We start from the raw sequence: 112,355 nt of genomic DNA on the forward strand, positions 1-112,355 counted from the left end.
GCGGTGTTGCGCGACATCCTGAAAGGCATGCCGCTGGCCGGGCCGTTCGCCGATCTGATGGTGGGGACCGAAACGAGCGACGATGCGGCGGTCTGGCGGCTGAATGACCAGCAGGCGCTGGTAGCCACGACGGACTTCTTCATGCCGGTGGTCGACGATGCTTTCGACTTCGGCCGCATCGCCGCGACCAACGCCCTGTCCGATGTCTACGCCATGGGGGCGACGCCGATCTTCGCCCTGGCGCTGGTCGGCATGCCGGTGAGCGTCCTGTCGACCGACACCATCGGCCGCATCCTGCAGGGCGGTGCTTCGGTCTGCGCGGCGGCAGGCGTTCCGGTCGCGGGCGGCCACTCCATCGACAGCGTCGAGCCGATCTACGGCCTGGTCGCCCTCGGTCTGGTGCACCCGGATCAGGTGCTGACCAATCGCGGCGCGCGGGCGGGTGATGTGCTGATCCTGACCAAGGCGCTGGGCGTCGGCGTGCTGAGTGCGGCGTTCAAACAGGAGCGGCTGGAGGCCGCGGGCTATGCCGCCCTGATCGCCTCGACCACGAAGCTGAACACGGTCGGGGCGAAGCTGGCCGGCAGGCCGGGCGTCCATGCGGTCACGGATGTCACCGGCTTCGGCCTGCTGGGCCATGCGCTGGAGATGGCGCGGGGGGCGGGGCTGACGGTCGAGCTGACCGGTCAGCCCCCGCTGCTGGACGGGGTTGAGGCCCTGGCCACGGGCGGCGTGCGCACGGGGGCGTCGGGCCGCAACTGGGCCAGCTATGGCGAAGGCGTCGACCTGCCGGCGGGGCTCGAGGACTGGCGGCGCGATCTGCTGACCGATCCCCAGACCTCAGGCGGGCTGCTGATCGCCGTTGCGCCCGAGCAGGCGGATGAGATTCTGGCGCTGGCGCGGGGCGAGGGCTTTGCGAAGAGCGCCGTCGTCGGCCGCGTCGTCGAGGGCCCGCCGCGGGTACGCGTGGTCGGGTGATCCGGGCATGATCCGCCGCACCGTCGATCTGTTGCCCGCCGCCCGTGACGGCTTCGACGCGATCATCGACGTGCGCAGCCCCGGCGAGTTCGCCCTCGACCACATCCCCGGTGCGATCAATCTGCCGGTTCTCGATGATGCCCAGCGGGCAGCGGTCGGCACGGAGTATGTGCAGGGCTCCAAATTCCTCGCGCGTCGCACCGGCGCGGCCATGGTGGCGCGCAATATCGCAGCGCATCTGGAAGGCGCGCTGGCGGATCGCGGCGGCGGCTTCAAGCCTCTCGTTTATTGCTGGCGCGGGGGCCAACGATCGGGCGCCATGGTCACGGTGATGGACCAGATCGGCTGGCCCGTGACGGTGCTGGACGGCGGCTACCAGACCTGGCGGCGGCAGGTCACGGCGGGGGTGTACGAAGCGCCCCTGCCGCACCGGCTGACCCTGCTGGACGGACCGACGGGATCGGGCAAGACGGCGCTCCTGACAGCACTGGCGGCGCGCGGCGTGCAGACCCTCGACCTCGAGGCGCTGGCGGCGCACCGGGGCTCGCTGTTCGGAGCCATGCCGGGCGGCCAGCCTTCGCAGAAGGCGTTCGAGAGCCGGCTGCACGACGCCCTGTCGCGGCTCGACCCGGCCCGACCGGTCGTCGTCGAGGCCGAGAGCAGCCGGATCGGGGCGCGGGTCATACCGCCGTCGCTCTGGACCGCAATGAGCGTTGCGCCGGTGATCGGGATCGACTCGCCGGTGGCCGTGCGGGCGGCAAGGACGGTGCGGGACTATGCCGATATCGCGGCGGATGCGGCGGCGCTGGACCGGGCCCTGACCCGGCTCCCGCGCCATCACAGCAAGGAGACGGTCACCGGCTGGCGCGCCATGGCGTCGACCGGAGAGATCGGGGCCCTGGCCGAGGCGCTGATCGTCGCCCACTACGATCCGGCCTATCGCCGCGCGGGGGGCGCGCGGGCGGCCGCCGCGGCCGTGCGCATCGACGCCCTCGACGACCCGGCGCTCTCGGCCGCCGCCGACCAGATCGCCGCCCGCCTCAGCGCGGGATGATCATGTCCAGGCCGACCACGGCCGCAACCGCGACCGAGGCGACGACCCAGGTCAGGGCCAGGGTCTTCCACGACACCCGCAGACGCCGGCTTCCGATGGCCAGCAGCACGAACAGCGCACCCGTCACGATCACGGGCAGGGTCCACATCCCCCAGCCCAGCCATTCGCTGATCCGCGCCTCGTCGTTCGGATTGAACAGGCTGATGGCCGTGGCCATGAACCGCATGAAGGCGGCCCAGAACAGGAAGACCCAGGCCGCCGGGCTCGCCCGCATCTGTACCAGCGCCAGCGCGATCAGGGCCTGAACGATCGTCACGGCAGGACCGGCCGCCGAGATGAGCGCATGGTGGGCCCAGGGGACCACCGACCGCGTGCCGGCGCTGTTCAGGGAGAAGAAGGTCTCGTAGCCGAGCAGGTTCGCCGCCAGCCAGTGCCCGCCCTCGTGCAGGGCAAAGGTGATGAAGCCGGCGACGAAGACCAGGCCGTAGAACCCCGCGCCTGTTCGCATCTTCTGCATCCGCCCCTCCCGCGACCACTCGGGGCTCAGCTTGCAAGGCCACGGCCGCGCGGTCGAGTTAAGGATCGTTCACGCCAGCGTACGCGACGGATGGCCAAACGGTCCTGCTCTGCCTAGCTTCCTCGCATGACCCAGTCCCGCACCGCCGCCCTGTTCTCCTCGCTCAGCATCCGCGTCCTGCTGGCCCTGGCCGCCGGCCTGGCAGCGGGCGCGGCGGCGCAGACCTATGGCATTCCCGGCGGGACCGGCACGATCGCCCTGATCGAGGGGCTGGGCCAGCTGTGGCTCAACGCCCTGCGCATGACCATCATCCCGCTGGTCTTCGCCCTGCTGGTGACCGGGATCGCCTCGATCGCCGACGCCGCCGCGACCGGCCGGCTGGCACTGAAAGCCGTCCTGGTGTTCGCCCTGCTGCTGGTCGGGGCGACAATCTACGGCATTGCGGCCTCGGAAGGCCTGCACGCCCTGTGGCCGATCGATCCGGAAGGCGCGCGCCTGCTGCTGGCCGGGACCACTGGCGATGCGGTGGTGCGGGAGAATGTCGGCGGCGGCGGGCTGGGCGCGTTTCTGACCGCCCTCGTGCCGGCCAATCCGATCGCCGCGGCAGCCGAGGGGGCCATCCTCGGCGTGGTGGTCTTCGCCATCATCTTCGGCTTTGCCACCACCCGCCTGCCGGACCGGCTGCGTCAGCCCCTGACGGTCTTTTTCGAGGCGGTGGCCGAGACCATGATCGTCATCGTCCACTGGGTGCTGCGGGCCGCGCCCATCGGCGTCTTTGCCCTGTCCCTCGGGGTCGGACTGCACACCGGGCTCGGGGCGGCCGGGGTGCTGGGGCACTATATCGCCCTGGTCTGCCTCAGCCTGATCGGCCTGATCCTGCTGACCTATGTGGTCGCCGTCGCCTTCGGACGGCTGTCCCTCGGCCGGTTCGCCGCCGCCGTGGCCCCGGCCCAGGTGGTGGCCATCTCGACCCAGTCATCGCTGGCCTGTCTGCCGGTCATGGTCGAGCGGGCGATCGAGCGGCTGGGTGTCTCAGCGGCCACGGCCGGTCTGGTCCTGCCGTTGGCGGTGGCGGTGTTCCGCATCACCTCGACGGTCGCCAACCTGGCCGTCTGCATCTATGTCGCCCACCTGTACGGCATCCCCCTCACGCCCGGCGTTCTGATCGCCGGCGCGGTCACCGCCCTGGCCATCAGCGTCGGCACCGTCGGCCTGCCCGGCCAGGTGTCCTTCTTCGCCTCCATCGCCCCGATCTGCCTCGCCATGGGCCTGCCGCTCGAGGTCCTGCCCCTGCTGCTGGCGGTCGAGGTGGTGCCCGACATCTTCCGCACCATCGGCAATGTCACCGCCGATCTGGCGGCCGCGCGGATCGTCGAGGGGCGGGATGCGACGGCCGACCCGGAGGCGGCGTCGGAGGTCTAGGGCAGCAGCCAGAACACCGTCGCCACCCCGATCAGGTGGACGACAATCACCATGCCGAGCTGGGTCCGGAACGGCTCCTTGCGGGTCTTGTGGCGCAGCAGGTGTTGCCCCAGCCACGCGCCCAGGCCGCCGAACAGGGCGGCCAGCAAAAGCGTACTCTCCCGCACCCGCCGGCCGTGGACACGCGCCCGGGCCTTGTCGAACCAGAACAGGCCGAAGGCCGTCATTTCGGCGAGGGCCAGAAGGATCAGCACCCGGTCGATGACGGACAGGTCGATCCCGCCGCTCAGTGCGCGTAATCCTGGATCGGTCGCACATCCAGGTCGCCGGCCTTGATCGCGCCGATCGCCTGGGCGGCCGCAAGGGCCCCCGCGGTCGTCGTGTAATAGGGCATCTTCATCATCAGGGCGGTGCGGCGCAGGCTGAAGCTGTCGAGCAGGGCCTGCTTGCCCTCGGTGGTGTTGAAGACCAGCTGGACGCCGCCGTTCTTCATCGCGTCGACGATGTTGGGCCGGCCTTCCAGCACCTTCTTCACATGCCCCACGGCCAGGCCCTGTTCGGTCAGATAGGTGTGGGTCCCGCCGGTGGCGAGGATGGTGAAGCCCTCGGCCAGAAGCGTCTTCACCGCCTCGACGATGAAGGGTTTGTCGCCGTCCTTGACGCTGACGAAGGCGCAGCCCTTGACGGGCAGGGTGGTGCCGCCGCCGATCTGGGACTTGGCGAAGGCGCGGGCGAAGGCGGGGGCCATGTCGGCCTCGCCGTCACGCTTCCAGTCCAGACCCATGACCTCGCCGGTCGAGCGCATCTCGGGGCCGAGGATGGTGTCGACCCCGGCGAAGCGGGCGAAGGGGAAGACGGCTTCCTTGACCGCGATATGGTCGTAGGGGACGTCCTTCAGACCGAAGGATTTCAGCGGCACGCCGGCCATGACCTTGGCGGCGATGGCGGCAATCGGCTGGCCGATGGTCTTGGCCACGAAGGGGGCCGTGCGGCTGGCGCGCGGGTTGACCTCGAGGACGAAGATGCGCGGCTTGTCGCTGTGCGGCTCCTCTATGGCGAACTGGACGTTCATCAGGCCACGCACCTTCAGGGCGCGCGCCATGGCCTCGGTCTGGCGCTTCAGCTCGGCGACGATCTCGGCCGACAGGGAGAAGGGCGGCATGGAACAGGCGCTGTCGCCCGAGTGGACGCCGGCTTCCTCGATATGCTCCAGCACGCCGGCGACGAAGACGGTCTCGTCGTCGCACAGGGCGTCGACGTCCACCTCGGTGGCGCGGTTCAGATAGTGGTCGATCAGGACGGGATCGTCGCCCGACACCCGCATGGCCTCGCCGACATAGCGGTCCAGCTGCTCGCGGTCGTGGACGATGACCATGCCGCGTCCGCCCAGCACATAGGAGGGACGCAGGACGACGGGATAGCCGACCTCGTCCGCCTTCTGCGCGGCCTCCTCGGCGCTGCGGGCCAGGCCGTTGGGCGGCTGCATCAGGCCGATGTCGTGCAGCATGACCTGGAACCGCTCGCGGTCCTCGGCCAGGTCGATGGAGTCGAGCGAGGTGCCGAGGATCGGCACGCCGTCCTCGTGCAGGGCGTGGGCCAGCTTCAGCGGCGTCTGGCCGCCGAACTGGACGACGACACCGATCAGGTTTCCGGTCGAACGTTCGACCTCGATCAGCTCCAGCACATCCTCGGCCGTCAGCGGCTCGAAATACAGGCGGTCGGAGGTGTCGTAGTCGGTCGAGACGGTCTCGGGGTTGCAGTTGACCATGATCGACTCGACGCCGATGTCGGCGAAGGCGAAGGCCGCGTGACAGCAGCAGTAGTCGAACTCGATCCCTTGCCCGATGCGGTTGGGACCACCGCCGAGGATGATCGCCTTCTTCTTGTCAGAGGGATTGGACTCGCACTGCGGAACCTGGCCGAGGGCGCCGGTCTCATAGGTCGAATACATATAGGCCGTGGCCGAGGCGAACTCGGCGGCGCAGGTGTCGATGCGCTTGAAGACGGGGCGGACGTTCAGGTCGCGGCGGGCGGTGCGGACGGCCTTTTCCGTCTGGCCGGTCAGCTGGGCGAGGCGGGCGTCGGAGAAGCCTTTGGACTTCAGCTTGCGGAAGTCGGTCGGGTCGGTCGGCAGGCCCTGGACCCGGATATGGCCCTCGGTGCGCACGATGTCGGCGATCTGGCGCAGGAACCACGGCTCGTAGGAGCAGGCGGCATTGACCTCCTCGACCGACAGGCCGTGGCGGAAGGCCTGGGCGATGACGAGGATGCGGTCCGGCGTCGGTTGGCCGAGGGCGCGCACCACGGCGGCGCGAGCGCCGGCCTCGTCCTCGACATCGACGACGCCGTCGATCTCGATCTCGTTGAAGCCGGTCAGGCCGGTCTCGAGGCCGCGCAGGGCCTTCTGCATGGATTCCTGGAAGGTCCGGCCGATGGCCATGACCTCGCCGACCGACTTCATCGAGGTCGACAGGGTCGCCTCGGCGCCGGGGTATTTCTCGAAGGCGAAGCGCGGGATCTTGGTGACGACATAGTCGATGCTCGGCTCGAACGAGGCGGGCGTGACCATGGTGATGTCATTGGTCAGTTCGTCGAGGGTGTAGCCGACGGCCAGACGGGCGGCGACCTTGGCGATCGGGAAGCCGGTGGCCTTGGACGCGAGGGCGGACGAGCGCGACACGCGCGGGTTCATCTCGATCACGACCATGCGGCCGTCGGCGGGATTGATGGCCCACTGGACGTTCGAGCCGCCGGTCTCGACGCCGATCTCGCGCAGGACATTGATCGAGCCCGTGCGCATCCGCTGGTATTCTTTATCGGTCAGCGTCAGGGCCGGGGCGACGGTGATGGAGTCGCCGGTGTGCACACCCATCGGATCGATGTTCTCGATGGAACAGATGATGATGCAGTTGTCCGCCTTGTCGCGGACGACCTCCATCTCATACTCCTTCCAGCCCAGGACGCTTTCCTCGACCAGCACCTCGGTGGTCGGCGACAGGTCCAGGCCGCGTTCGACGATCTCGTAGTATTCCTCGACATTGTAGGCGATGCCGCCGCCGGTGCCGGCCAGGGTGAAGGACGGGCGGACGATGGCGGGCAGGCCGACGAAGGCAAGGGCGTCGTCGGCTTCGCCGATGTGGTGGATCGCCTTGGAGCGGGGGCTTTCCAGCCCCAGCTTGTCCATGGCGTCGCGGAATTTCTGGCGGTCCTCGGCCTTGTCGATGACGTCGGCCTTGGCCCCGATCATCTCCACGCCCCACTTCTTCAGGGCACCCGAGGCGTCGAGAGCGAGGGCCGTGTTCAGGGCCGTCTGGCCGCCCATGGTCGGCAGCAGGGCGTCGGGCCGCTCCCTGGCGATGATCCGCTCGACGAACTCCGGGGTGATCGGCTCGATGTAGGTGGCGTCGGCCACCTCCGGGTCGGTCATGATGGTGGCCGGGTTCGAGTTCACCAGAATGACCCGATAGCCCTCGGCCTTCAGTGCCTTGCACGCCTGCACGCCCGAGTAGTCGAACTCGCACGCCTGTCCGATCACGATCGGCCCGGCACCGATGATCAGGATCGACTGGATGTCTGTGCGCTTGGGCATGGGCTACTCAGTTCGTCACGACCGCGCACTCCCAGCCGTCGTAGTCGAGCTGGAAGGCCGCGGCCCAGGATTGCATCATGGAAGAGACCGGGGTGAAGGACGCCTCGTCCACGGACATGGTCGTCTCGAGGATGGTGCAGTCGTCCTGCCCCCGGGTCAGGAAACCGGCCCGGCGCGCGACCTCGTTCAGATCGTCGTGGTCGCCCTCGCCATAGAAGTAGAACAGCGTGTGCCGAGGGGTCACGCCCGAGTCGCCGTGCTCGGCCAGCGTCGCCCGAATCATGGCGTCGCGCTCTTCGTGCGGGACCTCATCTTCAAGCACGGGCTGCCAGGCTCCTTGCGCGCGCGAACCCGCCAGCGGCTGTGACGCCGTGGGGGCCGGTCGGGTTGTCGGTTAAGCGGCCCGTCTAAAGACGGGCGGGCAGGGGAGCAAGCGAATATCTGCTCGTGTCGCCGACCGCACATGAACCAAGGTTCACTTGCCGCACCGTCAGAGAACGCGGATGCGTAGCCAGCTTCACCGTGGATGCCGCCCATGACCCGCCTCGCCCTGCTCCTGTCCCTGACGCTCCTCGCCGCGCCACCGGCCTGGGCCCAGGAGGTTCCGATCGCCGACACCCTGGCCGCTGCTATGGACAGCCGAGCGGTTCCGGCCCTCGGCATGCTTGTGATCCGGGACGGCGTTGTTGCGGAACAGGGCGTGCGCGGCGCGCGGTCCCTGGAGGCGGCCGGTGCCATGAGCCTCGACGACCGCTGGAACCTCGGCTCTGACGGCAAGGCCATGACCGCGACCATGGTGGCCCGCCTCGTCGAGCGAGGCCTGCTGCGGTGGGACGCGCCCCTGTCGGAGATGCTGCCGGAGCTGGCGGTCGACATGCGGCCCGAGTACCGCGACGTGACCCTGCTGGACCTGATGTCCCATCGCGCGGGTCTGCCCGAGAACCTCGGCGACATGGCCGATTTCCCGGCATTCTTCACCGATGCGCGTCCGCTGCCGGAACAGCGGCTGGCCTATCTGCGCCGGGCCGTGGCCGATGCACCGGTCGGGCCCGCAAGGGGCGAGGCCAGCTATTCCAACACCGGCTTCCTCCTCGCCGGGGCCATCGCCGAACGCGCGACCGGCAAGGCCTATGCGGAGCTGATGCAGCAAGAGGTCTTCGCGCCGCTGGGCATGACGTCGGCCACCTACGACCAGACCCCGGGCGCCGGTGAGGCCGTGGGCCATATCGACGGCCGCGTGGCGATCGAGACCGAAGGCAATCCGGAGATGCTCACCCCGGCGGGCGGCGTGCGGATGACCCTGGCCGACTGGGCCCGGTTCTGCATCGACCAGCTGGCCGGCGAGGAAGGTCGGGGCAGGCTGCTGTCGGCGGATACCTACCGCGTGCTGCATACGCCGCAGGGGGATACGGTCTTCGCCCTCGGCTGGGGTGCCGCACCGCAGATCGCAGGCCGGGTCGGGCCCGTACTGACCCATGCCGGCTCGGACGGCACCTGGTTCGCTTTTGTGGCCCTGTTCCCGGGCAGCGGGAACGGCGTCCTGGTTGTGGCCAATGCCGCCGACAGCATGGGCGGTGACGCCGCGGTCATGTCAGCGGCGCGGGCGGGCATCGTCGCCCTGGCCCCCGAAGCGCCGGCGGCACCCTGAGGTCCCGCTCGCGGTTCCGGACGTGAAAAAGGGGCGGCTCGTGAGAGCCGCCCCTTCTTTCTGCCGGTCTGAAGATCAGAACGGGCGGTAGTTCAGGCCGATGAAGAAGCGTTGGCCGTAGGGGTCAAAGTTCGAATACAGGGTCGTGCCCAGGTACGGTGCCTGTTCGGCGTCGAAGGCGTTGACCACCCCGGCGCGGATCGACAGGTCGTCACGGGCGTTCCAGCGGACCGTGAAGTCGTGCCGCGTGAAGTTGCGCGAATCCAGTTCATCGAAGCCCCGGGCGTCGGCGTTGACCACGGCGTCGCGGATCTGGACGATGTCCTGGGCCGTCTGCCAGTCAGCCGTCCAGTTGATGCTCCAGGTGTCGTTCGGCGCATAGGTCAGCGACGAGGTGAAGCGGACGCGCGGGTAGAACAGGCTGCTGGCCAGTTCGTCGAAGTCCGCGGGGTCGTCGGCGTTCAGGAACTGCTTCTGGTCGATCAGCCACAGGCCGCCGATCGAATAGTCCAGTTGGCCCCAGTTGCGGCCCGTCACTTCTTCCAGGTCCATCGAGTAGCGCGCGGTGAAGTCGAGGCCGCGCGTCTCCAGCGAGGCGTAGTTGACCGAGCCCTCGATGAAGCCGCCGATGGGATCGCCGATCGGGGCACCGATGCCGAACGGAATGTCCGGATTGTTGCGGAAGATGGTGGCGCAGGCCGCGGTGTTCAGCGACGGGCCGCTGACGCAGTTGGCCGCCGCCGTACCCGCCGACACCGCCGAGATCACCTGGTCGATCTTGATCTCGTAATAGTCCAGGACCAGCGAGAAGTTCGGGATGAACCGGGGACGCAGCACCGTCGAGAAGGTGAAGCTGTCCGACTCTTCCGGGGTCAGGAACGGGTTACCGCCGAACACGCCGGCGATGCCGGAGGTGTAGTTCGGGGTGAAGTCGTCGGCGTTGGTCGCGGTCGCGCCGGCGAAGTCGAAGGTCACGCCCTGGGCCTGTGCCAGCGATGTGCAGTTGGCGATGCGGTTCTCACGCGTCTCGACGTCCTGGGCCGCGATGTTCAGCGTGGCGCAGGGATCGACGACGTTGTTCAGGAAGGTCTGGCCGAAGGGAGAGAAATTCTCGGCCAGGTCGGGCACGCGCACCGAGGTGTTGAAGCTGGTCTTGAAAGCGATATCCGCGATCGGACGGTAGACCAGGTTGACGCCATAGACGTCCACATCGCCGACCGTGCTGTAGTCGGCATAGCGGTAGGAACCGCTCAGCTCGGCGTATTCGCCCAGCCAGCTGTCGCGGAACAGTGGGACGGACAGTTCGGCGAACACTTCCTCACTGGTGTATTCGACCTGCGGGAAGGCGGGGCCCGAGTTGAGGAACAGCAGCGGGCGGCCGGCGGTGTCGCGGTCGCGGCCCGTGGCCTCGGTCGCTTCACGCCGGTATTCGGCACCGACGGCCAGACCGATCGCGCCGGCACCCCAGAGGTCCCACAGGTTGGCGGAGACCGAAGCGATGGCCTGCTCCTGCTCGTTGCGCTCGGTCACGCCGATGACGGCGTCGATGAACTCGAGCGCCTCGGCGCTCTGGTTGCCCTTGCCGAAGACGTTCAGGGGCGCGCAATCCGCGATGGAGCGGCGGCCGTATTCCGTGTCGCGCAGATCGCCCGGGCCGGCAGGACCCTGATCGAGGGCACCGGCGGGGGCACCCTGGGCGGCCAGCAGCTGGACGCGGCAGACGATTTCGCCAGGACGGCCGTTGACGATACCGGCGGTGTCGAAGACGGCATCGGCGGCCATGGCGAAGCGCTGGCTGTCGGTGCCGCGTTCACGGTTTTCCACCTCGACCTCACCATAGGTGTAGCCGATGTCCCAGTTGATATCGCGGAAGAAGCCGAGGCCGTCGTTCGAACCGCGGAAGCCGGCGACGAAGCGGGTCAGCTGGCGGCTGTTGTCCTGGGTGCGGTCCGGTCCGAACATGCTGTGGCGCGCATTGCGCAGCAGGATCGGAGCCAGGGGCTGGCCCGGAGCGGTTTGGGTCGGCTGGGAATAGGGCGTGACCAGGTTGGTGGTGATCGCGTCCTTCACGTTCTGCGGCAGGTAGGCGTTGTCGGTGTAGCGCAGGTCGAAGTTCGCGACGTTGTAGATCGGGTTGGCCGAGCCGGCGCTGTACGAGTTGACCAGATCGATGTCGTAGAAGGTCGGCTGCGACAGGTCGAAGGTGTCCTCGGTGACGTATTTGGCCTCGGCGTAGAAATCGATGCTGTCGGTGATGGCGAAGGTGCCGCCGGCCTGGAAGCGCGCCGATTCCGAACGCGGAACGCGCGAGCCGGTGCTGAACTCGGCCGGATTCTCACCGTCGCCGCCGATGTTGAAGGGGCGGTTGATGCCGGTTTCGCCGACGCGCTGGCCGAAGTCGGCGAGGCGGGCGGTCGAACCCTCGTACCAGTAGGTCTTGCCGGGGGTCACGGCGAAGCAGTTGGGGCTGTAGGAGAAGCCGAAGGCGGCGCCGGTGCCCGAGAAGCAGTCTTCGTAGGCGACGTTCGGGTTGTTGAGCTGGCTCGGTTGCTGGACGTTGGCCAGGGTCGTCTGACCCCACCGCGGACGATCGATGCGGCGCACGCCGGTGAACAGCTGGGCGTCCACGATACCGTCTGACCGGGCGTTGGTCGGATCCGCATCGACGCCCAGGCGGACCGGAGCGTTGCGTAGCCAGTCGATGTCGAGCGAGGTGACTTCGTCGACCTCCTCATACTCACCGTGGATGTAGAGGTTCAGCCGGTCGTCGAACAGGTTGACGCCCGCGAGGGCCGAGATGCGGCGGTTTGCTTCGCCATTCTGGTTGATCATGCCGTAGTTGGCGTCGATCTCGAGGCCTTCGAAATCCTTGCGCAGGATGAAGTTCAGCACGCCCGAGACGGCGTCAGCGCCATAAACCGAGGCGGCGCCGCCGGTGACGATCTCGATGTTCTCGATCAGCAGGCGCGGGATGGTGTCGACGTCGACCGACAGCTGGCCGCCGCTCGAACCCACATGACGACGGCCGTCGACGAGGGTCAGGGTGCGGTTGGAGCCCAGGCTGCGCAGGTTCGGCAGCGACAGGCCGCCATCGCCCAGGCCGCTACCGGTGGTGTCGGACGGAACGACCGAGTTGGACAGGGCGGGAATGGTGGCGAGGTAGTCGATGACGGTGGTCTGGCCGGTCGTCAGCAGGTCCTCGCGCTGGACCTGGATCAGCGGCGTCGGTGAGTTGGTCGGGTCGCGACGGATGCGCGAGCCGGTGACGACGACTTCGTCGAGTGCGGCGGCATCGTCCTGGGCATCGGCGGCACCCGGCGCGGTATTCAGCGGATCCTGGGGCTGTGCGGTCTGGGCCCAGGCGGGGGCGGAGACGGCCATCACACCTGCCAGCACGGTGGAGGCCAGCAGTCGGTTACGCATAACAATCATTTTTAGCTCGCTTGTGAGTGACAGACATCCGCTCCCCCAAGCCAGATGACCGCCACAAACCCAACACAGATGTGTCGGTCAAGCGTTGCAGTAACAAATTGAACTATATTACGACGTTATTCATTTCACGGTGTCGTGACGTCACTAGGTATAATTTAATCTCAATGTTGTGGAACTAAACAATGATATCCGAAAGCGCACCGGCCTTTTGCTCAATCCATGCCGGCAGATCGGTGATGTTTTCCAGCGCGCCGAACCGGGCGTGGTTCTCGGGGGCGTCGGCCAGTTCGTGGGCCCAGGTGATCACATAGGGGATGTGGACGGCGAAGGCGCCGGCCTCGAGGGCGGGCAGGACGTCCGACTTCATCGAATTGCCTGCCATGACCGCCTGGTCGGCGCCCGTGCCATGCCGGGCGAAGACCCGGTCATAGGTCCCGCGATCCTTCTCCGAAACGATCTCGACCGCGGCGAACAGGTCGCCCAGGCCCGAGGCGGCCAGCTTGCGTTCCTGATCGAGAAGATCGCCCTTGGTGATCAGCACGAGGCGGTATCGTTCGGCCAGGGCGGCCAGGGCTTCGTCGACGCCGGGCAGGGTCTCGACCGGATGAGCCAGCATTTCGCGGCCGGCGGCGAGGATTTCACGGATGGCGCGCGGCGGCGGGTCGCCGTCGCACAGTTCCATGGCCGTCTCGATCATCGACAGGGTGAAGCCCTTCACACCGTAGCCATAGAGGCGAAGGTTGCGGCGCTCGACCTCGGCCAGGCGCGCGGCGATGGCGTCGTTGTCGTGATCGGTCAGCAGGTCGAGGAACCGGGCCTGGGTCAGCCGGAAGATAGTCTCGTTGTGCCAGAGGGTGTCGTCGGCATCGAGGCCGACCGTGGTGATGTTCATGGCGGCGTCTTGGCCTATCCGGGTCAGGGGACGCAAGTGATGCCCGGTGCCCGGGACGGCGCTGGTGGCCCGGTCCGGGCCGGCACCGGCCATCGGTCGATTTGGCGCTTGAAAGGCGCAGAATCCCGTTCGAGGGTAGGGTCTCGCAGGAGCAGGCCCTCATGAACGACGTCCTCATTCCCTACCGGCGCTATGTCGATTTCGAAGGCCGGTCGAGCCGCAAGGAATTCTGGTATTTCGTCCTCTTCTATCTGATCGTCAGCGCCGTCCTGACGGTTCTGGACCGCACCTTCTTTTCCGGTGCGCTCAACACGGACGGGGCCGCGCTCGATCCGTTGACCAGCATCTTCGCCATCGTCTCCCTGATCCCCAACATCTCGGTCAGCGTGCGGCGCCTGCATGACACGGGCCGGTCAGGCTGGTGGGTCCTGCTCTGGCTCATTCCGCTGGTCGGCTGGATCCCGCTGGTGATCTGGTACTGCCAGAAGGGTCACCCGGCCCCCAACGCCTATGGCGAGGCTCCGGAAGGCAGCCGCGCCGGTTGAGGGCGCAGGACGGGCCGGGCCGGAAATCCGGGCAGCCGTGCCGATGATGGTTGACGCCGGTCGCCGGTCAGAGCCTGATCCGGCGATGCGCGCGACCCTTCCAGCCCATCTCTATGGATCATCCGACGCCTGGGCGCGCGAGCGATCGGCCGTGTTCGGCAAGGCGTGGCTGTTCCTCGGTCATGAGGCCGAGGCACCGGCACCCGGCGACTGGATCGCGAGCGACGTCGCGGGTCATCGTCTGCTGGTGGTCCGGGGCAAGGACGGCGACCTGCGCGCCTTTCACAACGTCTGCCGCCACCGGGCCGGACCACTGGTCACGGGCGCGAGCGGGCATTGCGAGGGCGAGCTGGTCTGCGCCTATCACGGCTGGCGCTATGCACTGGACGGGCGGCTGAGGGCGGCGACCGGTTTCGGCGCGGCCGAAGGGTTCGATCCGCGCGAATTCGGCCTGCTGGCCCTGCGGCTGGAGACCTGGCGCGGGCTGGTCTTCGCCACGATGAATCCAGACGCCGCGCCGCTGGCGGTCCATGTCGCGCCGCTGGAGACCTTGCTGGCGGAGCGCGGCCTGGACCTGGCCGCCCCGGCCCTGCGTCGCTCCCACGATCTGGCCTGCGACTGGAAGACCTATGCCGAGAACTATCTCGAGGGCTACCACATCGGCTCGGTGCACCCGCTGCTCGCCGACGAGCTGGGCGGGGCGGAGTATCGGGTGCGGGTCGAGGGCGATCTGGTCCTGCAGGAGGCGGTCGGGGTCAATGACGGACCGCAGGCGGGCGTCTGGGGCTGGCTGTGGCCGAACCTGGGGATCAACGTCTATCGCGACGGGGCGATGATCGAGCGGATGACGCCGGTCGGACCGGGCCGGACGCGGCTGGACTATCTGTTCCTCAACGACGGCGGCGAAGATGCCCTGGGCGAGGCGCTGACCGCTTCGGATCGCCTGACGGCGGAGGATGCCGCCATCTGCGAGGCGGTGCAGCGCAACCTGTCGGCGGGTGCCTATGATCGCGGCGTGCTCAGCCCCAACCATGAGATTGCGCTGGCCTGGTTCCAGGCACGCATCGCGGAGGTTCATCCATGAGTGACGTCGTCGAAGACCGGCACAAGTTGGGATGGGGTCTCGCCGCGCTGGTGGTGGCCGGAAACATGATCGGGTCGGGCGTCTACCTGCTGCCCGCCACCCTGGCACCGGTCGGGTCTTCGAGCGTCGTCGGCTGGGCCGTCGCCGGCCTGGGGGCCGTGACCCTGGCCCTGGTGTTCGCGGCGCTGGGACGACTGCAGCCGGACGCGGACGGACTGTCGGGATTCGCCGAGCGGGGACTGGGGCGGTTCTTCGGCTTCCAGACGGCGCTGGCCTTCTGGACGGCCTGCCTCGTCGGCAATGTCGCCATCTCGGTCGCGGCCACGGGCTATCTCGGCTTCTTCTTCCCCGTGCTGAAAGAGCCGGTCGCCGCCACCTTCTGCAACCTCGGCCTGATCTGGCTGACCACGGGGGCCTACATCCTCGGGGCGCGGGCGGCGTCGCGGTTTGCGGCCCTGGCCCTGGTCATCGGCCTGGTCCCTCTCGTCATCGCCGTGGCGGCGGGCGTCTCGGCCTTCAACGGCGAGACCTTTGCAGCCTCCTGGAGTCCGTCCGGGAACAGCCTGGTCGAAAGCGTGCCCGCCTCGCTCGCCGTGATCTTCTGGGCCTTCCTCGGCGTGGAGACGGCGGCCGTCCTGTCCGTCCGCGTGCGGAATCCGGCGCGCGACGTCGGCCGGGCCTCGATCGCCGGCGTCCTGCTGGCCGCCGTTGTCTATGTGGCGGCCAGCGTGGCCGTGTTCGGGGTGATCCCGGCCGGGGTCCTGGCCGAATCCTCCAGCCCCTATGCCGATCTGACGGCGCGGGTGTTCGGAGCCTCGATCGGCGCAGCCGTCGCGGCCTGCGCCGTGATCAAGGCCGTTGGCACCCTGAGCGGCTGGGTCATGCTGGGCGGCGAGACGGCGCGCGCCGCCGCCCGATCCGGCTACCTGCCGTCCGGGTTTGGGCACGGCGAGCGGACGCCGGTCGTCAACCCGCTGCTGGGCGGCGCGATCATGAGCATCGTGGCCGTCCTGTCCGGCCAGCCGACCCTGGGCGGTCAGTTCGGCATGCTGGTGGGCGTGACCTCGGTGCTGAGTCTGGTCGTCTACGGCCTGTGTTCCGCCTCCCTGTTCCGGCTGGCCCGCTGGACCCGGGCGCGGTTCATCGCGGCGCTGGGACTGCTGTTCACCACGGCCGCCGTGGCCGCCGCGGCACCCGGCTACATCCTGCCGACAGCGATCTTCTTCGTCATCACGAGCGGGGCCTGGTTCGCCTTCCTGCGGGGCAAGCCCGCGAACCCGGTTGACCCGGCGGCGGCGGCTCACTAGCAAACGCGCCGTTTGCTCGCCGGGATTCGGTGATAGAGAGCGCGCCATGACCACCAAACTTCTCCCCGGCGTGACCGGCGTGCTTGCGCTCGCGGACGGCACGATCCTGCAAGGCATAGGCTGCGGTGCCGTGGGCTCCGCGCTGGGCGAGGTGGTCTTCAATACCGCCATGACCGGGTATCAGGAGATCCTGACCGACCCGTCCTATATGAGCCAGATCCTGGCCTTCACCTTCCCGCACGTCGGGAATACGGGGACCAATGTCGAGGATGTCGAACAGATCGGAGGCGGGTCGGACACGTCCGCGCGCGGCGCGATCTTCCGCGACGCCCCGACCGATCCGGCCAACTGGCGCAGTGAGAGCGATTTCGACGGCTGGATGAAGCGGCGCGGCGTCGTCGGTCTGTCCGGCGTGGACACCCGCGCCCTGACCGCCCGCATCCGCGACATGGGCGCGCCCCACGCCGTCATCGCTCACGACCCGTCCGGACAGTTCGACCTGGAGGCGCTGGTCGCCCGGGCGAAGGCATGGACCGGTCTGGTCGGGCTTGATCTCGCCAAGGACGCCTCCACCCTGCAGTCGTTCGACTGGGACGAGGGTCTCTGGGACTGGCCGGAAGGCCATCCGCGCGTGAATGCGGCCGACAAGTCGGTGGTCGTTGTCGACTACGGCGTGAAGCGCAACATCCTGCGGGCACTGGCCTCGACCGGTGCGAAGATCACCGTGGTGCCCGCCGATACGACGGCCGAGGCCATTCTGGCGCGCAAGCCGGACGGCGTGGTCCTGTCCAACGGGCCGGGTGATCCGGCCGCCACCGGCGTTTACGCCGTGCCGGAAATCCGCAAACTGGTCGACAGCGGCACGCCTCTGTTCGGGATCTGCCTGGGCCACCAGATGCTGGCGCTGGCGCTGGGGGCGAAGACGGTCAAGATGGACCAGGGCCACCACGGGGCCAACCATCCGGTCAAGGACCTGACCACCGGCAAGGTCGAGATCGTCTCGATGAACCACGGCTTCACCGTCGACCGGGACAGCCTGCCCGACGCGGTCAGCGAGACCCACGTCAGCCTGTTCGACGGCACCAACTGCGGCATCGCCCTGACCGGCCGGCCGGTGTTCAGCGTCCAGCATCACCCCGAGGCGTCCCCCGGACCGACCGACAGCCTGTATCTGTTCCAGCGGTTCGCGGACTCGATGAACGGCTGAGCCTCGCCGGACGCGAGGCGCGGTCATTCATCCGCCTGTCGCCCGCCCGTGTTATGGGTGTTTGGGTGAACATCCGGATTTGCCTTCTCATCTGCCTGGTTCTGGCCCTTGGCGGGTGCGCCAGCGGTGCCCGCTCGGCTTTCGATGTCCAGGACCGTGAGGGTGCCCGGCCGATGGGCCTGGTTTCCGCGCCGGGACATCCGATCCGGGTCTACCTCGACGCCAGGGACCGCGCGGCCCTCTTCCAGCAGGCCTTCCGCGAGGGGGTGCCGGTAGGGCCGGATGGACGGCTGGACTTCATCGCCCTGTCCGGCGGCGGCTCAAACGGTGCCTTTACGGCCGGCCTGATGAAGGGCTGGAGCGAGACGGGAGAACGACCGGATTTCGAGGTTGTCACCGGTGTCTCCACGGGCGCGCTTGCAGCCCCGTTCGTCTTTCTGGGCCCGGACTATGACGACGAACTGGCCGACGCCTATACCGGCGGTGCGGCTGCCGGGCTGTTGCAGCCCCAGGGGCTCGCCGCTCTCGTCGGCTCCGGAATCTATCGGGCAGAGCCACTGCGCGCCCTTGTCGAACGCTATGTGGACGAGGCCCTGCTGGCGGCCGTGGCGGCGGAATACGCCAAGGGCCGTGTCCTGCTGGTGGCCACGACCGACCTGGATTCCCAGCGCGGCGTCAGCTGGGACCTTGGTGCCATAGCGACCCAGGCCTCGCCGGAAGCCTTGGCGCTGTTCCGGAATGTCCTGATCGCATCGGCGAGCATTCCCGGCGCCTTCCCGCCGGTGCTTATACCCTCCGACAACGCGGGTCTGGCCTTCGAGGAGATGCATGTTGACGGGGGCGTGACCACACCCTTCCTCGCTGTACCGGAAACCCTCTGGTCGTTCCGCGAGCCGTCGGGGACCCTGCGCGCGGCCCGCTTTTATGTCGTCGTCAACGGCCGGACGAACCCGAGCTTTGCCATCACCCGCGATACGCCGCAGGGCGTGCTGGGCCGCAGTATCGACGTCCTGTTGAGGGCCTCGCTGGTGACGACGCTGGCCGGCAATCGCGCCTTCGCCGACCACAATGACCTCTTCTTCCGATACGCCGCCCTGCCGGATGACTACGAGGTCTCTGCGCTGGACTTCAGCGTGGAATCCATGAGCGCCGTCTATGAGGTCGGCCGCCACGGCGCGATCACTGGCGCGGCCTGGCGCTAGGCTGGTCGGTTCAGGGCAGCGGGGCGAAGCTCTTCTCTTCCCTCAGGGCGCAGGCCTTGCGGACGGCCACCGGGGCGGCGTGCAGCCAGTAGTCGGCGTCTTCCAGCCGGTTGCTGCGCAGCCGTTCGGCCCCGCGCATCCGCCTCAGCGCTGCATTCTCGAGCAGGCGCGCATGCATGGCGCGCGGTGAGAGTTCGAGGATGGCGGGGGAACCGGGGACGGCGACGGCGTCGGGGCCTTTGGGCTCCACCGCCGGGCGGGCGATGGTCATGAACATGGGGCGGCTTTCGTTCTGGACGGATCTGCGGGCTTCGCCGCGGGGCCGCCGGTCTCCGTCCGCTTCCGGGACGGCTGGATGGTTAATCCACAGGTCTGTGGACAGTTCCTGTTCAACAAGAAAACTGTGCGCATATTCAGGCGGTTAAAGCCGCGCTTTGGCCTTTCTGGTTAACGAAAGGTAAATCCGCCCAAACCGGTGAGTCGCGCGCTATAAGGCGCGGGTGCGCTTCGACGATCGCTTCCTTGAAGAACTGAAGGCCCGCCTTCGGCCGTCCGACATCATCGGGCGGACGGTGAAACTCAAGCGTCAGGGCCGCGAGTACGTCGGCCTGTCGCCCTTCACCAAGGAGAAGTCGCCGTCCTTCTTCGTCAATGACGACAAGGGTTTCTTCCACGACTTCTCGTCGGGCAAGCACGGCGACGTCATCAGCTTCCTGCAGGAGACCGAGCGGCTATCTTTCGTCGAGGCGGTACAGCGGCTGGCCGGGGAGGCGGGCATGGCCCTGCCGGCCGAGGACCCGCAGGCGGCCGAGCGCGAGGTGCGCAAGCAAGGCCTGACCGACTGGATGGACCTCGCCCAGAAATGGTTCGCCGCCAATCTACGCCGCTCGCCGGGCAAGGCGGCGCGCGAATATCTGGAAAAGCGCGGCCTGCCCGAGGACCAGTGGGAGCGGTTCGGTCTCGGCTATGCGCCCAATGACCGCGAGGGGCTGAAGGCCGCGCTGGTCCAGCGCGGCGCCAAGCTGGGCGATCTGGTCGAGGCCGGGATGTTGATCGCGCCCGAGGGCGGCGGCCAGCCCTATGACCGGTTCCGCGACCGGCTGATGTTCCCCATCCTCGACGCCCGCGGCCGGATCGTCAGCTTCGGCGGCCGGGCCATGAACCCCGACGACCGCGCCAAATATCTGAACGGCCCCGAGAGCCCGCTCTTTCACAAGGGCGCGACCCTGTACGGCCTGCCCGAGGCGCGGCGGATCCTCGGCGCGGAGTCGAAGAGCGACCAGTCCATCGTGGTCGTCGAGGGCTATATGGACGTGATCGCCTGCCATCGGGCCGGCATTCCGGCAGTCGCGCCCATGGGCACCGCCCTGACCGAAGAGCAGATGGAGCGGCTGTGGCGTGTGTCGCACGAGCCGGTGCTGTGCTTCGACGGCGACGCGGCGGGGCGGCGGGCGGCATACCGCGCCATCGACCGGGCCCTGCCGCAGCTGAAGTCCGGCCGGTCGTTCCGTTTTGCCCTGCTGGAGGGCGGTCAGGACCCCGACGACATCCTGCGCGACAAGGGCGCGCCGGCGCTGCGGCAGGCGATGACCACGACCCGGCCCTTCGCCGAGGTGCTGTTCCAGAAGGAGGCGGAGATCGAGCCGCTGGACACGCCCGAGCGCCGTGCCGGTCTGAAGGGCCGGCTGCGGCAGGCGGCCTCGGCCATCCAGGACAAGGATCTCGCGGAACAGTATCGCCGCGAACTGTTCGACCGTTTCGACGCCCTGTTCCCCGCGCGTCGTGCGCCCCAGGCCCAGCCCTCGACGGGGCAGGGCGGGCGCTGGCGACCGGGCCCGCCGCCCAAGCTGGGGCAGACGGCCGAGGGTGCCCAGGCGATGCAGTCGCTGAGTCGGTCGATCGAGCCGGTGGCCGCCGCGCTCGCTCACGGCGCCATCGACGATCCCGAGCGGATGGACGACCACCTCGAGGCCATTTCGGCCCATGGATTCGGCGACGCCTCGCTGGATGGTCTGGCGCAGGAGATGGTCCGCCTACGGTTCTCTGGCCAAGACCTTGACTCGGCGGCCTTGCGTCGCCATCTGGCGCAGTCGGGTCACGATGCTTTAGTGCGCGAGGTCGAGAAGGCGGCGGCAAAGTCCGGCGCGCCTTTCCTGGCCGCAAATGCGCCCCTCGCCGAAGCAAGGGTCCGATGGTCGCAGGCGTTCGACGCGCTTACTCGCGTGGCGGCGCTGGAGGATGCACTGAGCTCGGCGGCAGGCATGCCGGGCCAGGACGAGGCGTTCCGCAGGCTGAAAGCCGAGCGGGATGCTTTGCGTCGCGCGATCAAAACCGGTGAGATTTGGGAAGACAGCGCGGGCTCGTAACCAACGAACCTGCCACACGTTGCATTGGTGGACGGCCTGATCAGCCGCTCCACCCGGAGAAGAGACTGTATGAGCGCCCAGACCGAGACGCAGGAAACCGAAGCCCAGAGCGACGGTCCGCTGCTCGACCTCACCGACGCCGGTGTGAAGAAATTCATCAAGCAGGCCAAGGCCCGCGGCTATGTGACGATGGAGGACCTGAACAAGGTCCTGCCGTCCGAAGAGGTGACCCCCGACGCGATCGAGGACACGCTGGCGATGCTGTCCGAGATGGGCGTCAACGTCGTGGAGGCCGAGGAAGACGCCGCCGAGACCACCGAGAAGGAGGGCGGCGAGGTCGTCGAACGCGCCGACACCTCGGTCGCCGAAGCCCCCGCAAAAGCCGCCTATGACCGTACCGACGACCCCGTGCGGATGTATCTGCGCGAGATGGGCTCGGTCGAACTGCTGAGCCGCGAGGGCGAGATCGCCATCGCCAAGCGCATCGAGGCCGGCCGCGACGCCATGATATCGGGCCTGTGCGAAAGCGCCCTGACGTTCGAGGCCATCATGGTCTGGCGCGACGAACTGGCCAACAACCGCATCCTGCTGCGCGAGGTCATCGACCTCGACGCCACCTATGGCGTGCTGAACCCCTCGTCCCTGCCGCACAACCAGCCGCCTGCGGGCACGGTCGTGGCACCGGCCGAGCCGGAAGAGGGTGCCGAGCCCAAGCCGGAAACGGACGACGAGGAGGACGAGGACTTCGACGACGGCGGCGGCATGTCGATCTCGGCGCTCGAGGCCGAGCTCCGCGACGGTGTCATGGAAGTGCTGGACGCGGTCGCCGGCGACTTCGGCGCCTTCCGCAAGCTGCAGGACAAGCTGGTTGAAAGCCGGCTGAAGGGCGAGGCGCTCTCGACCAAGGACCAGAAGGCCTATGACGCCCTGACGGCGGGCATTTCTGGCCGGCTGAAGACGATGAAGCTGAACAACCACCGCATCGAGGCGCTGGTCGAGCAGCTCTACGCCATCAACAAACGCCTGATGGGGCTGGAAGGCCGGCTGCTGCGCCTCGCCGACAGCTACGGCATCTCGCGTCCCGAGTTCCTGAAATCCTATTTCGGCGCCGAGCTGGACCCGACCTGGGCCGACCGGGTCAAGGAAATGGGCGTCCGCTGGACCAAGTTCAGCGACAATGAACAGGCCCAGATCGCCCAGATCCGCGGCGACGTCGCCGCCGTGGCGACCGAGGCCGGCCTGCCGATCGACGACTATCGCCGCATCGTCCAGACCGTCCAGAAGGGCGAGCGCGAGGCCCGTCAGGCCAAGAAGGAAATGGTCGAGGCCAACCTGCGCCTCGTCATCTCCATCGCCAAGAAATACACCAACCGCGGCCTGCAGTTCCTGGACCTGATCCAGGAGGGCAACATCGGCCTGATGAAGGCGGTCGACAAGTTCGAGTACCGCCGCGGCTACAAGTTCTCGACCTACGCCACCTGGTGGATCCGTCAGGCGATCACCCGCTCGATCGCCGACCAGGCGCGGACCATCCGCATCCCGGTGCACATGATCGAGACGATCAACAAGATCGTCCGCACCAGCCGTCAGATGCTGCACGAGATCGGCCGCGAGCCGACCCCGGAAGAGCTGGCCGAAAAGCTGGCCATGCCGCTGGAAAAGGTCCGCAAGGTCCTGAAGATCGCCAAGGAGCCGATCAGCCTCGAGACTCCGATCGGCGACGAGGAAGACAGCCACCTGGGCGACTTCATCGAGGACAAGAACGCCATCCTGCCCATCGATGCGGCGATCCAGTCCAACCTGCGCGAAACCACCACCCGCGTGCTGGCGTCCCTGACGCCGCGCGAGGAGCGCGTCCTGCGCATGCGCTTCGGCATCGGCATGAACACCGACCACACGCTGGAAGAGGTCGGCCAGCAGTTCTCGGTCACCCGCGAACGCATCCGCCAGATCGAGGCCAAGGCGCTGCGGAAGCTGAAGCACCCGAGCCGGTCGCGGAAGCTGCGAAGCTTCCTGGATAGCTGAGACGAAACGAAGGGCGGTCCGAAAGGGCCGCCCTTTCTCGTGGACTCGCCGTCTCGTGATCTGACGGCGCGGGGGAATCGGCTAGCGTCCGGCGATGGTCTCTCTCCGGTTCCTCTCCCGGCTGATCGCGGTTGCGCTGCTGCTGGCGGCCTGCAGCCCCATGCTGTCGGAGCGGCCGGCCCCGGCCCGCTATCCCGCCGCCCCTTCGCGCACCGAGGCACCCCTGGTCAGTGCCCTGATAGACCAGCCGATCGGCGGCGAGACGCGTTCGGCAGTGCTCCGCGAGAGCGCGGACCTGCAGCAATGCATGGCGCAACTGAGCGCCGCCCGCGTGACCTTCCGGCCGGTGCCCGACCGGGTGAACAGCGCGACCTGCGGGCTGAGCGGCGGCGGGGTGCTGGGCCCGGACATGGGAACGGTGGCGCGGATGGCGCCGGGGGATGTCGAGATGACCTGCCGGACGGCGCTCGCGCTGAGCCTCTGGCGGCGGCAGTCGCTGGAGCCGGCGGCGCGGGAGATCCTCGGCTCGGACGTCGTCCAGATCGACCATTTCGGCGCCTACGCCTGCCGCCCGATCAACAACGGCGGGACCAGCACGCGCGCCAGCGCCCACTCGCAGGCCGCGGCCCTGGATTTCTCAGGCGTCCGCCTGCGCGACGGACGGCGCATTGCCGTGACCGATGACTGGAGCGGAGACGCGCCCGAGGCGCGCTTCCTGCGCCGCATCCGCGATGACGCCTGCCAGATCTTCGGCACGGTCCTGAGCCCCGACTACAACGCCGTGCATCGGGACCATCTGCATCTGGAAGCGACGGATACGCGCTTCTGCCGTTAGGCACCGGCCAGTCTCCTGGGGGGGGGCGGTGCGCGTCGTCAACCTGACCAGTCGCGAGGATCAGGATGATCAGGTTGGCGAAGCCTGCGACCGCTTTTGACGCATCAGCCTGTCATGATGCCGGACATGACGGAGAGGCGCGAGATCAAGCAACGGTCGCCTGCGGTGTGGGCCCGGGTGAAGGCCGCGTATCTGGCCGGAGAGCCCGCCGCCTCGGTGGCACGGCGGTTCGACGTCGGCTACGGCAATCTGCGGTATCGCGCCTATGCCGAGGGCTGGACGCGCAAGGCCGCGATGGCGCGGACGGACGCCGGGGCGGCGGAGGAGGCGGTCCGGCTGGCGGGTCAGGCCGACGCGGCCGCCCTGTTCGCCGCGCCCGGGGACGCCCCTGAACCCGCCGATCCCCGCAGCGCCCGCCGACAGGCCATCACCCGCGCCTCAGCCCTGCTGGCGGCCGGACGGGCGGTCGAGGCGACGGCGATGCTCAGGGCGGCCGAAAGTCTGGCCCGGCTGACCGGGGACGACATGGATGGCGACGATCCGGCCGACGACGGCCCCCTGACGCCCGAAGAGGATGCCGCGCGCGAGGCGGCGGCGAAGAAGGGCTGGAACGACCTGCTGGACCTGATCGAGGGCCAGGCCGACGCCCTGGCGCGCCAGCTGCTGGCGGACGGCACCCATGCGCCGGCGGTGCACAGCGGCTTCGTGCATGCGTGGCGCGCGCAATACCTGGGGGCCGAGGCCGCGGCTCATGATCACGCCCGGATGCAGGCCAACGCCGCCCACCGCGTCGCCTTCCACTGGCACGACGACGGCCAGCCCCTGCCGGTCGATGAGGTGCGGGCGATGTACTACCAGGTGTTCCGGCAGCAGATCCGGGCGAGGGCGGGGCTGCCGGCGGTGGGGCCGGGGGATGGAGACCCGGAATCAGGGGCTGAACGCTGAAAGCGGACGCTCCGAAGGTCGGCTATGGGTGGGGAGCGGCCGCTGTCGCGCTTATGCCAACGGGCGAGTTGAGGGAATGAAGCGAACCGCCTGACAACACCCTTTTTGCGTTGGCCGGTCACCACCCCCGCTTCACTCCCTCTCGTACGCCGGTCTCATCAGCGACAGCAGGCGGTCGGCCATCTCCGAGGTTGAATTCAAACCCTCCGCAGGGCCACAATCGAGCATGCCGCTGGTCAGCAGCGACACAAACCCATGGACGTTCATCCAGGCGAAGGCAACGCCCAGATCGTGGTCGACACCCTTCGGCCGGCGGGTCTCGGCCACGGCCAGGGTCAAGACGTCCTGACAGCGTGCCCCGGCCCGGGCCATGACGGTGTCCGGTCCGGTGATGTAGCCGGGCTGGAACATCATCGTATAGGTCCGCGGCCGCTCGAGCGCGAAGGCGATATAGCCGAGGCCGATGGCCTTCAGCCGGTCCCAGGGATCATCGCCGGCCGCGTCGCGGCCCGCGGCCATCCGGGCAGTGAGCGCGTCAAAGCCTTCGGCAAGGCCGGCGGCCATCAGGTCGGTGCGTGACGGGAAATAGTGCGCCGGGGCGGCATGGGAGACGCCCGCCCGGCGCGCCACAGCCCGCAGACTGACCTGTGACTCAGGCAGTTCCTCGATCAGCGCGGCCGCCGCCGCGACCAGCGCCGCGCGTACATCGGCCGGCCGCGACGGTTCTCCCCTTTTCACAGCGCTCCCGGCCAAAAGCCTACCCCATCTTGACAGTGTCAAACTCGCAATCTAATGGCCTTGACACTGTCAAGCAATGGAAGCCGACCGATGCCCGAGACTGTCTTTTCAATCACCAGCACCGGCGCGATGGTCGCCTGGCTCGCGCTGATCGCGGCCCGGTTCAGCCCGGCACTGCGGCGTTGGGTCGATCCCGCCGTCAGCTATGTCGTGCCCGGCCTGCTTTCGGTGGCCTACGCGCTCCTGCTGTTCGGCTACTGGGGTCAGAGCGAGGGCGGCGGCTTCGCCTCCCTCTCCGCCGTCTCGGCCCTGTTCGCCGTGCCGGAGGTGCTGCTGGCGGGCTGGATCCACTACCTCGCCTTTGATCTCTTCGTCGGCGGCTGGATCGCGCGAACAGGCTCGGCGGCGGGGATCAACCCCATCCTCCTGACCCCGATCCTGCTGGCGACCTTCCTGGCCGGGCCCGTGGGTTACCTGGCCTATGCACTGCTGCGGCCGGTGATCAGCCCGAAGGTGGCGTCATGACCTTCGAAACGCACGCGCACGGGCGAACCCCGGGGCTCAGGGGCTGGGAGCCGGCGCTGGCCATCGTCGGTGCGGCCCTGCTGGCGGCGATGATCCCCACTGGTTGGTTGGCCCTCATCGACGACCGCACGCTCAATGACGTCGGCATCTGGGACAAACCGCTTAAGTTCCAGCTGTCCACCGGGATGTTCCTTCTGATGGCGTCTTGGGTCTTTACCCGGTTGCCGGCGGGCTGGCGGCACACCCTGGCCGGCCGCTATGTGATCTGGGCGGCGATTGTCTCGACACTGTTCGAGGTCGGCTACATCGTTTTTCAAGCCAGTCGCGGACAGGCCTCACACTTCAACTACTCCAACGGGTTCACGATCGCCATGTACGGCCTGATGGGTGCCGGGGCCGTGATCCTCACCTCGACCGCGCTCGTCCAGGGTGTCGGCGTGCTGCGCCATGACGCGGGCGATCCGTCCGCCTTCCGCCGCGCTCTGGGCTGGGGGCTTATCCTGACCTTCCTGCTCGGCACCGCGACCGGGGCCTATATGAGCGCCCAGATGAGCGGTCACTGGGTCGGTGGGCCGGCCAGCGACGCGGGTGGTCTGCCGCTTCTGGGCTGGTCGACCACAGCCGGCGATCTCCGCCCACCGCACTTCCTGGGTGTCCATGCCGCCCAGGTGCTGCCGGTCACGGCCCTGATCCTGCTGGCGGTGGCCCGCCGTCACGCTGACTTGCTGACCAGGCTGGCCATCGCGGGCTACGTGGCGATCACCGTCGCTGTTTTCTGGCAGGCGGTTTCGGGCCTGCCGCTGATCGCATTTTGATCGACTGATCGAGGCGTTCGCCGGGACAATAGGGTCGGTGCTTACAGGTTAACCGCGCGAGTGACGTGACCCCGCTTCTCATCCAGCCAAGACAGGCGTCGTTGGATTGTCTGATCCATGAAGACGTCGCTTTTTGGGTCCGCGCTTCTCTCCGTGTGGCCAGAAATCATTGAGAGAGTTCACGGGCGGTGAAACGAACCTAACCGGCAGCGGGCGAATGTCCGCAATGGGTCGAGACCGGACAGTCGCCTGGGGGTGGGAAGCGGACCTTGGCCTGAGCCCCGGGGGGCCGGATACTCGCCGCGGCGTCAGAGGCTGAGTTGCTTGCGCCGCACGGCTTCGTAGACGGCCTCGCCGCGGGAATGGACCTGGAGCTTGCGGTAGATCGACTTGACGTGATTGCCGACGGTCAGGGGCGATATGCCGAGGGCACGGCTGGCCAGCTTGTAGCTCTGGCCGCGTGAAAACAGCTCCAGCAGTTCGATTTCGCGCGGGGTCAGGCGTTCGGCGTCCGGCGCGGCGACGCCGGGGTCGCCCGGGGCTGCGCCGCGCAGACGCTCCAGCAGATAGACCGCGGCCGAGGCGCTGATCGGGGCGCCGCCGTCGAGGGTGGCGCGGATGCCGTCGAGAATGGTGTCGGGGCCGCTGTCCTTCAGCAGATAGCCGTCCGCGCCGGCGTTGAGAGCCGCCACCACCGTATCGCGGTCGCCGAAGGCGGTGATGACCAGCACCTTGCAGGCCGGCAGGGCGGCCCGGAGCGCGGGGATGAAGGTCAGGCCGCTGCCGTCCGGCAGGCCGATGTCGCTCAGAAGCAGGTCGGGCCGGCCCGCGATGAGGTCCGCAGCTCCGGCGAGGCAGTCGGCGGTGCCGACAAGCTCCAGATCGGCCGCCGGAGCGATGATCTCACGGAAATGCAGGGCGACGTTGGGGTCGTCCTCGAGGATGGCGATGCGGCGGGGTGCCTCCGGCGGCAGGGCGGTCATGGCCGGGGCTCCGCGGTCGCGCCGGGCAGGGTGAGGGCGACCGTCAGTCCGCCTTCGCCATGGTCGAGCGCGATCGTCCCCCCGATCAGGGCGGCACGGCTGCGCATATTGGCCAGACCACGCCCGGTCCCGTTCTTCGGGCCGGCGGTGCGGCCGTTGTCGGCCACGGACAGGGTCAGGGCACCGTCGGGGCGCGCCAGGAGCGTCACCGTGATCCGGTCCCCGCCCGAGTGTTTGAGGGCGTTGGCCACGGCCTCCTGAAGGATGCGGAAGACCTGCAGGGCCGTGCGGGGCGGGGTGTCCATCAGGTCGCCCTGGCCGTCGACGCGCCAGTCGAGCGTGAAGCCGGCGGCCTCGACCCGCGGGCGGACCCGCGCATGGAAGGTGGCCATGGCCGAGGCGAGGGACTCGCCGACCGAGTCCATGGAGTCGATCATCAGCCGCATCTCGTCGATCACGGACTGAAGCCCCTCGGCCACATGTTCGCTGTCGGCGACCCCGCGGCGAGCGGCGAGCAGCATGCTCATCAGCTGGCTGCCGAGGCCGTCGTGCATGTCGCGCATGATGCGGCGGCGCTCGTCGTCATGGGCCTCGCGGCGGACCAGGTCGCGCTCGCGGGCGTGAGCCACGGCCAGTTCGGCCTCGCGTTCGGACAGGCGGGCGGCGAGCAGGGCGTTGAGGCCGACGGAGGATTTGAACAGGGTGAAATTGCGCTGCACGAAGGCGGCGGCCAGGGCGAGCAGGAGCACCGGCGCGGCGTCGACCACGAAGCCGCCGGCGTTGAGGCCGAAATGCTCACCCAGCGCGTCGAGCACGACGCAGACGGCGCAGATGGTCAGCAGGGCCGCTTCCAGCCGGCGGGGCTCCTCCCGGGTGGCGAAATGCCAGAGCAGCCGGGCGGTCGCGATGACGCCGAGGGCGGCCGAGGCCCATGACCAGACGATCGCCGGGACGTCGTAGCCTTCCGGCATCGGACGAACGGCCGGCCAGAGGGCGCAGAAGGCGATGAAGGCCAGGAAGGCACCGGCCAGCGCCGGCTGCAGGCGCGGCAGGGGGCGGTCGGTCCAGGCGTCGATCAGCCCGACCAGCGATACGGCGATCAGACTGTTGACCGCGAAGAAGAGCCAGACCCTGAAGAGGCCTCCGAAGGGCGGGTCGAGCACGAGGCCGTAGAGGGCGAAGGCGCTCCAGGCCCCGCACAGCGCGGCCAGCCAGAGGGCGAACCGCCGCTGCTGTGACCGGAAGGCCAGCATGGCGGCGAACAGGCCGATCAGGAAGGTCGTCCAGCCGGAGAGCAGGCGGTAGTCGGTGAACCGCCACTGCCGCACCTCCGCCCACTGGCTGACCTCGCCCCAGGGGCCCAGCAGGGGCGGTCCGAGATCGGTGTAGGGCAGGCCCTGACGTACGGTGATGAACAGCAGCTCGTTCGAGCCCGCCCGCAGCAGGCCCGACGGTATCCGGTCGACCACCGCCTTCTGGCCTTCGAAGGCCTGGTTCGGGAACTCCATCGCCCCGCGCTGGAACACGATCGAGCCGTTCACGAGGATGATGAAATTGTCGACCTGCTGATAGGCCGCCAGCCCGAGCCCTTCGGCGGGCACCGCGGGCAGGTCGAACCGCAGTTTCAGCGCCAGATAGGTCGGGTCGCAGCACTCGGTGTGCGGGAGCTCGACGGGTGCGTAGGTGGCCTGTCGGGCGGCCAGAACCGTCGGCTTGGGCAGGCGGGCGAGGGTGGTTTCGGTAAAGGCGATCCGGTCGACCTGCTGGTTCGACGGCTTCGGCCAGAGGGGCGAGCCGTAGAGGCCCCAGAAGGCGGCCTGCACAAGGCCGATCACCAGCAGGAAGCCGATCAGGTCCCGGCCCCGCGGTGACATCCCTGGCAACAGTCGGCCGAGCGACCGGTCCAGCCATGGTCCGGCGACCGGCGCGGGTGCGGGTGAATCAGTCGTCAAGCCGAGGCCCTTTCTGGAGCCCCTTCGCCAATCCGGCCAGTTCGCCCGCCCTACTGTCCGGCCCCAGGAGACAGGCCGCCACCACCATATCCATGGTGTTTGTGATGCCGCAAGGCATCGGCCAAGCTTGTCTGGTCAGGTTCATGGGCTCGCCGTCGGCGGTCGCCTTCGGCCTGCATGGATTCAGGGCGCTCCGGCGCCGCAACAGGAAAGTTCCCGTCATGAAAACGGTCGCCATCGCCGCCGCCGCCCTCTCGCTCCTCTGCCTCGCCGCCCCCGCCGCGGCGCAGAATGCCGGCGAGACCGCCACCTATGGCGAGATCAGCCTTCGCGCCGGCTTCACCCCCGATCCCTATACCGTCAACATCCAGGCCGGTGGCAGCATCGACGGCGGCCGTCTGCCGGGCACCTGCACCGGCTACATCGCCTCGGCCCCCGACTTCGAGGTGACCTATTCCGCCGGCTCCCTGCCGCTGGTCTTCCGCACCGTTTCGGGCACGGACACCACCCTGATCATCAATGGCCCGGACGGCCAGTGGTACTGCGACGACGACAGCTTCGGCGACGGCGACGCAGAGGTGCGCTTCAACCGTCCGCAGAGCGGAACCTATGATGTCTGGGTCGGCAAATTCGGTTCGGGCGGCACGGCTTCGGCCCGCCTGCTGATCACCGAGACGCCCTGATCCTGCGGCGTCCCCGTCTCCCGCCCACCGCAACGGCTCTTCGAGCCGGGCGTCGACCGGGCCGACCGGTCTGCCGGGACACCGCCCGAACCGTGCAGGCCTTCATCCCGGTTCACGCCTGACAGCCCCCGCCGGATCACTCCGGCGGGGGCTTTCTCATGCCACTGCATCGCACTCCGTCGACCGGTGTTCCGCCAATGGACTTCCGGCCGGTCGCGCGGCATCCTCAATGCCTCGTCCGCGGGGAAGGTCGTCATGTTCAATCTCGCCTATCTCAAACGCCGCATGGGTCAGTACGCCGCCCTCTGGGTCGGCGGGTTCCTGCTGAGCGGCGCGGCCATATTGATGGGGCTGCTGGCCGCGGACCTGATGGTCGCGATCGACTGGGTTCTGCCGGTGCTGCTGGGTGCTACGGCCCTGGCGCTCGGGGTCGGGCTGGTGCTGAGCCTGCTGTCGGGCGAGACCCCCGGGACGAAGCTGGCGGTGCTGCTGCTGGCGATCCTGCTGGCCCTGCCGCTGTTGTGGGCACCGGTCTCGGCGGCGGTGGCCATCGCCTTCTTCGCCGACCGTTCGATCGAATATTCCGAGACCTATGCCGCCTTCCAGATCGGCATATCGCGGGTCCTGTTCCCGCTCAGCCAGGCCCTGGGACAGGCCGATCTGTTCGGCTGGGTGTGGTCGGCGTTCCAGTGGGTCTCGACCGTGGTCGGCTTCTTCTCGGCCGTGGCGAAGATCTGGCCGGCAATCCGCCGGATGCTGGGCCCGGAGCCGGTGACCGAGGGCTGAAGGCGTCGCCTCAGGCGAGGATGTCGAGCAGGCTTCCGTACATCTCGTCGGCGGTTTTCAGGACGGCGACATTGGCCTTGAATGCCGTTTCGGCGGTCATGCGTTCGACCGTCTCGCCCGCGAGGTCGGCAAGGGGGTCGGCGGCTGTGCGGGCCGCGCTGGCGGCGAACCGCTCTGTGGCCCCGGCGATTCCGGAGGCGGCGATGGCGAAGGCCTGCATGGGGCAGCTCCGGACGGTGGAAGCCGACTATCGCGCCGCGGGCCTTTCCCGATCGCTGACAGTCATGGTGAACGGCACCGGCTTGACCGCGGGGCGGGGCGGGGAGAGGCTGACCCCATGACCAGCCAGCCCGCACCCGGCGAACGCTATCCGTCGTTCAAAGCCTTCTATCCCTATTACATCCACGAGCACTCCAACCGGACGTGCCGGCGCATTCACATCGTCGGATCGGCGCTGGTGCTGGTGATCGTCGCGGTGGCGATCGTGACGCTGAACCCCTGGTGGCTGCTGGCCATGCCGCTGGTCGGCTACGGCTTTGCCTGGGTGGGGCATTTCTTCTTCGAGAAGAACCGGCCCGCGACCTTCCAGTACCCGCTGTGGAGCCTGATGGGCGACTGGCGGATGTTCTTCGAGACGGTCAGCGGGAAGCGGAAATTCTAGTCGCCGAGACGGGTCAGGCGGGTCTGGCTGCGGAAGCGCCAGGCTGAATCGTCGGCCCCGACCGGCCGTACGTCCTTGACCGACATCAGGCTGTCGCCGTCGCGGGTCTCGGTGACGCGGATTTCGGCGGGCTGGTCGTCGTCCTCGGCGACGGACTCATAGACCAGGGTCCAGTGGGCCGGGTCGGTCCATGTGGCCAGCCGAACCGTCTCGGTCGTCAGCGCGACCGACTGCCCTGAGCGATAGCTGGCCGAGGTGACGGTGCCGGCAGCCTCGTCCAGAAGGCTGGTGGTGGTGATCCAGACAGGCTTGTCCGGTCCGTCGTCAAACAGCGACGTGCGGATCTGGGTCACGCCGTCCGCGACCTGCACGATGGTGGTGGTGACGGGAATCTCGAACAGCCGGTCGCTCTGGTAGTCGCGGTAGCCCAAGGCACCGCTCCAGCGGCCGACGAGGCTGCGCAGGGGGGCGGTGGCGGAGTCCGCTGCGGGAGCCTGCGCTGAAGGTCCATCATTCGCTGCGGCAAGGGCGACCGACGGGGCCATGGCGAGGGCCAGACAGCAGGCGAGGACGGCGAGGGGGCGCATGAGAAGACATCCGGTGACCAGCCAGAGGCGATCACCCGAGGCTACGCTTGCAGCGCGACGGCGGAAGCCTAGCCTAGTTCGAGCCGGCGTTCGAGCCGGTCGAGGCCATCTGGGTCGTCTGGCTGGGGGTTTCGTCCCACGACGGCGGGCAGCCGTCGAAGCGGCCGGCGTCGACGAGGGTCAGGCGGCGCTGGTTGAAGCGCATCGCCGGGGCCATCGAGCCGCGGCCGTGGCCGGTGTAGAGATCGATCTTCTCGCCCCGGATCGCACCGCCGGTGTCGGAGGCGTACCAGTAGCCGTCGTGGATCGCGCCGTCGGGCATCCGCATGCCGACCGTTTCCGGAATGAACAGGCGGGTGCGTCGGGGGATGTAGCGGGGGTCCACGGCGATGGTGCGCATGGCGATCGGCCGGCAGCCCAGGCTGTCGTTGCCCGTCGCGCCGCCGCCACCTGCATGGTAGAGATTGACCCGTGCGGTCCAGTCGGCGCCGTCGGCCATCAGGGCCTGTTGTTCGGGGCTGAGCACGCTCGTGCCGCTGTCGGAACCTTCATCGCCTGCGGCGGTTGATACGGCGGCCCGTTCGGCGGCGACAGCCGCTTCGTAGGACACCGGATCCCCGGCGGCGGGGAAGGCCATCGCCCATACGAGGGCGAGCGCAGCGGCAGTGCCGAGCATGAATTAACTCACGGAATCACCGGCCCCTGACGCGTCCGGCGGCGGGCTTGTCCGTTTCAAATGTGGCGAAAACCAGTCAAGCGAGCCCGGGTGCGACCACCTGTCCGCCTTTCCGGTGGATAAGCGGCCCTTGTGATGGTTAAGCGGAATCTCGTTTGGCCAACGCAGTCAAACCTGTAAGCTGTATTCGCAGATCAGAAACACTTTGCTGGGCTCAGATGCTTACTGTCTATGGCGATATTCGCTCCGGCAACTGTTTGAAGGTCAAGTGGTTGCTGGACCGGCTCGGGCGTGATTATCGCTGGATCGAAACAGATGTCACAGTGGGCGCGACGCGCACCCCGGATTTCCTGGGCCGAAATCCCGCCGGTCAGGTGCCGGCCGTGGTGCTGGAGGACGGGCGCGTACTGGTCCAGTCGAATGCCATCATCGGCTGGCTGGGCGAGGGGACGGCCTTCATCCCGGCCGATCCGTACGATCGGGCCCGGATGTATGAGTGGCTGTTCTGGGAGCAATACAGCCATGAGCCCTATATCGCCGTGGTCCGGTTCCAGCGGCTGCTGGGCGGCAGGCGGGCGGACGAGATCGAGCCCCGGCTGATGGAGCGCGGCCATGCGGCACTGGCCCGGATGGAGGCCGTGCTGGCCGGGGCGGACTGGCTGGTCGGAGATGGGCCGACGCTCGCTGACCTTGCCCTCGTCGCCTACACGCGCGTGGCGCATGAGGGGGATTTCGACCTGGCGGCCTGTCCGGCGGTCCGAGGCTGGATCGGGCGGGTGGAGGCGGCGTTCGGGATCTAGAACCCCTCTCCCATTGGGAGAGGGGCTGGGGTGAGGGTTTCGATCGAGGCCGTTTCGCACCGTAACCCCTCACCCTTGAGCGCAAGGACGACGGCGTCGCCGCCGTGCGCTCAAGCCCTCTCCCGCCGGGAGAGGGATCCGGTAAGATGACGCTCATGCGCGACCACCCCTGCCAGCCCCTGACCGGCTATGTTTCGATGGACGACGCGGAGCGGATCGCGCGGGCGACAGCCTTTCGCGAGCTGATGGCCGCCCGGCGCACCGTGCGGGACTTCTCTGACCGGCCCGTGCCGCGGGACGTGGTCGAACAGGCGATCCTGACGGCCGGCTCGGCGCCGTCGGGGGCCAACCACCAGCCATGGTTCTTCAGCGTCATCGAAAGCGCCGGGGCCCGCGCCCGTATTCGCGAGGCCGCCGAGGCCGAGGAGCGGGCGTTCTACGCCACCAAGGCCCCGCAGGAGTGGCTGGACGCCCTGGCACCCCTGGGCACCGATCCCGACAAGGGCTTCCTTGAGACAGCGCCCGTCCTGATCGCCATCTTCGGCCAGAAGCGGGGCGGGCCGAACCCCGGTGATGACCGCAAGAACTACTATGTCCCGGAGAGCGTCGGCATCGCCACGGGTCTGCTGATCGCGGCCCTGCATTCGGCCGGTCTGGCGACCCTGACCCATACGCCCGCCCCCATGACCTTCCTCGCCGACATCTGCGGACGGCCGGCCTCGGAGAAGCCCTTCCTGCTGCTGGTGGCGGGCCATCCGGCGGCGGATGCGACCGTGCCGACGGCGGCGCTGAACAAGAAGCCGCTCGGCGGGATTGCGGCCTGGATCTAGGGGCGGCCGGGTGCCTGGACAGGCAGGGTTGGGTCTGCGTTCGGAACGGAGGTCAGGGACCGCTTTCGAGCCATTGCGGACGTTGCGGAGAAGTGGCTTCTTGCACTGCGGAGGGTCGGTTCAATGTCGAATTCATTTCGCCGTTCCGTTCGGGCGATAGCCCAAACTGCGGCGCTTGTGTTCGGATCGCTGCTCTGGGGACCAATCTTGGTGGCCGCCAGCCTGTGGGTATGGTTCGCCATTGGAACCGAGTCAGCGATTACCATCGCGATGGGGCTGCTGGGTGTCGCTATGACACTGGTCGGCCTGTTTGTCCGCCGACGCTCGAAGGACTTGAGTTAGCCACTGAAGGTCCGCTTTCCACCCTCAGGCGACCGTCCGCTTCCGAACCTTAGCTGACGCCAACCTCTGGCTCGGGACTTTTGCTTTCAAGCCTTTTGTCGATCCGAACGAGCAACCGAAGGCCGCCTCCTAGCGCGATCAGCACCAAGCCTTGGAAAGCCGACGAGGGCGTCGCAGTTAGGCGGACTCCGAACAAGGTCATCATCCCAATGACCAGAGGAACAGCGCAACCAAGAAAGCCCAACATCAGGATGGTCAGGCCAAACCCATCCATGAACCGCCGGAACTCTAGCCCGGACATTTTCACACGCATTTTCATCCCCGCACTTGGAGATGCAACCATGCCCGAAGTTGAAACGGCGTTCTACTCTCCGGCGAACTCGCAGTCCGCAATGGTCCGCTTCCCACCCATAGCCGACCCTTGGAGCATTCGCTTTCGGGCGGGCATCCAGCCTTGGCAGGGCACCCCGCCCAAGCCCCCTCCCGACGCGCGTAGGAATGCGCTACGACGCTCCCCATGAAACGCATCCTCATCGCCGCCGCCGCGCTGTCGCTCGCGGTCATTCCCGCCTCTGTCTCCGCCTGGGGCAACACCGGCCACCGGCTGATCGGCATGGCGGCCGTGCGCGGCCTGCCCGATGAGCTGCCCGCCTTCCTGCGGACGCCCGGCGCGGCGGCCGAGGTCGGGGAACTGTCGCGCGAGCCGGACCGGACCAAGGGCGGCGGCCAGCCGCACGACCGCGAGCGCGACACGGCCCATTTCGTCGACATGCTGGACGACGGCCGCATCATGGTCGCCGGGGGACCGTCGATCGACGCCCTGCCGCGGCTGAAGTCGGAATATGACGCGGCCCTGATCGCGGCAGGCAGCGATGTCGATGACGCCGGCTATCTGCCCTACGCCATCATGGACGGCTATCAGCAGCTGGTGCGCGACTTCGCCACCTGGCGCGTGCTGAACGCCGCCGAGGCGCGCGAGCGTGATCCCGGCAAGCGCGCCTGGTACCGCGAGGACCGCCTCCGCCGCGAGGCCCTGATCCTGCGCGACATGGGCTATCTGGGCCACTACGTCGGCGACGGCTCGCAGCCGCACCACACGACCATCCACTACAACGGCTGGAACCGGGACACGCCGAACCCCGAGGGCTTCACCACCTCGCGCCAGACCCACGGTGCCTTTGAAGGGGCCTTCACCAACCGGGTCGCTCGGCTGGACACGGTCGAGGCGGCCATGGCGGCGCCGGCGCTGGACGGCTTCGACCTGCGGGCCCGGGTGCCGGCCTATCTGCGGACAACCCTGGCCCAGGTGACGCCCTTCTATGTGCTGGAAAAGGCCGGCGGCTTCCGCGACAGCGACGAACGCGGCGGCGCGTTTGCCACGGCGCGACTGGCGGCCGGAGCCTCCGAGCTGCGCGACCTGTACATCCTCGCCTGGCGGGACTCGGCGGACGACGCGATCGGCTGGCCGGCGGTCAAGGTCAATGAGGTCGAGGCCGGCACCGCCGACCCGTGGCTGGCCATGTACGGCGAGGACTGATTGGCCGATCCCGCCGAAGCCCTGATGGCCCTGGCCTCGCGGCTGCGCGCGGCGGGGCGGGCGGACGAGGCGGCGCAGGCCTATCGCCAGCTGCTGGCGATCCGTCCTGACCTGCCGGACAGCTGGTTCAACCTGGCCCTGATGGAGCGCCAGTCCGGGCGGTTCGAGGCGGCGCTGAACGCCTATGATGAGGCCTTGCGGCGGGGCGTCTCGGGGCCGGAAGAAGCGTGGCTGAACCGCGGCGTGATCCACGCCGACGATCTGGGACGGCCCGATCTGGCGCAGAAGGATCTGGAGGCGGCCCTGGCCGTCGCGCCCGACTGGCTGCCGGCTCTGCTGAACCTTGGAAACCTGCACGAGGACATGGGGCGGCGCGAGGCGGCGGCGGAGGCCTACGGGCGGGCGCTGGCCGTGGTGCCGGGGCATCCGGTGGCGATGGCGCGGGCGGCGGGGCTGGCGCGGCTGACCGGGCCGGAGGACCCGGTGATCGCCGGGCTGCGGGCCGCGGTCGCTCAGCCGGGCCTGCACGTCGGCGACCGGGCGGAGCTGGGCTTCGCCCTCGGCCGCGCGCTGGATCAGGTCGGGGCGTATGATGACGCCTTCGCCGCCTATGCCGCCGCCAATGCCGCCAGCCGCGCCACGGACCCCGAGGGCGCGCGCTACGACCGGGCGGCGCATGAGCGATACATCGACAGCCTGATCGCGGCCTTCCCCGGGCCCGCCGCCCCGGTTGCGGACGCCGGGACGGGACCGATCTTCATCTGCGGCCTGTTCCGGTCGGGCTCGACCCTCGTCGAGCAGATCCTCGCGGGGCACAGCCGGGTCACGGGCGGGGGCGAGCTGGGACTGGTCCCCGGACTGGCGCGGGCGATCGCCGGCTATCCGCAGGCCATGGCGACCGCCGACGCCGGCTCCGTCGCCCGGTTGAGAGACCTCTACCTCGGCGGGCTGAAGACGGCGCGGCCGGGCGCCGACGTGGTCACCGACAAACGGCCCGACAATTTCCTGCACATCGGCCTGATCAAGGCGATGTTCCCGGGTGCCCGCATCGTCCACACGGTGCGCGAGCCGCTGGATGTGATCCTGTCCAACTGGTTCCTGCACCTCGACCGGTCCATGGCCCATGCGCTGGACCTGGAGGACCTCGTCCACTGGCACGGCCAGTATGAGCGGCTGATGCGGCACTGGAAGGCGCTGTATCCCGACATTCTCGACCTGAACTACGACGCCCTGGTCGCCGACCCGCGTCCGGCGGTGGAGCGGCTGCTGGCGTTCTGCGGGCTCGACTGGGAAGAGACGGTGCTGGACTTCCACAAGGCCGCGGCCCCGGTTCGGACCGCCAGCGTCTGGCAGGTGCGGGAACCGCTGTACCAGCGGTCATCGGGGCGGTGGCGGAATTATGAGACGCATCTGGATGGGGTGCGGGCCGCGCTCGGAACCGCTAATCAGGCCTGATGTCCGACCCCACCCCCCCCGTCATCATCCTCGACAAGTCCCAGATGGCCGAGAACATCGGCGCTGTGGCGCGGGTGATGGCCAATTTCGGCCTGTCCGAGCTCCGGCTCGTCGCGCCGCGTGACGGCTGGCCCCAGGAGCGGGCCTGGGCCACGGCCTCGGGTGCCGACTGGGTGCTGGAGGGGATCCGGGTGTTTGACAGCGTCGCGGACGCCGTCGCCGATCTGAACACCGTCTTCGCCACCACCGCCCGGCCGCGCGAGACGCGCCAGCCCGTGCGCACGCCGCGCGAGGCGGCGCGGGTGCTGTACGACGACCGTGCCTCGGGCCTCGGCGTCGGCCTGCTGTTCGGCGGCGAGCGGGCCGGGCTGGAGACCACCGACATCGCCCTGTGCCAGGGCATCGTCACCATTCCGATCGATCCGAAGCACCAGAGCCTGAACCTGGCCCAGGCTGTGGCGATCAACGCCTATGAGTGGCGCACCCTGGTGCTGGACGCCCCGCCGCCGAATTTCCGCGAGGGCGAGCCGCCGGCGTCGGGCGCGCTGATGCTGGGGATGTACGAGCATCTGGAGAAGGAGCTGGACGCCGCCGGCTTCTTCCATCCGCCCGAGAAATTCCGCTCGATGAGCCAGAACCTGCGCGTCATGCTGGGCCGTAGCGCCTTTACCGATCAGGAGGTCGCGACATTCCGGGGGGTCATCACCGCCTTGTCGAAGGGGCGGGGGCGGGTGCTCGAACGTCTGGCCCGCCAGACCGCCGGGAAGGACTGAGCGGCACCATGCTGGACCGGGCCTGTTCCATCGCCGACCTGCGGAGACTGGCGCGTCGCCGGCTGCCGGGGCCGATCTTCGACTATATCGACGGCGGCGCGGACGATGAGCAGGCGCTGGCGAACAACATGCGGGCCTTTTCCCGCTATGAGATCGTCCCGGATGTCCTGACCGACGTCTCCGCGATCCGCACGAGCTCGACCCTGTTCGGCCAGCCGGCCGCCTGGCCGGTCATGCTGGCACCCACCGGCCTGACCCGCATGTTCCACCCGGGGGCCGAGGGTGCGGTGGCGCGGGCCGCCTCCCGCCACGGCGTCGCCTACGCCCTGTCGACCATGGGCACGACACGGATCGAGGACTGGGCCGCCGACTTCGCCGGACCCCGGGTGTTCCAGATCTATGTCTTCAAGGACCGGGGTCTGACCGCCGAGTTTGTCGAGCGGTGCAAGGCGGCCGGCGTGCACGGACTGGCCCTGACGGTCGACACGCCCGTGGCCGGTAACCGCGAGCGGGATCATCGCAACGGTCTGTCCCTGCCGCCCCGGCTGACGCCCGGCAGTATCGCGAGCTTCGCCTGCCACCCCGTCTGGTCGCTGTCGGCCCTGACCGGGCGCAAGTTCGAGCTGGCCAATGTCAGCCACCGCGTCGACGGCCTGACGCGCGGCTCGATGAGCCTGTTCGACTATATTGGCGCACAGTTCGACCGGTCCCTGACCTGGAAGGATGTCGAGTGGCTGGCGTCCGTCTGGGGCGGACCGCTTTCGATCAAGGGGGTGATGACCCCCGAGGACGCGCGCCGCGCCATCGACAGCGGAGCCAGTGGGGTGATGCTGTCCAACCACGGCGGTCGCCAGCTGGACGAGGCGCCGGCACCGGTCGACCAGATCAGGGCGGTCCGCGATGCGCTGGGCGATGCGCCGGAGATCATCTGCGACGGCGGCATCCGGCGCGGCGCCGATGTGGTCAAGGCCCTGGCGCTGGGCGCCGACGGCGTGTCGATCGGCCGGCCCTATCTCTACGGTCTGGCGGCGGGCGGCGAGGCGGGGGTGGACCGCGCCCTGACCCTGTTGCGCGCCGAATTCGAACGCGCGCTGGCCCTGTCCGGAATCAACGACATCGCCGCCATCCAGTCCCGCCATGTGCGGTCCGCCGCCTATCCGTCCCCGAATGCCAGGAGCCCCGAATGAAAACCCGCGCCGCCGTCGCCTTTGAGGCCAAACGTCCGCTCGAGATCGTCGAGGTCGATCTGGAGGGGCCGCGCGCCGGAGAGGTGCTGGTCGAGATCAAGGCGACGGGCATCTGCCACACCGACGCCTATACGCTGGACGGCCTCGACAGCGAGGGCATCTTCCCTTCGATCCTCGGCCATGAGGGTGCCGGGGTGGTGGTCGAGGTCGGGCCGGGGGTGACCTCGGTGGCCGTGGGGGACCATGTGATCCCGCTGTACACGCCCGAGTGCCGGCAATGTAAAAGCTGCCTCAGCCGCAAGACCAATCTGTGCACCGCCATCCGGGCCACCCAGGGCAAGGGCCTGATGCCCGACGGCACCTCGCGCTTCAGCTACAAGGGGCAGGCGATCGCCCACTATATGGGCTGTTCGACCTTCTCGAATTTCACCGTCCTGCCCGAGATCGCCCTCGCGAAGATCCGCAAGGACGCGCCGTTCGCCAGCGCCTGCTACGTCGGCTGCGGCGTGACCACGGGCGTGGGCGCGGTGGTCAATACGGCCAAGGTCGAGCCGGGCGCCAACTGCGTCGTCTTTGGCCTGGGCGGCATCGGCCTGAACGTCATCCAGGGGCTGAAGATGGTCGGGGCCGACATGATCGTCGGCGTGGACATCAATGACACCAAGGAAGAATGGGGCCGCCGCTTCGGCATGACCCATTTCGTCAATCCGAAGAACGTGTCCGACGTCGTGGCCCATCTGGTCGAGATGACCGGCGGCGGGGCGGACTACACCTTCGACTGCACCGGCAACACCACGGTGATGCGCCAGGCGCTGGAGGCCTGCCACCGCGGCTGGGGCGAGAGCATCGTCATCGGCGTGGCCGAGGCGGGCAAGGAGATCGCGACGCGGCCCTTCCAGCTGGTCACCGGCCGCGTCTGGCGCGGCTCGGCCTTCGGCGGCGCGCGCGGGCGCACCGACACGCCGCGGATCGTCGACTGGTACATGGACGGCAAGATCGAGATCGATCCGATGATCACCCACACCCTGCCGCTGGAGCGCATCAACGAGGCCTTCGATCTGATGCATGCGGGCGAGAGCATCCGCAGCGTGGTGGTGTTCTAGAGGCTTGCGTCGCTGAGATAGTTGTTTAAAAAAACTGTCTTGGAGTCAGGAGAGGCCAGCCATGTTCACCCACATCACCGTCGGCGCGAACGACATCGAGGCGTCGCGGAAATTCTATGACGCGGCGCTCGGCGCGTTGGGACACGAGCCGGGGCAGGGGCCCGATCCCAAGGGCCGCTACTGGTGGCGCACCCGCATGGGGGCCTTCGCGGTCGGCAAGCCGATCGACGGCGAGCCCGCCTGTCACGCCAATGGCGGCACCATCGGCTTCGGGGCGAAGTCTGCGGAGATGGTCCAGGCGTTTTATGATGCGGGCGTCGCGGCGGGCGGCAAGGCCATCGAGGATCCGCCCGGCGAGCGTACCGGCCCGTTCGGCACGCTGAACCTGGCCTATCTGCGCGACCCCTCGGGCAACAAGGTCTGCGCGCTGTACCGGGTCGGATAGCCCCGGAGCGCCGCGAGGTGTTATGCGGGCGGCATGGAAACCCTCAAAACCCATGCCGTCCACGGCGGCACGCTGCGCTATCTGAAGCATGACAGCGCCACGACCGGCACGCCCATGACCCTGTCGGTCTTCGTGCCGGCGGGGGAGGGGCCTTTTCCGGTGCTGATCTGGCTGTCGGGCCTGACCTGCACCGAGGACAATTTCACCACCAAGGCCGGGGCCTATGCGGCGGCGGCCGAGCACGGGGTGATCATCGTCGCGCCCGACACCTCGCCGCGCGGGGAAGGTGTGGCCGACGATCCGGCCTATGACCTCGGTCAGGGGGCAGGCTTCTATGTCGATGCGACCGAGGCGCCCTGGGCACCGCATTTCCGCATGGAGACCTATGTCGTCGAGGAACTGATCGGGCTGGTTGACGCGGAATTCCCGACAACAAAGACGCGATCGATCAGCGGCCATTCGATGGGCGGGCACGGGGCGCTGACGCTGGCGCTGCGGCATCCGCACCTGTTCCGGTCCGTCTCGGCCTTTGCGCCCATCTCTTCGCCGACGCGCTGTCCGTGGGGCGAAAAGGCCTTCACCGCCTATCTGGGCCCGGAACGCGAGGCGTGGGAAGCGCATGACGCGGCGCGGCTGATCGAGACCGGGATCGGCGAGGGCTGCTACGATGATATCCTGATCGACCAGGGCGACGCCGACCCGTTCCAGGTGGAACAGCTGAAGCCCGAACTGCTGGTTGCCGCGGGCCAGGCGGCGGGGCAGACGATCACCCTGCGGATGCAGCCGGGGTACGACCACTCCTACTTCTTTATGGCGAGCTTTATCGCGGATCACGTGGCATTCCACGCCCGGCGGCTGAAAGGACCCTGATCACCATGACCGTTCTGGCCGCCGCATTGGCATTCGGGCTGCAACTGCCTGCGCCGGCACCGGTTCTGGACGCCGCGCCTTTCGAGGTGCCCTCGGCCGACGGTTATATGATCCAGGGCGAGGCGGATCGGCCCGCAGGGGCGGCGCGAGGTGTCGTGATCATGGTCGCCGGGACCGGCGTCTTCACCCGCGATGTCGGCTTCGGCCGGTCCGGTACGCCGGGCGACCGCATCTTCCTGGACCTCGCCGGGCGGTTCAACCAACGCGGCATGGCGGTGGTCCGCTTCGACCGGCGTGGCGCCCGCTACGGGGTGCCCCGTGAAGAGCGGACGGACAAGGCCGTTGCGCCGACGGCGACCCCCGAGAACCTCAGCCAGGATGTCGAGGCCCTGTACGACTGGACCCGGTCCGAGCTGGGCCTCGGTGCGCACTGCGTGGTCCTGTTCGGCCATTCGGAAGGTACCGTCCACATCGCCGGGCTGGCGGAGCGTGGCGCGGCGCCGCCGGACCTGGTCATCGGCATGGGCGGGCTGCTGGAGAGCAAGGCGTCCGTCGTTCGCTGGCAGTCCGTGGACCGGGTGCCTGAGGCCTTGCTGATGATGGATGGCGACGGCGACGGGGTGGTCACCGATGCGGAGATCCGCGCCGATTTCCGCAACACGCCGGCGGGCGTCTTTGAGGACCCCGCCCCTCTGCTGGATCCGGACGGGCACTGGACCACGGCGGACATCGCCGGCTTCCGCGCCGAACAGGCCGCTCTCTTTGCCCAGGAAACCGCGGACCTGGTCAACCATGCCGACGACGCGCCCTACCCGGACGCCGAGGAGCCTCTTGCCAGCTGGCGCTGGTGGAAGTCCTGGTTCCTCGACGACACGCCCAACGCCGTCCGGTTTTCGCGCTGGCCCTCGCCCCTGATCTTCCACTACGGCTCGAGGGACTCGCAGGTGCGCGAAGACCGTCAACGTGCGGCAGCGGCGGGCGTTTTGCCGGCCGGTCAGGTGACATTCGTTTCGCATCCGGACCGGGGCCACGCGCTCGGGTCCGACGTGCTTCTGGGACCGATCGACCCGGAGATCGCCGACCAGATCGCAGACCAGGCTTCGGCAGCATGCCCGGCCGCTTCTTCAGGACGAGACCATGAGCCAGGCTGACTACGATCCCATGTTCGCTGCCCTGTGCAAGGAGGTCGGCTTCTGCCTGCACCCCAAGGGGGAGAAGCGGGTGCTGGAGGCCATACCGAACGGGCTGGATGCCGCGACGCGGGCGGTGTTCGACGCCGAGGGCGTGGATTTCGCCTCGGCCACGGGTGATCTGCGTCGCGCGGTGCGGGATTGCCTGAAGGCCAATCTGCCGGGGGCGGGCGGATAGCCGCAGGAACGAAATCCCCCGGCCTGGCTTGGGTTGGGTGAACGGGCGCCTAGATAGGGGCGGACCGAACTGATCGAAGGAGCCGTCCGATGGCCTTTACGCTTCCGCCTCTCCCCTACGCCCATGACGCGCTGGAACCCGCGATCGACCGGGAGACGATGAAGTTCCACCACGGCAAACACCATCAGGCCTATGTCGACAATCTGAACAAGGCGGTCGACGCGGACCCGGCGCTGCGCGGCCAGTCGATGGACGAGATGTTCGCCGCCATGTCGACCCTGCCGAAGGCGGTGCGCAACAACGCCGGCGGCCACTGGAACCACAGCCTGTTCTGGAAGCTGCTGGCACCGTCGGGCAAGACCGGCCGGCCGTCGCCTGAACTGGCCGCCGCCATCGACCGCGACCTCGGCGGTATGGACAGGTTCAAGGACGCCTTCAACGCCGCCGGCGCGGGCCAGTTCGGCTCCGGCTGGGCCTGGCTGATCGTGCAGGACGGCAAGCTGAAGGTCACCTCGACGCCGAACCAGGACAATCCGCTGATGGACGTGGCCGAGGACAAGGGCGCCGTGGTTCTGGCCGCCGACGTCTGGGAGCACGCCTATTATCTGAAATACCAGAACCGCCGGGCCGACTATCTCAAGGCCTTCTGGTCGGTGGTGAACTGGAACAAGGCCAACGAGCTGTTCGCGGCCGCCACGACCTGAGGCCTTGGCGCGGGCGGTCCTGGCCCCCAGATGCAGCGTGACCGTTCGGGCCCGGCCCGACCTCCGGGAGCCCGACCGATGAACATCCACGCCCGCCTCGCCGCCGCCAGCCTGGCCCTGACCCTGTTTGGCGCGGCCTGTTCGCCCGAAACGGACAAGGCGGCCGGGCCGGCACCGGCTGTCGCCGCCAGCCGTGACGTGCACGCCTTCCGTATCGGCGCGCTGGAGGCGGTTGCGCTGCGGGACGGCGCGATCGCCCTGCCGAACACCGCGGCCGGCAGTCCGTGGGCCGACACAGCCGCGGTGACGACCCTGCTGACGGGTGCCGGTCAGGCCGGCGATGTAATACCTCTGTCGGTCCAGCCGCTGCTGGTGCGCGACGGCGACAGGCTGGTCCTGATCGATACAGGTGCGGGCGGGCGGATGGGCACGCAGAACCAGCTGGTGGCGTCCTTGCGGGCGGCCGGCGTCGATCCGACCACGGTCACAGACGTCCTGATCTCGCATGCCCACGGCGACCATGTCGGCGGACTGGTCGGGGCCGATGGCTCGCTGACCTTCCCGGGAGCCGTCATCCACGTCAGCGCGCCCGAGTGGGACTATATGAAAGCCGGTGCGGCCCAGGCGGGGGAGGCGGCACTGCTGACGGCGGTAACGCCGAGGGTCCGGCCGTTCGCGCCGGGAACCCAGGTCACGCCCTCGATCAAGGCCGTGGCGCTGGACGGCCATACGCCCGGACATACCGGCTATGAGATCGTCTCGGGGACGGACCGCCTGCTCTATATCGGCGACGCCATGCACAGCTCGGTGATTTCCGTTCAGCGGCCTGAATGGGTCAATGGCTGGGACACCGACAGCGCCGCCGGCATCGCAACACGGCAGGGCCTGCTGGAGCGCGGCGCCTCCCGGTCGTTGCGGATCTACGCCCCCCACTTCCCCTTCCCGGGCCTCGGCCGGTTCCAGCGCCGGGACGACGGCTTCGTCTGGGTTCCGGAAACCACCGCCCAGCCTTGACGGATGGGCCCGACCCCGTCATAAGCGCGCCCTTCACGCCGTCGGGCTTGCCCGTCTGCGCGAACCACTACGGACGATGCGTGGACCGCCGTTGAGATCGTCTCTCCAGTTGGGGAGGGACCGGGCCGCATCACGAAGAAGAGTGACACATGTCCAAGCGCCATAGCGCCAAGTACAAACTCGACCGGGTCATGGGTGAAAACCTGTGGGGTCGCGCCAAGTCCCCCGTCAACAAACGCTCGTATGGCCCCGGCCAGCATGGCCAGCGTCGCAAGCAGAAGGTCTCTGACTTCGGCCTGCAGCTGAAGGCCAAGCAGAAGCTGAAGGGCTACTACGGCAACATCACCGAGAAGCAGTTCGCCGCGACCTACGAGGAAGCCTCGCGTCGCAAGGGCAACAGCTCGGAGAACCTGATCGGCCTGCTGGAGTCGCGCCTCGACGCCCTGGTCTATCGCGCCAAATTCACCCCGACCGTCTGGTCCGCCCGTCAGTTCGTCAGCCACGGCCACGTGACGGTGAACGGCAAGAAGGTCGACATCGCGTCGTACCGTCTGAAGGTCGGGGACGTCGTCGAGGTCAAGGAAAAGTCCCGCAACATGGCGCTGGTGCTCGAAGCCCAGCAGTCGTCGGAACGCGACATCCCCGACTACATCGAAATCGGCGACCGCGGCTTCTCGGTCCGCTTCGTCCGCGTGCCGGAACTGGCCGACGTGCCGTTCCCGGTGAAGATGGAGCCGAACCTGGTCGTGGAATACTATTCCTCGTAAGGTTGGTACGAACCGCAGACTTTCTGAAGGCCCCGGAGAAATCCGGGGCCTTTTTGCTGTTCGGCGACAAAAACTTCACTTGCGTTTTTGTAAAGCGTCCTTTCCATATGCCGTTCTGGCGAGGGGGTGGACATGGATCGCAGGGTGTTTCTGGGAACGGCGGCGGCGACCGCCCTGGTCCCGACCGTCGGATGGGCACAGGACGCCGGTCCCGCATGGGTCAAATTGCCGACCGAGCCCTATCGCGGCAAACAGGACGATGTGGTTTTCGTCGACGCCCTGACGGGCTGGTTCGGCAATGGCGCGGGCAAGCTGTTCCGGACCACCGACGGCGGCCAGACCTGGGTCCAGCAGCTGGACCGGCCGGGCACCTTTGTGCGGGCGCTGGGGTTCGTGGACACCGAGCTCGGCTTCCTGGGCAATATCGGGCCGGACTATTTCCCCAACGTCTCGGACGCGACGCCGCTGTACCGCACGCGCGACGGCGGGGTCAGCTGGGAACCGGTCGTGATCGATGGTCCGGCGGTGAAGGGCATCTGCGCCATCGATGTGCTGAAGACGCCATTCATCAACGCGGGTGTTCTGGACCACCGGGTGACCATCCGCGCCGCCGGCCGGGTCGGCGGCCCCGCCTTCCTGGCGACCTCGCGGGACCGGGGCGAGACCTGGACCTCGGAAGATCTGTCGGCCCACACCGGCATGATCCTGGACGTGCATTTCGTCAGCGAGCAGGTCGGCTTCATCTGCGGCGCGTCGAGCGCCGAGGTCCAGGCCTCGACGGCGATCATCCTGCGCACGGGCGACGGCGGACGGACCTGGTCGCGGGTCTATGAGGGCAGCCGGTCGTTCGAACTGACCTGGAAGATGAGCTGGCCCTCGGCGACCGTCGGCTATGTCACGGTGCAGAGCTACAATCCCGACACCACGGCCTCGCAACGCTATGTCGCCAGGAGCGTGGACGGCGGCCTGACCTGGCGCGAACTGCCGCTGGTCGACAATGCGGCGGTGCGCGAGTTCGGCATTGGCTTTGTCGATGAGAACCGCGGCTGGGTCGGGGCCGTGCCGAACGGGTTTGAAACCACGGACGGCGGCGCCAGCTGGAGTCCGGTCCAGATGGGCAATGCCGTCAACAAGGTCCGGGTGATCCCGCGCCCGGGCGGCGGTCACATCGTGTTCGCCATCGGCGTCGAACTGCACAGGCTCGACCTGCCGGGCTGAAGACCTGCGGCCCACGGACCGCTCTTCCCTTGTCGGGCGAACAGGCGCATTTTCAGGGGGTCAGGGTTCGATGCGGGAGGCTGGAGTGACGAAACGGATCGCGACGCTGGCCGCCCTCGTGGTCCTGACCGCAGTCCTGCCCGGATGCGCCGCCGTCCAGCAGATGGCGGACCGGTTTCAGGGGCAACGGGAACCCCAGGCGGCGCTGCCCGGCCAGATCGAGCCCGTCCATGCCGCGGCCATCGCGCGCGATGAGGCGGTGTTCTGGGTCACTTCGAACGGCTGCACCGCCAAGGAAGACATTACGCCGGTGGTGCGGTCGTCCAGCGACGGGCCGATCATCACCCTGCGCCGGATCAAGGAAGACCGCTGCCGCCAGACTCTGCCCGAGGGAACCGAGGTTCGCTGGTCGTTCGAGGAACTGGGTCTGGCACCCGGATCGCGCCTGTCGGTCGACAATCCCTACCAGCTGCCACCGACCTGAGGTCAGACCGCCTGGCCGGCGATGGCGTCTGAATCGACGGCGCTGATCTGGGTGTGGACGATCGACACCGTGGTCCCCGGGTGGCTGCCGATCACCTTGACGCGGGCCCCCAGTTGTTTGGCGAGCGCCTCGACGATGCTGGTGCCGAGCCCGGGTGTGTTGCTGGCCGCGTCCTTTGGCATCCCGACCCCGTCGTCGGCGACGGCCAGGGTCCAGTTCGGGCCGTGTGCCTGGTAGCTGACGGTGATCCGGCCCTTACGCCCGCCGGGGAAGGCGTGTTTCAGCGAATTGATCACCAGCTCCGTGACGATGAGGCCGAGACTGACGGAGATGTCGGCATCCACGGCGGTGTCGTCGCAGTCGACGTGCAGCGACAGCTGGTCGTGGTCGCGGATCATGGAGGCACCGACGCTGATGCACAGCTGGTCGAAATAGGCCCTCAGCGCGACCTCGCCGAGGCGCGAGGCAGCCAGCTGCTGTTGCAGGGCGGCGACAGACATGACCCGGCTGTGGGCGTCGCTCAGGGAGGTGCGGGTCTCGTCTGACTGGGACTTCCGGGCGCTCTGCAGGATGACGCTGGCGATGATCTGCAGGCTGTTGGCGACCCGGTGCTGGACCTCTTGCAGCAGGATCGCCTTTTCGCGCAGCAGGTCGTCCTTCAGCTTCTCGCTGGCCCGGGCTTCGGTGATGTCCGACACCCCCAGCAGCAGCCGGACGGCGGCACCGTCGCCATAGGCCAGCAGATGGGCGTTCAGAAGCAGACAGCGCAGGCCGAGGCGTTTGCTCTTCAGCTCCATTTCATAGGCACTGACAGCGGCGGCACCGGACAGGGTGGCGGTGAGCAGGGACCGTAGTCTCGGGAGGTTCCACTCGCCGTCGCCGAGGCCCAGGAACGGTTCGCCCACGGCACCCGCGGGGTCGATCTGGAAGGCCTTGAAGAAGGAGGCGCTGGCGGCGATGACATTCAGGTCGCCGTCGAGCAGCACCAGCGGCGCACTCGACGATCCCACAACAGCCAGGGCAAGGCTGAGTGAACCGTTGGTTTCGATTGGCGTGGGGGCAGCCAAGGCTGGCCCTCCAGATAGTTACCGGAGACTCTCGGAACGAGAGCCCTACCCGTCGTAAATTGTCGGCAAGATCAGGTCTGCGCGATCACTGATCGGGCACTACAGTAATAGTCCATAGGCGCAATTCGTTGCGCAGGCGCAATAAAATGTAGACGGAGACCCGCATTCTCGCGTGGAACCAAAATCGCAATACTGTGGTTGAACTAACGATGTTTACGGTCGCTCAGTGTCTGGCCAAGGCGGCGGAGCTGGAACGCCGCGCGGGCGACGGACTCCCGCAGGACATCGCCGACGACTACCGCGACATGGCCCTGCAATGGCGCCGTCTGGCGGGCCGGGCCGGGCCATGGTCCAGGACCAGCGCGACGCGGCGGTGAGGCGCGTCAGCCCAATCTAGGTCCCCGTGTTGAGGCAGACGGAGATTCCGGCATTATGTCCGGAGTTCGCGGAGGCCCCATGCTGACTGTTCTGCTCGCACTGATCGCGCTTCAGGATACGCCGCCCGTCGTGGCCGACCCGCCGCTGGTGGAGATCCCCGGACCGATCGAACGGCGGGCCCCCGAGGCGGAAGCCCTCGGCCACACGGGGGACGTGACGGTCGAAGTCGTCGTTCAGCCCGATGGATCGAAGGGGCCTGTTACGGTGGTCGAATCCTCACGTTCGGACCTGCTGGACGCCGAGGCGACGCGGCTGGTCGCGGAGGCCGGCTTTCGCGCCCCGGCCGAGGCGACACGGTATCGGGTCACTGTGGGCTTCCAGGGGGCCGATGAAGCCCTGACCTGCGCGGCGATGGCGCGACAGGTGCGCTGGTTCCAGCAGACCTGGCCGGAGCGGCCCCTGAAGGACATGGCGCTGTTCAACATGTCCAGCGGCATCCTGTTGGTGGCAGGGGTGCCGGCGGCCCCGAACCGTGACACGGCCAGGGCGGCCGTGACCCAGCGCCAGCGACTGGAGGCCGAGTTTCCGGCGCTGGCCGACCAGTGCGAACGCGAGCCCGATCGGCCCTGGTATCCGATGTTGGGTGACTGGGCCCGCCGGCAGGGCGGTGGCTGACTAGCGCCGTTCGAAGGTCGGGAGCATGTCCGCCGGGATGCGGTGCGGTCGCATGGTCTTGGCGTCGACCAGCACCCATTCGGTGACGCCCTGGGCGCAGACCCGGCCGTCGCCGTCCTCGATCCGGACATAGCGGTTGAAGCGCGGCCCGTGCGGGTCGCCCACCCAGGTGCGGGCCACGACGCCGACCGAGTCCGGCATCAGCGGGCGGAAATAGTCGATCTCGTGCCGGGTGCCGACCCAGGACCAGCGGGCGCGGGTGTCCTCGTCGAAGCGGGCGTTCCAGTGGGCCGTGCCGGCGTCCTGCAGCCAGCCGACGTAGACGACATTGTTGACGTGGCCGTTCTCGTCGATGTGCTCCGGGCGAACCTCGAGCGGAACGACGAAGATCTCGCGGTCGACGCGGGGTTCGAGGACCGCGCGTGCCATCAGGCCTCGGCTTGCTCGCCGAGCGGAACGCCCTTTTCGGCCATCAGGGCCTGGAGTTCGCCGGCATTGAACATCTCGCGCACGATGTCGGAGCCGCCGACGAATTCGCCCTTCACATAGAGCTGCGGAATGGTCGGCCAGTCGCTGAAGGTCTTGATGCCGTCGCGCAGGCCCTCGTCCTGCAGCACGTCGACACCCACGAAATCGGCGCCGATGTGGTCGAGGATCTGGACGGCCAGCGAGGAGAAGCCGCAACGCGGCGCGTCCGGCGAGCCCTTCATGAACAGGACCACGGCATGCTGGTTGAGCGTGTCGGCGATGAAGGCGTGGATGGGGTCGGCTTGATCGATCACGGACGCTGGCCTTTCAGTGAAGGGCGTCAGGTATGGACCGGGCGCGCGCCGGTCAAGGGCGTCAAGCCGCCTTGGCACCCGCGACCCGGGCCATTTCGATCTGCGCCGCCAGGCCGGGCGGCATGTCGCGGTCCGGCACCAGGGACAGGGTGTTGAGCCGCTCGACTTCGCTGGCCTCGATCATCACGCTGGACACCGAGGAGTCGGTCAGGGCGTAGGCCAGGCAGATGGCCTCGGCCGACCAGTTGTTGGTGCGGTGCAGGAAGGCGAAGTTCCCGGCATGGGCCAGGGGGCTCTCCACGGGCTTGGGCCCGCCGCCGAAGCCGAAGAAGCCCTTCTTCTGCACCTGGACGGTCGCGGCTTTTTTGGCCGTGTTCAGGCTGTCGGGGAAATAGTCATAGACGAAGATGGCCATGTCGCCCTCGCGCGCCGCGCGCAGGCGCGAGCGAACCTGCCAGCTGGCGTTGACGTGGAACGGCGTGGCCAGGACGTCGAAGGCGCCGGTCGAGACATAGGTGTCCATGACCTCACCGTCGCCGGAGATGCCCAGCAGGCGCACCCGCTCGGTCGCGCGCAGGGCCTTGAGGGCATTGAGGGTCGACTGCGGCAGTTCGTGGTCGCCCGGCTCGTCGAGGATGGCCAGGTCGAAATACCCCAGGCCGGAGGCGTGCAGGGCCTTGTCGATCGCCGAGGTGATGCCCTGGGCGGAGAAGTCGCGATCCGAGCCACGGCGGCCGTCACCGGCACCGAGGGTCAGGGAGACCTGCACCAGCTTGCGATCGACATGCATCAACGCCTGGCCGAGGACCTCGGCCAGCACGGGGTCTGCGTTTTCAAGACGGTAGGAGTTGATGCCTGCTTCCAGCGCCGAATAGATCAGGCCGCGGCCCGCCTCCGGACCGCCGGCGATGTCGCGGGCGCCGAGGCTGAGGGTCAGGCAGGAAACGGCCTGTCCGGCCAGGCCAAAGGGACGGTAGCGCATCGGGTCAGTTTCCCTGCGACGACGAAGGGGGCGGGGCGGAGGTCTCAAGGGCCAGCGCATGCAGTTCGCCGCCCATCTTGCCCTTCAGGGCGGCATAGACGAGCTGGTGCTGGCGGACGCGCGGCAGGCCGGCAAAGGCCGTGGCCACGATGCGCGCGCGATAGTGGTCGCCGTCGCCGGCCAGATCGTCGATGACGATCTCGGCGTCGGGAAAGGCTTCGGTCAGATAGCCGCGAAGCGTTTCGACAGGCATGGGCATGGAACAGGCGGTCTCCGGACTCGCCGGGCATGATGGCGCGTAAACCTTAATGGGGGGCTACATCGCGCGGGGCCTCACCGCGTGGGCAAGCCGTTTCGTCTCCCGGGCCGCACCTCGGTCGCCTATCGGCTGATGCGCTCCAGCAGGACAACCGGCGATCCCTTGTAGGTCGTCTCGACATAGGGGGCGTAGCCGGCCCGCTTCGCCAGGGCGTGAGACGGGGCGTTGTCGGGCGAGATCATGCAGACGGTGCGCGGGGCGTTCAGGGTGTCGTCACACCAGGCCAGGGCGGCGGATACAGCCTCGAACGCCAGCCCCTTGCCCTGGAATCGCGGTGCCACGCCCCAGCCCAGCTCGGGCGCATCGAAGGCGGGGGTCATGATCCGGTGGTAGTCCAGAACTCCGACGCTGCCGACGTAATCGCCTGTGTCTGTCTCGCGAATGGCCCAGTTGCCGTATCCCTTGACCTCCCAGTGGCCGATGTCCCGCAGGAGGCGGAACCAGACATCCTCGGAACTCAGCGGTGAGGGGAAGATCGATGTGGCGAAGACCGGGTCACCCCAGAGGGCGACGAGGTCATCGAGATCGCCCGGGGCGACCGGCGTCAGGGTCAGGCGGTCGGTGATCAGGATGGTCATGCGAACAGGGCTCCTGCGCGCTCGATGCGGGTCTGGCCAGCGGCGTCGGTGACGGCGAAGGTGAAGCCGGGCTGGAGGGCGAAGGCACCTGCGCGGCCCTGTTTGTCCAGCGCCAGCAGGGCGACCTGGGACGCCGCCACCTTCGTCCCGCGCAGCCGGGCCAGCCGCTCGATCACGCTGCGGCAGGCGGCGGTCGGGTCGAGGCCGTGGCGCATGGCTTCGACCACCGAATGGGCCCCGGCGACGCGGACGACGTCCTCGCCGACGCCGGTGGCGGTCGCCCCGCCGACCTCGTCATCGACAAACAGGCCCGCGCCGATGATCGGGCTGTCGCCCACCCGGCCGCGCATCTTGAAGGCCATCCCCGAGGTGGTGCAGGCCCCGGCCATGCGCTGGTCTGTGCCGATCGCCAGCAGGCCGATGGTGTCGTGGTTGCCGGGGCCGCCGGGCATCGACGGTCCTTGGGAGCGCCAGTCGGCGTTCTCGCTGTTGGGGCGCGGGGCGTAGTTGGCGGTCTTCAGCCAGTCGCGCCACGCCGCCTCGGCGCGGGGGGTCAGCAGGGTCTGCGCCTCGAACCCCTGTTCGAGGGCGAAGGTCCGGGCGCCCTCGCCGACCAGCATGGTGTGGGGCGTCCGCTCCATCACCCGGCGGGCGACCGAGACGGCGTGGACGACGTCCTCCAGCGCGCAGACCGCGCCGATGTCTCCGGCCCAGGTCATGACGCAGGCGTCCAGCGTCACCCGCCCGTCGCGGTCGGGCAGGCCGCCGTAGCCGACCGAAGAATTGCTCTCGTCCGCCTCGGCCACCCGGCCGCCGGCCTCGACCATGTCCAGGGCCGAGCCGCCGCTGGCCCGCGCCGCGATCCCGGCGGCATTGGCGGCCGCGCCGAAGTCCCAGGTCGAGACCATGACGGCGGGGGCCGCGGCCTGTGCCCGGACGGAGCTCGCGAGCGCCGCGACAGGGGCGGCGGCCATCAGGGCCCGCCGGGACACGGCATACAGTCGGGATTCCATGGGATCAGACACCGTACGCCAGTTTCACGAGCTCGAGCGTACCCGTGAGTGCGTCCGTTCAAAAGAGGCTGACTCCCCCGTCAGGAATCGCCGATTTGCACCGAAGCAGTTCCCGTGCAGGGTCCGCGGTGCGCTGTCGGACCAGCCCGGCGCGGGGGGATGAAACATGACCATGAGTCGATTGCTTTCCGTCGTTTTCGCCCTTGCGCTCGCGTCGGCACCGGCAAACGCGGCCTCAGGCAGCGCGGGTGGCCCCGCACTCGTCCAGGCCGGGTCCGTGTGCGGCCTTGCGAACCAGACCCAGTACTGGCTGTGCAAGGCGCTTGAGGAGGGAAGCTGCGGGCTAACCTCCGATTCCGAGGAATTCTGGTTCTGCAAGGGAATCGTGGACCGGCAGTGCGGGCTGATTGAAGGCGACAACTACAACCTCTGTCAGGCTCTGATCACGCCCAACTGCAACCTGGTCACGGGCAACCGCCATCAGCTGTGCCGGGGGATCACCGAACAGGACTGCTCACTGGCACCCCGGTCGCTCGACTGGATGTGTCTGGCGCTAAAGGACCGGTTCAGGTTCTGATCTCGCGAAACGGGGTCACAACAGGCCCAGCTGTTTGAAACTGGCCACGCCGTCGCGACCGACGATCAGGTGGTCGTGGACGCTGAGGTCCAGCGCGCGGGCGGCCTCGACGATCTGGCGGGTCATGTGGATGTCCGGCCGGGACGGGGTCGGGTCGCCGGACGGGTGGTTGTGGACGATGATCATCGACCTGGCCGACAGCTCCAGCGCTCGGCGCACCACCTCGCGCGGATAGACCGGAGCGTGGTCGATGGTGCCGCGGTTCTGGATCTCGTCGAGGATCAACTGGTTGCGGTTGTCGAGGTAAAGCACACGGAACTGCTCGCGCGCCTCATGCTGCAGCGACAGGCGGACATAGGCGACCAGGGCGGTCCAGGAGGAGATGACGGTGCGCTTGTTCGCCTCTTCCTTGATGACCCGGCGCGCGACCTCGTGCAGGGCGGCGAGGTCGAGGGCGGTCTCGGTACCAACACCCTTCGTTCGGCCCTTCGAATCCTCGGCCTTGACCGTGCTCAGGTCCTCGACCGGGGCGGCGAGCACCGCGGCCAGGGAGCCGAACCGGGCCAGCAGGGCCTTGGCGATGGGTTTGACGTCGCCCTGTGGCTGGCTGCGGAACAGGAACAGTTCGAGCAGTTCATAGTCGGGCAGGTGAGGAAGGCCGGCCCCGCGGGCGCGGTCGCGGAGCCGTTCGCGGTGGCCCGTATGGTGGGGCTTGCGGGCGCGGAGGGCCTTCGGGGCTGCTTCAGGCGCCCGGGATGGCGGGATCGGAAAGGGCAGCACGCTGGACATGACGGCCTCCGGCACAACCATCGGATGTTGTCAGAACAGAAGGCGAACGTCCAGCGGGAACGCGCCCCGCTTCAATATCCGAGGCTCCCCAGAATCGCGATCAGGGTCACGGCGGGAAACAGGAAGGGCACGGCGATGGAGAACCAGAACCCGAGGCCGTAGATGCGGCGGCGATAGGCGTCGGGGTCATCCGGCTTGAAGATCCGCTCGCTGACGGGGCCGAGGAAGAACGCCAGATTGGCGACGCCCATGATGACCAGCCATGCGAGCCCTTGGGCAAGGGTGGCGGCGAGGGAAAGGCTGAACCAGTCGGTGAGCAGCGAGGCCTCAATCGCAAACAGGGCCCAGGCCAGGGCACCCGCAATGCCCAGACCGATGTTGTAGCGAAGCCGACGGCTCTCCCACCACCGCCAGCTATCGCCGGCATGGAATGGGGATTCCGGGGGCGTGGACATGCGTCGAGGCTCCGTCTGCGGCGCGATCATGCGCCGCCGGGAGCCGTGGTCAAGCGGTCGGAGTCAGACGAATTTCGGCCGGAAGATCCCCGCCGGGCTGGCGCTGAACAGCTCGACGCCGGTCTCGGTCACGCCGCAGCTGTGTTCGCACTGGGCCGACAGGGACTTGTCGCGGGTCACGGCGGTCCAGCCGTCGGACAGGACCTTCACGTGCGGCTTGCCCAGGTTCACCATCGGCTCGACGGTGAAGAACATGCCGGGCTTGAGCGTCGCGCCCTCGCCGCGGCGGCCGTAGTGCAGGACATTGGGGCTGTCGTGGAACAGGCGGCCGATGCCGTGGCCGCAGAAGTCGCGCACCACCGACATCCGGTTGGCCTCGACCACCTGCTGGATGGCGTAGCCGATGTCGCCGAAGGTGTTGCCCGGCTTGATCATGGCCAGACCGGCCTCGAGCGAGTCATAGGTGACGTCGATCAGCTTCTTCGCACGGGCGTTGATCTCGCCAACCCCGTACATGCGGCTGGAATCGCCATGCCAGCCGTCGACGATGACGGTGTGGTCGATGTTGACGATGTCGCCGTCTTTCAGAACCTTGTCGCCGGGAATGCCGTGGCAGACGACGTGGTTGATCGAGGTGCAGATGGTTTTCTCATAGCCCTTGTAGCCGAGGCAGGCAGGCAGGGCGCCGTGGTCGAGGGTGAACTCGCGGATGCGGTCGTCCAGCTCGCCCGTGGTCACGCCGGGGACCACGTAAGGCGTGATCATGTCCAGCGCCTGACCCACCAGACGACCGGCCGCGCGCATGCCCTCCCACATCGCCTCGTCCTCGTGGACGCGGATCTCATGGGTGCGGACGAAGGCGTCGCTGTCCAGTTCGGGGGTCTCGTACATCGGGGGGCTTTCGGGAGGCGGCAGGCTCGGTTCAGATGGCCATCATAGCACAGATGCTCAAGGCGACACGATGACCGGACGCCTGCAGCAGTCTAGCGTGCGGAAATGACCGAATCCTCTCCCACCGCCGCCGTCCTCATCATCGGCGACGAGGTCCTGTCCGGACGAACCCAGGACACCAATCTGAACACCATCGCCCGGTTCCTGGCGGCGCTGGGGATCGACCTTGAGGAAGCCCGCACCATCGGCGACCGCAAGGCGCAGATCGTCGACAGCCTCAACGCCCTGCGGGCGAGCCACGACTATGTCTTCACCACCGGTGGCATCGGGCCGACGCATGACGACATCACCGCCGATGCGGTGGCGACGGCCTTCGGCGTGGCCCTGCCGGAGCATCGCGACGCGGTGGCCATTCTGGCGCGGCGCTATGGCGACGACTTCAATACGGCGCGGCGGCGGATGGCGCGGATCCCCGAGGGCGGGACGCTGATCGCCAATCCGGTGACCGATGCGCCGGGCTTCCAGATCGGCAATGTCTTCGTGATGGCGGGCGTGCCGAAGATCATGACGGCCATGCTGGAAGACGTGGCGCCGCGGCTGCGCACCGGAGCGGTGGTGCATGCGCGGACGATCCGGGTGTCGGGGGTCGGCGAGGGCGCGATCGCCGACCTGCTCACCGCCGCGGCCCGGGCAGAGCGCGAGATCAGCTTCGGCAGCTATCCCTTCGGCCACGGCTCGGTCGGCGAGATGGGGACCAATCTGGTGGTGCGTGGACGGGATGCGGCGAAGGTCGAGGCGGCGGTCGAGGGGTTGCTGGCGGACCTCGCGGCGGCGGGGATCGAGGCGGTTCGCGCCTAGCCCCGGAACGCCTCGGCCACGGCCTGATAGGCCGGATTGGCGCGGCCGCCGGCGTCGAGCAGCAGGGGGCTGTCGTCCTTCCAGCCCTTGCCTTCGTCGCGCAGCAGCCAGCTGTCCGTATCGCGCAGGCCCCAGGTGGTGAAGGCGAAACGCTGGCGGGCGGGCAGGGCCATGAAGGCCTCGGCCAGTTCGCCGACGCGGGCGACCTGCCGGGCGCGCTTCTGGATCAGCGAGCGGGTGTCGACGGGGCTGTCGCTGCGCATCGAGAAGTCGAGCTCGGAGACATGGATGGGCAGGCCCAGCGAGGCGGCATCGCGGAAGAAGTCGCGGATGTTTCCGGCGGGAATGTCGATGTCGAGGTGCGACTGGGTGCCGATGCCGCCGATCGGCGCGCCCTGCGCCAGCAGCCGCTCGACCAGCCGCAGGAAGGTCGCGCCCTTCCGCGGATTGTTCTCGAGATTGTAGTCGTTGAGGAACAGGACGGCGTCCGGGTCGGCCGCCCGGGCCTGTTCGAAGGCGCGGACGATGTAGGCCTCGGGGCCCAGCTTGCGGGCGTAGACGCAGTCGCGCAGGCCGTTTCCATCCTCGGCCACCGCTTCATTGACGACGTCCCAGCCCACCATCCGTCCGCGATAGCGACCGGCGACGGTCGAGACATAGCGGTCAAACTCGGCGGCGAAGCGGGCGGTCGGCAGGGTTTCGGTGAACTGGTCGAGGCCCTGGGAATACCAGACGAGGCAATGGCCGAAGACGCGCAGCCCCTGTTCATGGCCCCAGTCGACCATCCGGTCCGAGGCGGAGAAGTCGTACGCAAAGCCCGGCTGCAGGATGCGCTCGGGCTTCAGCTCCCATTCGGGGGTGATCTGGCTGACGTGGCGGCGCATGGCGGCGACCCAGACGGGGTCGTCCAGCTGACCGGTCATGCCGGTGGCACCGATGGGGAAGTCGGCGAGGGATTTCAGGGGCGTGGCCAGCGGGCCTACCGGGGTCTGGGCCGAGGCGAAGCGGTCGCAGGCGGCCAGCCCGAGAGGCGCGGCGAGAAGGACGCGGCGGTTCAGTCCGGGCGGATCAGCCCGCACGCCGCCTCAGGCCCAGTTCGTCGAAGGCCGCGGTCTCGCGCTTGCCGGCGGCGATGGCGGCGTTGAGACGGGTCATCTCGGCGACGTGTTCGAACTTCTTCAGTTCCTCGAAGGCCCCGGTCAGGGCGTCGCGGGCGCCTTCCTCCTCGGCGTCGATGACGACGACGTCGGCCTCGGCCGCACCCTTGCGCAGCTTCCAGCCGTTCAGATAGGCCTGCAGCATCATGGCGGCGTCGGCGTCCTCGCGGGCGCGCACCTGCTCGATCTCGGCCTCGGCCTCGAGCACGGCGATACGCATTTCAGCGGAGGCGCGGCGGGCGGTGATCTCGGCGAGGCGCTTCTGCAGCGTCTCGACCTCATAGTTCGAGATCCGGATCAGCGATTGGGCCCAGTTGCTCATGCGTACGCGCTCCAGAGGGACGGGGTCACTGCACCATGCCCTGATTCAGAATTGCTTCCAGCCGGGTAAAGGAATCGGAAAGACCGGTGTGATCGTCCTTGTCCTGGCCGAGGAAGGCTTCCAGCGCCGGGTTCAGGGCGATGGCCCGGTCGACCATGGGATCGGCCCCGGCGCGGTAGGCCCCGATGCGGATCAGCTCTTCCATATTGCCGTAGTCCGACAGGCACTGGCGGGCGCGCTTGTTCAGCTCGCGCTCGGGCGGCGTCTGGCAGGCGGGCAGGGTGCGGCTGACGGATTTGAGGACGTCGATGGCCGGGAAGCGTCCGCGCTCGGCGATCTTGCGGTCCATGACGATGTGGCCGTCGAGAATGCCTCGCACGGCGTCGGCGATGGGTTCGTCATGGTCGCCGCCGTCGACCAGCACGGTGAACATGGCGGTGATCGGCCCGGCGGTGGTGCCGTCCGGCCGGACCGGACCCGGCCCGGCGCGCTCCAGCAGCTTGGGCAGTTCGGTGAAGACGGTCGGCGTATAGCCCTTGGTGGTCGGGGGCTCGCCGGCGGCCAGGCCGATCTCGCGCTGGGCCATGGCGAAGCGGGTGACGGAGTCCATCAGGCACAGGACCTCGAGGTCCTGATCCCGGAAATATTCGCAGATGGCCATGGTCATATAGGCCGACTGGCGACGCTTCAGGGCGGGCTCGTCGGAGGTGGCGACGACGACGACCGCGCGACGCAGGCCTTCCTCGCCCAGGGTCTCCTCGACGAACTCCCGGACCTCCCGGCCCCGTTCGCCGATAAGGCCGACGACGACCACGTCACAGGTGGCCTGTTTGGCCAGCATGGACAGCAGCACCGACTTGCCGACGCCGGAGCCGGCGAAGATGCCGAGGCGCTGGCCGCGGCAGGTGGTGGTAAAGACATCCATGGCGCGGACGCCGAGGTCGAGCCGCTCGCCGACCCGGCCGCGCGAATGGGCCGGGGGCGGGGGTGCGCGCAGGGGATAGGCGGCGGGGCCGACAGGCAGGGGGCCCTTGCCGTCGATGGGCTGGCCGAAGGCATCGATGATCCGGCCCAGCCAGGCGGTGGTCGGGCGGACGCTGGCGGCGGCGGAGACGATGCGGATATCGGCGCCGGGGGCCACGCCCTCGACCGGGCCGAAGGGCATCAGCAGGGCCTTGGCGTCGCGGAAGCCGACGACTTCGGCCGGCAGGGGCGACAGGTGGCGGCGCTCGATTTCGGCCCGGGCCCCGACCGACAGCCGCGACAGCCCGCCCCGGGACTCGATCAGCAGGCCGTTCACCCCCGCGACCTTGCCGGTCACGACCAGCGGGTCGATCGCTTCAACGGCGGCGGCGAGAGAGTGCAAGTGGAAGCCCCGGAACTGGCCGCGTCGGGTCGAACAGGCCCACGGGGCCGACGACCGCAGCCCCGCCAGAAAGCGGCATCATGCTTAACGGGAGGTTAATTTCGGGGCCTTCGGACTGCTTCACCGCGGTGGATAGGACTCGAAGTCCGTCGGTGTGTCGGGATCAAGCGCGATCGCGGCGGCCTTGTCGCGCTCGCCCTCTTCGACCTGGCCCGAGGCGATCCGGGCCACGCCCCGACCGTAAAGGGACGCCGGCAGTTCGGGTGCGATCGCCAGCGCCGCCTCATAGGCGGCAAGGGCGCCGGCGAGGTCGCCTCGCTGCAACAACAGCCGCCCCCGGCTGTCGAGGATCGCCGGGCTGTCCGGTGCAATGGCCAAGGCGGCGTCACAATCCCGCAGCGCCTGATCCAGCAGGACCCCCGCCGTGGCGGCGGTCCAGCAGAGGTTGTTCAGGACCTCCGCATCAGCGGGAGCAGCCTCGCGGACGGTGGCGAGGTCCTGCGCCGCGCGATCAAGCTGACCGAGCGCGATGGCTGCCTCTGCACGGAGGATCAGAGCGGACCGGGGGTTCGCCGGAGAGGATGCGAGGAAACGGTCCAGAATTTCCGACGCCTCCTGGGCCTTCCCGCGTTCCAGCTTCAGCGCGGCCTGATTGAGCAATACTCCGGGGGCCGAGGGATCGGCCTCGGCCAGGGCGTCCATTTCTGCATCGGCCTGTTCCGTCCGGCCGGCCTGTTCCAGAACGCCGATGCGCCGGAGCTTCAGGGGGACGTCGGTGGGGCGGCCGGCGATCAGGGTGTCGATGTCGCGGAGCGCCCGATCATACTGTTCCAGAGCCAGATAGGCCTGGGCCCGGGTGCCGAGCGCGAAGTCGTCGCCCGGCGCCTGGCGCAGGGCCCGCGAAAGCTCGATCACGGCGTCGTCGAAGCGCCCGTCGTTCATGGCGAGCAGGGCGTTGCCGTTCATCGCGACCCGTTCGGAGGGGTCGATGTCGACCGCCTTTTCCAGATCCGCCACCGCACCCTCGAGATCGCCGGTCCAGAACCGGTAGACGCCGCGGTTGGCCCATGCGGCGCTGCTTGTGGGGTCGAGTTCAATGGCGCGGCCGGCCGCCTCGGCAGCGCCCGCCCAGTCACCGCTTCGCGACAGGGCGAGGGCGCGGTCGAGCCAGCCGCTCGCGGTAGCTGGCGCGTCGGCGGCCCAGGCCGCGCGATCGGAATCGGAGGGGCGATAGTTCCGGTCAGGGAACACCCTCGGAGGGTCGAACCGCCGGGTGAGGTCCTCGGCGCGAACCCGGTCCGCCTCGGCGGCGGTGATCTCGTCCGTCAGGCTGCGCAGGCTCAGGTCGACCGTGACCAGATCGCCCTCCAGAACCATGGTGCGACGCGTATGGTGGCCGAGTTCGGTCCGGTCGACGGCGCCGCCGGAAACCCGGAACCCCCGTCCGCCTTCCGGCAGGCGCAAGGTCGCAACCTGCCGTGAATAGGTCGGATGGTTGATCGCATAGGGGGCGTTCCGGAACGGCCCTTCGGACCGCTCCAGACTGCTGATGGGAAGATAGGTCGCGCCCGGAGGGACGACGCCCTGGGTGCCCCAGTTCAGCGACATCGTACCGGTCATGGTGAGGGTCAGGACGTTGGCCTCGACGTCATAGTTCGAGCCGACCTCGGTGATCGTCGGATTGCCGAGCTGGGCCGACCAGATGGAGCGCAGGCCCTGGTCCCTTTGGGTGGCCGGGATGAGCCCGATCTGGCCCCCGAGCGCCGCCGCGCCGTCACCGCGCATGATGAGCGTCCCGGTCACGACCGCGGGGGCGTAGAGACCGGCGGAGGCGTCGACGGCGACTATGGTTTCGGAATCCGGCACCGTCCGGGGCGCGAGGTTCAGGGCCTCGAGCCGCGCCTCCGGTCCGGTGAGCGGCAGGGCCCAACGGAAGGGGGGTACGGCGATATCCTCCAGCTTCCGGTCGCCGGTGCGGGTCCCGTCCAGCCAGTAGACCGAGCCGCCGATGACAGCGCGAACCAGCACATGGTCGAAAGCCGAGACCATGGGCAGCCGGTCGGGCATGCCGTCGCCATTCAGGATGCTGACGGCGGCGGGCTGGGCCTCTATGCCGAGGCCATCGAGCAGGGCGAGCAGCAGGACGGTCTTGCCCTTGCAGTCGCCGAGCCGGCGGTTCCAGGTTTCCTCGGCCGTGGCGGGAGTCAGGCCACCCTCGCCCATCATCAGCGCGACGTAGCGGACCTGATCCTGAACCAGGCGCAGGGCGGCGGCGGCCCGGACGGCCGGATCATCGGACAGGGCCCGGATGCGTTCGATTTCGGCCTGCAGCGAGGAGCCGGGCTCGATCCGGCGGGACCGGTCATAGAGCGGTTTGAGCACCACGGCGATGTCGGACCAGTCGCGATAGTCGGTCAGCTCGATGAGGCGCAGGGCGCGGAGCCGGGTCGGAATGTCATCCGGCACGGGCACCGGCTGGAGCGCGTTCAACTCCAGTTCGACGACGGACTGGCCGCCGCTGCGACGGACGGGAAGCGGGGTCCAGTCGTTGGCGGCGCGAAGCCGCACCGGCAGGGCCGTCGGCCACGAGGCCCGAAAGCGGATCTGGTCGACCAGGGCGGGCAGGTTCAGGTCCATCGACTGTTCAAAATGGCCGCCGGTTACAGGGTCGCGAGACACCACGGTGTAGGCCACGTCGAGGATGTCACCGACCCGCAGGCCGGCGGGATGGAGGACCGCCGTGATCCGGCCGTCCAGCATGGCGTGCTCGAGGTTCTCCTCACGGCGCAGGGTTTCGAAGGTCTGGCCGGCGAGCACGTCGATGACCTGACCATCACGGATGATGTGGACATGGTGGACGGTCACGTCCTGGTTCGAAGGACTCCAGGTGACGCCGACATTGCCCATCAGGGGGAGGGCCTGGGGGGACACGGCCATGCTGCGATACCGGCTGTAGAAGGCTTCGCTCTCTCCATCGGCGCGCATCTGGCTGTCGAACAGCAGGATGCGCAGGCCCTCTGCGGTCGCAGCCGTGGCGTTGGGTGCGCCCTCGACGGCCGTCACCACCCATGCCGGCTCGGGGCCCCGCAGCACTTCGTCGCCGGCCAACGCCGCGCCGGGCGCGATCAGGAGAATGACGCCGGCAAACAGGCCGATCGCCCGGCTCGCGGAAACAAAACGCATCGTAAGACCCCCGTCACGCCCGTTGCGATACTCGGGGCTTACCAGGGTGATACAACCGACGGTCGGTGGCGCCAACGGCGCAATGCGATCAGGCGAGTAACCCGGGCAACGTCGCAAAATGCGCGCGAGAGACTTGCGACCCCGATAAAATAACTATCTCTCGCTCAACACCTGCAAGGAGACCGCGATGTCCGCCTATGACGCCTCCCGCCATCAGAAAGCCGGACGCGGCAAGGTCTTCGCCTCGATCCTGGACACCATCGGCGACACGCCCCTGGTCGGGCTGCCGCGCCTTTCGGCGGAGATGAAGCCGAAAGCCACGGTGCTGGCCAAGCTGGAGTTCTTCAACCCGATGGCTTCGGTCAAGGACCGGATCGGCGTGGCCATGATCGAGGCACTGGAACAGGGGGGACAGATCGGGCCGGACACCGTGCTGATCGAGCCGACCAGCGGCAATACCGGCATCGCCCTGGCCTTTGTGGCGGCGGCCAAGGGCTATCGCCTGATCCTGGTCATGCCGGAGAGTATGTCGATCGAGCGCCGCAAGATGCTGGCGCTGCTGGGCGCAGAACTGGTGCTGACCCCGGCCGAGAAGGGGATGAAGGGGGCCATCGCCATGGCCATGGAACTGAGGGACCGGACGCCCGGCGCCGTCATCCCGGCCCAGTTCGACAACCCCGCCAATCCGGCCATCCACCGCGTCTCGACGGCGGAGGAGATCTGGAACGACACAGCGGGCGCCGTGGACATCGTGATTGCCGGCGTGGGCACGGGCGGCACCATCACCGGCGTCGGCCAGGTGCTGAAGGCGCGCAAACCCTCGCTGCGCATGATCGCGGTCGAGCCGACGGCCTCGCCGGTACTCTCGGGCGGTGAGCCCGGACCGCACAAGATCCAGGGCATCGGGGCCGGCTTCATCCCCTCGATCGTCGATCGCTCGGTCATCGACGGCGTCGAGCAGGTCTCCAATGACGAGGCCTTCGACATGGCCCGCAAGGCCGCGCGAGTGGAGGGCATCCCGGTCGGGATATCGTCCGGTGCCGCCCTGGTCGCCGCCTTCCGGCAGGCCGCGCTGGAGGAGAACGCCGGCAAGACCATCGTGGTGATCATCCCAAGCTTCGCGGAACGCTATCTTTCGACCGCCTTGTTCGAGGGGCTTTGACCGTCACGGGCGGTTAACCCACGCGGTCCTAGGATTCGCGGGATATGTCCGAGACCGCGACCAGCCCTGAGGAGACCGCCCCGGAAGGCGTCTTCCGCGCGCGTCATGCGTTGCTGAAACGCCTGGCGGATGTCGTGTCCCTGCCGGCCAGCCGGATCAACGCGTTCGAGCGCGCCGTTACGGGCGATTTGCTGGTCGAGATGCTCCGGCTGGCCGCGCCGGAGGACCGTCGTCGGGTGGCCACCCGTCTCGCGCCCCTGGCCGAATTGCCCAACGCCCTGGCGCGGATGCTGCTTCGCGACGATCCGGAGATCGCGGGGCTGCTGATCGAACAATGCGCCTCCCTGTCGGACGCCGATCTGGTCGCCTGCGCCCGTGACGCGACGACGGCGCACCGCTTCCTGATGGCCAGCCGTCGCGCGCTGTCCGAGGTGGTGACGGAGACGTTGCTGGGCTTCGGCGAGAGCCAGGTGATTGAGGCGGTTCTTCGCAACAGCACGGCCCGACTGAGTCAGACGGCGATCGAGTGCGTCGTCAGCCTGAGCCGCCAGGAGACGCAGCTGTGCGGTCCGGTCCTGAAGCGGCCGGAGCTCAGGCCGTCGGGTGCCTATGTGATGTTCTGGTGGAGCGGGGCGGAGGATCGCCGGACGATCCTGCAGCGGTTCGCCGTGTCGCGCGAAGTCATGCAGGAGGTGTCGGAAGACGTCTTCCCCATGGCCGCGGCTGAGAACTGGCAGGACCCGGTGTCGCGCAAGGCGCTGCAGTTCATTGAGCGTCGCCAGCGTAATCGGGCCGCGATCGCCCGGAGCCCCTACGGCGGGCTGGAACAGGCGGTGGCGGCGGCGGCGCAAAAGGGGCTGAACCGCGAGGTGGCGACCGAGATCGCCTATCTGTCCGGGGTGAAGCCGGTGACCGGGGCCAAGATCATGGGCGATCCCGGGGGCGAGCCGCTGGCCATCCTGTGCAAGGCGACGGGGCTGGGCAAGGCTGACCTGACCAATCTGTGGCGTTCGATGCGTCGACCCGAGACAACGGCCGACGGTGCCGTACATCCTGCCTGGGACCGGGTGCAGATCACCTATGACATGCTGGCGGTCGACCGGGCGCAGACGGTGCTGCGTTACTGGAACTGGTCGTTGTCTTCAGCTCTCACGCCCGCTCTTCTGAAGGCCATTCGCGACGGCGAAGAAGAAGGGCTGGACAACTACTCGGCTCCGGAACGCGCGGCCATGCTCGCGCTCGCGGACAATTTCGGCCGCTAAGCGCCGCCCCGCCTGACCGAAGACGGCGAATATTTCGCAGTTTGAAACACTTCAGGGCCGTGCTGCGAGCATGGAACCCGCAGTTGCTTTCACTGTGGAACAAATCTATTGATCACGCTACGGACTGATTCAGTCGAAAAACAAACAAGCTAAGGTGAGGCTGGCCCATGGAAGACAATGCTCAACTTCTCGAGATGACTGCGGACATCGTTTCGGCTTATGTCGGCAACAACAATGTGCAGGCGTCCGAAGTTCCGGGCCTGATCTCCAGCATCCATGCCGCCCTGACCCAGGTCTCGACCGGCGCTGTCGAGCCGGAGCCCGAGGTCAAGGACCCGGCCGTGCCGGTTCGCAAGTCGATCACGCCCGATTTCCTGATCTGCCTGGAAGACGGCCGCAAGTTCAAATCGCTGAAGCGCCACCTGCGCACCAAATACAATATGAGCCCCGAGGAATACCGGGCCAAATGGGGTCTGGCGAAAGACTATCCGATGGTCGCCCCGAACTACGCCAAGGCGCGTTCGGACCTCGCCAAGCAGATGGGCCTCGGCCAGGGCGGCCGCAAACCCGCCCGCGCCGCCGGCGGCCGCGCCAAGAAGTAATCCGGACGTTCTGTTCGGCAGAAGCGCCCGCCTCCAGTCATGGGGGCGGGCGTTTTGCTGTATTGGGTCAGGCCGCGACGGCCCCGCGGCGCATACGCCAGAAGCGCAGGGTCCTGAGCGCGGCGTCGCGGCTCAGCTCGGCGTACATCCGGGCGTAGGAATGGGCCTTGGCCATGGCGTCGCCGTCGTCGTTCAGCAGGACGACCGCATAGGTCAGGAACAGGGCGCGATCGAGGTCGGCGGACTTGCAGACCACCGCCAGGGCGTCGAGTTCGCGGCGCTCGACGATCTGGCGGGCGGTGTGGAAATCGATGTCCGACAACTGGGCCAGGGCGATCAGGAACGAGGTCGTGCCGCCCGACCGCAGGAAGCGGGCCAGCATCTGCGGTGTCAGCTGACCCGCTGCCTTGAGTTCTTCCACATAGGCCGAGCATTCGGCGTAGTCGGCGGGCAGGGCACCGTCGTCGGTGGCGATGCGGGCCCGGCCGGCGGCCAGGGCGCTCTCCAGCAGGGCCGGGTCCATGCGGGCGTTCTGTTCGAGGATCCGCGTCCGGAGCCGGGCCTCGACCACGAAATACATCTCGTTGAGCAGGTCGGCCGGGAGGCTGGTCCGCGAGACCGTGGCCTCATGCAGCGCGGGATTGACCCGCGCCCGCTCGACGGCGGCCTCGGACGATTTGCGCGACAGCTGGGCGCCGTCGTTGCGCAGCAGGGTTCCGAGGGTCTCGTCATCGCCGCGCTCGACAATGACGTCGGCCACGGCTTCGGACACCGAGGGGCGGGCCGAAACGGCGCGCAGGTGGTCCTGGCCATGCTTGCGAACGACGCCCAGCAGGTCCTCGTCGGTCAGGACCGGAGAGGTGGTCAGGACGGCCTTCGCGACCGCGGCCTCGTCATTGGCCAGTTTGTGGATCAGGGCATGGGGCGCGTTCGGCGCCGTGGCGAAACGGGCGGAGAGTTCGGCGCGGACGGCGGTTTCCATGTCCGCGGCCAGGCTGGACAGGACGGATCCGTAGAGCGTGTCCTCCGCAGCGCTGTGGGTGGCGGCGCCGAAGAAGCGGTCGGTCAGTTCACGCAGCAGGGCCCGCCGCTTCTCGCTCGACCCCTCCTCGGCCATGGCGATCAGTTCGGGCAGGCGGGAAGGAGAAGACGCGGTCGTCACTGGTGGTCCCCGTCGGAGGCGGCGGGCGCGGGACGCACCCGGCCCTGGGCGTCGCGGATCAGCGTCGGCCCCTGTTCGGGCGCAGCGAGGTCCTGGGAGGCTATGGTCTCGGGCATGCTGACGACCAGGGCATCGACATAGTTCGGCGCAGGCATCTCAAGCGCGTCCGGCTGTCGGCCGTTCTGGCGGTGGACCGAGTAATAGCGGCCGCCCTGAACCGGCGGGCGTTCGCCGCTGTTGCTGACTTCGGCCACGCGGCGCGGCTGCGGCGTCGCACCGGGCGTAGCGGCGGCAGGCTCGAGGACGGGCTGGGCAGCAGGCGGCGCGGCGGGCGCGTCCCGCTGCATGCGGAAGATCGGCGCGTCGCGTCGCGGGGCCATGGGATCGAACGGGCCGCTCTCGATCGGAGCAGGCTGGGCCGGTGCCGGCGTATAGATCACCTCGGCCGGCACCGCCTGACCGCGACCACCGGGATCCGGCAGATAGTCGGGCGTCGCACGGGGCTGGGGCGGAGGTGCCGGAGCCGGCGTGGGCGCGGGGCGCGGCGCGGCAGGAGCGACCCTCGCGGGCTCCGCCGGTGCGGGCCCGGGAGCCGGTGCGGCGGGCTGCATCCAGGCGTTGGCCGGGGTCAGGGTCCGGCGCGCGCCGGGCGCGGGTGTGAGCCCCGGCCGCGACGGCGCAGGCGGGGTCGAGGCGAAACCGCCGTGCGGAATGACGGTGTTGGGGCGTCGGAGGTCGCGTCTTGCTACCGCAGCAGGACCGGCGGCGGCCGCCGCGGGGGCGGCCTCGCTGCGCCCCGGCCATGACAGATAGCGCAGGCCGCGGGCCTCGCCGGCGGGTACGTCCGCACTCTGGGCCGCGGCCCCGCCGGCGGACAGCACCAGGCCCGCGGCGGCGAGCAGGGCGGTCTTCAGGATCGGGGAGCGGCGCAAGAGGGCGTCTCCGGACGGGGGAATGGAGCCCCACGCTAGTCACAGGTCGCTTAACCTGCTGCTAACGCGGGCCCATTGGATTCAGGACAGGCGGCGGCGCACAGCCCGATCCAGCACGCTGACGGCGGCGTTGAGCAGCAGGCCCATGAACATCAGGCAGGCGAGGGCGGCCAGCATGTCGGCCGTGCGCAGCCGGTTGCCGGCTTCGAGCAATCGCCAGGCCAGTCCCTGCGTTGCGCCCGAGCCGGAGACGAACTCCGCCACCACGGCACCGATCACGGCGAGCCCTGCCGCGACCCGCAGACCCTCGAGCACGAAAGGCAGGGCCGAGGGCAGGCGCAGCCGGACCAGCCGCTGAACGGGCGAGGCACCGTAGAGGTCGAACAGCCGCTCGAGGTCGGGATCGGCGGACTTGAGTCCCGTCAGGACGCCCGAAAACAGGGGGAAGAAGGCGACGGCCGCCGCGAGCGCGACCACGGCCCGGTCGGCATTGTCCAGTCCGGCCCAGATCATCACCAGCGGGGCGATGGCCACCACCGGCGTGACCTGCAGGGCGACGGCGAGCGGGCGGACCGCCTGCTCCGCCGGGCGGCTGAGCGAGACGGCGAGCGCCAGACCGCCGCCGAGCAGGGCGGCGACGACCAGCGCCTGCAGGGCCATCCAGAAGGTCGCGGCGGCGGAGGCGGCAAGGAGCGGGGCGCGGTCGACCAGGGCGGCGGCCACGGCGCTGGGCGGCGGCAGGAAATAGGGCGGGACGTGCAGGGCGCGGCAGGCGACCTCCCAGACCGCCAGAAGCAGGAGCGTGAGCAGCAGGGACGGGAGGATGCGCATCATGCCGGCACCTCCGCCCCGGGCATGGCGGTCTCGAGGGCCCGGGCAAGGGCTTCGACGGCGGACCGGTATTCGGCGGCCGAGCGCCAACCGTCGGGCCGCGGCAAGGCACCGGGCGAGTCGAGGGTCGCCGCGACCCGCCCGGTCGCGCCGTCCAGGACCACGGCGCGGCCAGCCAGATAGACGGCCTCCTCGACGTCATGGGTAACGAAGACGATGGCCGGGCTCGGGGTGCGGGCGGACCAGAGGCGATGCAGGTCCTCGATCAGCCGGCGGCGGGTGACGCTGTCGAGGGCGGCGAAGGGCTCGTCGAGGAGCAGAAGGTCCGGTTCGGTGACGAGGGCGCGGGCGAGGGCGACGCGCATGGCCATGCCGCCGGACAACTGGCGCGGACGGGCGTCGAGCCGGTCGCTGAGACCGACGGCGGTCAGGGCTTCGGCGGCGCGGGCGCGGGCGTCGGCGCGCGCCATGCCGGCCAGTTCCAGCGGCAGGGCGACGTTGGCGAGGGCGTCGGCCCAGGGCATCAGGGTGGCGGACTGGAAGACGAAGCCGGTACGGCCGTCGGCCCGCTGGACGGTGCCTTCGGACGGCGGCTCCAGCCCGGCCAGCAGGCGCAGGAGGGTAGATTTGCCGGCCCCGGATGCGCCGACGACGGCAACGATCTCGCCGGGGGCGACGGTCAGGTCGACGGGGCCGAGCGGCGCACGGCCGGGATAGCGGACGAGGACGCCGTCCAGCGACGCCGCGGCGTCAGCTCCGGCCACGGCCGGGCAGGTACTGGGTGGTGAAGGCCTGCCGCCAGTCCAGATTGGTCGGATAGACCCCGGCCTGGGAGGTGACGTCGAAGAAGGCCTGCCAGCGTTCGGCGGTCATGGCGCCGAGACCGTAGAGGGCGGCGTCGCCGCCATCGACGATGCCGTTGGCCTTCAGCCGGGCGCGGGCCTGGTCGAGGATGGCCTGGGTCATCTCCGGATTGGCCTTGCGGATCAGGGCGTCAGCGGCCTTGCCGTCGCCCTGGATGTAGTCGCGCCAGCCCTCGGCCGAAGCGGCGATGAAGCTGCGCAGGGCGGCGGCGTTGTCGCGGGCGAAGGCGTTGGGGGCCAGGACCATGGCGGCGTAGGAGGGATAGCCCTCGTCGGCCAGCAGGAAGACCCTGGGCGCGAAACCCGCAGCCTGTTCAATGCTGTAGGGCTCCGAGGTCAGATAGCCCTGCTGCACCGCCCGCTCGTCGGCGAGGAAGGGCGCGGGGTTGAAATTGTAGGTCCGGACCTGATCGTCGGTGAAGCCGTATTTGGCCTTGAGCCAGACCCAGAAGGCGTCGCGCGAGGCGGTGGCCAGCAGCATGGGGCGGCCGGCGAGGTCGGCGATGGTCTCCAGCGCCGGGTCCGGATGAGCGATGAGGACCTGGGGGTCCTTCTGGAAGAAGGCGGCGACGGCCTTCACCGGGGCACCCTCGGCGACCAGATTCATCGGGATGAAGCTGTTGGAGCCCATGCCCAGCTCAACGGCCCCGGAGGCCAGCAGCTGCGGCACGTTCACGCTCGGGCCGCCCTGGATGATCTCGACGTTCAGGCCGCGCTTCGTATAGGCCCCCGAAGCCAGTGCCTGGTAGAAGCCGCCGTGCTCGGCCTGGGCGCGCCAGTCGGTGGCGAAGCGCAGGCGAACGCGGCCCTCTTCGTCGACAGGGGCCTCGGAGCCCTGGCAGCCGGCGAGCGCCGCTGTGGCCGCGAGCGCGCCGGCACCGGCCAGCAAGGCGCGGCGGTCGGTCGAGAAACGGCGATTCCCACGCAAGGTCATGGCCGTGATGTACGGCTCAGGCGAAGGGAAGGGAAGAGATGCGCCTCATGCGGACTGGACGATCATCCAGACGCGGCTGAAGTCGCCCATGCGCGCGTCCTGTTCCCGGACCCAGACATAGAGGGTCCCCGTGTCGCCCCACATGAGTCCGGCCGCATCGTCACTGTCGATCTGCAGCAGCAGCCGCCAGTCGGCCGCGCCGGGCTCGAGCGCGGCGATCCGCGCGTCTGTGTAGCTGTCCGGCCCGCCCATATAGATGCCGTTCGAGGCCAGTTGCGCCTCGAGCTCCATGCCGTCCCCCTGGATGGGGCTGGGAAAGCCGCCGACCTGATGCCGCGGACCGTCGCCCAGCCCGGCGTCCATGAAGGCGTGCACCGGCTCGAACTCGAACGTCCGGCCAACCTCCGGGGTCAGGTCCAGGCGTTCGGTGGTCGGATAGGTCAGGGTGCTCCGGCCAGCGAGTGGGACGGGCGCGAAGACCCGGTCGCCGGACAGGCCCGGCGGATGCGGCAGGGGCCGGGGGGCGGGAGCATCGGTCATGATGACCTTCCAGCCGTCGTGGTCGGCCGGATCAAAACCCCAGGGTTCCTCCTCGACGTCAAAGAACAGGTGGAGGACGCCCGATGCCGGCAACCAGTCCGGGCCGCCGACCGCGCGCAGGGCGGTCAGATCCAGTTCGGCGATGAAGGACAGCGGTCGGCCCTTCCGGTCGGGCCAGGCGGTCGACGCAGGCAGGCGCGGAGCGCCCCCGAGCCGGCACACTGTGGGCCGGTCTGCCTGCTCCAGAACCACCGCGCGCATGGCCAGGGGCTGCAGGGCCGCGATCACGGCGCGCGTCGCGGCTGCAGGATCCTGCGCCGCCGCACCGCGCGCGGACCCGGCGATCAGCAGGGCACCGACGCCCGCCAGCAGGACGCGACGATCAGCGGAAAAGACGGGGGTTTCGGGCGACGGCATGCCCGGACGCTAAGGGCCGGCGGGCCGGAAGGAAAGGCGCCTGTCGACGGCGATCCGGAGCCCGGAATTGAGCGAGGGGACGAAGATCCCCGGCGAACCGGTTTTCCTCGTCCCCTCGCCAAGTCCGGGTTGGACTTGGCCATTGAGGTTCAGGGCCCTGGCTTCGGCATCAGCGAGGCGAACCCCGGTGATGGTCAGCTGTATCCTGTCGCGCTCCTGGTCTCCGGCGTTCCACGAGGTCGAGCCCCGCGCCGTCCATCGATCCCGATCCGGTTCCCTCCGGTCTTCTCCGGCCGAAGCCTTCGAAGGGTCCCTTGGGCCTTGATCCTGTCTCCCGTCCGTTAAGGTCGAAACCCCCCGGTGCGTTCGATCAGAGAGCCGGGCCGGTCCGCTTTGATCCCCGGGTCTCCCCGGTTTTCCGCGCCGCCGTGTCCCTCGGCCTGATCAAGCTCGCTCCGATCCGCAGATGTGGCAAGCGGTCCGGAATGAGCGGTTGTGGATGGTCCGGGGGATAAATCGTGCAGGAGGGCGGACTTCTTGTGACGATTTTCGAATTTTCTTCGCTCTTCGAACGTCTTGGGACTTCTGCACAGGCTCGCGAAATCGGCCGGAAATTCGGTCAGAAGGGCCGTTTTGGGCGTCGCGACGCCGCGATCAGACGTTGGCGAGGGCCTCGCGCTTCGCTTCCAGCTCCAGCCATTCCTCCTCCGCCGCCGCCAGCAGGGTGCGGGCGCGGTCGGCGTTGGCGGTGGCGCGGTCGAAGGCCTTGCGGTCGCGGGCGTAGAGGTCGGGGTCGGACAGGGTCGCGTCGTGCCGGGCGATGTCGTCCGGGAGGCTGGCGAGCAGGCCCTCCAGCTCCTTCAGGCGGTGGGCGTCCTTGAAGGTGAGTTTGCCGGGTTTCTTCGGGGCGGCCGGCGCGATCGAGGCCGGGGCGGGCGCTGCCGCCGCACGCTGGGCGGCGTCCTTGTCCTGCGGGCGGGGGTTGGCGCCGGGCTGGAGGAAGCCGGGGTTCTGGCGGATGAAGTCGGTCCAGCCGCCGGGGGTCTCGACGATGTCGCCGCGGCCGTTCATGGCGATGGTCGAGGTGGCCAGACGGTCGACGAAGTCGCGGTCGTGGCTGACCAGGATCAAGGTGCCGTCATAGGTCTCGAGCAGCTCTTCCAGCTTGTCGAGCGTGTCCATGTCGAGGTCGTTGGTCGGTTCGTCGAGGACCAGCATGTTGGCGGGCTTGGCCAGGGCGCGGGCCAGCAGCAGGCGGTTGCGCTCGCCGCCGGACAGGGTCGAGATCGGCTGGCGCAGCTGGCCCTCCTGGAACAGGAAGTCCTTGGCATAGGCGGCGACGTGTTTGGACACGCCGCGCACCAGGACGCTGTCGCCGCCGCCGGGGGTCAGGGCGTCCCACAGGGTCATGTCGCTGCGCAGACCTTCGCGGGACTGGTCGAGATAGACGGGCTCCAGATTGGCACCGAGGCGGACCGTGCCCTCGTCGGGCTTGAGCTTGCCGAGCAGGATCTTGACCAGGGTGGTCTTGCCCGCGCCGTTCGGGCCGACGATGGCCAGCCGGTCGCCGCGGATGACACGGGTGCTGAACGGCTTGATGACGGTGCGCTCGCCGAAGCCCTTGGTCACGCCCTTGAGCTCGGCCACCAGCTTGCCCGACAGGCCGCCGGAATCGACGCCGAGATTGAGTTCGCGGGGGATGTCCTTGACCCGTTCGGCGCGGTCCTCGCGCATGGCGTTGAGGGCGCGGGCGCGGCCTTCGTTGCGGGTACGCTGGGCGGTGATGGAGCGGTAGAAGGTATAGGTCTCGCGCTCGATCGCCTTGTTCAGGCGGCGCAGGGACTCGGCCTCTTCCTCCATGACCTTGTCGGCCCATTCGTCGAAGGCGGCGAAGCCCTTGTTGAGGGTGCGGACGCGGCGGCCTTCCAGCCAGTGACAGGACTGGGTGACGCGGTTGAGGAAGGCGCGGTCGTGGCTGACGACCAGCACGGAGAACCGGGCCTGGAGGAGTTCATCCTCCAGCAGTTCGATGGCCAGGATGTCGAGGTGGTTGGTCGGCTCGTCGAGCAGCAGCAGGTCCGGCTCTTCGGCGAAGGCCTTGGCGAGGGCGGCGCGGCGGATTTCACCGCCCGACAGGTTCACTGCGGCCTTTTGGGGGTCGAGACCGAAGGTGGCCAGCCAGGCCTCTGCGGTCCAGCGCTCGGCCCCTTCGGAGGCGGCGTAGTCCAGCAGGGTCTCGCCGGTGATGACGGGTTCCTGGGCGACATAGGCGAAGCGGGTGCCGGCCTGCATTGAGCGGTCGCCGGCGTCGGGCTCGATCAGGCCCATGACCATCTTCATCAGGGTCGACTTGCCGGCCCCGTTGCGGCCGACGAGGGCGGCGCGCGTGCGCGGCTCGACCGCGATGTCGACCCCGTCGAACAGCGGGCGCTGGCCGTCCTGGAGACGGACGTTCTTGAGGGCGACGAGAGGAGGACGGGGAGCCATGCGAACCCTGGATACGCCGCACAGCGGGGAGGCTGCGCGGTCGAAGGCGGCCATATAGGCGGTGCGGGGCCTTGTGGCCACCGGCTGCGGCCTTCGCGTGTCGAGGGATTTGCGGCGGCGGCAAGCGGAACGGCGTTAGGTTAAGGCTGAACGTCCGGGGGGATGAGGATGAGTGACCAGGGTCAGGATGCCGGACCGGTCGTGCGCCGGAAGCGGGGCTTCGGCTGGGGCGAGCTGCTGGGCGGGATCGTTCTGGCGCTGACGCCGGTGGCCGGCACCCTGGCCTATGACACGATCTCGCGGCCCTCGGGCGAGGTCGCGGCGGCGGCGGACATGCTGGTGCAGATCGCGCCGCATATTGACGCCTATCGCCGCCAGTCCGACCTGTTCGACGTCAACAGCCGCCGCGTCGCCAACGCCATGCTGCGCGGCGGATCGCAGGAAGCGGCCCAGACGCGGTACGATGACTTCACCCTGGTCTGGAGCGACTACCAGACCACCTATTCCGATCTGAAGGACCTGATGCTGCCGGCCGACAATACGGCCGCGCCGGAGCTGCGCGATCTGGTGTCCTATATGGACGGGGCGATGGCGGCGTCGAACCGGATCGACCTGTGCCTGCAGTCGGCGCTGGGCAGCTATGACGCCGGGGCACCGGACCGGATGGCGGCGAGGGCACGGAGCCGAACCGGGATCGACGAGGGCGAGGCCCGGACGGAATCGGCGGCGCGTGCCCAGGATCAGGAGCTGCGTTGCCTGTCGGGCGAGGAATATTTCGTGGTCAGCGAGCGGATGCAGCGGCTGGGCGGCTGCAACTACGCCCTGCGCAAGGCGATGATGGGCTCGGTCGCGAACCTGCGCCGGACGCGGGATGACGGACCGGTGGCGCGGCTCGGGGACCGGTTGACGGGCCGTTCGGCGCGGAAGACCTCCGACCAGAGGCCGGAGTTCTGGGGACCCCTGCTGGACCGGGTGAAGGCGGAGTGTTCGCGCGAGCGGCTGAGGCCGAGCCGGGGCGATGCGCCGCCGGCCAACCGGCTGAATATCTGGCAGAGGGTGGACGCCGTGGCACCGGTGCCGGTCACTCCGCCGGCGCCGGCAGCGACCTGAGGCCGCCGAAGGGCGGAGACAGTCCACGAGGTTCCGCGTAAGAGGCCGCCGATGGATGATCGGCCCTTCTGGCAAACCAAGCGACTGGAACAGATGACTCGCGAGGAGTGGGAGAGCCTGTGCGACGGCTGTGGCCTGTGCTGCCTTGTCCGGTTCGAGGACGAGGATACGGGCAAGGTCGTTCCGACGCGGGTTCACTGCAAGCTGTTCGACAGCGATCGCTGCACCTGTATCGACTACGACAACCGGCGCGCACAGGTGCCGGACTGCATCAAGCTGACACCGTGGAATATCGAACAGCTGGGCTGGATGCCGAAGTCGTGCGGCTATCGCCGGATCCATGAGGGACGGGGACTGGCCGACTGGCATCCGCTGATCTCGGGCGATCCGGAGAGCGTGCACGCCGCGGGCGTTTCGGTGCGTGGGCAGACGGTATCGGAGCTGGCGCTCAAGGAGCCGGAGGACGCGCTGGATTTCGAGGCACCGGAGTGGGATCTGGAGCGGGGCGGGTGATCACCGTTCGCCGGTAACCATTAATTCGTCAGCCTGTGGCCTTCTGCACCGCTAGGCAGGACGGGGTGGCGACGGTGCAGCATCAGGACAGCCTGGGACTCGATACCCCGTTCGACCACCTGACCGCCCTGCTGTGCAGCCAGTTCGGGGTCCCGTTCAGTCTCGTTTCCTTCGTCCACGGCGATCTTGCGGTGTTTCGTTCCGAGGTCAGCGTGGGCGAGAGCTGTGTGCCGCGGGACCTCAGCGTCAGCAATCTTCTGGTCGGGATGGTAGCGGGCTCCCGGCTGATCATCGAGGACATGACCCTTCATCCGGTCCTGAAGGATCATCCGATGGTCGTGGGAGCGCCGTTCCTTCGGTTCTTTGCGGGCTCCACGGTCAGCACCCGAAAGGGTGAGCCTGTGGGTGCGGTCGGCATCATGGATTCGCGGCCGCGGCCGGCCCTTGCGGCCTCTGAATGGGTCACGCTCGACCAGGTCGCCACCATCGCCGGAAGAATGTTCGACCAGACGACCGCCCAGCAGGTTCAGTCAGAGCAGTTGAAGCTTCTGCGCCTGGCGGAGCAGATGTCAGGCATCGGCAACTGGCGATATGATGTTAGAACCGGCGAGGTAAGCTGGTCGGACGAGGTCTACAGGATCCACGGCTATGAGCCGCAGGAGGTCGATCCCAACTGCGACCTCGTCCTCGCGTCCTATCATCCCGACGATGCGCAGCGGCTGGCGGAAGCCGTGTCGCGGGCCCTGGCGACCGGCGAGGGCTATGATTTCGAGCTGCGCCTCAGGACCCCGGATCTCGAAGAGCGCCTTGTCGTCACCCAGGCGGGGACGGAGCAGGATGACCAGGGGCGGATCGTTGCCCTGTTCGGTGTGTTCCAGGATGTGACCCAGGCGATCCAGGCCAAGGCGCGGCTGGAACGCAGCGAATCCCTGTTCCGGGTGATGAGCGAGACCGCGACGGACGTCATTGCCCGCTATGGCCCGGACGGGACGTTCCGCTACCTTTCGCCGTCGGTGGAAACTGTGATGGGCCGGACACCGGGTGAACTCATCGGCCGGAATTGTAGCGAGTTCATCCACCCCGATGACTTCCCGCAAGTCCGGGCCAGTTTTGCGTCCTGTATGGTGGCCAGCCCCGGCGCAAAGCCGCTGCGCTTCGAATACAGGGCTCTCAAACAGGACGGTTCGGTCGTGTGGCTCGAGGCGTCGCCGCGACCGGTTTTCGACCTCAATGGCGATCTGCTCGAGTTCCACGACCATGTTCGGGACATCACGACCCGCAAGGAGGCCGAACGGGTGCAGGCCGAACTGGTCGAGACCCTGAGCATGGCGGAAGAGCTGGGCGGCGTCGGCAGCTGGCGGCTTGATGTGGCAACTGGTGCGGTCACCTGGTCAGACGAGGTCTACCGCATCCACGGCAAGAGCCGGGACAGCTTCGATCCGAGTTTTGACGACGCGGTCAGTTGCTACCATCCGGACGATCGCCAGACCGTGGCGGACTGCTGCCGGCAGGCGATCGAAACCGGGATCGGTGGAGGGTTCCAGCTTCGCCTTATGCGGGAGGACGGAGAAACGCGGATTGTATCCTCCCAGTGTCGCCCGGAATGCGACGAAACGGGTGCGACCGTCGCCCTCTTCGGCGTCTTCCAGGACGTGACCGAAAGCATCCGCAACCACGACCGGGTCGCGGCCAGCGAGGCGCGGTATCGACTGCTGGCGGACCGGGCGAGCGACATCATCGTCACCTACGGGGTGGACGGCCGCATCCGCTATATCTCCCCGTCCATCGAGGCGGCGACGGGTGTGGCAGCGGAGGCACTGGTCGGTCGGCCGGTGACGACCCTCATTGTGCCGGAGGACGTGCCTGCCCTGACCGAACGGTTCAGAGCCATGGTCAAGACGCCGGCCGGGATACCGATCGAGGGCTTCCGCTATCGCGGCACCGCGTATCTGGGCGAGCAGCGCTGGTTCGAGGCGCGCACGTCGCTGATCCGGGATGAGGATGGCCGGGTGGTCGAATTCCAGGATGTCGTCCGCGACATCACCGCCACCAAGGCGCTGGAAGACCAGCTGATCGCGGCGCGCGACGTCGCGGAGGCCGGAGCCCTGACGAAGTCGGAATTCCTGGCCAATATGAGCCACGAACTGCGGACGCCGCTGACCAGCGTCATCGGCTTCTCGGGCCTGCTGCAGGCCAGCGCGAACCTGCCCGAGGCCGAGCGGCGCTACGCCGACCGGATCGCCACCGCCAGCGAGGCCCTGCTGAGCGTCATCAACGACATTCTCGACTACTCCAAGCTGGAGGCCGAGGCGGTCGACCTTGACCCGCAGGCGTTCGATCCACGCGCCATGGCCGAGGGCGCGATCTCGATCATCGAGAACCAGTGCCTGGCGAAGGGCCTGACGCTCGAGACCGCGATCCACGCCGACCTGCCCGCGACCCTGATGGGGGACGAGGGGCGGTTGCGGCAGGTGACCCTCAACTTCCTGTCCAACGCCGTGAAGTTCACGGCCGCCGGTTCCGTGCGGCTGTCGATGACCATGAGCGGCGGGCGGCTGCGCGTCGCGGTGACGGACAGCGGCATCGGCGTCGCGCCGGACAAGGTCGACGCCCTGTTTGATCGCTTCACCCAGGCCGACGCCTCGACCACGCGGGTTTACGGCGGAACCGGACTGGGCCTGGCCATTTCGCAGCGGCTGATCGAGATGATGGGCGGCGAGATCGGCGTCGAAAGTGAGCCCGGGAAGGGCTCGACCTTCTGGTTCGAGGCACCGCTCAGGGAGGCGGCGGCGGGGGCCGACGCGGCGGAGGCCGGGGAACTGACCGTCAGCGCAGGCTTGCGGGTCCTGATGGCCGACGACGCGGCACCGAACCGCGAGCTGGTCACGGCGATCCTCGGCAGCTTCGGCCTGGCGCTGGAGACGGTGGAGAATGGCGCGGAGGCCGTCGAGGCGGCCCGGGCCGGTGCCTATGACCTGATCCTGATGGATGTGCACATGCCGGTCATGGACGGGCTGGACGCCACGCGGACGATCCGGGCGATGGGTGGGACGGTCGGACGGACTCCGATCATCGCGCTGACAGCCAATGTACAGCCGGAGCAGGTCCTGCGATGCCGCGAGGCCGGGATGGACGGACATGTCGGCAAGCCGATCCAGGTGGCCGAACTCTTCGCCGCGCTTGCCGCGGCTGAGGCCGGCACGGCCGGCATGGCGATGTCCGCCTAGCCGCAAGCCACCAGCCGCATGACGCTGTGCTTACAATCCGCGAATCCATAGTCGGGTTGGCTCGATAAGATCGTCTGGATTCAATCCTTTGTGACTTTGTCACTGCGACTTGTCCGCCGGACTACGCTGGTCGGCTACTCTTTGGGCATGACGGGAAATCAGGACAGGGCGGGGCGGGCGGCGGCGTGGTCCGACGCGATGCAGGATGACTTCATGGCCATCGTCGACGAGGACGTTGTGGTCCTGAAGGCCGCAAAGCCGGCGGCCGATGACCTCGCCGCCGCCGTTCGGCGGGTCCGCGCCATGGGCGTCTTCTCCCGTTCGGTTCGGGCCGTCGTGGCGCTGTCGCCACCGCTGCGATCCGGCGGAAACCGTCAGCTGGAAGAGGACGAGATGAAACATCGTGACGACAGCCCCGAGACCCTCGAACGAATGCGGGCCGAACTGGAGACCCGTCTCGATCGCCTCAACGCCGTCCTGGAAGCGAAGGGAATCGTTGTTGAGCCTGGATGCTGGCCAGTTGCACGAACTGGCCGGGAGTCGGTTCAGTCTGCATAAGCATCAGGCCCCGGGCGCGGCTGCGGACTGGCGGACCTGGGTGCTGCTGGGAGGCCGGGGGGCGGGCAAGACCTTCGCCGGAGCGTGGTGGATCAACCACCTCGCCGAGATCAGTGACCGGCGGTTCGCCCTGATCGGGCCGACCCTGCACGATGTGCGCGAGGTCATGGTCGAGGGGCCGTCGGGGTTGAAGGCCTTGCCGGAGCGGTGCAAGCGACCGCGCTGGGAAGCGGGTCGGCGAAGACTGGTCTGGCCAAACGGCAGCGAGGCGCACGCCTTTTCAGCCGAGGATCCCGACAGTCTGCGAGGGCCGCAGTTTCACCACGCCTGGGCCGACGAGTTCTGCGCCTGGCGCAGGCCGGAGGCGGTGTTGGGCAATCTGCGGCTGGGGCTGAGGCTGGGCGACGATCCACGCCTGATGGTGACGACCACGCCGCGACCCATTCCGGCTCTGCGCCGGCTGCTGGCCGAGACGGGCGTGGTCATCGACCGGGCCGGAACCCAGGCCAATGCACGGCACCTGTCGCCGGGCTTTCTCAAGCATCTGAGGACCCTTTACGCCGGGACCCGGCTGGAGGCGCAGGAGCTGGAGGGGCTGGTGGTCGAGGCCGAGGGGGCGCTGTTCCGTGCCGAGGATCTGGCGCGGGCGCGCGGCAACCGGCCGGCGACGCTGGAGCGGATCGTGGTCGCGGTCGATCCGCCGGCCAGCGCGGGCGGGGACGCCTGCGGGATTGTGGTGGTCGGGCGGCGGGACGGCCGGGCCTATGTGCTGGCCGACCGGTCGAAATCGGGTGAGTCGCCGCAGGGCTGGGCGACGATCGTGGCGCAGACGGCGCGGGCGTTCGGGGCGCGGGAGATCGTGGCCGAGAAGAACCAGGGCGGCGAGATGGTGCGGACCGTGCTGGCCCACGGCGGCTGCGAGACCGCGATCAAACTGGTGCACGCGAGCCGGGGCAAGGCGGCGCGGGCCGAGCCGGTGGCGGCGCTCTATGAACAGGGACGGGTCGTCCACTGCGGGGCGTTTCCGGCGCTGGAAGAGGAGCTGATGGCGCTGGGGTCGGCGGAGGGCGGCGGACGCAGTCCCGACCGGGCGGATGCGCTGGTGTGGGCGGTGACGCATCTGCTGCCGGCACCGAGGGCGGGGCCGCGGGTGCGGGTTCTCTAGGCAGACATTCAGGAAGGATGAGGATGGCGAAGCTGCGCTGGCCGATGGGCCGACGTGGGCGCGAGCGTGCGCCCGAAATCAAGGACAGCCGGGTTGGGCCGCTGATCGCGCTGACGGCCGGCGGGCGGGCGCGGTGGACGCCGCGGGACTATGCCCACCTAGCCGAGGAAGGGTTTGCGAAGAACGCCGTGGCCTATCGCTGCGTGCGGATGATCGCCGAGGCGGCGGCGTCGACGCCGCTGGTGGTGTTCGCCGACGGGGTGCGGCGCGATGATCACCCGCTGGCGGCGCTGCTGGCGCGGCCGAACCCGGAGCAGTCGGGGGCGGAGTGGCTGGAGGCGCTGTACGGCGCTCTGCAGACGGCGGGGAACGCCTATGCCGAGGCGGTGGGCGAGGCGGTGCCCGAGGAGCTTTGGACGCTGCGACCGGACCGGGTGAAGGTCATTCCGGGGCGGGCCGGCTGGCCCGAGGCCTGGGAGTATTCCGTTGACGGACGATCCGTCCGGATCGGGCGGGCGACGGACGGCTGGTCGCCGGTGATGCAGTTGAAGCTGTTTCACCCGACCGACGACCACTACGGCTTTTCGCCGCTGGAGGCGGCGGCCTTCGCGATCGATGTGCACAATGCTTCGGGGGCCTGGAACAAGGCGCTTCTGGACAATGCGGCGCGGCCGTCGGGCGCGCTGGTCTATGGGGCGAAGGACGGGGAGCGGCTGACCGCCGAGCAGTTCGATGGCCTGCGGGCGCAGGTCGAGGAGAGCCATGCGGGGACGATGAACGCCGGCCGGCCGATGATCCTGGAAGGCGGGCTGGACTGGAAGCCGATGAGCTGGACGCCGGCGGACATGGACTTCATCGCCGGGAAGCACGCGGCGGCGCGCGAGATCGCCCTGGCCTTCGGCGTGCCGCCGCAACTGCTGGGGATTCCGGGAGACGCCACCTACGCCAACTATCGCGAGGCCAATGCCGCCTTCTGGCGGGGGACGGTGGTGCCGCTGGTGAGGAAGACGGCGGCGGCGCTGACGGGTTGGCTGGGCGGGCGGTTCGCGGCCGTTCGGATCGAGGCCGATCTGGATGGACTGCCGGCGCTGCAGCCCGAGCGGGACGCGCTCTGGGCGCGGTTGAATGCGGCGACGTTTCTGACGGATGAGGAGCGGCGGCGAATGGCTGGGGTTGGGAAGGGGTGATTGGTGGTTGGTGATTGGTGGCTGGCACGCCCCGCATCACCTCCAGCACTGGAGCCAACCCCTCTTCACCAGCCACCAATCACCAGCCACCTCGGAGGCAAGCATGATCGACTTCAGGAAAATCCCGGTCGCCGTGATCGCGGCGCTGGCGGTGCAGACGGTGGGCGGACTGGTCTGGGCGGGCGGCGCGGCGGCGCGGATTGCGACGCTGGAGGAACGCGTCGGCGAGCAGCGTCTGGTGGCCGAGCGGCTGGCGCGGCTGGAAGAGCAGAGCCGGGCGACGCGGGCGGCGGTCGAGCGGATCGAGGAAAGGCTGGAGGGATGGGGATGATCGCTGCCGCCAGGGTCGACGCGGACCTCAGGATCGAAGGCTATGCCTCGCTGTGGGGCGTGGCGGATCTGAACGGGGATGTGGTGGCCAAGGGCGCTTTCGCGGCGAGTCTTGCGAAGACAGGCGTCGCGGGCGTGCGGATGCTGCACCAGCACGAGGGGCGAGCGGCGGTCGGGGTCTGGGACCGGATGGTCGAGGACGAGCACGGCCTGTTCGTCGAAGGCCGGATCATGGACTGGTCGGCGGAGGCCCGGTTCGCCCGGGCGCTGTCGCGGGCGGGAGCGCTGGACGGACTGTCGATCGGATTCCGCAGCAGCCGGGCGCGCCGGGAAGGGCGGCTCAGGGTGCTGGTCGAGGTCGAGCTCTGGGAGGTGTCGCTGGTGACGTTCCCGATGCTGCCGGGGGCGCGGTTCCGGGTCGCCTGACCGTCAGCCGGCGGCTGGCAGATAGTCGGCCGGGATCGGCTCGGACGGGGATTCGCCCTGCCAGTAGACGCTGAGAATCCACCAGCGGCTGCCGTCATGGAACAGCTGGATGCTGTTGATGCCGCGGGCGAAGGGCTGTGGGTCCGAGAGGGTGTGCAGGCTTTCGTAGGTGGTCCAGACATGGACGATCCGGCCGAACCGCTCGCTGCGGCGGGTGATCTCGCGCTCGTGGAACCCCTGTCCGACCAGGACGGGCTCGGCGAGGGCGATGTATTCGTCCGGGGTGACCGACCGGACCACGCCGACGCCCTGGGCGTTCAGACCCGAGGGCATGAGCCGGGCGGTCGGATGGAACAGGGCGCGGAAGCGGTCCCAGTCGCGGGCGACGCCCTGGTCGCCGGAGATGACGTTGTAGAGGGCTGCGACGATGGCCTCGGGCGTGGCCACATCGGCGGGCGCGGCAGCCGGGACCGCCGGCGGCGAAGGCGGCGTCCCGGCGGCGGCCGGAGCGGCGACGGACAGGAAGACGGCGGTCGCGAGGATGGAAAGGCGCATCGGATCTTCTCCCGGAATGGCCGACTATGGCGCGCCGACCGAGGATGGATCAAGCGGGGCGCAGAGGTCGGAGACCGGGGCGGGATCCGGACCGGCTCTGCCCAAATGCGGACGTGTTCCGCGGGCCTAGTCGTCGGGTATCGACGGTCGATGGCCAGGACGTGGGTGATTGAATGAGACGGCTTTTCCCGATCCTGACGGTTCTGGTGGTTGCGCTGGCCACACCGGTGGCGGCGCAGACGACGGTGGGCGTTAACGCGGCGGTCGAGAACCGTGTCCAGACCCGGAGCGCCGGCGAGCGCGACTGGCGGCCCTCGGTCGTCGACGGGACGGTGCGTCAGGCCGATGCGATCGTGACCGGCGCCGACAGCCGGTTGCTGATCCGGCTGCTGGACCAGTCGGTGCTGACGGTCGGGGCGAATGCGGCCTTCAATGTGGACCGGTTCGTGATCGACACCGAGACGGATCCCGCAGGGGTTCTCGTGTCCCTGGCGCGCGGGGCTTTCCGCTTCGTGTCGGGCAGCCGGGGGGCGGAACGCGAGCGCGTCGCCTTCCGGACGCCGACGGCGACGATCGGGATACGCGGCACCATCATCGAGGCGGCTGTCGGATCAGAGGCTCTGGAGCTGCTGGACGCAGAGGCGGGGACGCCGCTCCCCGGGGACGAGCCGGACCAGGCGGCAGTGATCGTGCTGGTCGAGGGCGAGATCGAGATCGAGGTCGATGGCGTGCGACGCATCGTCAGTGAGCCTGGACAGGCTGTGGCGGTGCGCGGGCGGCGCGTGTCCGAGCCGTTCCGCCTGTCGCCCGAGGCCGGGCAACGGCTGGCAGGCAGACTGCCGCCGCGAGAGCCGGACGGGCCCGGTGCCGGGCCGCAAGGACAGGGCCAGGAGGGACAGGGACCGGAAGGGCAGGGCCCGGGCGGTCAGTCGCCTCAGGGTCAGCCGCGCCAGGGGCAGGGCTCGCAAGCTTCGGGCTCGCAAGGTTCGGGCCCGCAAGGGTCCGGTCCCCAGGGGCAGGGGGCGGCACCGCAAGGGCAGGCTCCCCAAGGACAGGCTCCCCAAGGACAGGCGGCCAAGGACGATACGCCTCGGGGACAGGCAGCCGAGGGTCGAGGACGTCGCGGTCAGGAAAACAGGGGCACGACGTCGCGGCCTGGGTCAGCAGGGCCGGGCCAGCAGCCGGGTCAGCAGCCGGGTCAGGGCGGGGGTCAGGGTGCCGGTCCGGGCGGCGGACAACGGCCGGGCTAGACCGGTCGCTTCAGCCGGCGCCCCGGCAATCGATCCAGTTGAGGGCGGCGGTCATGCCCATCAGGGAGAAATAGGCCTCCGCCGGGCCGTCCGCGGACGCGTAGTTCCAGCGGGCGATCCGCTGGCGACGCAGGCCCGACACCAGGGAGCGGGTCAGGATCGGGTCGCTGACGCGGTACTCATTGGAGCCCGGCGAGGTCGGGACCAGCCAGGGGCCGGGATCGACGGTCTGGCCGGGGGTGGTGAAGCGCATGACGCCGGCAACGGGCATGGGGTCGGTGGCCGCCAGCTCGACCAGATAGTCGGCACCGGGCGTGGGCCGGGCGACGCGGAGCTGATGGCGCCAGGCGGCCTGGCCCGTCGGGTCGGCGATGGCCACGACGGCGGAGCAGTAGCCGTCCGGGCGGCAGGCCGCGAGCGTATTGCCGAAATAGGCCCGGGTCTCGCCGAAGCGCATGTGGGTCTCGGCGCCGCATCGGTCGGCGGCCTGGGCCGCCCCGGCGGAGATGAGGGCAGCGACCGTGGCGGTCGCGGCGAGCATTCTGGACATCGGAGCCATCCCAAGCTTGACCATGGTTAACGGAGATCACGCCGTCCCGTGGGTGTCAATCAGGCGCAACTTCAAGGGTTTCAGCGCTCGGGCGGGCGGTCTTCGTACTGGCCGAGGCGGCGGGTCGCCCGGGTGAAAGCGGACAAAACCCCCGGCCTGCGAACGAGCCTGCCGATCACGACGACGAGAAAGACCGAGAAGAACCAGTTCAGTTCGAACAGGACGGTGACGACTACGACGCCGGCAATGATCGCGATCCAGGTGCTGATCGGGACAGAGGCCGCTTCCTCCTTTTCCCCCTGCCTTGCGTCGCCAGCGTCGGGTTCCGCCGAGGGTGTCAGGGCTCCGGATATGAGGCCGGTCAGTTGTCGCTTCGCCGAGGGGGTCAGGACTCCGGATATCATGCCGAGCAGCTGGCGCGCCTCCTGCTGACTGTCGACCCGGGTTATGGGGCCTATGGTGATCAGTGGCGGATTGGCCGGGGGCGGTGGTTCAGGGCCGACGGGCTGGTGCAGGTCCGGCAGGGGGGCGGGCTGTATCAGGGCCCCGGGATCGAAGGCCACGGACTCGCCGCGGTCATCGAGGGTGAAGATCTGGTCGAACGGCGCGCGCGCGAAGTCGATGGCGCGGGTGTCCTGGCCATAGGCGTCGCCGTGCAGGGACAGCAGGCAGCCCTGCCGCAGCTCGACCTGGAAGGCGATGGGATCCGGCAGGTCGCCGACCATGGCGTGGACCGTGCCGTAGCGGCCGGTCAGGGTGGTCAGGGGCGCGGGCCGGGACCGGTCGACGATCAGCTCGGTAAACAGGCCGGCGCCGGTGTTGCGGCGGGACCCGGGCAGGGACCCGGCGAACTGGCCGGCGAGATCAGGCGCGATCTCGCGCAGCTCCCAGGCGAGGGCGTCGAGGATGTCGGATTCGAGGGGGGTGAAGCGGGTCAATTCACGGACGGTTTGTCAGCGGGTTTGGCCTCCAACTCATCGGGCTTGCCGGACGAGAGATCGCACACCCACTTTCGCCAAGTGGGGACGAAGGCGATCACCACGAGCGTGAGGACGAGCACAGCGATGATCCAAAGCGGCAAACCAAGGGTCAGGTAGAACACCAAGGCCAGCATCAACATGAACAGACAGAGCCCGCCGTAACGGACCAAGTCGGATTGGGGCGGCGGTCGTCGCGGGGGTGTTCCCTCAAGACGATCGCATTGCTCGACCGCCCAGGAGCGAAGCAGCATCAGAGCGAACGCCACCATGGTGCCGAGCAACAGCGCATCTCGCGTCAGGCCATTGGCGAGCGAGGGATGAATCTTCGCCCGAAGGGTCTCGGAGCCATAGGCGAGGACCGTCATACCGACAAAGACCGGCAGGAATAGAGCGAGGCGGGCCATCATTGTGCGGTCGCCGAAGGTCCGCGGCCGGCCCAGCCTGATGACCAGCTTCCGCAACCACGGCGGCGGACGAAGGCCACCCTCTGGCGGTTCCAACCAGGCCTCGAAGCCATTCGACGGCGGGGTTTCGAGCCGTTGGAGCCTGCCCTTCCGCTGTTGCGGCCGGAGATTGGCGACGGCCCCGATCATCCAGGCGATCGCAAACAAAACAAGGAGGGCGGCGAAGATCGAGCTCGCGAAGATGAGGCCGTCGTCGTCCGGGCGACTGCTCTCCCACATCATCGCCAGCCACCACATCGAGCAGAGGCGCAGCACGAGCTTGTCCAGAAACAGGTTCTGGACGGCGTCGATGATCTTTCGGGCGAAATTTCCCACGCCCCGACCCTAACCGCGATCGGCGGTTCTTCAACCGGAGATAATATGAAAGAGACCAAAACCGTCTCGGGCACGCCCGAGGCGCGCGCCGCCATGCATGAAATGATGGCGGCGTTCGAGGCGTTCAAAGGGGCCAATGACGCCCGGCTGGACGAGATCGAGCGGAAGAGCTCGGCGGATGCGCTGCTGGAGGAGAAGGTGGCGCGGATCGACCAGGCGGTCGGGGCGGCGCAGGCGCGGCTGGACCGGGTGGTGAGCGCGGGGCGGCGGCCTGAATTGGCCCCCTCCGGCACCCCGGCTCAAGGCCGGGATGACAAGGAGACGAAGGCCGCGTTCGACGGGTATCTGAAGACGGGCCAGTCGTTCGGGCTGGAGCTGAAGGCGGGGCTTTCGACGGCGTCGAATTCGGCCGGCTATGTCGTGCCGGAGCAGACCGAGCGGGCGATCGAACGGCGGCTGATGGCGGGATCGCCGATGCGCGAGATTGCGACGGTTCGCACGGTCGGCGCCGGGGTGTTCAGGAAGCCGGTGTCGACGGCGGGCGTGGCCTCGGGCTGGGTGGCCGAGACGGCGGCACGGCCGGAGACGGACCCGGCGACGCTGGCGTTGCTGGAGTTTCCGTCGGCTGACCTTTACGCCAGTCCGGCGGCGACCCAGTCGCTGCTGGACGACGCCCTGATCGATCTGGACGAATGGCTGGCGGCCGAGGTCGAGGACGCCTTTGCGGCCCAGGAGACGACGGCTTTTGTGACCGGCGACGGGGTCAACAAGCCCAAGGGCTTCCTGAGCTATCCGATCGTGGCCGACGCGAGCGCGGTCTGGGGCGAGATCGGCCATGTCGCTTCGGGCGCGGCAGGGGCGTTTGCCTCGACCAGCCCGACCGACCGGCTGATCGACCTGGTCTATGCGCCCAAGGCGCAGTACCGGCCGAACGGGCGGTTCGTGATGAACCGCAAGACGGTCTCGGCCGTGCGGAAGTTCAAGGACGCCGACGGCAACTACATCTGGCAGCCGGCCCAGCGGGCGGGCGAGACCGCGAGCCTGCTGGGTTATCGGGTGACCGAGATCGAGACCATGCCGGACATCGCCGCCAACAGCGCGGCCATCGCCTTCGGCGACTTCCAGCGTGGCTATCTGATCGTGGATCGCGCAGGCGTGCGGGTGCTGAGGGACCCGTATTCGGCCAAGCCCTATGTGCTGTTCTACACGACCAAACGCGTCGGCGGCGGGGTGCAGAACTTTGACGCGATCAAGGTGATGAAGTTCGCGGCGAGCTGACGCTCGCCGGGTGATTAGTGGTTGGTGACTGGTGGCTGGGAAGGGGCGGCGCGATGCGCGGCCAATCACCAATCACCCGCCACCAGCCACCTCCTTTCCAGACAATCGAGGTTTCCCATGACCGCACCCGTCTCTCTGGCGGAAGCGAAGCTGTTCCTGCGCGTCGAGCACGGCGCAGAGGATGGGCTGATCCAGACATTGATCGATGCGGCGCGGGCGCGGGTCGAGGGGGATGTCGGGCTGACACTGACCTCGACCTCGCCGGCGCCGTTGCGGCTGGCGATCCTGATGCTGGCCCTGCGCGCCTATGAGCGGGGCGACCCTGAGATGCCGGTCGCGCCGGTCGAGGCCTGGATCGCGCCGTATCGCGAGGTGCGGCTGTGAAGGTGCTGGCGGAGCTGCTTCAGGGCGTCGAGAGCGAGACGCCGTATGGCGGCCGGGCGGTCAGCTGGGAGCCCCTGGGGTCGGCCTGGCTGAAGCTGGGGGCGCGGCGGCGGCGCGAGAAGAGTGAACCGGGTGGGGCCCGGGCGATCGAGACGGTGGCGGCGGAGACGCGATCGGACGCGCGGCTGACGACGGGACGGGTGCTGCGTTTCGGCGGCGGCGACTGGCGGATCTTCTCGGGCGAGACGGTCGGCGGGCGGGCGATCCTGAACCTGGAGCGGAATCGATGAGCGCGCATGAGCTGGCGCTGCAGAAGGCCCTGATCGCGCATCTGAAGGCGGATGGAGCGGTGGCGGCGCTGCTGGGCGAGCCGGCGCGGATCTGGGACGCAGCGCCGAAGGACGCGGCCTTTCCGCACCTGCTGATCGGGCGCTGCGAGAGCCGGCCGGTCGGGGCGGACGGGGGCGGGGTCGAGCAGGCGATGACCCTGACGGTCGTGTCGCGGTTTCGCGGAACCGAGGAGGCCAAGGCGGTGCTGGCGGCGGTGCGGGTCGCGCTGACCGACGCGGTCCTGGAGGCCGACGGCGTGCGGACGGTGAACCTGAGGGTGACGTTCGCCGATGTGTTCCCGGGCGCCGACGGGGCGCGGACTTTTGCGGTGCTGCGGGTGCGCGCCGTCACGGAGGAGGTGGAGACATGAGCGCACAACGGGGCAAGGACATCCTGCTGAAGATCGAGGGCGCGCCGGGCGTGTTCACGACGGTGGCGGGGCTGAGGGCGCGGACCATTTCGCTGAACGCGCGGACGGTGGATGCGACCGACGGCGACAGCGTAGGCCGGTGGCGCGAACTGCTGGGCGGAGCCGGGGTGAAGTCGGCGGCGGTGGCCGGGCAGGGTATCTTCCGCGATGCGGCGTCGGACGTTCTGATCCGCGAGGCCTTCTTTGATCAGTCGGCGCGCGTGTGGCGGCTGATCGTGCCCGACTTCGGCGTGCTGGAGGGGCCGTTCCTGGTGGCCGCGCTGGAATATGCCGGCGAGCACGAGGGCGAGGCGACGTTCGCGATCAGCCTGGCGAGCGCGGGTGAGATTTCCTTCGAGGCGCTGTGATGAACGCAAACGGTACGCGGGGCGAGGTGGTCGCCGGGCTGGCGGGGGGCGAGCGACGGCTTTGCCTGACGCTGGGGGCGCTGGCGGAGATCGAGACCGGGCTGGGGCTGGAGGGGCTGTCCGGGCTGGCGGAGCGGATGCAGGCGCTGTCGGCGCGGGATCTGATGACGGTGCTGGCCGCGCTGCTGCGGGGCGGGGGCGAACGGGCGCTGGCGGATGAGCTGGACCGGGCGGGCGTGGAGCCGCGGGAGGCGGCGGAGGCGGTGGCGAAGGCGTTCGCGGCGGCGGCCCCGTGACGCAGTGGGGCGGGATGGTGCGGGCGGCGGCGCGGCTGGGCGTGGGGCCTGAGGCTTTCTGGCGGCTGTCGCTGCGGGAATGGCGGATGCTGACGGAACAGCCGGACAGCGCGGCGCCGCTGGGGCGGAGCGATTTCGAGCGGATGGCGGAGGCGTGGCCGGATGAGTGACAGTTCTGAACCCACCGGCCTCGACGGTGTGCCGCGCAAGGCGGCCGAGGCGGCGGCGGCGCTGGAGGCATTGCGCGAGCCGGCGGCGCGGGCGGCGGCGTCGATCGAGGATGCCTTTGGCCGGGCCGGGGACGGTCTGGTCCGCTCGCTGGCGCGGGCGGCGGCGGACGGGGAGATCAGCCTGGCCGAGCTGGCGCGGGCTGTGCTGGCGGCGGTGAATGCGGCGTCGGGCGCGGGCGGTGGAGGCGGGCTGGGGCAGGCGATCGCCCAGGCGGTCCAGACGGTGTTCGCGGGCTCCCGCGCCGACGGCGGCGCGGTGACGGGCGGCGGGGCCTATCTGGTTGGCGAGCGCGGGCCGGAGGTGTTTCGACCGACGGGCGCGGGCGTCATCGAACCGGCCGGCGGCGGCGCGGGCGTCACGGTCAATGTGCGGGTGGATGGCGGCGCGCCGGGACTTCTGCGTTCAGAGGCCCAGATCGCCCAGATGCTGGCGCGCGCCGTGTCGTTGGGCGCGCGCCGGCTCTGAGTATGGCCTTCGGGTCAGCCCTTGGGGTTGGGACCGTAGCGATTGTCGCCGCGTTGACCTTCGAAAAGGCCGATCCAGAGCAGGAAACCGAGATTGACAAGCAGGAGCAGGCCGAACAGGCCGATCGCCGGGCCGACGAGCGCAAGAATGGCGGCGGGGTCTTCACGTTCGAGGGCCGCCGTGTTGGTCAGGGCGGAGACGCCGATCATGCCGACGGCGACGAAGATGCCGACGATGCTGACAACCCATGGGATGGCGATCAGCCAGCCGCTCTGCCCCATGTCGTGAAGGCGTTTCACCGAGATGGCCAGGTTGGGCCAGATCAGGGCGATCGAGATCAGCTGGCCGACGAACGGAATAAAGTTGGCGACCCAGCCGGCACCGACACAGATCAGCCAGCCGATCCAGAAATGTGAGCGGCGCGTGCGGCCCTCGAATGAAAACAGCAGCTTCTGCCAGTCGAGACCCTGAACCGGGGCTGAAGTTTCGGTGCTCATGACGCCCTCCCGTGCGTTCCGGGCCCGACGCCCGGCGGGGAAGAATGGCGTAACGGCGCTCGCCCGACAAGCGAAAGCCGGTGGCGACGCAATATGGACCATGACGAGGAGTCTGATGGCCTTTCATGAGGTGAGTCTGCCCGCGCGGCTGGCGTTCGGATCGACGGGCGGGGTGGAGCGGCGGACGGAGATCGTGACGCTGGGGTCCGGGTTTGAGCGGCGGTCGACGCCGTGGGCGCAGGGGCGACGGCGCTATCTGATCGGGGCCAATCTGCGATCGCTGGACGATATGGCGGCGTTGACGGGGTTCTTCGAGGCGCGGCGGGGGCGGCTGTACGGGTTCCGGTTCCGGGACTTCGCGGACTGCAAGTCGTGCGCGCCGGGGGCGGCGATCGGGCCGCTGGATCAGGTCCTGGGCGAGGGTGACGGGATGCGGACGGCGTTCCCCCTGATCAAGCGGTACGGCGAGGGCGATGCCGCGCTGGAGCGGCGGATCGCCAAGCCGGTCGAGGGGACGGTGCGGGTTGCGGTCGACGGCGCGGAATTGGCGGCGGACGGGTTTACGGTCGATGCGGCGAGGGGCGTGGTGGCGCTGGACGCCGCGCCGGATGCCGGTGCCTCAGTGACCGCAGGGTTCGCCTTCGACACGCCGGTGCGGTTCGACGCGGACCGGATCGAGGTGACGCTGGAGAGTTTCGACGCCGGGCGGATGGCGGCCGTGCCGCTGATCGAGGTGCGGGTCTGAGCCATGCGAACCGTACCGGAGGAGATGGCCGCCCGCATGGAAAGCGGGGCGGCGAAGCTTTGCCACGCCTGGGTGCTGAAGCGGGTGGACGGGGTGGAACTGGGGTTCACCGATCATGACCGCGACCTGATCATCGAGGGCGTGCCGTGCCGGGCGGCGAGCGGCTGGACGGCGGGGGCGGCGGACAGCGCCGTGGGATTGAGCGGCGGGTCGGCGGCGGTCGCGGGCGGGCTGGACGATGCGGCCATTACGGACGCCGACGTTGAGGCCGGGCGGTATGACGGCGCATCGGTCACGCTGTGGCGGGTGGACTGGGAGCGGCCGGATCTGAGGGTGCGGCTGTGGTCGGCGACGCTGGCGCGCATTCGCCGCGACGGCCCGGCGTTTACCGCCGAGCTGGAAGGGCCGCTGGCGAAGCTTGAGCGGGTGGTCGGTCGAACCTATGGCCGGGATTGCGATGCGGTGCTGGGCGACGGCCGCTGTGGCGTCGATCTGGAGGCCTTTCCGGGCGCGGCTTGCGACAAGCGGTGGGCGACCTGTGCCGGGACCTTCGCCAACGGCGTAAATTTCCAGGGCTTTCCGGACATTCCGGGTGACGACTTTCTGACCGCGGCGCCGGTCGAGGGCGGGCGTCATGACGGCGGGAGCCGGCGATGAGGGCGGCGGTGGTGGCCGCCGCGCGTGGCTGGCTGGGGACGCCGTATCGTCATCAGGCCAGCGTGCGGGGCGAGGGGGCGGACTGTCTGGGTCTGGTTCGCGGCGTCTGGCGCGAACTGGTGGGAGACGAGCCGGAGGCACCGCCGGCCTACCAGCCTGACTGGGCCGAGGTCGGGGGTGAGGAGACCCTGCTGGCGGCGGCGCGGCGGTGGCTGACGGAGGTTCCGGTCGAGGCGGCAGCCCTGGGCGATGTGGTGCTGTTCCGCATGGCGCTAGGGTGCCCGGCCAAACACTGCGCGATCCTGAGTGACATGAGCGGGACCGAGCCGCGGATGATCCATGCCTACTGGGGGCGGGCCGTGGTGGAGAGCTGGATGGGATCGTGGTGGCGCGCGCGACTGGTCGCCGCCTTCCGCTGGCCCGCCGTTGAACCTGACCGGGGAGGCTGAGCATGGCGCAGATGATCCTGGGCGGCGTCGGTCAGGCGATCGGCGGGCCGATCGGCGCGGTGATTGGATCGACCCTGGGGCGGATGATCGACCAGCGGGTCGTCGCCAGCCTCGAGCCGGCGCGACAGAGGGGGCCGCGTCTGGAGACGCTGAAGGTCCAGGGGACTGCCGAGGGCGCGCCAATGGCCTGTGTGTTGGGGCGGGCGCGGGTGACGGGACAGGTGATCTGGGCGGCGCGCTTTCTGGAGGGACGGCGCACCTCGTCCGGCGGCAAGGGCGGGCCGCGGACGGTGGAATACGACTATTCCCTGAGCTTCGCGGTCGCCCTGTGCGAGGGCGAGATCGACGGGGTGGGACGGGTGTGGGCCGACGGCCGGCCGATGGACCTGTCGGGCGTGACGATGCGGGTGCATCGCGGCGGAGTGGCGCAGACGCCCGATCCGCTGATCGAGGCGGTGGAAGGCGCGGCGCCGGCGTATCGCGGCACGGCCTATGTCGTGTTCGAGGACCTGCCGCTGGGGCCGTTCGGCAATCGGCCGCCGCAGCTGGGCTTCGAGGTTTTCCGGCGAGCACGGGGAAATACGCCGAGGCTGGAGGACCGGCTGGAGGGGGTGTGTCTGATCCCCGGAGCCGGGGAGTTCGTGCTGGCGACCGAGGCGGTCATGCGGCGCGATGGGCTGACCCGGACGACGGCGGAGAACCTGCACGCGAGCGACGGCCGGGCCGACCTGATGGTGTCGCTGGATCAGCTTCAGGCCCAGTGCCCGAACCTGAAGCGCGTCAGTCTGGTGGTCGGCTGGTTCGGCGATGACCTGAGGGCGGGCCATTGCACCATCCGGCCCGGCGTGGAGCGGGCGGACAAGGCGACGGAGCCGCTGACGTGGTCGGTTGCGGGGCTGGGACGCGGTGAGGCGCATCTGATCACGCAGAGCTCTGGCGGCCCGGCCTATGGCGGGACGCCGTCGGATGAGAGCGTGCGGCAGGCGGTGGCGGCGCTGAAGGCCCGGGGGCTGGAGGTCACCCTGTATCCGTTCCTGCTGATGGATGTGCCGGCGGGGAACGGCTTGCCGGATCCGTATGGTGGAGCCGAACAGGCGGCCTATCCCTGGCGCGGGCGGGTGAGGGGCGAGGACGGGGCCGGGGCGGCGGCGGCGATCGCGGCGATGTTCGGGACGGCGGACGGCTGGGGCCTCCGGCGGCAGGCGTTGCACTATGCGGCGCTGGCGGCGGAGGCCGGGGCAGACGGGCTGCTGATCGGCTCGGAGATGCGGGGGCTGACGACGACTCGGGACGCGGGCGGCGGGTTTCCGGCGGTCGCAGAGCTGCGGACGCTGGCGGCCGAGTGCCGGGCGGTGGTCGGGCCGGATGTGGCGATCAGCTATGCCGCCGACTGGTCGGAGTATGCCGGGGTGCGGGACGGGGGAGAGGTCCTGTTCCACCTCGATCCGTTGTGGGCGGATCCGGCGATCGATTACGTCGGGATCGACTGGTACCCGCCGCTGGGCGACTGGCGGGCGGGGGATGGCGGCATCGACGGCGCGGTCTTCGCGGGACCGGACGACCCGGCGGGGCTGGCGGCGCAGGTCGCGGGCGGCGAAGGGTTCGACTGGTTCTATGCCTCGGGCGCCGACCGGGCGGCGCAGGTGCGCACCCCGATCGTCGATACGGCGCACGGCGAGGACCGGGTGTTCCGGGTCAAGGATCTGAAGGGCTGGTGGTCGAACACGCACCATGACCGGCCCGGGGGCACCCGGAGCGCGACACCGACCGACTGGGTCGCCGGGATGAAGCCGGTCCGGCTGACGGAGTTCGGGTGTGCCGCGGTGGACCGCGGCGGCAATGCGCCGAACCTGTTCCAGGACCCCAAGAGCGCGGAGAATGCCCTGCCGCCGTTCTCGACCGGCGCGCGCGACGACCGCATGCAGCGACGGGCGCTGGAGGCGGTGCTGGGGCATTTTGCACAGGCTGACAATAACCCGGTCTCGCCGGTCTATGGCGGGCCGATGATGGCGGCGGCGGACGCCTGGTGCTGGGATGCGCGGCCCTGGCCGGCGTTCCCCGCCCGTGGGGATGTGTGGGCCGATGCAGGTGCATGGCGGACCGGGCACTGGCTGAACGGTCGACTGGCGGGGGAGACGCGCGACCTGATCGCGGCGGTGCTGAGGCGGGGCGGGCTGGCGGACGGTGCGTTCGAGGTCGGCGGCTTCAGGGGCGAGGTGCAGGGCTATGTCATCGACCGGCCGATGCGCACGCGGGACGCGCTGGAGCCCTTGCTGGCCGGGCTCGGTCTGATCGCGGCGGAGCGGGGCGGCCGGGTGGCGGTGGTCGGGGACGAGCCGCCGGTCGCGGAGTTGACGCTGACGGGTATGGCGCTGCCGGACGAGGGCGCGGGTCTGAAGGCGGAGCGGGTGCTTGAGCTGCGGCCGGGAGTGGCGCGGGTGCGCTATATCGACGGAGAGGCCGGGTATCAGACCGGTTCGGTGGTCGTGCGGTCGAGTGGCGAGGGCGGCGGGGTCGATCTGGACCTGCCGGCGGTCTGTTCCGGCGCGCTGGCGCGGGCGGCGGCGGAGCGGGCGCTGGAAGCCGGCGGCGCCGACCGGTTGACGATCCTGCCGGGCCCGGTCGAGGCGCTGGCGCTGGAGCCGGGCGATACGGTGACGGTCGAGGGCCGGAGCGGCGGCTGGCGGGTCATGCGGCTGGACATGGACGAGACGCCGTCGGCGGTGCTGGAGCCGGTCACGGCGGTCGTGGCTGGAGAGGACGACGGTCGGCCGTCAGCGGGCGAGGCACCGATGCCCCCGGGCGCACCCTTCTTCCGGATGATCGAACTGCCGCCGCTGATCGGCAGCGAGGCGGATGGGCGGCCGATCGTGGTGGTGGCGGCGGACCCCTGGCGGCCAATGCGGGTCTTCGCCGGTCCGGACGCGGGATCACTGACGGTGCGGGGTGAGGTGGCGCAGCCGGGGACGGTGGGGGTGCTGGTCGAGGCCCTGGTGGCGGGTCCGCGGCATCGCCGGGATGAGGCCAGTGTGATGCTGGTCCGGGTGGAAGGTCGGGCGCCTGAGAGCCGGTCCGATGCGGCGGTGTTTGCGGGCTGCAGTGCGGTGGCCGTCGAAGGTGTCGAGGGTTGGGAACTGGTGCAGTTCCGGACCGCGACCCTGGTCGGCGGCGGGGTCTGGCGGCTTTCAGGCCTGTTGAGGGGGCAGCAAGGGACCCATGCGGCGGGCGGGCCGGCCGGGGCGGTGGTGGTGTTCCTCGATCAGGCACCGGCAAGGGCGGAGACCCCGGGTGCGGAGCGGGGACTGCCGTTGATCTGGCGGGCCGGGCCTGCAGGTGGACCGGCCGGAGGCGCGGGGGTGAGCGAGATCGGGTTCGCGACTGAGGGCGTGCATGAGCGACCCTGGTCGCCGGCGCATCTGCGGGCCGCGGCGCGGGCGGACGGCGGCTTCGATCTGGGCTGGATCCCGCGGTCGAGGATCGATGGCGACCGATGGGACGGCGAGACGGCTGCGCCGGGGACGATGCGGTTCCGGGTGCGGGTGCTGGACGGTGATGCGGCGGTGAGGGTGTCCGAGGTCGAGACGGCCGCCGCGACCTATGCTGCGGCGGACCTCGCGGAGGATTTTCCGGGCGGTCTGGACGGGAATTCGCGGGTCGGGGTGGCCCAGTGGGGAGAGGGATACGGCTGGGGGATTGAGGCGTTCGTCGCCCTGACGGCCTGATTTGCTCCGGCTCCCTTTGCGCGGGGCACGCGATGCCCTAACTGACACTCTCAAGACTGATGGAGCGGCATTCGACGTGGCGGGCGATCCCTACAAGGAACTGGGCGTTTCGAGGGGCGCGAGCGCGGACGAAATCAAGAAGGCGTTCCGCAAGCTCGCCAAGGAACTGCATCCCGACAAGAACCCCGGCAATACGGTCGCCGACGAGCGGTTCAAGCGGATTACCGCCGCCTTCGACCTGCTGGGCGACGCAGAGAAGCGGGCGAAATTTGATCGGGGCGAGATCGACGCGGACGGGCGCGAGCAGTTCCGCGGCTTCGGCGGCGGCGCGCGCGGCGGACCCGGCGGCAATCCCTTCGGCCAGGGCGGCGCCCGGCAGCAGGGTTTCGAGAACATCGATCTGGACGAGCTCTTCGGCGGCATGTTCGGCGGCGGTGCCCGGCCGGGTGGCGCGCGGCCCGGCGGATTCGCGTCCAAGGGTCAGGACGTCAAGGCGACGCTGGAGATCAGTCTCGAGGATTCGATCTCGGGGGCGACGCGGCGCATCCAGTTTTCGGACGGCCGGATGCTGGATGTCGCGATCCCGAAGGGGGCCAGTGACGGGCAGACGATCCGGCTGAAGGGCCAGGGCGCGCCGGGACGGGGCGGTCCTGCCGGCGACGCACTGATCGAGCTGAAGGTGGCGAAACATCCGGTCTTCACCCGCGACGGTGCGGACCTGACGATGGATCAGCCGGTGGCGCTGTTCGACGCGGTGCTGGGCGGCAAGGTGCCGGTGCGGACGCCCGAGGGAACGGTCAGCATGACCATCCCGGCGGGCTCCAGCTCGGGCAAGGTCCTGCGACTGAAGGGCCGGGGCGCGTTCGCGGACGGCAAGCGCGGGGACCTGCTGGCCAGGCTCATGGTCACCCTGCCGGAGGACAGTGCCGAGCTGACCAAGCTGGCGCAGGCCGCGCGCGACAAGGGGCCGGTCCGGCCGTTCCGCGACTGATGGCGAGCAAGCCGAACCTCAAGCCCGGGCGGCCGTGGTTCTCGGCGGGGCCGACGGCGAAGCGGCCGGGATGGTCGTCGCAGGCGATTTCGCACGCTCTGCTGGGGCGTGGCATTCGCGCGCCGGAGGTGGTGGAGCGGTTTGCGCACGGGCTGAGGCTGACGCGTGAGTTGCTGCAGGTCCCGGCGGATTGGGTGCTGGTCTATGTGCCGGGGTCCGACACCGGCGCGGTCGAGGCCGCCATGTGGTCGATGCTCGGCGAGCGGCCGGTGCAGGTGCTGGCGTTCGAGAATTTCGGCAAGGTGTGGGCGACCGACGCGGTCGAACATCTGAAACTGGAGCCCGAGGTCATCTCGGCGCCGTGGGGCGAATGGCCTGATACCTCGGCGGTCGATCCGACGAAGGATCTGGTGTTTCCCTGGAACGGGACGACGTCGGGTGTGTGTGCGCCGGATGCGGACTTCATCGCGGAGGACCGCGAGGGGATTGTCATCTGCGATGCGACCTCGGCGGCCTTCGCCATGGCTCTGCCGTGGGGCAGGCTGGATGTGGTGACCTTCAGTTTCCAGAAGGCCCTGGGCGGAGAGGCGGGGCTGGGCGTGGCCGCCCTGTCGCCGCGCGCGATCGAGCGGCTGGACCGCTATGCGCCGCCGCGACCGGTGCCCAAGGTGCTGCGCCTGCGCGACAGCAAGGGCTTTGACCGGCTGCTGGCCAGCGGGTCGATGCTGAACACCTTTTCCGTCTGGACCATCGAGGACTGGATCGACGCGGTCGAATGGGGGCTGTCGGTCGGCGGGCTGGAGGCCCTGATCGCGCGGACGGAAGCAAACGCCGCGGCGCTCGACGCCTGGGTCCGGCGGACGGACTGGATCGACTATCTGGCCGTCGACCCGGCGACCCGGTCGACGACCTCGGTCTGCCTGAAGATCGTCGATCCGCGGGTGACCGCCATGCCCGAGGATGCGCGGCAGGCGCTGGTCCGGCGGATGAAGGCCCTGGTCGAGGACGAGGGCGCGGCCTTCGATATCGAGAGCCACCGCAACGCGCCCGCCGGCCTGCGGATCTGGTGTGGCTGCACCGTCGAGACGGCGGACATCGAGGCGCTGGCACCTTGGCTGGACTGGGCGTTCGAGACGGCGCTGGCGGAATAATGACGCGGCGACGGGACACCTGCTGATTCCCCGGCTATAGGCTGCGCCCGCATTCCGAAATCCCGGACAGCGGAGAAAAGCCTTGGCGAACGTTGCAGTAGTCGGCGCCCAGTGGGGTGACGAGGGCAAGGGCAAGATCGTCGACTGGCTGTCGAACCGCGCCGACATGGTCGTGCGGTTCCAGGGCGGGCACAACGCCGGCCATACGCTGGTGGTGGACGGCAAGGTCTACAAGCTGGCGCTGCTGCCCTCGGGCGTGGTGCAGGGCAAGCCCTCGATCATCGGCAACGGCGTGGTGGTCGACCCCTGGCATCTGGTCGGCGAGATTTCGAAGATCGAGGCGCAGGGCATCCGGATCAGTCCCGAGGTACTCATTGTCGCCGACAACGCCTGTCTGATCCTGCCGATTCACCCGGCGCTGGACGTGGCGCGCGAGGCGGCCGCCAGCGCGCCGGGCGCGCGAATCGGCACCACGGGGCGGGGCATCGGCCCGGCCTATGAGGACAAGGTCGGGCGCCGGGCGATCCGGGTCTGCGACCTCGCCAATGCCGAGGACCTGAAGGTCAAGATCGACCGGCTGCGCTCGCACCACGATCCGCTGCGGGCCGGACTGGGGTTGGAGCCGATCGACCCGGAGGCGCTGCTGGCCCAGCTGCTGGAGATCGCGCCGAAAATCCTGCCGTATGTGCAACCGGCCTGGCGGGTGCTGGATCGGGCGCGGCGGGACGGCAAGCGGGTGCTGTTCGAGGGTGCCCAGGGTGCCTTCCTGGACGTGGACCACGGCACCTATCCCTATGTGACCAGCTCCAACACCGTGGCCGGTCAGGCCGCAGCGGGGTCGGGCATCGGGCCGCGCGGGGTCGGCTATGTCCTTGGAATCGTGAAGGCCTACACCACCCGGGTGGGTGAGGGTCCGTTTGCGTGTGAACTCAATGACGAAGTGGGTACGCATCTGGCGACGGTCGGGCGCGAGGTCGGGGTCAATACCGGCCGGGCGCGGCGTTGCGGCTGGTTCGACGCGGTCCTGGTGCGGCAGTCGGTGGCGATCAACGGCATCGATGGCATCGCCCTGACCAAGCTGGATGTGCTGGACGGACTGAAGACGCTGAAAATCTGCACCGGCTACCGGATCGACGGGCAGGTGCTGGACTATCTGCCGTCCAGCCTGAAGGCGCAGGCCGCGGCGGAGCCGGTGTTCGAGGAAATGGAAGGCTGGAGCGAAAGCACGGCCGGTGCGCGCAGCTTCCGCGACCTGAACGCCAATGCGGTCAAATACGTCCGCCGGATCGAGGAGCTGATCGGTGCGCCGGTGGCCCTGCTTTCGACCAGCCCGGAACGCGACGACACGATTATGATGCACGACCCGTTCCGGGGATAGGCGACCGGGGTGTCGGGCAACGAAACGCCAGCGTTCAACGGGCCTTAACCCACTGGCGCTAAGCACGAACCTCCGAGGTGGAGGTCCGCGTCTTGTTTGCAGTCGATCGTCGTGTGCTGGCGAAGTTGGGGCCCGTGGTCAAACGGGTGCTGATCGTCGACCCGAACCCGCACGCCGCGCGCCTGCTGACCGATATCATGAAGGGGCTGGGCTCACGGGACATCGTGGTTCAGCCGGACGAGAAGCGCGCCCTGTTGTCGGCGGCGGAGCTGGAACCGGGCCTCGTGTTCACCGAGCGAACGGGCGAGGGGCTGGACGGCGAATCCCTGGCGCGGGCGTTCCGGCGCTCGGACATGAACTGTCGCCGGGCGCCGATCATCATGATCACAGCCGATGCGACCGCGCGGTCGATCCTGGGGGCCCGGGATGCGGGCGTGCACGAGTTCCTCCGCAAGCCTTTCACGAGCGCGGACCTGTTCAAGCGGATCGAGAACGTCGCCATCAAGCCACGCGACTGGGTCGAGGCCGTCGGCTACATCGGGCCCGACCGGCGTCGGTTCAACTCAGGCGAATTCTCCGGCACCGGAAAGCGCAAGGCCGATCGGCCGGCGACGGGCGCGGCCGGGCTGGCTGAGACCAAGGATCAGGCTATGCGGATCCTGGGCGCGGCGCTGGACCAGTTCGACAGTGATCCGATGCAGGCGGTGCGGGCTATCCGCGAGCAGGCGGCGACGTTGAAGGCATTGGCGATGAAGGCGTCGGACTCGCGCATGGCGGTCGCTGTCGGCGCCCTCGAGGTTTCGATGGCCGATGGGCCGCCGACCAAGGCGACGCTCGCCGCGCCGATCGGAACCCTGCTGGCCATGCATCATGTGGCACCGGTCGCCCGGGCCGGCTGAGGACCTCAGTCCAGCAGCCCGGCGAACGCGCTGACGACCCGGGGCCAGGCCGCGGAGGTGGGGTCGATGACCTCGAAATGCCCCGCGCCCTCCAGCACGACAGACTGCGCTCGATCGCCCCGGGCGGCGGCGGCTGCGGCGTAGTCCTCGCCGAAACGAGGCGGTACGATCGGGTCGAGCGCTCCGGAAATCACGATCTGCCGGTCGCCCAGCGGAAGCAGCGCGGGCGGAGAGGTGTCGGCGAAGACGTCGCGCCGGCCGGGTTGCTGGACGCCGACCAGGCCGTCGATGGTCGTGGGGCCGCCACAGGCGTCCGGGCCGGTCTGACGATAGGCGTCGAGGTCGGCGATGCCGGCGAGCGATACGACGCCCCGAACCGGCAGGGGAGCCGCAACCCGAAGCGGGCTTCCGGCGGGCAGGCGATCACGGGCCGCCGCCCAGAGCGCCAGATGACCGCCGGCGGAATGTCCCGAGACCGCGACGCGCCGGAGGTCGAGTCTGTGTCGGGGGGCGATCGTGCGCAGATGATCGAGGCCCGCGGCGATGTCCTGGAAGGTGCCGGGATAGCCGCCGCCGGGATGCCCGATGCGACGGTATTCGAGGTTCCAGACGGCGTAGCCGCGGTCCCGCAGGTCTGCTGCCATATAGTCCATCAGCTCCGTGCCTGGCAGGTCGGCACGCCAGCAGCCGCCGTGGATCAGCACGATGACGGGATGGCGGCCGCGTCCCCGGGGGAGCCAGAGCTCGCCGAACTGCAGGGCGTCGGCCCCGTAGGCGATGCGTTGGTCAGCCGTGGCGCGAGGCCGGGCCAGAAGCTGGCTGAAGGTAATGGGCGTGCGGGTCTCGACGGGCGCGATGGGCGTCGGCGAGGGCGCACAGGCCGTCGACGCCAGCAGGCCGGCAAGGGCGGCGGTCATCAGACGCATCAGGCGGTCCTGTCGAAGTCGCCGTTTCGCTGGCGCGGCGGCTCACTGTAGAGAGCAGGAGCCGTCCGGCAACCGGAGCCCGAGAGAATGACCATGCGACAGGACTGTCTGGACCGGGACGCCACCGACCCGCTGGGCGCGGTGCGCGAACGGTTCAGTCTGCCCGATAAGGTGATCTATCTCGACGGCAATTCGCTGGGGGCCCTGCCCGTTGCGTCCGCGGAGGCCGTGGGGGCCGCGGTCGAGCGGCAGTGGGGCGGCGATCTGATCGCCAGCTGGAACAAGCACGGCTGGATCGGTTTGCCACAGAGGGTCGGGAGCAAGATCGCGCGGCTGATCGGTGCAGAAGCGGACGAGGTTGTGGCGGCCGATTCCGTGTCCGTGAACCTGTTCAAACTGGCGGCGGCCGCCGTGGGTGCCCGGGGAGATCGGCGGGTCGTACTGACCGAAGGGGGCGATTTCCCGACGGATCTCTACATCCTGCAGGGACTGGCGGGCTTGATGCCGGATGTCGAACTGCGCGTCGTTGAGCCGGGCGGGATCGAGGCCGCGCTGGACGACCGGGTGGCGGTGGTCCTGCTGAGCCACGTCCACTACCGCAGCGGCGCGGTGCGGGACATGGCAGGGCTGAGCGCCGCGATCCGGGCGGTGGGCGCGCTGGGTCTGTGGGACCTGAGCCATAGCGCCGGTGTTCTGGACGTCGATCTGAACCGCGACGGTGCCGATCTGGCGGCGGGCTGCGGCTACAAATATCTGAACGGCGGTCCGGGCGCGCCGGCGTATCTGTTCGTGGCCCGACGCCACCAGTCCGGGCTGCGCAATCCGCTGTCAGGCTGGATGGGCCATGCGCGACCGTTCGATTTCGTCGACGACTATGCGCCGGCCGCGGGCATCGACCGGTGGCTGTGCGGCACGCCGCCGATCCTGAGCCTGACCGCGCTCAATGCCGCGCTGGACGCGTTCGACGGGGTGCAGATGGCGACGGCGCGGGCGAAGGCGGGCGCGCTGGGCGACCTGTTCATTGAACGGGTCGAGGCGCGATGCGCCGACAAGGGTCTGGCGCTGGCCAGTCCGCGTGAGGCGACGGCGCGCGGCGGGCAGGTCTCGTTCACCCACCCGCACGGCTGGGCCGTGATGCAGAATCTCATCGCGCGGGGCGTGATCGGCGATTTCCGCGCGCCGGATGTGATCCGGTTCGGTTTCGCGCCGCTGTACGTGCGTCGCACAGACGTCTGGGATGCGGTCGAGGTCCTCGGCGAGATTCTCGACAGCGAGAGCTGGCGGGATGCCCGGTTCCAGACGGTGGCCGCGGTGACCTGAAGGTGAGCGGCCCGTCGGGGCCACCCACCCGCGGCATCTATGCGTCGACCAGGTTCCGCTCTTCGGCGGCGGCGCGCATGGCCTTCTGTAGCTTCTCGAAGGCGCGGACCTCGATCTGGCGCACGCGTTCGCGGGACACGCCGTACTGGCCGGCGAGTTCCTCGAGCGTGACCGGATCGTCCTTCAGGCGGCGTTCCGTGAGGATGTGCTTCTCGCGGTCGGTCAGCTCATGCATGGCCTCTTCCAGCAGGCCGCGGCGGATCGATTTCTCTTCGTCCTCGGCGAGCTGGGTCTCCTGCGAGACCGCCGTGTCGTCGGCCAGCCAGTCCTGCCACTCGCTCTCGCCGTCGGCGCGCAGGGGCGCGTTCAGTGAGGCGTCGCCGCCGAGGCGGCGGTTCATGTTGGTGACCTCTTCCTCGGACACGCCCAGCTTGGTGGCGATCGCCGAGAGGTGTTCGGGACGCAGGTCGCCTTCCTCGAAGGCCGAGATCTGGCTCTTGGCCTTGCGCAGGTTGAAGAACAGCTTCTTCTGCGCGGCCGTGGTGCCCATCTTCACGAGCGACCAGCTGCGCAGGATGTATTCCTGGATCGAGGCGCGGATCCACCACATGGCGTAGGTCGCCAGGCGGAAGCCCTTGTCCGGATCGAATTTCTTGACGGCCTGCATCAGGCCGACGTTGCCCTCTGAGATCACCTCGCCGATCGGCAGGCCGTAGCCGCGATAACCCATGGCGATCTTGGCCACGAGGCGCAGGTGCGATGTCACAAGGCGGTGGGCGCTCTCGGCGTCCTGGTGCTCGGTCCAGCGTTTGGCGAGCATGAATTCTTCGTCTTTCGCAAGCATGGGGAACTTGCGGATTTCCGTCAGGTATCGCGACAGCCCCTGTTCAGGCGACATCACCGCGAGTGATCTGGTTACAGCCATATGGTCCCTCCGACCGTGAAAACGAGCGGGCTCTTCGGAGGCGGCCACCCAATGTGCACCGCCGCCTCACCCCTCAACGGATGACATAGGGTCGGGTTTCCGCACTTGTCAGTGGCGGATGGTCACACGAAAGCGTGACCGTTGCCCCGGCGCCACGGCACCAGATACGGAAGGCTTACAGAATAGTCAGTCCTTAATCAAGACGGACTAGTGATTTGAACCCGCGTCAGGGGCGGCGGCGAGCCAGTGCGTTCCACCCCGCTGCGAAGGCCAGGCCCGAGAGGCCGCCGATTGCGAAGGTGAGACCGACCAGCAGGGCTGCCGTGTCCAGCCGGAAGGCGGCAACGCGATAGGGCGGATCGATAAAGTGCAGGGTGAAGATCAGGTCCATGAGCGCCTGACCCCATCCTGCCGCGACAATCCCGGCCCAGACCGCATGAAGGGCACCCAGAAAGATTCCGAACGCCAGGCCGGTCCGGCCGATATCCAGGTGGGTCATGCTTCACCTCCGATGGAGGCCCCAGTATATCCGGGCTCGAAGAGCGGGGCCTTGATCGAGATCAAATCCTCCGCCCCGGGCTCACAGGCCAGCGAGCGCCGCTTCAAGTATCAGCATGTCGGCCGGCGGCGACGTCTCGAACCGCAGGGCCTCGCCGGTGACCGGGTGGTCGAAGCCGAGAATGGTCGCGTGGAGCGCCTGGCGGGTCAGGCCGGCGGTCTCGATGGCGGCGCGGACCGGATTGGCCGGACTGCCCGTGCCGTAGACGGGGTCGCCCAGCAGCGGAGAGCCTTTTGAGGCCATGTGCACGCGGATCTGATGGGTGCGGCCGGTGTGGAGGGTGCAGGCGACGCGGGCGGCGAGGGGCGGAGTGGCCGGCCGACTGCCCTTTCTCGGCGATGCGCCGAACATGGCCTCGACCACATAGTCGGTGATGGCTTCCCGACCGCCGACCCTGAGCACCGCCATCTTCTTGCGATCACCGGTCGAGCGACCGAGGTTTGAGACGATGCGGCCCTTCTCGGGCTGCGGCGCGCCACGGACCAGGGCGATATAGGTCCGCTCGATATCGTGGGCGGCGAACAGGGCGGACAGACCGGCATGGGCGGCGTCCGACTTGGCCGCGACCATGACGCCGGAGGTGTGTTTGTCGAGCCGGTGGACGATTCCGGGACGGGCGACACCGCCGATGCCGGAGAGCGAGGTGGCGCAATGGTGCAGCAGGGCGTTGACGAGGGTGCCGGTCTCGCTGCCGGGAGCGGGGTGGACTGCCATCCCCGCAGGCTTGTCGATGACGATCAGATGCGCGTCCTCGAACAGGACGGTCAGCGGAATGTTCTCGGGCTGGGGAATGGCGGAGATGACCGCCGGCATGGCGACGGCATAGAGGCCGGGCAGGGCCTTGGCCGAGGCGTTGGAAACCGGCTGGCCGTCGCGTGTCACGGCACCGTCCGCCAGCAGGACCTGGACGCGGGCGCGGGACAGGGTCGGAAAGAGGTCGGACAGGGTCTTGTCGAGACGGGCACCACCCGTCGTGAGCCTGGCCTCCAGAACCGGCGGGAGGTCTTCGTCGGCGGCGAATTCTTCGATCAGGGGGTCGTCAGACACGGGGCGCTCCGCCGCTCGGGCCGGGCGGCAGGGCGGTCTAGCACGCCGCAACCGCCTGCAGGCAATGTGCGATCTTGGCGAAACAGCCAAGCTGGGCCATCCTCGGGCAACCTTACAGGGACGGAGCCGGGCCATGAGATTGTTGCTGCTTGCCGCCGCCGGAGGCGCGGCGCTCGCGCTGGCCAGCTGCGCGACCATGTCCAAGGACCAATGCCTGGCCGGCGCCTGGGGCGAGGTGGGCTATCGTGACGGGCTGGAAGGCCAGCCGATGACCCTGCTGGCGGACCATGAGAAGGCCTGCGCGGAATATGGCGTGGCACCCGACGTCGTCGCCTACAGCTCGGCCCGCAACGACGGGCTGAACGGCTATTGCCGGTGGGAGCGCGGGTTCCGGGAAGGCCGGGAGGGCGACACCTATCACGGGGTCTGCACGCGGCAGCAGGAGGAGGAATTCCTGCCGGCCTATCAGGACGGCCAGGTGGTCTATGCGGCGGAACAGGCGCTGACGAATGCGCGCAGTAGCGTCGCAAGCCTCGGCTCGCGCCTGGAGGAGCTTGACGACAAGATCACGGCCAAACAGGCCGAGGCGCGGGCGGAAGGCCTGACCGATGAGCAGCGCGATGCCATCCGCAACCGCATCCAGGAAATCCGCCGCGAGCGGGCGGACACCGAGCGCGACTGGCGTCGGGCGCAGAGGGCGATCGACGATGCCGAGCGCGACGTTCGGGACGTCCGCCGTCGGTTCCAGGGTCAGTACGGCGGCTGGTGAGCCGCCGCTTCTGACGGATCAGGCGGCCTTGGAGGCCGAGGCGCCGAAGTGCGGGTTCAGTTCCCCGCTGGCGTAGCGCTGGGCCATCTGCGCCGTGGAGAGCGGCCGGATCTTCGAGGCCTGGCCCTCGCAGCCGAACTGCTGATAGCGCTCGACGCACAGCTTGCGCATGGCCTCCTTGGCGGGCTTCAGCCAGGCGCGCGGATCGAACTCGCCCGGCTTTTCCGCCAGCAGTTTGCGCACCGCGCCGGTCATGGCCATGCGGTTGTCGGTGTCGATGTTGATCTTGCGCACGCCGTGTTTGATGCCGCGCTGGATTTCCTCAACCGGCACGCCCCAGGTCTGGGGCATCTGACCGCCGTAGGCGTTGATGATGTCCTGCAGGTCCTGCGGCACCGAGGACGAGCCGTGCATGACCAGATGGGTGTCCGGCAGGCGGCGGTGGATTTCCTCGATCACGTTCATGGCGAGGACCTCGCCATCCGGCTGGCGGCTGAATTTGTAGGCCCCGTGGCTGGTGCCCATGGCGATGGCGAGGGCATCAACCTTGGTCTGGCCGACGAAGTCCACAGCCTGGTCGGGGTCGGTCAGCAGGGCGGAGTGATCCAGCTTGCCCTCGAAGCCGTGGCCGTCCTCGGCCTCGCCCATGCCGGTTTCCAGAGAGCCCAGCACACCCAGTTCGCCCTCGACCGAGACGCCGCAGCTGTGGGCCATCTGGACCACGCGGCGGGTGACGTCGACGTTGTACTCGTAGCTGGCGGGGGTCTTGGCGTCCTCTTCCAGCGAGCCGTCCATCATCACCGAGGTGAAGCCGTACTGGATGGCGGTCGCGCAGGTGGCCGGGCCATTCCCGTGATCCTGGTGCATGCAGACCGGGATGTGCGGATACAGTTCGGCCAGGGCGTCGATCAGCTTGGCCAGGACGATGTCATTGGCGTAGCTGCGGGCACCGCGGCTGGCCTGGATGATGACCGGGGCGTTGACCGCCTCGGCGGCCTCCATGATGGCCAGGCCCTGTTCCATGTTGTTGATGTTGTAGGCGGGCAGGCCGTAGTCGTTTTCCGCCGCGTGATCGAGAAGCTGTCGCAGCGTGATGCGCGCCATGGGGTGTCTCCTGAGCCCGTGAGTTTTGCCGGTTGTCTAGCGTCAGAGGCGCGTGAAGTCACGCATTGTTACAGGCCGCCATCGTTCGCGACGGCAGGACGTCAGGCCCGCAAGGCCTCGACGCCCGGCAGGGGCTTGCCTTCCATCCACTCCAGGAAGGCCCCGCCGGCGGTCGAAACGAAGGTCATGTCGTCCGCCACGCCCGCGTGATGCAGGGCCGCGACCGTGTCGCCGCCGCCGCCGACGGCGATCAGGACGCCGGCTTTGGCGAGGGCGGCCGCACGATGGGCAACCGCGACGGTGGCCACGTCGAACGGCGGCACTTCGAACACGCCGAGCGGACCGTTCCAGATCAGCGTTTTCGAGGCGGTCAGGGCGTCGACGAGACGCGCGACGGTGGCCGGGCCGGCGTCGAGTATCTTGTCGTCGGCGGAAAGCGGCTGACCCGCGACGACGGGGCGGGCGGCCGCGCCGGGCTTGACCTCGGTGGCCACGACGAAGTCCACGGGCAGCAGGATCTCGCAGCCGCGGGCCTTCGCCTCGGCGAGGATCTCACGGGCCGTGTCGGCCATGTCGCGCTCGGCCAGGGAGCCGCCGATGTCGACCCCTTGCGCGAACAGGAAGGTGTTGGCCATGCCGCCGCCTATGGCGAGCCGGTCCAGCTTGCTGACCAGGTTCTTCAGCAGGTCCAGCTTGGTCGAGACCTTGGCCCCGCCGACGATGCCGATGACCGGCTTCTTCGGCTTGCCGAGCGCGGCGTCGAGCGCGTCGAGCTCGCGGCGCATCGACTCGCCGGCATAGGCGGGCAGCAGGCGGGCGAGGCCCTCGGTCGAGGCGTGGGCGCGGTGGGCGGCGGAGAAGGCGTCATTGACATAGACGTCGCCGAGTTCGGCCAGCTGGGCGGCGAAGGCCGGATCGTTGGCCTCCTCCCCGGCGTGGAAGCGGACGTTTTCGAGCAGGACGACGCCGCCCAAGGGCAGGTCGGAGATCATGGCCTTCGCCTCATCCCCCACGCAGTCGGTCGCGAACCGGACCGGGGCGCCGAGCAGGTGTTCGAGGTCGTCGACCACGGGCTGCAGGCTCATCGAGGGGACGACCTTGCCCTTGGGCCGGTCGAAATGGGCCAGCAGGGCGACCCGGGCACCGGCATCGCGCAGCTTGTTGATCGTCGGCAGGGCGACCCGCAGGCGGGTGTCCTCGGTGACCTTGCCGCCCTCCATCGGGACGTTGAAATCCACGCGGACGAGGGCGGTCTTGCCGGCGAGGGCGGGGGCGTCGTCGAGGGTGCGGAAAGTCATGGTCGCTTTTCCTGTCTCCTCCCTGTTCGCGAAGCGAATGGGGAGGTGGCGCGGCGCACCTTCGCGCCGTGACGGAGGGGTCGAACGCCCCAGAGTTTGATGCGGCGGAAAGTACCCCTCCACCACACTTCGTGTGGTCCCCCTCCCCATCGCTTCGCGACAGGGAGGAGACGCAGCCATCAGATCAGCTTGCTCATCACCAGCGCCGTGTCGGCCATCCGCGTCGCGAAGCCCCACTCGTTGTCGTACCAGGTCAGGACGCGGGCGAGCTTGCCATCGACGACCTGGGTCTGGGGCAGGGCGGCGGTGGAGGAGGCGGCGATGTGATTGAGGTCGGTGGAGACAAGGGCCTCGTCGGTGGTGGCCAGAACGCCCTTCATCGGGCCGTCAGCGGCGGCCTGGATGGCGGCGTTGATCTCTTCCACGGTGACCTCGCGGCCGGCGACGACCTTCAGGTCGACGACCGAGACGTTCGGGGTCGGGACGCGGATCGAGGAGCCGTCGAGCTTGCCCTTCAGGGCCGGCAGGACGAGGCCGAGGGCCTTGGCGGCACCGGTCGAGGTCGGGATCATCGACAGGGCGGCGGCGCGCCCGCGGTAGAGGTCCTTGTGCATCGTATCCAGCGTCGGCTGGTCGCCGGTGTAGGCGTGGATGGTGGTCATATAGCCGCGCTCGATGCCGAACAGGTCGTGCAGGACCTTGGCCACCGGGGCCAGTGCGTTGGTGGTGCACGAGCCGTTGGAGACGATGATGTCGTCGGCGGTCAGGGTCTCATGGTTGACCTTGTAGACGATGGTCTTGTCGGCACCGTCGCAGGGGGCCGAGACCAGAACGCGCTTCGCGCCGGCGGTCAGGTGGGCCGAGGCCTTTTCCTTCGTCGTGAAGATGCCGGTGCATTCGAAGGCGATGTCGACGTTCAGCTCCTTGTGCGGGAGCCTGGCCGGGTCACGCTCGGCGGTGACCCTGATCTTGCCCATGCCCACGTCGATCCAGCCGTCGCCGTGTTCGATCGTTCCGGGGAAGCGGCCGTGGACCGAGTCATACTTCAGCAGGTGGGCGTTGGTCTCGACCGGACCCAGATCGTTGATCGCCACCACTTCAATATCACGACGGCCGTGCTCGACGATGGAGCGCAGGACGAGGCGGCCGATGCGGCCGAAACCATTGATGGCGACGCGGACGGTCATGGGGCGGTCTCCGAAGAAGCGGTGTCAGGGTTGGCGCTTCAATGAAGCCGACGGGCGCGGTGATCAACCCCGCGCCCGTAACAAGACGTGATCGACTGTAACGCTTCGGGCGGTCAGTCCGCTGAGGCCAGGGGGAGGTCCAGCCGGGCGACCAAGCCGCCGTCGCTCCGGTTGGTCAGGGTGACATCGCCGCCATGGGCGCGCGCCGCCTGACGGGCGACGGTCAGGCCAAGGCCCGCCCCGCCGGTCTCGCGGCTGCGGGAACGCTCCGCGCGGTGGAAGGGCTCGAACACGGCCTCGAGTTCGTCTTCGGGCAGGCCGGGGCCGTCATCCTCCACCGTGATCACCGCGCGACCGTCCATGGCGAAGGCCTTCACCCGGGCCGCGCCGCCGTATTTGACGGCGTTGGCGATCAGGTTGGCCAGGGCGCGCCGCAGGGCGGCGGGATCGGCCTCGACCCCCAGGGCACCGCCGCCGTCGAAGGCCACGGCACCGCCGGTCTCGGAGAAGCCCGCGGCGCAGTCGGCGGCGAGCGCGTCCAGATCGAAGGTCTCGCGCCGTTCAGGCGTTGCCTCGCCCCGCACATAGGCCATGGCCTGGGCGATGAGGGCATCCATCTCCTCGATGTCAGCGGCCATGCGGTCGCGCACAGCCTCGGGTGCCTGTTCGGCGCGGAAGCGCAGACGGGTCAGGGGGGTGCGCAGGTCGTGCGCGATCGCGGCGACGGTCTGGGTCCGGCGGCGCATGTGGTCACGCAGGGAGGCCTGCATGTCGTTGAAGGCGTGGATGGCGGTGCGCACCTCGCTGGGGCCGGAGGGCGTCAGCGGCTCGGCCTCGGGATCGGCACCCAGCCGTTCGGCGGCGTCGGCAAAGACGCGGATCGGCCGGGTCAGCCTGCGCGCCATCCACCAGACCAGCGGTGCCAGCAGCAGCATGGATATGCCGAGGGCCAGCAGAATGCGCTGCTGCCAGGGCGAAAGCAGGCCACGCGGCGGCTCGACCGTGGCCCAGCGTCCGTCCGGCTGTCGAACGGAGGCGGAGAAGGGCGCGAAGGTCAGGCTGTCGGCCCGGACGGTGAACTGGCGGGTTTCCCGGTCGATGACGAAGGCCTCGCCCTGCGGACCGGGAGGCCCGGTGTGGTGCATCCGCAGCTGGGCCTCGATGTCGGCACCGCGACGCACGATCACCGTCTGTTCGGACGAGGGGGCAGGAACAGGAACCATGATGCCGGGCGCTGCAGCCGACGGCGCGCGTGGTGCATCCCGCCCGACCTTGTCCGGACCTCCGTCGGGGCGGAATTCGGGGCGCACCAGAACGAAGTCCACACGCCCGTTGACCGAGACGTCCTCAGTCGGGCCGGGCGCGCGCCGGCGACCCTGGCCGTGATCGACCGTGACCCTGACAG

General features: G+C 68.9%; 115 protein-coding genes (2 of these 115 only partly in view). 68 read left to right on the top strand and 47 right to left on the bottom strand.

Going from position 1 to position 112,355, the window contains the following annotated elements; genetic code table 11:
* Positions 1-978, top strand: partial view of a selenide, water dikinase SelD gene (gene selD / locus KB221_04110; GenBank protein ID WIY70216.1) — the 3' portion only. 69 nt of this gene lie to the left of the window's left edge; 978 of the gene's 1,047 nt are visible here — the last part of the coding sequence; the start codon falls outside the window, past its left edge; it ends in the stop codon at positions 976-978.
* A 7-nt stretch (positions 979-985) separates the two neighbouring features.
* Positions 986-2,032, top strand: coding sequence for a tRNA 2-selenouridine(34) synthase MnmH (gene mnmH / locus KB221_04115; GenBank protein WIY70217.1), 1,047 nt, complete (start codon positions 986-988; stop codon positions 2,030-2,032).
* On the opposite strand, the gene KB221_04120 is transcribed toward mnmH, so the two are convergent.
* Positions 2,019-2,549, bottom strand: a complete 531-nt coding sequence (locus KB221_04120; protein ID WIY70218.1) for a hypothetical protein — start codon at positions 2,547-2,549, stop codon at positions 2,019-2,021. The genes mnmH and KB221_04120 overlap by 14 nt on opposite strands.
* A 126-nt stretch (positions 2,550-2,675) precedes the next feature.
* Here KB221_04120 and KB221_04125 point away from each other — a divergent pair, with 126 nt between their 5' ends.
* Positions 2,676-3,971: a cation:dicarboxylase symporter family transporter gene (locus tag KB221_04125; protein ID WIY70219.1), complete on the top strand. Its 1,296-nt coding sequence runs from the start codon at positions 2,676-2,678 to the stop codon at positions 3,969-3,971.
* Here the strand turns inward: KB221_04125 and KB221_04130 are convergent.
* The 3 genes from KB221_04130 to KB221_04140 are packed head-to-tail and all read right to left on the bottom strand — an operon-like array spanning position 3,968 to position 7,882.
* A complete protein-coding gene (locus KB221_04130) occupies positions 3,968-4,225 on the bottom strand; it encodes a DUF1294 domain-containing protein (protein ID WIY70220.1) in 258 nt (85 codons plus the stop codon). The genes KB221_04125 and KB221_04130 overlap by 4 nt on opposite strands.
* A 32-nt stretch (positions 4,226-4,257) precedes the next feature.
* The gene (gene carB / locus KB221_04135; GenBank protein WIY70221.1) at positions 4,258-7,560 is read right to left on the bottom strand and encodes a carbamoyl-phosphate synthase large subunit; all 3,303 of its coding nucleotides are present in this window, start codon (positions 7,558-7,560) and stop codon (positions 4,258-4,260) included.
* Between the two features lie 7 nt (positions 7,561-7,567).
* The gene (locus tag KB221_04140; protein WIY70222.1) at positions 7,568-7,882 is read right to left on the bottom strand and encodes a ribonuclease E inhibitor RraB; all 315 of its coding nucleotides are present in this window, start codon (positions 7,880-7,882) and stop codon (positions 7,568-7,570) included.
* A gap of 213 nt (positions 7,883-8,095) precedes the next feature.
* On the opposite strand from KB221_04140, the gene KB221_04145 reads away from it, so the two are divergent.
* On the top strand, positions 8,096-9,208 hold the full coding sequence (locus KB221_04145) for a serine hydrolase domain-containing protein (GenBank protein WIY70223.1): 1,113 nt from the start codon (positions 8,096-8,098) through the stop codon (positions 9,206-9,208).
* Between the two features lie 75 nt (positions 9,209-9,283).
* Here the strand turns inward: KB221_04145 and KB221_04150 are convergent, their stop codons facing one another.
* Together KB221_04150 and KB221_04155 are read right to left on the bottom strand one after the other, a co-directional pair.
* Entirely contained in the window at positions 9,284-12,631 is a 3,348-nt protein-coding gene (locus tag KB221_04150) for a TonB-dependent receptor (protein WIY70224.1), read from the bottom strand.
* A 184-nt stretch (positions 12,632-12,815) separates the two neighbouring features.
* Complete coding sequence (locus KB221_04155; GenBank protein WIY70225.1) at positions 12,816-13,532, bottom strand: HAD hydrolase-like protein; 717 nt, start codon at positions 13,530-13,532, stop codon at positions 12,816-12,818.
* 161 nt (positions 13,533-13,693) lie between these two features.
* On the opposite strand from KB221_04155, the gene KB221_04160 reads away from it, so the two are divergent.
* The 5 genes from KB221_04160 to KB221_04180 all read left to right on the top strand — a co-directional run bounded on the left by KB221_04160 (position 13,694) and on the right by KB221_04180 (position 18,877).
* Positions 13,694-14,077, top strand: a complete 384-nt coding sequence (locus KB221_04160) for a DUF805 domain-containing protein (GenBank protein WIY70226.1) — start codon at positions 13,694-13,696, stop codon at positions 14,075-14,077.
* A gap of 85 nt (positions 14,078-14,162) precedes the next feature.
* Entirely contained in the window at positions 14,163-15,161 is a 999-nt protein-coding gene (locus KB221_04165) for an SRPBCC family protein (GenBank protein WIY70227.1), read from the top strand.
* Positions 15,158-16,468: an amino acid permease gene (locus tag KB221_04170; GenBank protein WIY70228.1), complete on the top strand. Its 1,311-nt coding sequence runs from the start codon at positions 15,158-15,160 to the stop codon at positions 16,466-16,468. Before KB221_04165 ends, KB221_04170 begins: the two co-directional genes overlap by 4 nt.
* A gap of 46 nt (positions 16,469-16,514) precedes the next feature.
* On the top strand, positions 16,515-17,675 hold the full coding sequence (carA, locus tag KB221_04175) for a glutamine-hydrolyzing carbamoyl-phosphate synthase small subunit (protein WIY70229.1): 1,161 nt from the start codon (positions 16,515-16,517) through the stop codon (positions 17,673-17,675).
* Between the two features lie 65 nt (positions 17,676-17,740).
* Entirely contained in the window at positions 17,741-18,877 is a 1,137-nt protein-coding gene (locus KB221_04180; GenBank protein ID WIY70230.1) for a patatin-like phospholipase family protein, read from the top strand.
* Positions 18,878-18,887: 10 nt separating this feature from the next.
* Here KB221_04180 and KB221_04185 read toward each other — a convergent pair whose 3' ends face one another.
* Positions 18,888-19,154: a hypothetical protein gene (locus KB221_04185; GenBank protein ID WIY70231.1), complete on the bottom strand. Its 267-nt coding sequence runs from the start codon at positions 19,152-19,154 to the stop codon at positions 18,888-18,890.
* 223 nt (positions 19,155-19,377) lie between these two features.
* Here KB221_04185 and dnaG point away from each other — a divergent pair, with 223 nt between their 5' ends.
* From dnaG to KB221_04205, 4 genes are all read left to right on the top strand, one after another.
* The gene (gene dnaG / locus KB221_04190; protein ID WIY70232.1) at positions 19,378-21,243 is read left to right on the top strand and encodes a DNA primase; all 1,866 of its coding nucleotides are present in this window, start codon (positions 19,378-19,380) and stop codon (positions 21,241-21,243) included.
* A gap of 69 nt (positions 21,244-21,312) precedes the next feature.
* On the top strand, positions 21,313-23,268 hold the full coding sequence (gene rpoD / locus KB221_04195; GenBank protein WIY70233.1) for an RNA polymerase sigma factor RpoD: 1,956 nt from the start codon (positions 21,313-21,315) through the stop codon (positions 23,266-23,268).
* Between the two features lie 94 nt (positions 23,269-23,362).
* The gene (locus tag KB221_04200) at positions 23,363-24,103 is read left to right on the top strand and encodes an extensin family protein (protein ID WIY70234.1); all 741 of its coding nucleotides are present in this window, start codon (positions 23,363-23,365) and stop codon (positions 24,101-24,103) included.
* Between the two features lie 126 nt (positions 24,104-24,229).
* On the top strand, positions 24,230-25,048 hold the full coding sequence (locus KB221_04205) for a hypothetical protein (protein WIY70235.1): 819 nt from the start codon (positions 24,230-24,232) through the stop codon (positions 25,046-25,048).
* 132 nt (positions 25,049-25,180) lie between these two features.
* Here KB221_04205 and KB221_04210 read toward each other — a convergent pair whose 3' ends face one another.
* Positions 25,181-25,786, bottom strand: a complete 606-nt coding sequence (locus tag KB221_04210; GenBank protein ID WIY70236.1) for a WHG domain-containing protein — start codon at positions 25,784-25,786, stop codon at positions 25,181-25,183.
* A 90-nt stretch (positions 25,787-25,876) separates the two neighbouring features.
* Here KB221_04210 and KB221_04215 point away from each other — a divergent pair, with 90 nt between their 5' ends.
* Positions 25,877-26,311, top strand: a complete 435-nt coding sequence (locus tag KB221_04215; GenBank protein ID WIY70237.1) for an ABA4-like family protein — start codon at positions 25,877-25,879, stop codon at positions 26,309-26,311.
* Entirely contained in the window at positions 26,308-27,126 is an 819-nt protein-coding gene (locus tag KB221_04220) for a hypothetical protein (protein WIY70238.1), read from the top strand. The genes KB221_04215 and KB221_04220 overlap by 4 nt, the downstream gene beginning before the upstream one ends.
* Positions 27,127-27,434: 308 nt before the next feature.
* Here the strand turns inward: KB221_04220 and KB221_04225 are convergent, their stop codons facing one another.
* Both KB221_04225 and KB221_04230 read right to left on the bottom strand, forming a co-directional pair.
* Positions 27,435-28,109, bottom strand: coding sequence for a response regulator transcription factor (locus KB221_04225; protein WIY70239.1), 675 nt, complete (start codon positions 28,107-28,109; stop codon positions 27,435-27,437).
* Positions 28,106-30,061: a hypothetical protein gene (locus tag KB221_04230; protein WIY70240.1), complete on the bottom strand. Its 1,956-nt coding sequence runs from the start codon at positions 30,059-30,061 to the stop codon at positions 28,106-28,108. The genes KB221_04225 and KB221_04230 overlap by 4 nt, the downstream gene beginning before the upstream one ends.
* A gap of 221 nt (positions 30,062-30,282) precedes the next feature.
* Here KB221_04230 and KB221_04235 point away from each other — a divergent pair, with 221 nt between their 5' ends.
* The gene (locus KB221_04235) at positions 30,283-30,744 is read left to right on the top strand and encodes a peptidase S1 (GenBank protein WIY70241.1); all 462 of its coding nucleotides are present in this window, start codon (positions 30,283-30,285) and stop codon (positions 30,742-30,744) included.
* 255 nt (positions 30,745-30,999) lie between these two features.
* Positions 31,000-31,530: a hypothetical protein gene (locus tag KB221_04240; protein WIY70242.1), complete on the top strand. Its 531-nt coding sequence runs from the start codon at positions 31,000-31,002 to the stop codon at positions 31,528-31,530.
* Between the two features lie 10 nt (positions 31,531-31,540).
* Here the strand turns inward: KB221_04240 and KB221_04245 are convergent, their stop codons facing one another.
* Entirely contained in the window at positions 31,541-31,750 is a 210-nt protein-coding gene (locus KB221_04245; protein WIY70243.1) for a flagellar hook protein FlgE, read from the bottom strand.
* Positions 31,751-31,867: 117 nt separating this feature from the next.
* Here KB221_04245 and KB221_04250 point away from each other — a divergent pair, with 117 nt between their 5' ends.
* Positions 31,868-32,191, top strand: coding sequence for a DUF962 domain-containing protein (locus KB221_04250; protein WIY70244.1), 324 nt, complete (start codon positions 31,868-31,870; stop codon positions 32,189-32,191).
* On the opposite strand, the gene KB221_04255 is transcribed toward KB221_04250, so the two are convergent.
* The gene (locus KB221_04255; protein WIY70245.1) at positions 32,188-32,778 is read right to left on the bottom strand and encodes a hypothetical protein; all 591 of its coding nucleotides are present in this window, start codon (positions 32,776-32,778) and stop codon (positions 32,188-32,190) included. The two genes, KB221_04250 and KB221_04255, sit on opposite strands and share 4 nt — an antisense overlap.
* 73 nt (positions 32,779-32,851) lie before the next feature.
* Positions 32,852-33,454 (bottom strand): 3D domain-containing protein, encoded by a 603-nt coding sequence (locus KB221_04260; protein ID WIY70246.1) that lies wholly within the window; start codon positions 33,452-33,454, stop codon positions 32,852-32,854.
* A gap of 218 nt (positions 33,455-33,672) precedes the next feature.
* Here KB221_04260 and KB221_04265 point away from each other — a divergent pair, with 218 nt between their 5' ends.
* From KB221_04265 to KB221_04340, 16 genes are all read left to right on the top strand, one after another.
* Positions 33,673-34,254, top strand: a complete 582-nt coding sequence (locus KB221_04265) for a glutathione S-transferase family protein (protein ID WIY70247.1) — start codon at positions 33,673-33,675, stop codon at positions 34,252-34,254.
* A 155-nt stretch (positions 34,255-34,409) separates the two neighbouring features.
* On the top strand, positions 34,410-35,084 hold the full coding sequence (locus KB221_04270; GenBank protein ID WIY70248.1) for a nitroreductase family protein: 675 nt from the start codon (positions 34,410-34,412) through the stop codon (positions 35,082-35,084).
* 859 nt (positions 35,085-35,943) lie between these two features.
* Complete coding sequence (locus KB221_04275; GenBank protein WIY70249.1) at positions 35,944-36,963, top strand: S1/P1 Nuclease; 1,020 nt, start codon at positions 35,944-35,946, stop codon at positions 36,961-36,963.
* Positions 36,964-38,418 carry a sulfotransferase gene (locus tag KB221_04280; protein WIY70250.1) on the top strand — a complete coding sequence of 485 codons (1,455 nt, stop codon included), beginning with the start codon at positions 36,964-36,966 and terminating at the stop codon, positions 38,416-38,418.
* Positions 38,418-39,191, top strand: a complete 774-nt coding sequence (locus KB221_04285; GenBank protein ID WIY70251.1) for an RNA methyltransferase — start codon at positions 38,418-38,420, stop codon at positions 39,189-39,191. The genes KB221_04280 and KB221_04285 overlap by 1 nt, the downstream gene beginning before the upstream one ends.
* Positions 39,192-39,199: 8 nt before the next feature.
* A complete protein-coding gene (locus tag KB221_04290) occupies positions 39,200-40,378 on the top strand; it encodes an alpha-hydroxy acid oxidase (GenBank protein WIY70252.1) in 1,179 nt (392 codons plus the stop codon).
* The gene (locus KB221_04295; protein WIY70253.1) at positions 40,375-41,481 is read left to right on the top strand and encodes an S-(hydroxymethyl)glutathione dehydrogenase/class III alcohol dehydrogenase; all 1,107 of its coding nucleotides are present in this window, start codon (positions 40,375-40,377) and stop codon (positions 41,479-41,481) included. Before KB221_04290 ends, KB221_04295 begins: the two co-directional genes overlap by 4 nt.
* A gap of 61 nt (positions 41,482-41,542) precedes the next feature.
* Positions 41,543-41,926, top strand: coding sequence for a VOC family protein (locus KB221_04300; GenBank protein ID WIY70254.1), 384 nt, complete (start codon positions 41,543-41,545; stop codon positions 41,924-41,926).
* Between the two features lie 33 nt (positions 41,927-41,959).
* A complete protein-coding gene (gene fghA / locus KB221_04305; GenBank protein WIY70255.1) occupies positions 41,960-42,796 on the top strand; it encodes an S-formylglutathione hydrolase in 837 nt (278 codons plus the stop codon).
* 5 nt (positions 42,797-42,801) lie between these two features.
* The gene (locus KB221_04310; GenBank protein WIY70256.1) at positions 42,802-43,947 is read left to right on the top strand and encodes a hypothetical protein; all 1,146 of its coding nucleotides are present in this window, start codon (positions 42,802-42,804) and stop codon (positions 43,945-43,947) included.
* On the top strand, positions 43,934-44,164 hold the full coding sequence (locus KB221_04315) for a hypothetical protein (GenBank protein ID WIY70257.1): 231 nt from the start codon (positions 43,934-43,936) through the stop codon (positions 44,162-44,164). The genes KB221_04310 and KB221_04315 overlap by 14 nt, the downstream gene beginning before the upstream one ends.
* An 89-nt stretch (positions 44,165-44,253) precedes the next feature.
* Positions 44,254-44,868, top strand: coding sequence for a superoxide dismutase (locus tag KB221_04320; protein ID WIY70258.1), 615 nt, complete (start codon positions 44,254-44,256; stop codon positions 44,866-44,868).
* A gap of 78 nt (positions 44,869-44,946) precedes the next feature.
* Positions 44,947-45,882: an MBL fold metallo-hydrolase gene (locus KB221_04325; protein ID WIY70259.1), complete on the top strand. Its 936-nt coding sequence runs from the start codon at positions 44,947-44,949 to the stop codon at positions 45,880-45,882.
* Positions 45,883-46,031: 149 nt separating this feature from the next.
* Positions 46,032-46,649, top strand: a complete 618-nt coding sequence (gene rpsD, locus KB221_04330; protein ID WIY70260.1) for a 30S ribosomal protein S4 — start codon at positions 46,032-46,034, stop codon at positions 46,647-46,649.
* Between the two features lie 132 nt (positions 46,650-46,781).
* Positions 46,782-47,867 (top strand): hypothetical protein, encoded by a 1,086-nt coding sequence (locus KB221_04335; protein ID WIY70261.1) that lies wholly within the window; start codon positions 46,782-46,784, stop codon positions 47,865-47,867.
* A gap of 85 nt (positions 47,868-47,952) precedes the next feature.
* Positions 47,953-48,351: a hypothetical protein gene (locus tag KB221_04340; protein ID WIY70262.1), complete on the top strand. Its 399-nt coding sequence runs from the start codon at positions 47,953-47,955 to the stop codon at positions 48,349-48,351.
* Positions 48,352-48,353: 2 nt separating this feature from the next.
* Here KB221_04340 and KB221_04345 read toward each other — a convergent pair whose 3' ends face one another.
* Positions 48,354-49,418 carry a histidine kinase dimerization/phosphoacceptor domain -containing protein gene (locus KB221_04345; GenBank protein ID WIY70263.1) on the bottom strand — a complete coding sequence of 355 codons (1,065 nt, stop codon included), beginning with the start codon at positions 49,416-49,418 and terminating at the stop codon, positions 48,354-48,356.
* A 209-nt stretch (positions 49,419-49,627) separates the two neighbouring features.
* On the opposite strand from KB221_04345, the gene KB221_04350 reads away from it, so the two are divergent.
* Both KB221_04350 and KB221_04355 read left to right on the top strand, forming a co-directional pair.
* A complete protein-coding gene (locus tag KB221_04350; protein ID WIY70264.1) occupies positions 49,628-49,795 on the top strand; it encodes a hypothetical protein in 168 nt (55 codons plus the stop codon).
* Between the two features lie 79 nt (positions 49,796-49,874).
* Positions 49,875-50,471: a TonB family protein gene (locus KB221_04355; protein ID WIY70265.1), complete on the top strand. Its 597-nt coding sequence runs from the start codon at positions 49,875-49,877 to the stop codon at positions 50,469-50,471.
* On the opposite strand, the gene KB221_04360 is transcribed toward KB221_04355, so the two are convergent.
* The 6 genes from KB221_04360 to KB221_04385 form a co-directional block, all read right to left on the bottom strand.
* A complete protein-coding gene (locus tag KB221_04360; protein WIY70266.1) occupies positions 50,472-50,900 on the bottom strand; it encodes an acyl-CoA thioesterase in 429 nt (142 codons plus the stop codon).
* Positions 50,900-51,253, bottom strand: a complete 354-nt coding sequence (grxD, locus tag KB221_04365; protein WIY70267.1) for a Grx4 family monothiol glutaredoxin — start codon at positions 51,251-51,253, stop codon at positions 50,900-50,902. Before grxD ends, KB221_04360 begins: the two co-directional genes overlap by 1 nt.
* Before the next feature lie 61 nt (positions 51,254-51,314).
* On the bottom strand, positions 51,315-52,235 hold the full coding sequence (locus KB221_04370; protein WIY70268.1) for an aldo/keto reductase: 921 nt from the start codon (positions 52,233-52,235) through the stop codon (positions 51,315-51,317).
* A 4-nt stretch (positions 52,236-52,239) separates the two neighbouring features.
* The gene (locus KB221_04375; GenBank protein ID WIY70269.1) at positions 52,240-52,494 is read right to left on the bottom strand and encodes a BolA family transcriptional regulator; all 255 of its coding nucleotides are present in this window, start codon (positions 52,492-52,494) and stop codon (positions 52,240-52,242) included.
* 122 nt (positions 52,495-52,616) lie between these two features.
* Entirely contained in the window at positions 52,617-53,132 is a 516-nt protein-coding gene (locus KB221_04380) for a GNAT family N-acetyltransferase (GenBank protein ID WIY70270.1), read from the bottom strand.
* A complete protein-coding gene (locus KB221_04385) occupies positions 53,129-54,145 on the bottom strand; it encodes a N(4)-(beta-N-acetylglucosaminyl)-L-asparaginase (GenBank protein ID WIY70271.1) in 1,017 nt (338 codons plus the stop codon). The genes KB221_04380 and KB221_04385 overlap by 4 nt, the downstream gene beginning before the upstream one ends.
* Before the next feature lie 166 nt (positions 54,146-54,311).
* Between KB221_04385 and KB221_04390 the strand changes: the two genes are divergently transcribed.
* Positions 54,312-54,722, top strand: a complete 411-nt coding sequence (locus tag KB221_04390; protein ID WIY70272.1) for a hypothetical protein — start codon at positions 54,312-54,314, stop codon at positions 54,720-54,722.
* A 15-nt stretch (positions 54,723-54,737) separates the two neighbouring features.
* Here the strand turns inward: KB221_04390 and radC are convergent, their stop codons facing one another.
* The 3 genes from radC to map all read right to left on the bottom strand — a co-directional run bounded on the left by radC (position 54,738) and on the right by map (position 56,857).
* Positions 54,738-55,511, bottom strand: a complete 774-nt coding sequence (gene radC / locus KB221_04395) for a DNA repair protein RadC (protein WIY70273.1) — start codon at positions 55,509-55,511, stop codon at positions 54,738-54,740.
* A gap of 71 nt (positions 55,512-55,582) precedes the next feature.
* Positions 55,583-55,966, bottom strand: a complete 384-nt coding sequence (locus KB221_04400; protein ID WIY70274.1) for a hypothetical protein — start codon at positions 55,964-55,966, stop codon at positions 55,583-55,585.
* A gap of 63 nt (positions 55,967-56,029) precedes the next feature.
* Complete coding sequence (map, locus tag KB221_04405; GenBank protein WIY70275.1) at positions 56,030-56,857, bottom strand: type I methionyl aminopeptidase; 828 nt, start codon at positions 56,855-56,857, stop codon at positions 56,030-56,032.
* A 105-nt stretch (positions 56,858-56,962) separates the two neighbouring features.
* Between map and KB221_04410 the strand changes: the two genes are divergently transcribed.
* On the top strand, positions 56,963-57,715 hold the full coding sequence (locus KB221_04410; protein WIY70276.1) for a molybdopterin-binding protein: 753 nt from the start codon (positions 56,963-56,965) through the stop codon (positions 57,713-57,715).
* Here KB221_04410 and KB221_04415 read toward each other — a convergent pair.
* The 4 genes from KB221_04415 to KB221_04430 form a co-directional block, all read right to left on the bottom strand.
* Positions 57,712-58,794: an endo-1,4-beta-xylanase gene (locus tag KB221_04415; GenBank protein WIY70277.1), complete on the bottom strand. Its 1,083-nt coding sequence runs from the start codon at positions 58,792-58,794 to the stop codon at positions 57,712-57,714. The genes KB221_04410 and KB221_04415 overlap by 4 nt on opposite strands.
* A complete protein-coding gene (locus KB221_04420; protein WIY70278.1) occupies positions 58,784-59,194 on the bottom strand; it encodes a flagellar export protein FliJ in 411 nt (136 codons plus the stop codon). The genes KB221_04415 and KB221_04420 overlap by 11 nt, the downstream gene beginning before the upstream one ends.
* A gap of 25 nt (positions 59,195-59,219) precedes the next feature.
* On the bottom strand, positions 59,220-60,560 hold the full coding sequence (fliI, locus tag KB221_04425; GenBank protein ID WIY70279.1) for a flagellar protein export ATPase FliI: 1,341 nt from the start codon (positions 60,558-60,560) through the stop codon (positions 59,220-59,222).
* A 120-nt stretch (positions 60,561-60,680) separates the two neighbouring features.
* A complete protein-coding gene (locus KB221_04430; GenBank protein WIY70280.1) occupies positions 60,681-63,743 on the bottom strand; it encodes a DUF3857 domain-containing protein in 3,063 nt (1,020 codons plus the stop codon).
* Positions 63,744-63,930: 187 nt separating this feature from the next.
* Between KB221_04430 and cysK the strand changes: the two genes are divergently transcribed.
* The 3 genes from cysK to KB221_04445 all read left to right on the top strand — a co-directional run bounded on the left by cysK (position 63,931) and on the right by KB221_04445 (position 66,769).
* Positions 63,931-64,905, top strand: coding sequence for a cysteine synthase A (gene cysK / locus KB221_04435; GenBank protein WIY70281.1), 975 nt, complete (start codon positions 63,931-63,933; stop codon positions 64,903-64,905).
* A gap of 44 nt (positions 64,906-64,949) precedes the next feature.
* Positions 64,950-66,167, top strand: coding sequence for a DUF2336 domain-containing protein (locus KB221_04440; protein WIY70282.1), 1,218 nt, complete (start codon positions 64,950-64,952; stop codon positions 66,165-66,167).
* A 167-nt stretch (positions 66,168-66,334) separates the two neighbouring features.
* Positions 66,335-66,769 carry a MucR family transcriptional regulator gene (locus KB221_04445; protein WIY70283.1) on the top strand — a complete coding sequence of 145 codons (435 nt, stop codon included), beginning with the start codon at positions 66,335-66,337 and terminating at the stop codon, positions 66,767-66,769.
* Positions 66,770-66,836: 67 nt separating this feature from the next.
* Here KB221_04445 and KB221_04450 read toward each other — a convergent pair whose 3' ends face one another.
* The 7 genes from KB221_04450 to KB221_04480 all read right to left on the bottom strand — a co-directional run bounded on the left by KB221_04450 (position 66,837) and on the right by KB221_04480 (position 74,935).
* Positions 66,837-67,886 carry a DUF2336 domain-containing protein gene (locus KB221_04450; protein ID WIY70860.1) on the bottom strand — a complete coding sequence of 350 codons (1,050 nt, stop codon included), beginning with the start codon at positions 67,884-67,886 and terminating at the stop codon, positions 66,837-66,839.
* 41 nt (positions 67,887-67,927) lie between these two features.
* A complete protein-coding gene (locus KB221_04455) occupies positions 67,928-68,863 on the bottom strand; it encodes a hypothetical protein (GenBank protein WIY70284.1) in 936 nt (311 codons plus the stop codon).
* A gap of 81 nt (positions 68,864-68,944) precedes the next feature.
* Positions 68,945-69,697: an ABC transporter permease gene (locus tag KB221_04460; GenBank protein ID WIY70285.1), complete on the bottom strand. Its 753-nt coding sequence runs from the start codon at positions 69,695-69,697 to the stop codon at positions 68,945-68,947.
* Positions 69,694-70,458: an ATP-binding cassette domain-containing protein gene (locus tag KB221_04465; GenBank protein WIY70286.1), complete on the bottom strand. Its 765-nt coding sequence runs from the start codon at positions 70,456-70,458 to the stop codon at positions 69,694-69,696. The genes KB221_04460 and KB221_04465 overlap by 4 nt, the downstream gene beginning before the upstream one ends.
* A complete protein-coding gene (locus KB221_04470) occupies positions 70,445-71,491 on the bottom strand; it encodes an ABC transporter substrate-binding protein (GenBank protein ID WIY70287.1) in 1,047 nt (348 codons plus the stop codon). The genes KB221_04465 and KB221_04470 overlap by 14 nt, the downstream gene beginning before the upstream one ends.
* A gap of 45 nt (positions 71,492-71,536) precedes the next feature.
* A complete protein-coding gene (locus KB221_04475) occupies positions 71,537-72,448 on the bottom strand; it encodes a YwqG family protein (GenBank protein WIY70288.1) in 912 nt (303 codons plus the stop codon).
* Between the two features lie 654 nt (positions 72,449-73,102).
* Entirely contained in the window at positions 73,103-74,935 is a 1,833-nt protein-coding gene (locus KB221_04480) for an ABC-F family ATP-binding cassette domain-containing protein (protein WIY70289.1), read from the bottom strand.
* A gap of 168 nt (positions 74,936-75,103) precedes the next feature.
* On the opposite strand from KB221_04480, the gene KB221_04485 reads away from it, so the two are divergent.
* The 8 genes from KB221_04485 to KB221_04520 all read left to right on the top strand — a co-directional run bounded on the left by KB221_04485 (position 75,104) and on the right by KB221_04520 (position 83,451).
* On the top strand, positions 75,104-76,045 hold the full coding sequence (locus KB221_04485) for a hypothetical protein (protein ID WIY70290.1): 942 nt from the start codon (positions 75,104-75,106) through the stop codon (positions 76,043-76,045).
* A 51-nt stretch (positions 76,046-76,096) separates the two neighbouring features.
* Positions 76,097-76,558, top strand: a complete 462-nt coding sequence (locus KB221_04490) for a YcgN family cysteine cluster protein (GenBank protein WIY70291.1) — start codon at positions 76,097-76,099, stop codon at positions 76,556-76,558.
* A gap of 35 nt (positions 76,559-76,593) precedes the next feature.
* Complete coding sequence (locus KB221_04495; protein WIY70292.1) at positions 76,594-79,785, top strand: PAS domain-containing protein; 3,192 nt, start codon at positions 76,594-76,596, stop codon at positions 79,783-79,785.
* A 147-nt stretch (positions 79,786-79,932) separates the two neighbouring features.
* Positions 79,933-80,343 (top strand): hypothetical protein, encoded by a 411-nt coding sequence (locus tag KB221_04500; GenBank protein ID WIY70293.1) that lies wholly within the window; start codon positions 79,933-79,935, stop codon positions 80,341-80,343.
* Complete coding sequence (locus tag KB221_04505) at positions 80,285-81,508, top strand: terminase family protein (protein WIY70294.1); 1,224 nt, start codon at positions 80,285-80,287, stop codon at positions 81,506-81,508. Before KB221_04500 ends, KB221_04505 begins: the two co-directional genes overlap by 59 nt.
* A 23-nt stretch (positions 81,509-81,531) precedes the next feature.
* Positions 81,532-82,695: a phage portal protein gene (locus KB221_04510; protein ID WIY70295.1), complete on the top strand. Its 1,164-nt coding sequence runs from the start codon at positions 81,532-81,534 to the stop codon at positions 82,693-82,695.
* Between the two features lie 103 nt (positions 82,696-82,798).
* The gene (locus KB221_04515; protein ID WIY70296.1) at positions 82,799-83,026 is read left to right on the top strand and encodes a hypothetical protein; all 228 of its coding nucleotides are present in this window, start codon (positions 82,799-82,801) and stop codon (positions 83,024-83,026) included.
* Positions 83,023-83,451 (top strand): HK97 family phage prohead protease, encoded by a 429-nt coding sequence (locus KB221_04520; GenBank protein ID WIY70297.1) that lies wholly within the window; start codon positions 83,023-83,025, stop codon positions 83,449-83,451. The genes KB221_04515 and KB221_04520 overlap by 4 nt, the downstream gene beginning before the upstream one ends.
* A 3-nt stretch (positions 83,452-83,454) precedes the next feature.
* Here the strand turns inward: KB221_04520 and KB221_04525 are convergent, their stop codons facing one another.
* Positions 83,455-84,006 carry a hypothetical protein gene (locus KB221_04525; GenBank protein WIY70298.1) on the bottom strand — a complete coding sequence of 184 codons (552 nt, stop codon included), beginning with the start codon at positions 84,004-84,006 and terminating at the stop codon, positions 83,455-83,457.
* A gap of 173 nt (positions 84,007-84,179) precedes the next feature.
* Between KB221_04525 and KB221_04530 the strand changes: the two genes are divergently transcribed.
* Positions 84,180-85,256 carry a FecR domain-containing protein gene (locus KB221_04530; GenBank protein WIY70299.1) on the top strand — a complete coding sequence of 359 codons (1,077 nt, stop codon included), beginning with the start codon at positions 84,180-84,182 and terminating at the stop codon, positions 85,254-85,256.
* Between the two features lie 10 nt (positions 85,257-85,266).
* On the opposite strand, the gene KB221_04535 is transcribed toward KB221_04530, so the two are convergent.
* The 3 genes from KB221_04535 to KB221_04545 form a co-directional block, all read right to left on the bottom strand.
* On the bottom strand, positions 85,267-85,806 hold the full coding sequence (locus KB221_04535; GenBank protein WIY70300.1) for a hypothetical protein: 540 nt from the start codon (positions 85,804-85,806) through the stop codon (positions 85,267-85,269).
* An 80-nt stretch (positions 85,807-85,886) separates the two neighbouring features.
* Positions 85,887-86,744, bottom strand: coding sequence for a hypothetical protein (locus KB221_04540; GenBank protein ID WIY70301.1), 858 nt, complete (start codon positions 86,742-86,744; stop codon positions 85,887-85,889).
* Complete coding sequence (locus tag KB221_04545; GenBank protein WIY70302.1) at positions 86,741-87,565, bottom strand: hypothetical protein; 825 nt, start codon at positions 87,563-87,565, stop codon at positions 86,741-86,743. Before KB221_04545 ends, KB221_04540 begins: the two co-directional genes overlap by 4 nt.
* Positions 87,566-87,610: 45 nt before the next feature.
* On the opposite strand from KB221_04545, the gene KB221_04550 reads away from it, so the two are divergent.
* The 8 genes from KB221_04550 to KB221_04585 all read left to right on the top strand — a co-directional run bounded on the left by KB221_04550 (position 87,611) and on the right by KB221_04585 (position 91,326).
* Complete coding sequence (locus KB221_04550; GenBank protein WIY70303.1) at positions 87,611-88,843, top strand: phage major capsid protein; 1,233 nt, start codon at positions 87,611-87,613, stop codon at positions 88,841-88,843.
* Between the two features lie 117 nt (positions 88,844-88,960).
* Complete coding sequence (locus KB221_04555; GenBank protein ID WIY70304.1) at positions 88,961-89,227, top strand: head-tail connector protein; 267 nt, start codon at positions 88,961-88,963, stop codon at positions 89,225-89,227.
* Positions 89,224-89,517, top strand: a complete 294-nt coding sequence (locus KB221_04560) for a phage head-tail adapter protein (GenBank protein WIY70305.1) — start codon at positions 89,224-89,226, stop codon at positions 89,515-89,517. Before KB221_04555 ends, KB221_04560 begins: the two co-directional genes overlap by 4 nt.
* Complete coding sequence (locus KB221_04565) at positions 89,514-89,927, top strand: DUF3168 domain-containing protein (protein ID WIY70306.1); 414 nt, start codon at positions 89,514-89,516, stop codon at positions 89,925-89,927. The genes KB221_04560 and KB221_04565 overlap by 4 nt, the downstream gene beginning before the upstream one ends.
* Complete coding sequence (locus KB221_04570; protein WIY70307.1) at positions 89,924-90,334, top strand: phage major tail protein, TP901-1 family; 411 nt, start codon at positions 89,924-89,926, stop codon at positions 90,332-90,334. The genes KB221_04565 and KB221_04570 overlap by 4 nt, the downstream gene beginning before the upstream one ends.
* Positions 90,334-90,630 carry a GTA-gp10 family protein gene (locus tag KB221_04575; GenBank protein ID WIY70308.1) on the top strand — a complete coding sequence of 99 codons (297 nt, stop codon included), beginning with the start codon at positions 90,334-90,336 and terminating at the stop codon, positions 90,628-90,630. The genes KB221_04570 and KB221_04575 overlap by 1 nt, the downstream gene beginning before the upstream one ends.
* On the top strand, positions 90,627-90,800 hold the full coding sequence (locus tag KB221_04580; GenBank protein ID WIY70309.1) for a phage tail assembly chaperone: 174 nt from the start codon (positions 90,627-90,629) through the stop codon (positions 90,798-90,800). The genes KB221_04575 and KB221_04580 overlap by 4 nt, the downstream gene beginning before the upstream one ends.
* Entirely contained in the window at positions 90,793-91,326 is a 534-nt protein-coding gene (locus KB221_04585) for a phage tail tape measure protein (protein ID WIY70310.1), read from the top strand. Before KB221_04580 ends, KB221_04585 begins: the two co-directional genes overlap by 8 nt.
* 14 nt (positions 91,327-91,340) lie before the next feature.
* Here KB221_04585 and KB221_04590 read toward each other — a convergent pair whose 3' ends face one another.
* Entirely contained in the window at positions 91,341-91,823 is a 483-nt protein-coding gene (locus tag KB221_04590; GenBank protein WIY70311.1) for a DUF805 domain-containing protein, read from the bottom strand.
* 115 nt (positions 91,824-91,938) lie between these two features.
* Here KB221_04590 and KB221_04595 point away from each other — a divergent pair, with 115 nt between their 5' ends.
* From KB221_04595 to KB221_04630, 8 genes are all read left to right on the top strand, one after another.
* Positions 91,939-92,568: a DUF2460 domain-containing protein gene (locus KB221_04595; protein WIY70312.1), complete on the top strand. Its 630-nt coding sequence runs from the start codon at positions 91,939-91,941 to the stop codon at positions 92,566-92,568.
* Between the two features lie 3 nt (positions 92,569-92,571).
* Positions 92,572-93,225 carry a DUF2163 domain-containing protein gene (locus tag KB221_04600; GenBank protein WIY70313.1) on the top strand — a complete coding sequence of 218 codons (654 nt, stop codon included), beginning with the start codon at positions 92,572-92,574 and terminating at the stop codon, positions 93,223-93,225.
* Entirely contained in the window at positions 93,222-93,674 is a 453-nt protein-coding gene (locus KB221_04605) for an NlpC/P60 family protein (GenBank protein ID WIY70314.1), read from the top strand. The genes KB221_04600 and KB221_04605 overlap by 4 nt, the downstream gene beginning before the upstream one ends.
* Before the next feature lie 2 nt (positions 93,675-93,676).
* The gene (locus KB221_04610) at positions 93,677-97,396 is read left to right on the top strand and encodes a glycoside hydrolase/phage tail family protein (GenBank protein ID WIY70315.1); all 3,720 of its coding nucleotides are present in this window, start codon (positions 93,677-93,679) and stop codon (positions 97,394-97,396) included.
* Between the two features lie 76 nt (positions 97,397-97,472).
* Positions 97,473-98,387 (top strand): DnaJ C-terminal domain-containing protein, encoded by a 915-nt coding sequence (locus tag KB221_04615; GenBank protein WIY70316.1) that lies wholly within the window; start codon positions 97,473-97,475, stop codon positions 98,385-98,387.
* Positions 98,387-99,538 carry a phosphoserine transaminase gene (locus KB221_04620; GenBank protein ID WIY70317.1) on the top strand — a complete coding sequence of 384 codons (1,152 nt, stop codon included), beginning with the start codon at positions 98,387-98,389 and terminating at the stop codon, positions 99,536-99,538. The genes KB221_04615 and KB221_04620 overlap by 1 nt, the downstream gene beginning before the upstream one ends.
* Before the next feature lie 82 nt (positions 99,539-99,620).
* Positions 99,621-100,916 carry an adenylosuccinate synthase gene (locus KB221_04625; GenBank protein WIY70318.1) on the top strand — a complete coding sequence of 432 codons (1,296 nt, stop codon included), beginning with the start codon at positions 99,621-99,623 and terminating at the stop codon, positions 100,914-100,916.
* Between the two features lie 92 nt (positions 100,917-101,008).
* Positions 101,009-101,815 (top strand): response regulator, encoded by an 807-nt coding sequence (locus KB221_04630; protein WIY70319.1) that lies wholly within the window; start codon positions 101,009-101,011, stop codon positions 101,813-101,815.
* Positions 101,816-101,820: 5 nt separating this feature from the next.
* Here KB221_04630 and KB221_04635 read toward each other — a convergent pair whose 3' ends face one another.
* Complete coding sequence (locus KB221_04635) at positions 101,821-102,741, bottom strand: alpha/beta hydrolase (protein ID WIY70320.1); 921 nt, start codon at positions 102,739-102,741, stop codon at positions 101,821-101,823.
* Between the two features lie 87 nt (positions 102,742-102,828).
* Here KB221_04635 and kynU point away from each other — a divergent pair, with 87 nt between their 5' ends.
* Positions 102,829-104,061 carry a kynureninase gene (gene kynU / locus KB221_04640; protein WIY70321.1) on the top strand — a complete coding sequence of 411 codons (1,233 nt, stop codon included), beginning with the start codon at positions 102,829-102,831 and terminating at the stop codon, positions 104,059-104,061.
* 37 nt (positions 104,062-104,098) lie between these two features.
* Here the strand turns inward: kynU and rpoH are convergent, their stop codons facing one another.
* The 3 genes from rpoH to KB221_04655 form a co-directional block, all read right to left on the bottom strand.
* Positions 104,099-104,986: an RNA polymerase sigma factor RpoH gene (gene rpoH, locus KB221_04645; protein ID WIY70322.1), complete on the bottom strand. Its 888-nt coding sequence runs from the start codon at positions 104,984-104,986 to the stop codon at positions 104,099-104,101.
* 226 nt (positions 104,987-105,212) lie between these two features.
* The gene (locus tag KB221_04650; GenBank protein WIY70323.1) at positions 105,213-105,485 is read right to left on the bottom strand and encodes a hypothetical protein; all 273 of its coding nucleotides are present in this window, start codon (positions 105,483-105,485) and stop codon (positions 105,213-105,215) included.
* A gap of 81 nt (positions 105,486-105,566) precedes the next feature.
* Positions 105,567-106,592 carry an RluA family pseudouridine synthase gene (locus tag KB221_04655; protein WIY70324.1) on the bottom strand — a complete coding sequence of 342 codons (1,026 nt, stop codon included), beginning with the start codon at positions 106,590-106,592 and terminating at the stop codon, positions 105,567-105,569.
* 133 nt (positions 106,593-106,725) lie between these two features.
* On the opposite strand from KB221_04655, the gene KB221_04660 reads away from it, so the two are divergent.
* Positions 106,726-107,361, top strand: a complete 636-nt coding sequence (locus KB221_04660; GenBank protein WIY70325.1) for a DUF2799 domain-containing protein — start codon at positions 106,726-106,728, stop codon at positions 107,359-107,361.
* 18 nt (positions 107,362-107,379) lie between these two features.
* Here the strand turns inward: KB221_04660 and fba are convergent, their stop codons facing one another.
* From fba to KB221_04680, 4 genes are all read right to left on the bottom strand, one after another.
* The gene (fba, locus tag KB221_04665) at positions 107,380-108,465 is read right to left on the bottom strand and encodes a fructose-bisphosphate aldolase class II (protein WIY70326.1); all 1,086 of its coding nucleotides are present in this window, start codon (positions 108,463-108,465) and stop codon (positions 107,380-107,382) included.
* A gap of 101 nt (positions 108,466-108,566) precedes the next feature.
* The gene (locus tag KB221_04670; GenBank protein ID WIY70327.1) at positions 108,567-109,763 is read right to left on the bottom strand and encodes a phosphoglycerate kinase; all 1,197 of its coding nucleotides are present in this window, start codon (positions 109,761-109,763) and stop codon (positions 108,567-108,569) included.
* A gap of 179 nt (positions 109,764-109,942) precedes the next feature.
* Entirely contained in the window at positions 109,943-110,950 is a 1,008-nt protein-coding gene (gene gap / locus KB221_04675) for a type I glyceraldehyde-3-phosphate dehydrogenase (GenBank protein ID WIY70328.1), read from the bottom strand.
* Positions 110,951-111,063: 113 nt separating this feature from the next.
* On the bottom strand, positions 111,064-112,355 hold the 3' portion of the coding sequence (locus tag KB221_04680; GenBank protein WIY70329.1) for an ATP-binding protein. Its footprint extends 307 nt past the window's final position; 1,292 of the gene's 1,599 nt are visible here — the last part of the coding sequence; its start codon lies beyond the right edge, outside the window; it ends in the stop codon at positions 111,064-111,066.

Origin of the sequence: Aquidulcibacter paucihalophilus, assembly GCA_030285985.1 — a bacterium.
Taxonomy (GTDB): domain Bacteria; phylum Pseudomonadota; class Alphaproteobacteria; order Caulobacterales; family Caulobacteraceae; genus Brevundimonas.

Coding starts and splice junctions, on each gene's coding strand:
- KB221_04255 (WIY70245.1), bottom strand. CDS start 32,778: ATGCGCCCCCTCGCCGTCCTCGCCTGCTGTCTGGCCCTCGCCATGGCC.
- KB221_04410 (WIY70276.1), top strand. CDS start 56,963: ATGACCGAATCCTCTCCCACCGCCGCCGTCCTCATCATCGGCGACGAG.
- KB221_04525 (WIY70298.1), bottom strand. CDS start 84,006: ATGCGCCTTTCCATCCTCGCGACCGCCGTCTTCCTGTCCGTCGCCGCT.
- KB221_04240 (WIY70242.1), top strand. CDS start 31,000: ATGTTCAATCTCGCCTATCTCAAACGCCGCATGGGTCAGTACGCCGCC.
- rpsD (WIY70260.1), top strand. CDS start 46,032: ATGTCCAAGCGCCATAGCGCCAAGTACAAACTCGACCGGGTCATGGGT.
- KB221_04590 (WIY70311.1), bottom strand. CDS start 91,823: ATGAGCACCGAAACTTCAGCCCCGGTTCAGGGTCTCGACTGGCAGAAG.
- KB221_04620 (WIY70317.1), top strand. CDS start 98,387: ATGGCGAGCAAGCCGAACCTCAAGCCCGGGCGGCCGTGGTTCTCGGCG.
- KB221_04325 (WIY70259.1), top strand. CDS start 44,947: ATGAACATCCACGCCCGCCTCGCCGCCGCCAGCCTGGCCCTGACCCTG.
- KB221_04500 (WIY70293.1), top strand. CDS start 79,933: ATGACGGGAAATCAGGACAGGGCGGGGCGGGCGGCGGCGTGGTCCGAC.
- KB221_04385 (WIY70271.1), bottom strand. CDS start 54,145: ATGGAATCCCGACTGTATGCCGTGTCCCGGCGGGCCCTGATGGCCGCC.
- KB221_04125 (WIY70219.1), top strand. CDS start 2,676: ATGACCCAGTCCCGCACCGCCGCCCTGTTCTCCTCGCTCAGCATCCGC.
- KB221_04155 (WIY70225.1), bottom strand. CDS start 13,532: ATGAACATCACCACGGTCGGCCTCGATGCCGACGACACCCTCTGGCAC.
- KB221_04185 (WIY70231.1), bottom strand. CDS start 19,154: ATGTTCATGACCATCGCCCGCCCGGCGGTGGAGCCCAAAGGCCCCGAC.
- fghA (WIY70255.1), top strand. CDS start 41,960: ATGGAAACCCTCAAAACCCATGCCGTCCACGGCGGCACGCTGCGCTAT.
- KB221_04605 (WIY70314.1), top strand. CDS start 93,222: ATGAGGGCGGCGGTGGTGGCCGCCGCGCGTGGCTGGCTGGGGACGCCG.
- rpoD (WIY70233.1), top strand. CDS start 21,313: ATGAGCGCCCAGACCGAGACGCAGGAAACCGAAGCCCAGAGCGACGGT.
- KB221_04335 (WIY70261.1), top strand. CDS start 46,782: ATGGATCGCAGGGTGTTTCTGGGAACGGCGGCGGCGACCGCCCTGGTC.
- KB221_04470 (WIY70287.1), bottom strand. CDS start 71,491: ATGACCTTGCGTGGGAATCGCCGTTTCTCGACCGACCGCCGCGCCTTG.
- KB221_04170 (WIY70228.1), top strand. CDS start 15,158: ATGAGTGACGTCGTCGAAGACCGGCACAAGTTGGGATGGGGTCTCGCC.
- cysK (WIY70281.1), top strand. CDS start 63,931: ATGTCCGCCTATGACGCCTCCCGCCATCAGAAAGCCGGACGCGGCAAG.
- KB221_04475 (WIY70288.1), bottom strand. CDS start 72,448: ATGCCGTCGCCCGAAACCCCCGTCTTTTCCGCTGATCGTCGCGTCCTG.
- radC (WIY70273.1), bottom strand. CDS start 55,511: ATGTCCAGCGTGCTGCCCTTTCCGATCCCGCCATCCCGGGCGCCTGAA.
- KB221_04445 (WIY70283.1), top strand. CDS start 66,335: ATGGAAGACAATGCTCAACTTCTCGAGATGACTGCGGACATCGTTTCG.
- KB221_04120 (WIY70218.1), bottom strand. CDS start 2,549: ATGCAGAAGATGCGAACAGGCGCGGGGTTCTACGGCCTGGTCTTCGTC.
- KB221_04555 (WIY70304.1), top strand. CDS start 88,961: ATGACCGCACCCGTCTCTCTGGCGGAAGCGAAGCTGTTCCTGCGCGTC.
- KB221_04660 (WIY70325.1), top strand. CDS start 106,726: ATGAGATTGTTGCTGCTTGCCGCCGCCGGAGGCGCGGCGCTCGCGCTG.
- KB221_04485 (WIY70290.1), top strand. CDS start 75,104: ATGAGTGACCAGGGTCAGGATGCCGGACCGGTCGTGCGCCGGAAGCGG.
- KB221_04440 (WIY70282.1), top strand. CDS start 64,950: ATGTCCGAGACCGCGACCAGCCCTGAGGAGACCGCCCCGGAAGGCGTC.
- rpoH (WIY70322.1), bottom strand. CDS start 104,986: ATGGCTGTAACCAGATCACTCGCGGTGATGTCGCCTGAACAGGGGCTG.
- KB221_04290 (WIY70252.1), top strand. CDS start 39,200: ATGCTGGACCGGGCCTGTTCCATCGCCGACCTGCGGAGACTGGCGCGT.
- KB221_04450 (WIY70860.1), bottom strand. CDS start 67,886: ATGGCCGAGGAGGGGTCGAGCGAGAAGCGGCGGGCCCTGCTGCGTGAA.
- KB221_04650 (WIY70323.1), bottom strand. CDS start 105,485: ATGACCCACCTGGATATCGGCCGGACCGGCCTGGCGTTCGGAATCTTT.
- carA (WIY70229.1), top strand. CDS start 16,515: ATGACCACCAAACTTCTCCCCGGCGTGACCGGCGTGCTTGCGCTCGCG.
- KB221_04225 (WIY70239.1), bottom strand. CDS start 28,109: ATGACCGCCCTGCCGCCGGAGGCACCCCGCCGCATCGCCATCCTCGAG.
- KB221_04575 (WIY70308.1), top strand. CDS start 90,334: ATGAACGCAAACGGTACGCGGGGCGAGGTGGTCGCCGGGCTGGCGGGG.
- KB221_04145 (WIY70223.1), top strand. CDS start 8,096: ATGACCCGCCTCGCCCTGCTCCTGTCCCTGACGCTCCTCGCCGCGCCA.
- KB221_04160 (WIY70226.1), top strand. CDS start 13,694: ATGAACGACGTCCTCATTCCCTACCGGCGCTATGTCGATTTCGAAGGC.
- KB221_04205 (WIY70235.1), top strand. CDS start 24,230: ATGACGGAGAGGCGCGAGATCAAGCAACGGTCGCCTGCGGTGTGGGCC.
- KB221_04460 (WIY70285.1), bottom strand. CDS start 69,697: ATGATGCGCATCCTCCCGTCCCTGCTGCTCACGCTCCTGCTTCTGGCG.
- KB221_04610 (WIY70315.1), top strand. CDS start 93,677: ATGGCGCAGATGATCCTGGGCGGCGTCGGTCAGGCGATCGGCGGGCCG.
- KB221_04320 (WIY70258.1), top strand. CDS start 44,254: ATGGCCTTTACGCTTCCGCCTCTCCCCTACGCCCATGACGCGCTGGAA.
- KB221_04490 (WIY70291.1), top strand. CDS start 76,097: ATGGATGATCGGCCCTTCTGGCAAACCAAGCGACTGGAACAGATGACT.
- KB221_04260 (WIY70246.1), bottom strand. CDS start 33,454: ATGCTCGGCACTGCCGCTGCGCTCGCCCTCGTATGGGCGATGGCCTTC.
- KB221_04310 (WIY70256.1), top strand. CDS start 42,802: ATGACCGTTCTGGCCGCCGCATTGGCATTCGGGCTGCAACTGCCTGCG.
- KB221_04635 (WIY70320.1), bottom strand. CDS start 102,741: ATGCGTCTGATGACCGCCGCCCTTGCCGGCCTGCTGGCGTCGACGGCC.
- KB221_04235 (WIY70241.1), top strand. CDS start 30,283: ATGAAAACGGTCGCCATCGCCGCCGCCGCCCTCTCGCTCCTCTGCCTC.
- KB221_04355 (WIY70265.1), top strand. CDS start 49,875: ATGCTGACTGTTCTGCTCGCACTGATCGCGCTTCAGGATACGCCGCCC.
- KB221_04150 (WIY70224.1), bottom strand. CDS start 12,631: ATGCGTAACCGACTGCTGGCCTCCACCGTGCTGGCAGGTGTGATGGCC.
- KB221_04380 (WIY70270.1), bottom strand. CDS start 53,132: ATGACCATCCTGATCACCGACCGCCTGACCCTGACGCCGGTCGCCCCG.
- KB221_04390 (WIY70272.1), top strand. CDS start 54,312: ATGACCATGAGTCGATTGCTTTCCGTCGTTTTCGCCCTTGCGCTCGCG.
- fba (WIY70326.1), bottom strand. CDS start 108,465: ATGGCGCGCATCACGCTGCGACAGCTTCTCGATCACGCGGCGGAAAAC.
- kynU (WIY70321.1), top strand. CDS start 102,829: ATGACCATGCGACAGGACTGTCTGGACCGGGACGCCACCGACCCGCTG.
- KB221_04600 (WIY70313.1), top strand. CDS start 92,572: ATGCGAACCGTACCGGAGGAGATGGCCGCCCGCATGGAAAGCGGGGCG.
- KB221_04480 (WIY70289.1), bottom strand. CDS start 74,935: ATGGCTCCCCGTCCTCCTCTCGTCGCCCTCAAGAACGTCCGTCTCCAG.
- KB221_04530 (WIY70299.1), top strand. CDS start 84,180: ATGAGACGGCTTTTCCCGATCCTGACGGTTCTGGTGGTTGCGCTGGCC.
- mnmH (WIY70217.1), top strand. CDS start 986: ATGATCCGCCGCACCGTCGATCTGTTGCCCGCCGCCCGTGACGGCTTC.
- KB221_04565 (WIY70306.1), top strand. CDS start 89,514: ATGAGCGCGCATGAGCTGGCGCTGCAGAAGGCCCTGATCGCGCATCTG.
- carB (WIY70221.1), bottom strand. CDS start 7,560: ATGCCCAAGCGCACAGACATCCAGTCGATCCTGATCATCGGTGCCGGG.
- gap (WIY70328.1), bottom strand. CDS start 110,950: ATGACCGTCCGCGTCGCCATCAATGGTTTCGGCCGCATCGGCCGCCTC.
- KB221_04400 (WIY70274.1), bottom strand. CDS start 55,966: ATGTCCACGCCCCCGGAATCCCCATTCCATGCCGGCGATAGCTGGCGG.
- KB221_04550 (WIY70303.1), top strand. CDS start 87,611: ATGAAAGAGACCAAAACCGTCTCGGGCACGCCCGAGGCGCGCGCCGCC.
- KB221_04570 (WIY70307.1), top strand. CDS start 89,924: ATGAGCGCACAACGGGGCAAGGACATCCTGCTGAAGATCGAGGGCGCG.
- KB221_04375 (WIY70269.1), bottom strand. CDS start 52,494: ATGCCCATGCCTGTCGAAACGCTTCGCGGCTATCTGACCGAAGCCTTT.
- map (WIY70275.1), bottom strand. CDS start 56,857: ATGTACGAGACCCCCGAACTGGACAGCGACGCCTTCGTCCGCACCCAT.
- KB221_04245 (WIY70243.1), bottom strand. CDS start 31,750: ATGCAGGCCTTCGCCATCGCCGCCTCCGGAATCGCCGGGGCCACAGAG.
- KB221_04595 (WIY70312.1), top strand. CDS start 91,939: ATGGCCTTTCATGAGGTGAGTCTGCCCGCGCGGCTGGCGTTCGGATCG.
- KB221_04420 (WIY70278.1), bottom strand. CDS start 59,194: ATGAGCAACTGGGCCCAATCGCTGATCCGGATCTCGAACTATGAGGTC.
- KB221_04265 (WIY70247.1), top strand. CDS start 33,673: ATGCTTACTGTCTATGGCGATATTCGCTCCGGCAACTGTTTGAAGGTC.
- KB221_04430 (WIY70280.1), bottom strand. CDS start 63,743: ATGCGTTTTGTTTCCGCGAGCCGGGCGATCGGCCTGTTTGCCGGCGTC.
- KB221_04510 (WIY70295.1), top strand. CDS start 81,532: ATGGCGAAGCTGCGCTGGCCGATGGGCCGACGTGGGCGCGAGCGTGCG.
- KB221_04370 (WIY70268.1), bottom strand. CDS start 52,235: ATGCGCTACCGTCCCTTTGGCCTGGCCGGACAGGCCGTTTCCTGCCTG.
- KB221_04520 (WIY70297.1), top strand. CDS start 83,023: ATGATCGCTGCCGCCAGGGTCGACGCGGACCTCAGGATCGAAGGCTAT.
- KB221_04300 (WIY70254.1), top strand. CDS start 41,543: ATGTTCACCCACATCACCGTCGGCGCGAACGACATCGAGGCGTCGCGG.
- KB221_04200 (WIY70234.1), top strand. CDS start 23,363: ATGGTCTCTCTCCGGTTCCTCTCCCGGCTGATCGCGGTTGCGCTGCTG.
- KB221_04165 (WIY70227.1), top strand. CDS start 14,163: ATGCGCGCGACCCTTCCAGCCCATCTCTATGGATCATCCGACGCCTGG.
- KB221_04315 (WIY70257.1), top strand. CDS start 43,934: ATGAGCCAGGCTGACTACGATCCCATGTTCGCTGCCCTGTGCAAGGAG.
- KB221_04220 (WIY70238.1), top strand. CDS start 26,308: ATGACCTTCGAAACGCACGCGCACGGGCGAACCCCGGGGCTCAGGGGC.
- KB221_04670 (WIY70327.1), bottom strand. CDS start 109,763: ATGACTTTCCGCACCCTCGACGACGCCCCCGCCCTCGCCGGCAAGACC.
- KB221_04285 (WIY70251.1), top strand. CDS start 38,418: ATGTCCGACCCCACCCCCCCCGTCATCATCCTCGACAAGTCCCAGATG.
- KB221_04535 (WIY70300.1), bottom strand. CDS start 85,806: ATGTCCAGAATGCTCGCCGCGACCGCCACGGTCGCTGCCCTCATCTCC.
- KB221_04275 (WIY70249.1), top strand. CDS start 35,944: ATGAAACGCATCCTCATCGCCGCCGCCGCGCTGTCGCTCGCGGTCATT.
- KB221_04515 (WIY70296.1), top strand. CDS start 82,799: ATGATCGACTTCAGGAAAATCCCGGTCGCCGTGATCGCGGCGCTGGCG.
- KB221_04585 (WIY70310.1), top strand. CDS start 90,793: ATGAGTGACAGTTCTGAACCCACCGGCCTCGACGGTGTGCCGCGCAAG.
- KB221_04215 (WIY70237.1), top strand. CDS start 25,877: ATGCCCGAGACTGTCTTTTCAATCACCAGCACCGGCGCGATGGTCGCC.
- KB221_04360 (WIY70266.1), bottom strand. CDS start 50,900: ATGGCACGCGCGGTCCTCGAACCCCGCGTCGACCGCGAGATCTTCGTC.
- KB221_04250 (WIY70244.1), top strand. CDS start 31,868: ATGACCAGCCAGCCCGCACCCGGCGAACGCTATCCGTCGTTCAAAGCC.
- KB221_04270 (WIY70248.1), top strand. CDS start 34,410: ATGCGCGACCACCCCTGCCAGCCCCTGACCGGCTATGTTTCGATGGAC.
- KB221_04295 (WIY70253.1), top strand. CDS start 40,375: ATGAAAACCCGCGCCGCCGTCGCCTTTGAGGCCAAACGTCCGCTCGAG.
- KB221_04350 (WIY70264.1), top strand. CDS start 49,628: ATGTTTACGGTCGCTCAGTGTCTGGCCAAGGCGGCGGAGCTGGAACGC.